This is a genomic window from Streptomyces sp. NBC_00536 (assembly GCF_036346295.1).
Taxonomy (GTDB): domain Bacteria; phylum Actinomycetota; class Actinomycetes; order Streptomycetales; family Streptomycetaceae; genus Streptomyces.
The window spans coordinates 6,974,852-7,089,365 of sequence record NZ_CP107819.1 but is presented as its reverse complement, the minus strand read 5'-3'; the positions used below and the strand labels follow the sequence as shown (position 1 = coordinate 7,089,365).

The 114,514-nt window shown below is 72.3% G+C and carries 97 protein-coding genes, 1 tRNA gene, 3 pseudogenes and 1 riboswitch (2 of these 102 cut by a window edge); of the genes and pseudogenes, 52 read left to right on the top strand and 49 right to left on the bottom strand.

The window, feature by feature from the left end:
* Positions 1-584, bottom strand: partial view of an SCO6745 family protein gene (locus OHS33_RS30310; protein WP_330333591.1) — the 5' portion only. Its footprint begins 286 nt before the window's first position; the window shows 584 of its 870 coding nt (coding positions 1-584); the start codon lies at positions 582-584; its stop codon lies beyond the left edge, outside the window.
* 274 nt (positions 585-858) lie between these two features.
* On the opposite strand from OHS33_RS30310, the gene OHS33_RS30305 reads away from it, so the two are divergent.
* Positions 859-2,394 carry a M1 family metallopeptidase gene (locus OHS33_RS30305; protein WP_330333590.1) on the top strand — a complete coding sequence of 512 codons (1,536 nt, stop codon included), beginning with the start codon at positions 859-861 and terminating at the stop codon, positions 2,392-2,394.
* A 45-nt stretch (positions 2,395-2,439) separates the two neighbouring features.
* Here OHS33_RS30305 and OHS33_RS30300 read toward each other — a convergent pair whose 3' ends face one another.
* Complete coding sequence (locus OHS33_RS30300; protein ID WP_330333589.1) at positions 2,440-3,333, bottom strand: oxygenase MpaB family protein; 894 nt, start codon at positions 3,331-3,333, stop codon at positions 2,440-2,442.
* A 130-nt stretch (positions 3,334-3,463) separates the two neighbouring features.
* On the opposite strand from OHS33_RS30300, the gene sph reads away from it, so the two are divergent.
* A complete protein-coding gene (sph, locus tag OHS33_RS30295; RefSeq protein WP_330333588.1) occupies positions 3,464-4,477 on the top strand; it encodes a sphingomyelin phosphodiesterase in 1,014 nt (337 codons plus the stop codon).
* Positions 4,478-4,550: 73 nt separating this feature from the next.
* On the opposite strand, the gene OHS33_RS30290 is transcribed toward sph, so the two are convergent.
* Positions 4,551-6,398: an AMP-dependent synthetase/ligase gene (locus OHS33_RS30290; RefSeq protein ID WP_330333587.1), complete on the bottom strand. Its 1,848-nt coding sequence runs from the start codon at positions 6,396-6,398 to the stop codon at positions 4,551-4,553.
* A gap of 103 nt (positions 6,399-6,501) precedes the next feature.
* On the opposite strand from OHS33_RS30290, the gene OHS33_RS30285 reads away from it, so the two are divergent.
* Complete coding sequence (locus OHS33_RS30285) at positions 6,502-7,242, top strand: MerR family transcriptional regulator (protein ID WP_330333586.1); 741 nt, start codon at positions 6,502-6,504, stop codon at positions 7,240-7,242.
* Positions 7,243-7,334: 92 nt separating this feature from the next.
* Positions 7,335-8,003 (top strand): maltokinase N-terminal cap-like domain-containing protein, encoded by a 669-nt coding sequence (locus OHS33_RS30280; protein ID WP_330333585.1) that lies wholly within the window; start codon positions 7,335-7,337, stop codon positions 8,001-8,003.
* A 31-nt stretch (positions 8,004-8,034) separates the two neighbouring features.
* Here the strand turns inward: OHS33_RS30280 and OHS33_RS30275 are convergent, their stop codons facing one another.
* The 5 genes from OHS33_RS30275 to OHS33_RS30255 all read right to left on the bottom strand — a co-directional run bounded on the left by OHS33_RS30275 (position 8,035) and on the right by OHS33_RS30255 (position 14,427).
* On the bottom strand, positions 8,035-10,206 hold the full coding sequence (locus tag OHS33_RS30275; protein ID WP_330333584.1) for a 3-hydroxyacyl-CoA dehydrogenase NAD-binding domain-containing protein: 2,172 nt from the start codon (positions 10,204-10,206) through the stop codon (positions 8,035-8,037).
* Positions 10,207-10,259: 53 nt separating this feature from the next.
* A complete protein-coding gene (locus OHS33_RS30270; RefSeq protein WP_330333583.1) occupies positions 10,260-11,474 on the bottom strand; it encodes an acetyl-CoA C-acetyltransferase in 1,215 nt (404 codons plus the stop codon).
* Between the two features lie 72 nt (positions 11,475-11,546).
* Positions 11,547-12,689: an acyl-CoA dehydrogenase family protein gene (locus tag OHS33_RS30265; RefSeq protein WP_330333582.1), complete on the bottom strand. Its 1,143-nt coding sequence runs from the start codon at positions 12,687-12,689 to the stop codon at positions 11,547-11,549.
* Positions 12,690-12,695: 6 nt separating this feature from the next.
* Positions 12,696-13,868: a CaiB/BaiF CoA transferase family protein gene (locus tag OHS33_RS30260; RefSeq protein WP_330333581.1), complete on the bottom strand. Its 1,173-nt coding sequence runs from the start codon at positions 13,866-13,868 to the stop codon at positions 12,696-12,698.
* 166 nt (positions 13,869-14,034) lie between these two features.
* Positions 14,035-14,427, bottom strand: a complete 393-nt coding sequence (locus OHS33_RS30255) for an MmcQ/YjbR family DNA-binding protein (RefSeq protein ID WP_330333580.1) — start codon at positions 14,425-14,427, stop codon at positions 14,035-14,037.
* 95 nt (positions 14,428-14,522) lie between these two features.
* Between OHS33_RS30255 and OHS33_RS30250 the strand changes: the two genes are divergently transcribed.
* Positions 14,523-15,731, top strand: coding sequence for a saccharopine dehydrogenase family protein (locus tag OHS33_RS30250; RefSeq protein WP_330333579.1), 1,209 nt, complete (start codon positions 14,523-14,525; stop codon positions 15,729-15,731).
* A 48-nt stretch (positions 15,732-15,779) separates the two neighbouring features.
* Here OHS33_RS30250 and OHS33_RS30245 read toward each other — a convergent pair whose 3' ends face one another.
* Entirely contained in the window at positions 15,780-16,457 is a 678-nt protein-coding gene (locus OHS33_RS30245; protein ID WP_330333578.1) for an endonuclease V, read from the bottom strand.
* Between the two features lie 26 nt (positions 16,458-16,483).
* Between OHS33_RS30245 and OHS33_RS30240 the strand changes: the two genes are divergently transcribed.
* On the top strand, positions 16,484-16,783 hold the full coding sequence (locus tag OHS33_RS30240) for a YciI family protein (RefSeq protein WP_330333577.1): 300 nt from the start codon (positions 16,484-16,486) through the stop codon (positions 16,781-16,783).
* Positions 16,784-16,849: 66 nt separating this feature from the next.
* On the opposite strand, the gene OHS33_RS30235 is transcribed toward OHS33_RS30240, so the two are convergent.
* The gene (locus OHS33_RS30235) at positions 16,850-17,962 is read right to left on the bottom strand and encodes a WD40/YVTN/BNR-like repeat-containing protein (protein ID WP_330333576.1); all 1,113 of its coding nucleotides are present in this window, start codon (positions 17,960-17,962) and stop codon (positions 16,850-16,852) included.
* A 361-nt stretch (positions 17,963-18,323) separates the two neighbouring features.
* On the opposite strand from OHS33_RS30235, the gene OHS33_RS30230 reads away from it, so the two are divergent.
* The 5 genes from OHS33_RS30230 (at position 18,324) to OHS33_RS30210 (ending at position 22,943) form a co-directional block, all read left to right on the top strand.
* Positions 18,324-18,740, top strand: a complete 417-nt coding sequence (locus tag OHS33_RS30230; protein ID WP_330333575.1) for an SsgA family sporulation/cell division regulator — start codon at positions 18,324-18,326, stop codon at positions 18,738-18,740.
* A gap of 195 nt (positions 18,741-18,935) precedes the next feature.
* A complete protein-coding gene (locus OHS33_RS30225; protein ID WP_330333574.1) occupies positions 18,936-20,582 on the top strand; it encodes an ABC-F family ATP-binding cassette domain-containing protein in 1,647 nt (548 codons plus the stop codon).
* A gap of 103 nt (positions 20,583-20,685) precedes the next feature.
* Complete coding sequence (locus OHS33_RS30220) at positions 20,686-21,537, top strand: helix-turn-helix domain-containing protein (RefSeq protein WP_330333573.1); 852 nt, start codon at positions 20,686-20,688, stop codon at positions 21,535-21,537.
* A gap of 54 nt (positions 21,538-21,591) precedes the next feature.
* Positions 21,592-21,816 carry a hypothetical protein gene (locus OHS33_RS30215; protein ID WP_330333572.1) on the top strand — a complete coding sequence of 75 codons (225 nt, stop codon included), beginning with the start codon at positions 21,592-21,594 and terminating at the stop codon, positions 21,814-21,816.
* Between the two features lie 155 nt (positions 21,817-21,971).
* Positions 21,972-22,943 carry an acyl-ACP desaturase gene (locus OHS33_RS30210; RefSeq protein WP_330333571.1) on the top strand — a complete coding sequence of 324 codons (972 nt, stop codon included), beginning with the start codon at positions 21,972-21,974 and terminating at the stop codon, positions 22,941-22,943.
* 129 nt (positions 22,944-23,072) lie between these two features.
* Here the strand turns inward: OHS33_RS30210 and OHS33_RS30205 are convergent, their stop codons facing one another.
* Together OHS33_RS30205 and ligD are read right to left on the bottom strand one after the other, a co-directional pair.
* On the bottom strand, positions 23,073-23,324 hold the full coding sequence (locus OHS33_RS30205; protein ID WP_330335268.1) for a WhiB family transcriptional regulator: 252 nt from the start codon (positions 23,322-23,324) through the stop codon (positions 23,073-23,075).
* Positions 23,325-23,401: 77 nt separating this feature from the next.
* A complete protein-coding gene (gene ligD, locus OHS33_RS30200) occupies positions 23,402-24,421 on the bottom strand; it encodes a non-homologous end-joining DNA ligase (RefSeq protein ID WP_330333570.1) in 1,020 nt (339 codons plus the stop codon).
* Positions 24,422-24,495: 74 nt separating this feature from the next.
* Here ligD and OHS33_RS30195 point away from each other — a divergent pair, with 74 nt between their 5' ends.
* A complete protein-coding gene (locus OHS33_RS30195) occupies positions 24,496-25,566 on the top strand; it encodes an ATP-dependent DNA ligase (protein WP_330333569.1) in 1,071 nt (356 codons plus the stop codon).
* Here OHS33_RS30195 and OHS33_RS30190 read toward each other — a convergent pair.
* On the bottom strand, positions 25,556-27,130 hold the full coding sequence (locus OHS33_RS30190; RefSeq protein ID WP_330333568.1) for an NAD(P)-binding protein: 1,575 nt from the start codon (positions 27,128-27,130) through the stop codon (positions 25,556-25,558). The two genes, OHS33_RS30195 and OHS33_RS30190, sit on opposite strands and share 11 nt — an antisense overlap.
* A gap of 181 nt (positions 27,131-27,311) precedes the next feature.
* On the opposite strand from OHS33_RS30190, the gene OHS33_RS30185 reads away from it, so the two are divergent.
* The gene (locus OHS33_RS30185; RefSeq protein WP_330333567.1) at positions 27,312-27,962 is read left to right on the top strand and encodes a helix-turn-helix domain-containing protein; all 651 of its coding nucleotides are present in this window, start codon (positions 27,312-27,314) and stop codon (positions 27,960-27,962) included.
* Entirely contained in the window at positions 27,959-28,483 is a 525-nt protein-coding gene (locus OHS33_RS30180) for a nucleotide triphosphate diphosphatase NUDT15 (RefSeq protein ID WP_330333566.1), read from the top strand. Before OHS33_RS30185 ends, OHS33_RS30180 begins: the two co-directional genes overlap by 4 nt.
* 24 nt (positions 28,484-28,507) lie before the next feature.
* Here OHS33_RS30180 and OHS33_RS30175 read toward each other — a convergent pair whose 3' ends face one another.
* The 3 genes from OHS33_RS30175 to OHS33_RS30165 form a co-directional block, all read right to left on the bottom strand.
* The gene (locus OHS33_RS30175; protein WP_330335267.1) at positions 28,508-30,604 is read right to left on the bottom strand and encodes an MDR family MFS transporter; all 2,097 of its coding nucleotides are present in this window, start codon (positions 30,602-30,604) and stop codon (positions 28,508-28,510) included.
* 48 nt (positions 30,605-30,652) lie between these two features.
* Positions 30,653-32,008 (bottom strand): 6-phospho-beta-glucosidase, encoded by a 1,356-nt coding sequence (locus tag OHS33_RS30170; RefSeq protein WP_330333565.1) that lies wholly within the window; start codon positions 32,006-32,008, stop codon positions 30,653-30,655.
* 187 nt (positions 32,009-32,195) lie between these two features.
* A complete protein-coding gene (locus OHS33_RS30165) occupies positions 32,196-33,197 on the bottom strand; it encodes an MmyB family transcriptional regulator (protein ID WP_330333564.1) in 1,002 nt (333 codons plus the stop codon).
* Positions 33,198-33,416: 219 nt separating this feature from the next.
* Here OHS33_RS30165 and OHS33_RS30160 point away from each other — a divergent pair, with 219 nt between their 5' ends.
* From OHS33_RS30160 to OHS33_RS30145, 4 genes are all read left to right on the top strand, one after another.
* Complete coding sequence (locus OHS33_RS30160; protein WP_330333563.1) at positions 33,417-34,082, top strand: helix-turn-helix domain-containing protein; 666 nt, start codon at positions 33,417-33,419, stop codon at positions 34,080-34,082.
* 64 nt (positions 34,083-34,146) lie between these two features.
* A complete protein-coding gene (locus OHS33_RS30155; protein ID WP_330333562.1) occupies positions 34,147-34,695 on the top strand; it encodes a toxin-antitoxin system, toxin component in 549 nt (182 codons plus the stop codon).
* Positions 34,696-34,777: 82 nt separating this feature from the next.
* Positions 34,778-35,962, top strand: a complete 1,185-nt coding sequence (locus OHS33_RS30150; protein ID WP_330333561.1) for an MAB_1171c family putative transporter — start codon at positions 34,778-34,780, stop codon at positions 35,960-35,962.
* Complete coding sequence (locus OHS33_RS30145; RefSeq protein WP_330333560.1) at positions 35,959-37,515, top strand: NAD(P)/FAD-dependent oxidoreductase; 1,557 nt, start codon at positions 35,959-35,961, stop codon at positions 37,513-37,515. The genes OHS33_RS30150 and OHS33_RS30145 overlap by 4 nt, the downstream gene beginning before the upstream one ends.
* Before the next feature lie 21 nt (positions 37,516-37,536).
* On the opposite strand, the gene OHS33_RS30140 is transcribed toward OHS33_RS30145, so the two are convergent.
* Together OHS33_RS30140 and OHS33_RS30135 are read right to left on the bottom strand one after the other, a co-directional pair.
* Positions 37,537-38,313: a bestrophin-like domain gene (locus tag OHS33_RS30140; RefSeq protein ID WP_330333559.1), complete on the bottom strand. Its 777-nt coding sequence runs from the start codon at positions 38,311-38,313 to the stop codon at positions 37,537-37,539.
* A 121-nt stretch (positions 38,314-38,434) separates the two neighbouring features.
* The gene (locus tag OHS33_RS30135; protein ID WP_330333558.1) at positions 38,435-38,959 is read right to left on the bottom strand and encodes a hypothetical protein; all 525 of its coding nucleotides are present in this window, start codon (positions 38,957-38,959) and stop codon (positions 38,435-38,437) included.
* Between the two features lie 297 nt (positions 38,960-39,256).
* Between OHS33_RS30135 and OHS33_RS30130 the strand changes: the two genes are divergently transcribed.
* Together OHS33_RS30130 and OHS33_RS30125 are read left to right on the top strand one after the other, a co-directional pair.
* Positions 39,257-40,579 (top strand): M20/M25/M40 family metallo-hydrolase, encoded by a 1,323-nt coding sequence (locus OHS33_RS30130; RefSeq protein WP_443065477.1) that lies wholly within the window; start codon positions 39,257-39,259, stop codon positions 40,577-40,579.
* A gap of 101 nt (positions 40,580-40,680) precedes the next feature.
* Entirely contained in the window at positions 40,681-42,135 is a 1,455-nt protein-coding gene (locus OHS33_RS30125) for a YfcC family protein (protein ID WP_330335266.1), read from the top strand.
* A 66-nt stretch (positions 42,136-42,201) separates the two neighbouring features.
* On the opposite strand, the gene metG is transcribed toward OHS33_RS30125, so the two are convergent.
* Positions 42,202-43,920 (bottom strand): methionine--tRNA ligase, encoded by a 1,719-nt coding sequence (metG, locus tag OHS33_RS30120; RefSeq protein ID WP_330333556.1) that lies wholly within the window; start codon positions 43,918-43,920, stop codon positions 42,202-42,204.
* Between the two features lie 562 nt (positions 43,921-44,482).
* Between metG and OHS33_RS30115 the strand changes: the two genes are divergently transcribed.
* From OHS33_RS30115 to OHS33_RS30105, 3 genes and pseudogenes are all read left to right on the top strand, one after another.
* Positions 44,483-45,079 (top strand): RNA polymerase sigma factor, encoded by a 597-nt coding sequence (locus OHS33_RS30115; protein ID WP_330333555.1) that lies wholly within the window; start codon positions 44,483-44,485, stop codon positions 45,077-45,079.
* Positions 45,080-46,008: 929 nt separating this feature from the next.
* A pseudogene (locus tag OHS33_RS30110) lies at positions 46,009-46,728 on the top strand (IclR family transcriptional regulator domain-containing protein); the annotation flags it as partial.
* A gap of 368 nt (positions 46,729-47,096) precedes the next feature.
* Positions 47,097-47,654 carry a TetR/AcrR family transcriptional regulator gene (locus OHS33_RS30105; protein ID WP_443065476.1) on the top strand — a complete coding sequence of 186 codons (558 nt, stop codon included), beginning with the start codon at positions 47,097-47,099 and terminating at the stop codon, positions 47,652-47,654.
* A 15-nt stretch (positions 47,655-47,669) separates the two neighbouring features.
* Here the strand turns inward: OHS33_RS30105 and OHS33_RS30100 are convergent, their stop codons facing one another.
* Positions 47,670-48,236 carry a TetR/AcrR family transcriptional regulator gene (locus OHS33_RS30100; RefSeq protein ID WP_330333553.1) on the bottom strand — a complete coding sequence of 189 codons (567 nt, stop codon included), beginning with the start codon at positions 48,234-48,236 and terminating at the stop codon, positions 47,670-47,672.
* 159 nt (positions 48,237-48,395) lie between these two features.
* Between OHS33_RS30100 and OHS33_RS30095 the strand changes: the two genes are divergently transcribed.
* The 5 genes from OHS33_RS30095 to OHS33_RS30075 are packed head-to-tail and all read left to right on the top strand — an operon-like array spanning position 48,396 to position 53,673.
* Positions 48,396-50,060: an ABC transporter substrate-binding protein gene (locus OHS33_RS30095; protein ID WP_330333552.1), complete on the top strand. Its 1,665-nt coding sequence runs from the start codon at positions 48,396-48,398 to the stop codon at positions 50,058-50,060.
* Complete coding sequence (locus OHS33_RS30090; protein ID WP_330333551.1) at positions 50,057-51,016, top strand: ABC transporter permease; 960 nt, start codon at positions 50,057-50,059, stop codon at positions 51,014-51,016. The genes OHS33_RS30095 and OHS33_RS30090 overlap by 4 nt, the downstream gene beginning before the upstream one ends.
* A complete protein-coding gene (locus OHS33_RS30085) occupies positions 51,013-51,867 on the top strand; it encodes an ABC transporter permease (protein ID WP_330333550.1) in 855 nt (284 codons plus the stop codon). The genes OHS33_RS30090 and OHS33_RS30085 overlap by 4 nt, the downstream gene beginning before the upstream one ends.
* Positions 51,864-52,874 carry an ABC transporter ATP-binding protein gene (locus tag OHS33_RS30080; RefSeq protein ID WP_330333549.1) on the top strand — a complete coding sequence of 337 codons (1,011 nt, stop codon included), beginning with the start codon at positions 51,864-51,866 and terminating at the stop codon, positions 52,872-52,874. The genes OHS33_RS30085 and OHS33_RS30080 overlap by 4 nt, the downstream gene beginning before the upstream one ends.
* The gene (locus OHS33_RS30075; protein WP_330333548.1) at positions 52,867-53,673 is read left to right on the top strand and encodes an ABC transporter ATP-binding protein; all 807 of its coding nucleotides are present in this window, start codon (positions 52,867-52,869) and stop codon (positions 53,671-53,673) included. Before OHS33_RS30080 ends, OHS33_RS30075 begins: the two co-directional genes overlap by 8 nt.
* A gap of 18 nt (positions 53,674-53,691) precedes the next feature.
* Here OHS33_RS30075 and OHS33_RS30070 read toward each other — a convergent pair whose 3' ends face one another.
* Positions 53,692-54,357: a TetR/AcrR family transcriptional regulator gene (locus OHS33_RS30070; protein WP_330333547.1), complete on the bottom strand. Its 666-nt coding sequence runs from the start codon at positions 54,355-54,357 to the stop codon at positions 53,692-53,694.
* A 159-nt stretch (positions 54,358-54,516) separates the two neighbouring features.
* Here OHS33_RS30070 and OHS33_RS30065 point away from each other — a divergent pair, with 159 nt between their 5' ends.
* Complete coding sequence (locus OHS33_RS30065; protein WP_330333546.1) at positions 54,517-55,698, top strand: agmatine deiminase family protein; 1,182 nt, start codon at positions 54,517-54,519, stop codon at positions 55,696-55,698.
* 19 nt (positions 55,699-55,717) lie between these two features.
* Here the strand turns inward: OHS33_RS30065 and OHS33_RS30060 are convergent, their stop codons facing one another.
* Positions 55,718-56,728, bottom strand: coding sequence for a TRADD-N-associated membrane domain-containing protein (locus OHS33_RS30060; protein WP_330333545.1), 1,011 nt, complete (start codon positions 56,726-56,728; stop codon positions 55,718-55,720).
* Positions 56,729-56,889: 161 nt separating this feature from the next.
* Between OHS33_RS30060 and OHS33_RS30055 the strand changes: the two genes are divergently transcribed.
* Positions 56,890-57,987 carry a BTAD domain-containing putative transcriptional regulator gene (locus OHS33_RS30055; protein WP_330333544.1) on the top strand — a complete coding sequence of 366 codons (1,098 nt, stop codon included), beginning with the start codon at positions 56,890-56,892 and terminating at the stop codon, positions 57,985-57,987.
* 22 nt (positions 57,988-58,009) lie between these two features.
* Here the strand turns inward: OHS33_RS30055 and OHS33_RS30050 are convergent, their stop codons facing one another.
* From OHS33_RS30050 to OHS33_RS30010, 9 genes and pseudogenes are all read right to left on the bottom strand, one after another.
* On the bottom strand, positions 58,010-59,029 hold the full coding sequence (locus tag OHS33_RS30050) for an alpha/beta hydrolase (RefSeq protein ID WP_330333543.1): 1,020 nt from the start codon (positions 59,027-59,029) through the stop codon (positions 58,010-58,012).
* 68 nt (positions 59,030-59,097) lie between these two features.
* On the bottom strand, positions 59,098-61,554 hold the full coding sequence (locus OHS33_RS30045; protein ID WP_330333542.1) for a penicillin acylase family protein: 2,457 nt from the start codon (positions 61,552-61,554) through the stop codon (positions 59,098-59,100).
* Positions 61,555-61,893: 339 nt separating this feature from the next.
* A pseudogene (locus OHS33_RS30040) lies at positions 61,894-62,639 on the bottom strand (AMP-binding protein); the annotation flags it as partial.
* A gap of 180 nt (positions 62,640-62,819) precedes the next feature.
* A complete protein-coding gene (locus OHS33_RS30035) occupies positions 62,820-63,182 on the bottom strand; it encodes a hypothetical protein (protein WP_330333541.1) in 363 nt (120 codons plus the stop codon).
* Positions 63,183-63,519: 337 nt separating this feature from the next.
* Positions 63,520-66,342: a TIR domain-containing protein gene (locus OHS33_RS30030; RefSeq protein WP_330333540.1), complete on the bottom strand. Its 2,823-nt coding sequence runs from the start codon at positions 66,340-66,342 to the stop codon at positions 63,520-63,522.
* A gap of 26 nt (positions 66,343-66,368) precedes the next feature.
* Positions 66,369-67,151, bottom strand: coding sequence for a hypothetical protein (locus OHS33_RS30025; RefSeq protein ID WP_330333539.1), 783 nt, complete (start codon positions 67,149-67,151; stop codon positions 66,369-66,371).
* Between the two features lie 57 nt (positions 67,152-67,208).
* Positions 67,209-69,968, bottom strand: coding sequence for a TIR domain-containing protein (locus OHS33_RS30020; RefSeq protein ID WP_330333538.1), 2,760 nt, complete (start codon positions 69,966-69,968; stop codon positions 67,209-67,211).
* On the bottom strand, positions 69,965-70,564 hold the full coding sequence (locus tag OHS33_RS30015) for a hypothetical protein (RefSeq protein ID WP_330333537.1): 600 nt from the start codon (positions 70,562-70,564) through the stop codon (positions 69,965-69,967). Before OHS33_RS30015 ends, OHS33_RS30020 begins: the two co-directional genes overlap by 4 nt.
* Before the next feature lie 509 nt (positions 70,565-71,073).
* On the bottom strand, positions 71,074-71,481 hold the full coding sequence (locus OHS33_RS30010; protein WP_330333536.1) for an EthD family reductase: 408 nt from the start codon (positions 71,479-71,481) through the stop codon (positions 71,074-71,076).
* A 257-nt stretch (positions 71,482-71,738) separates the two neighbouring features.
* On the opposite strand from OHS33_RS30010, the gene OHS33_RS30005 reads away from it, so the two are divergent.
* Positions 71,739-72,803 carry an aldo/keto reductase gene (locus OHS33_RS30005; protein WP_330333535.1) on the top strand — a complete coding sequence of 355 codons (1,065 nt, stop codon included), beginning with the start codon at positions 71,739-71,741 and terminating at the stop codon, positions 72,801-72,803.
* Here OHS33_RS30005 and OHS33_RS30000 read toward each other — a convergent pair.
* Positions 72,780-73,622 (bottom strand): helix-turn-helix domain-containing protein, encoded by an 843-nt coding sequence (locus OHS33_RS30000; protein ID WP_330333534.1) that lies wholly within the window; start codon positions 73,620-73,622, stop codon positions 72,780-72,782. The genes OHS33_RS30005 and OHS33_RS30000 overlap by 24 nt on opposite strands.
* 143 nt (positions 73,623-73,765) lie before the next feature.
* Between OHS33_RS30000 and OHS33_RS29995 the strand changes: the two genes are divergently transcribed.
* From OHS33_RS29995 to OHS33_RS29975, 5 genes are all read left to right on the top strand, one after another.
* The gene (locus tag OHS33_RS29995) at positions 73,766-74,506 is read left to right on the top strand and encodes an SDR family oxidoreductase (RefSeq protein ID WP_330333533.1); all 741 of its coding nucleotides are present in this window, start codon (positions 73,766-73,768) and stop codon (positions 74,504-74,506) included.
* 57 nt (positions 74,507-74,563) lie between these two features.
* A complete protein-coding gene (locus tag OHS33_RS29990; protein ID WP_330333532.1) occupies positions 74,564-74,920 on the top strand; it encodes a nuclear transport factor 2 family protein in 357 nt (118 codons plus the stop codon).
* 176 nt (positions 74,921-75,096) lie between these two features.
* Positions 75,097-76,617, top strand: a complete 1,521-nt coding sequence (locus OHS33_RS29985; RefSeq protein WP_330333531.1) for an FAD-dependent monooxygenase — start codon at positions 75,097-75,099, stop codon at positions 76,615-76,617.
* A gap of 26 nt (positions 76,618-76,643) precedes the next feature.
* On the top strand, positions 76,644-77,915 hold the full coding sequence (locus tag OHS33_RS29980) for an amidohydrolase family protein (RefSeq protein WP_330333530.1): 1,272 nt from the start codon (positions 76,644-76,646) through the stop codon (positions 77,913-77,915).
* A gap of 2 nt (positions 77,916-77,917) precedes the next feature.
* Positions 77,918-78,433: a VOC family protein gene (locus tag OHS33_RS29975; protein ID WP_330333529.1), complete on the top strand. Its 516-nt coding sequence runs from the start codon at positions 77,918-77,920 to the stop codon at positions 78,431-78,433.
* 53 nt (positions 78,434-78,486) lie between these two features.
* On the opposite strand, the gene OHS33_RS29970 is transcribed toward OHS33_RS29975, so the two are convergent.
* The 3 genes and pseudogenes from OHS33_RS29970 to OHS33_RS29960 all read right to left on the bottom strand — a co-directional run.
* Positions 78,487-79,095, bottom strand: a complete 609-nt coding sequence (locus OHS33_RS29970; RefSeq protein WP_330333528.1) for a TetR/AcrR family transcriptional regulator — start codon at positions 79,093-79,095, stop codon at positions 78,487-78,489.
* A gap of 98 nt (positions 79,096-79,193) precedes the next feature.
* Positions 79,194-79,487 (bottom strand): hypothetical protein, encoded by a 294-nt coding sequence (locus tag OHS33_RS29965; protein ID WP_330333527.1) that lies wholly within the window; start codon positions 79,485-79,487, stop codon positions 79,194-79,196.
* A 262-nt stretch (positions 79,488-79,749) separates the two neighbouring features.
* Positions 79,750-80,412, bottom strand: a pseudogene (locus OHS33_RS29960) (acyl-CoA dehydrogenase); the annotation flags it as partial.
* A gap of 162 nt (positions 80,413-80,574) precedes the next feature.
* Between OHS33_RS29960 and OHS33_RS29955 the strand changes: the two are divergent.
* From OHS33_RS29955 to OHS33_RS29945, 3 genes are all read left to right on the top strand, one after another.
* Positions 80,575-80,766, top strand: a complete 192-nt coding sequence (locus tag OHS33_RS29955) for a hypothetical protein (protein WP_330333526.1) — start codon at positions 80,575-80,577, stop codon at positions 80,764-80,766.
* A gap of 307 nt (positions 80,767-81,073) precedes the next feature.
* Positions 81,074-82,042 (top strand): AraC family transcriptional regulator, encoded by a 969-nt coding sequence (locus tag OHS33_RS29950; protein ID WP_330333525.1) that lies wholly within the window; start codon positions 81,074-81,076, stop codon positions 82,040-82,042.
* A 688-nt stretch (positions 82,043-82,730) separates the two neighbouring features.
* Positions 82,731-85,064, top strand: coding sequence for a cytochrome P450 (locus tag OHS33_RS29945; protein WP_330333524.1), 2,334 nt, complete (start codon positions 82,731-82,733; stop codon positions 85,062-85,064).
* Positions 85,065-85,438: 374 nt separating this feature from the next.
* Here the strand turns inward: OHS33_RS29945 and OHS33_RS29940 are convergent.
* Both OHS33_RS29940 and OHS33_RS29935 read right to left on the bottom strand, forming a co-directional pair.
* A tRNA-Leu gene (locus OHS33_RS29940) sits at positions 85,439-85,523 on the bottom strand.
* A gap of 283 nt (positions 85,524-85,806) precedes the next feature.
* Positions 85,807-86,748, bottom strand: coding sequence for a beta-ketoacyl-ACP synthase III (locus OHS33_RS29935; RefSeq protein WP_330333523.1), 942 nt, complete (start codon positions 86,746-86,748; stop codon positions 85,807-85,809).
* 231 nt (positions 86,749-86,979) lie between these two features.
* Here OHS33_RS29935 and fdhD point away from each other — a divergent pair, with 231 nt between their 5' ends.
* Positions 86,980-87,846 (top strand): formate dehydrogenase accessory sulfurtransferase FdhD, encoded by an 867-nt coding sequence (fdhD, locus tag OHS33_RS29930; RefSeq protein WP_330333522.1) that lies wholly within the window; start codon positions 86,980-86,982, stop codon positions 87,844-87,846.
* Between the two features lie 160 nt (positions 87,847-88,006).
* Here the strand turns inward: fdhD and OHS33_RS29925 are convergent, their stop codons facing one another.
* A complete protein-coding gene (locus OHS33_RS29925) occupies positions 88,007-88,423 on the bottom strand; it encodes a (2Fe-2S) ferredoxin domain-containing protein (protein ID WP_330333521.1) in 417 nt (138 codons plus the stop codon).
* Between the two features lie 9 nt (positions 88,424-88,432).
* Positions 88,433-89,521, bottom strand: coding sequence for a bile acid:sodium symporter family protein (locus OHS33_RS29920; protein WP_330333520.1), 1,089 nt, complete (start codon positions 89,519-89,521; stop codon positions 88,433-88,435).
* A 199-nt stretch (positions 89,522-89,720) separates the two neighbouring features.
* Between OHS33_RS29920 and OHS33_RS29915 the strand changes: the two genes are divergently transcribed.
* From OHS33_RS29915 to OHS33_RS29885, 7 genes are all read left to right on the top strand, one after another.
* A complete protein-coding gene (locus tag OHS33_RS29915) occupies positions 89,721-90,581 on the top strand; it encodes a LysR substrate-binding domain-containing protein (RefSeq protein WP_330335265.1) in 861 nt (286 codons plus the stop codon).
* Between the two features lie 272 nt (positions 90,582-90,853).
* On the top strand, positions 90,854-92,677 hold the full coding sequence (locus tag OHS33_RS29910) for an AMP-dependent synthetase/ligase (RefSeq protein ID WP_330333519.1): 1,824 nt from the start codon (positions 90,854-90,856) through the stop codon (positions 92,675-92,677).
* A 123-nt stretch (positions 92,678-92,800) separates the two neighbouring features.
* On the top strand, positions 92,801-94,075 hold the full coding sequence (locus OHS33_RS29905) for an ABC transporter substrate-binding protein (RefSeq protein ID WP_330333518.1): 1,275 nt from the start codon (positions 92,801-92,803) through the stop codon (positions 94,073-94,075).
* A gap of 10 nt (positions 94,076-94,085) precedes the next feature.
* The gene (locus OHS33_RS29900) at positions 94,086-96,773 is read left to right on the top strand and encodes an ABC transporter permease subunit (RefSeq protein ID WP_330333517.1); all 2,688 of its coding nucleotides are present in this window, start codon (positions 94,086-94,088) and stop codon (positions 96,771-96,773) included.
* Positions 96,770-97,588 carry an ABC transporter ATP-binding protein gene (locus OHS33_RS29895; RefSeq protein WP_330333516.1) on the top strand — a complete coding sequence of 273 codons (819 nt, stop codon included), beginning with the start codon at positions 96,770-96,772 and terminating at the stop codon, positions 97,586-97,588. The genes OHS33_RS29900 and OHS33_RS29895 overlap by 4 nt, the downstream gene beginning before the upstream one ends.
* Positions 97,589-97,755: 167 nt before the next feature.
* A complete protein-coding gene (locus OHS33_RS29890; protein ID WP_330335264.1) occupies positions 97,756-98,598 on the top strand; it encodes an aldo/keto reductase in 843 nt (280 codons plus the stop codon).
* A gap of 10 nt (positions 98,599-98,608) precedes the next feature.
* A complete protein-coding gene (locus OHS33_RS29885; protein ID WP_330333515.1) occupies positions 98,609-99,040 on the top strand; it encodes an RICIN domain-containing protein in 432 nt (143 codons plus the stop codon).
* Between the two features lie 290 nt (positions 99,041-99,330).
* On the opposite strand, the gene OHS33_RS29880 is transcribed toward OHS33_RS29885, so the two are convergent.
* Both OHS33_RS29880 and OHS33_RS29875 read right to left on the bottom strand, forming a co-directional pair.
* Positions 99,331-100,080: a class I SAM-dependent methyltransferase gene (locus tag OHS33_RS29880; RefSeq protein ID WP_330333514.1), complete on the bottom strand. Its 750-nt coding sequence runs from the start codon at positions 100,078-100,080 to the stop codon at positions 99,331-99,333.
* 11 nt (positions 100,081-100,091) lie between these two features.
* Complete coding sequence (locus OHS33_RS29875) at positions 100,092-100,397, bottom strand: 4a-hydroxytetrahydrobiopterin dehydratase (protein ID WP_330333513.1); 306 nt, start codon at positions 100,395-100,397, stop codon at positions 100,092-100,094.
* A gap of 140 nt (positions 100,398-100,537) precedes the next feature.
* On the opposite strand from OHS33_RS29875, the gene OHS33_RS29870 reads away from it, so the two are divergent.
* Positions 100,538-101,326: a helix-turn-helix domain-containing protein gene (locus tag OHS33_RS29870; protein ID WP_330333512.1), complete on the top strand. Its 789-nt coding sequence runs from the start codon at positions 100,538-100,540 to the stop codon at positions 101,324-101,326.
* Here OHS33_RS29870 and OHS33_RS29865 read toward each other — a convergent pair.
* Complete coding sequence (locus tag OHS33_RS29865; protein WP_330333511.1) at positions 101,312-101,716, bottom strand: hypothetical protein; 405 nt, start codon at positions 101,714-101,716, stop codon at positions 101,312-101,314. The genes OHS33_RS29870 and OHS33_RS29865 overlap by 15 nt on opposite strands.
* 264 nt (positions 101,717-101,980) lie before the next feature.
* Complete coding sequence (locus OHS33_RS29860; RefSeq protein WP_330335263.1) at positions 101,981-102,826, bottom strand: bifunctional 5,10-methylenetetrahydrofolate dehydrogenase/5,10-methenyltetrahydrofolate cyclohydrolase; 846 nt, start codon at positions 102,824-102,826, stop codon at positions 101,981-101,983.
* 97 nt (positions 102,827-102,923) lie between these two features.
* Positions 102,924-103,033, bottom strand: a riboswitch (ZMP/ZTP riboswitch).
* Between the two features lie 79 nt (positions 103,034-103,112).
* Here OHS33_RS29860 and OHS33_RS29855 point away from each other — a divergent pair.
* Positions 103,113-103,877 (top strand): class I SAM-dependent methyltransferase, encoded by a 765-nt coding sequence (locus OHS33_RS29855; protein WP_330333510.1) that lies wholly within the window; start codon positions 103,113-103,115, stop codon positions 103,875-103,877.
* A 212-nt stretch (positions 103,878-104,089) separates the two neighbouring features.
* On the top strand, positions 104,090-105,664 hold the full coding sequence (locus OHS33_RS29850) for an RNA polymerase sigma factor (RefSeq protein ID WP_330333509.1): 1,575 nt from the start codon (positions 104,090-104,092) through the stop codon (positions 105,662-105,664).
* Between the two features lie 126 nt (positions 105,665-105,790).
* Here the strand turns inward: OHS33_RS29850 and OHS33_RS29845 are convergent, their stop codons facing one another.
* The 3 genes from OHS33_RS29845 to OHS33_RS29835 form a co-directional block, all read right to left on the bottom strand.
* Positions 105,791-107,212 carry an amino acid permease gene (locus tag OHS33_RS29845; protein WP_443065370.1) on the bottom strand — a complete coding sequence of 474 codons (1,422 nt, stop codon included), beginning with the start codon at positions 107,210-107,212 and terminating at the stop codon, positions 105,791-105,793.
* Between the two features lie 81 nt (positions 107,213-107,293).
* Entirely contained in the window at positions 107,294-109,429 is a 2,136-nt protein-coding gene (locus tag OHS33_RS29840) for a phage holin family protein (protein WP_330333508.1), read from the bottom strand.
* 167 nt (positions 109,430-109,596) lie between these two features.
* Positions 109,597-110,001 carry a hypothetical protein gene (locus tag OHS33_RS29835; protein ID WP_330333507.1) on the bottom strand — a complete coding sequence of 135 codons (405 nt, stop codon included), beginning with the start codon at positions 109,999-110,001 and terminating at the stop codon, positions 109,597-109,599.
* A 157-nt stretch (positions 110,002-110,158) separates the two neighbouring features.
* Here OHS33_RS29835 and OHS33_RS29830 point away from each other — a divergent pair, with 157 nt between their 5' ends.
* Both OHS33_RS29830 and OHS33_RS29825 read left to right on the top strand, forming a co-directional pair.
* On the top strand, positions 110,159-110,932 hold the full coding sequence (locus OHS33_RS29830) for an MBL fold metallo-hydrolase (RefSeq protein WP_330333506.1): 774 nt from the start codon (positions 110,159-110,161) through the stop codon (positions 110,930-110,932).
* Between the two features lie 2 nt (positions 110,933-110,934).
* Positions 110,935-111,576 carry a DedA family protein gene (locus OHS33_RS29825; protein WP_330335261.1) on the top strand — a complete coding sequence of 214 codons (642 nt, stop codon included), beginning with the start codon at positions 110,935-110,937 and terminating at the stop codon, positions 111,574-111,576.
* Between the two features lie 230 nt (positions 111,577-111,806).
* On the opposite strand, the gene OHS33_RS29820 is transcribed toward OHS33_RS29825, so the two are convergent.
* The 3 genes from OHS33_RS29820 to OHS33_RS29810 all read right to left on the bottom strand — a co-directional run.
* Complete coding sequence (locus tag OHS33_RS29820) at positions 111,807-112,883, bottom strand: MBL fold metallo-hydrolase (RefSeq protein WP_330333505.1); 1,077 nt, start codon at positions 112,881-112,883, stop codon at positions 111,807-111,809.
* A 61-nt stretch (positions 112,884-112,944) separates the two neighbouring features.
* Positions 112,945-114,162: an aminotransferase class I/II-fold pyridoxal phosphate-dependent enzyme gene (locus OHS33_RS29815; protein ID WP_330335260.1), complete on the bottom strand. Its 1,218-nt coding sequence runs from the start codon at positions 114,160-114,162 to the stop codon at positions 112,945-112,947.
* A 165-nt stretch (positions 114,163-114,327) separates the two neighbouring features.
* Positions 114,328-114,514, bottom strand: the 3' portion of a protein-coding gene (locus OHS33_RS29810) for a TIGR03086 family metal-binding protein (protein ID WP_330333504.1). The gene runs 398 nt beyond the window's last position; 187 of the gene's 585 nt are visible here — the last part of the coding sequence; its start codon lies beyond the right edge, outside the window — the gene reads right to left on this strand; it ends in the stop codon at positions 114,328-114,330.

The following is a 114,514-nucleotide window of genomic DNA, read 5'->3' as shown; positions in this document are numbered from 1 at the left end:
ATGCCGCGCCCGGTGGCGGTGTGGCTGACCAGGGCCTCGACGGGGTCGAGGCCGGCGATGAGGAGGGCGGCGAGGTGGCCGTCGCCGCGGTGTTCGCGCAGCAGGGTGGTGGCGTGCCACAGGCGCAGGTGCGGGGCCTCGGGGACGGGCAGGTCGGCGTGCGCGGAGTAGAGCGCGCGGCCGTGCCGGGTGCAGGCCTCGGTGGCGCGCATCGCGAGGTCGGCGGCCTCGGCCAGCTCCGGGGAGGCCAAGGTCTCGGCGCCGAGCAGCCGGGTGAGGGTCGCGTCGACGGCCCGGAGCCGGGCGGCGAGGATCTGCTCGGGGTCTGCCTTCTGCCAGACGGCGGGCAGGTACTGGGCGAGGTGGGCGTGGCTGTAGTTGTAGAAGGTGGCGGCGACCGCGCCGGGGCCGACGGCGCCCAGGGCGGCGCTGCGCGTGCTCAGGGCGGCGGCCGGGCCCTCGATGCCGAGAAGGGCGAGTTCCTTCGCCAGATCCGGCGAGAAGTAGATGGTGGCGTGCAGCGGATTGATGGCAGCGTGCCAACAGCGGCGGGCGGCGAGGGGCGGCAGCGTGGAGAGCGTCATGCCCAGCACCCTACCGACTGATTGGTATGTACAACAGGGTCGCCCTGGTACGTACAACAGGGTCGACGAGGGGCCGCCTCCCGGCCACAGCACCAGATCCAGCCGTTCTTCCGCGCACCTCCCGCCCCGCCCCACCTGGCCAGGGGCCGTCCGCATGCCGTGGTGTGACGTCCGAATGGCGATCGTGTGACAGCAGGGGCCATGGACATGACGTGGGGCGCAGGGGTGAATACGGTCGAACGCATCTGCCTCCCCAACCCCCTTGGAGTCCTTCGTGCGACGCAAAGTCATCGCCCCGAGCGTGCTCGCCGCTTCCCTGCTGCTGGTGATCCCGGCGTCGGCGGCGAGCGCCGGTCCGGGCGCCCCGGGTATCGGCGACCCCTACTACCCGGCCAGCGGCAACGGTGGATACGACGTCTTGCACTACGACTTGAGACTCCAGTACCAGCCCAAGACCGACCTGCTGGAGGGCACGGCCACCCTGCTGACCACCGCCAAGCAGGACCTCTCCCGCTTCAACCTGGACTTCGGCCTCCAGGTGAGCGAGATCCGGGTCAACGGGGTCAAGGCGAAGTTCGCCAAGTCCGGCACCCAGGAGCTGGAGGTGACCCCCGCGACCGCGCTGCAGAAGAACAAGCAGGCCACGGTGGTCGTCAAGTACGCGGGCAAGCCCTCGGAGTTCAAGGTGGACGGCTGGTCCGCCTGGCAGCGCACCCCGGACGGCGGGATCGCGGCCCAGGAGCCCGACTCGGCCGTCTGGTGGTTCCCGAGCAACGACCACCCGCTGGACAAGGCGACCTTCGACATCTCCGTCAACGTTCCGGACGGCACCCAGGCCATCAGCAACGGCGTGCTCCAGTCGCAGAGTTCGAAGCTGGGCTGGACCCGCTACAACTGGCGCTCCAACAAGCCGCAGGCCACCTACCTGGCCACCCTCGCCATCGGCAAGTTCGACATCACCACCGACAAGACCGCGAGCGGGCTGCCGGTCCTGAACGCCTACAGCGTGGACCTGGGCGACAACGCGGGCTCGGCGCGGGCGAGCGTCGAGCGCACCACCGAGGTCGCCGAGTGGCTGGAGGGGGTCTTCGGTCCGTACCCCTTCAACGCGCTGGGCGGCTACGTACCGAACGTGCCGACCGGCTTCGCGCTGGAGACCCAGACCCGCCCCTTCTACAGCCCGCGCCAGTTCGCGAACGGGGCCAACGTCCAGGTCGTCGTGCACGAGCTGGCCCACCAGTGGTACGGCGACAGCGTCTCGGTCGACGGCTGGAAGGACATCTGGCTCAACGAGGGCTTCGCCCGCTACAGCCAGTGGCTGTGGTCGGAGAAGGAGGGCGAGGGCACCGCCCAGGAGCTGGCCGACTGGACGTATGCGAACCGGCCCGCCGAGGACCCGTTCTGGCAGGTCAAGCCGGGTGACCCGGGCGCGGACAAGCAGTTCGACGCGGCCGTCTACGACCGCGGTGCGATCGCCGTCCAGGCACTGCGCAACGAGGTCGGCGACGAGACCTTCTTCAAGATCCTCAAGGGCTGGCCGACCGAGCGCGCCTACGGCAACGCCAAGGTGAACGACTTCGTCCGCTACGCCGAGCGGGTCTCCGGCAAGCCGCTGGCCGACCTCTTCGAGACCTGGCTGTACACCCCGGGCAAGCCCGCCTTCTCGGCCCCGCAGGCGAAGGCGACGGGTCGCTCGCTCGCGGCCCCGGCGCCCGCCGCGGCCCCGAAGGCGGAGCCGAAGTCGTGGAAGAAGATCGCCGCGACGAACAGCATCCACGAGGCCGAGCAGGGCCACGGCCACGGCCACTGAGCCCATCCGGACGGCCGGGTACGACCGTCCGCGCGCCGTCGCCCCTCAGCGGGCGGCGGCGCGCCACCGCGCCCGGGCCTCCCGCGCCACCGGCAGGTACCGCAGCCGCTCGGGCAGCAGCGGTACGACGACGCGCACGACGGCGCTGAAGCGGCGCAGCCTGCGCTCCTGGGCCGGGCTCCACTCCAGCCCGATGGCGGCCCGCGCCTCCGGCGGCATGTAGCCGACCGTGGCGAAGGCCCGGAAGCGCAGGAACAGGGTGCGCAGCAGCGGCCAGGCGAGCCGGGTGAGGATCCGCACCGGCAGCGGCCCGCCGGTGGGCCGGGGCAGCGGCACATCGGTGGCGATCAGTTCGCGGGCCACCGGGGTGGATTCGATCTCCTCGGCCAGCATCCGGTGGTAGTGCGGCCAGTACTCCTCGACCGTCTGCGGCATGTCCCGGTCGTGGATGCCGAGGATCCGGCCGACCTGGAGCCACTCGGTGTACAGGGCCCGCTCCTGGGCGGGGGTGAAGGCGCGGAAGAGGTAGCGGGCCGCGTGGAGGTAGACCGGGAATCCGGAGGCGTGCACCCAGGAGTAGCAGGCGGGGTCGAGGGCGTGGTAGCGCCGCCCGCGGGTGTCGGTGCCCTGGATGTTCTTGTGCAGCCGGCGCACCCGGCGCCCCTCCTCGGCGGCCTGCGCGCCGCCGTACACCCACAGTTGCACGGAGCGGATCGAGCGTTCGCCGCGTCCCCAGGGGTCGCTGCGGAAGACGGAGTACTGGTCGACGCCCGCGCCGATCGCCGGGTGGGCCACCTGCATGGTGAAGGCGGGCGGCAGCATGAGCAGCGCGCGGACGTCTCCGGCGATGGTCCACAGCACCCCGCCGGGCGGCGGCGGAGCGACGTGACCACTGGTGTCCAGGTGGCTTCCGGTGCTCTTGGTTCGCGTGGGGCTCATGGCACAAGTATGCGAGCGCGAGAAGTCCCTTCCCCCGTCGGAAAGTCTTGTCCTGGGTGTTACCCAGAGGTAACTGCAGATGATGTGATGGCGCAGCCGATCTTCCCCCCGCAGGAACGATGGAGTCCTCATGCTGCCCAGCACGAACCGCCGCACCCGTCGCACCCGTCGTCCCAAGGCCGCCTTCGCGGCCGTCGGCGCGCTCGCGGCCGCCGCGCTCACCGTCACCGCGGTCCCGGCCGCCTCGGCCGCGGAGTCCGGCGCCGCCTCGGCCCCCCGGCTCAACGTCCTGACCTACAACACGTTCCTGATGAGCACCAACCTCTACCCCAACTGGGGCCAGGACATCCGGTCCCGGGAGATCCCGAAGGCCTCCTTCTTCCAGGGGCACGACGTGGTCGTCCTCCAGGAGACCTTCGACAACACCGCCTCGGACGCGCTGAAGGCCAACGCGGCCGCGCAGTACCCCTACCAGACCCCGGTGGTCGGCCGTAGCAAGGACGGCTGGGACGCCACCAGCGGCGCCTACTCCTCCACCACCCCGGAGGACGGCGGCGTCACGGTCCTCAGCAAGTGGCCGGTGCTGCGCAAGGAGCAGTACATCTACAAGGACGCGTGCGGCGCGGACTGGTGGTCCAACAAGGGCTTCGCGTACGTCGTCCTGAACGTGAACGGCACCAAGGTGCACGTGGTGGGCACCCACGCGCAGTCCACCGACTCCGGGTGCAAGGCGGGCGAGGCGGCCCAGATGCGCAGCCGCCAGTTCAAGAACATCGACGCCTTCCTGGACGCCAAGAACATCCCGGCGGACGAACAGGTCATCGTCACGGGCGACATGAACGTCGACTCCCGCAGCCCGGAGTACGCCTCCATGCTCGCGGACGCGGACCTGGCCGGCGCCGACTCGCGCACGGGCCACCCGTACTCCTTCGACACGGCCACCAACTCTATAGCGAACTACCGCTACCCGACCGACCCGCGCGAGGACCTCGACTACGTCCTGTACCGCAAGGGCAACGCCCGCCCGGCGAACTGGAACAACAACGTGGTCAAGGAGCAGTCCGCGCCCTGGACCGTCTCCAGCTGGGGCACCTCCTACACCTACACCAACCTCTCCGACCACTACCCGCTGATCGGTTCGTAGGGCGCTCGCCCCGCCCGGCGGGCCCGTGTCCCAACGGACCCGGGCCCGCCGCCCGTTCAGGCCCGGCGCCCGCTCAGGCCTGCGGCTCGTACGGCTCGTACGGCTCTTCGTACAGCCCGTCGATCAGGGCGCCGTACTTCTCCCGGACGACCCGGCGGCGCAGTTTCAGCGTGGGGGTCAGCTCCCCGGATCCGGGGCCCCACTCCTCGGTGAGCAGCCGGTAACGCTTGATCTGCTCCGTGCGGTTGAGCCGGGCGTTGGCGGCCCCGACGGCGCGGGCGATCTCGGCGAGGACGGCCGGGTGCGCGGCGAGGCCCTCGGGGCCGGCCTCCTCGATGCCGTGCGCGGCCGCCCAGGCGGGGGCCAGTTCCGCGTCCAGGACCAGCAGGGCGACCAGGTAGGAGCGGCCGTCGCCGTGCACCAGGGCCTGGCCGATCAGCGGGTGCTCCTTGACGGTGTTCTCCACCAGGGCGGGCGAGACGTTCTTGCCGTTCGAGGTGATGATGAGTTCCTTCTTGCGGTCGGTGAGCCAGAGGAACCCGTCCTCGTCCATCCGGCCGATGTCGCCTGTCGGGAACCAGCCCTCGGCGTCGCCCGCGCTCTCCACCGTCCCGTCGGGCCGCAGGTAGCCGCCGAAGACGGTGGCGCCCCGGGTGAGGATCTCGCCGTCCTCGGCGAGCTTCAGTTCCAGGCCCTCGATGGGGCGGCCGACCGAGCCGAGCCGGAAGCCTTCGGCGCTGTTGAGGGTGCACACGCCGGAGGTCTCGGTGAGCCCCCAGGCGTCCATGATCGTGATGCCCCAGCCCGCCCAGAACCGGACCACGTCCAGCGGCATGGGCGCGGTGGCACTGGTGGCCCAGACGAGCCGGTCGAGTCCGGCGAGGACCAGCAGCGGGTCCAGCACCCGCTCCTTGGCCAGGGCGTACGCCGCCTCGACGGCGGGCGGGACCTCCTCGCCGCGCTCCCGGTGCCCGGCGCGGGTCCGCGCGGTGTCGTTGGCCGCCTCGATGGCGGCCCGCCGCTCTTCGGGCAGCCGGGCGAGCACGGCCCGTACGGACGCGGCGAGCTTCTCCCAGACCCGGGGCACCCCGAAGAACTGCACCGGGTGCAGCTCGCGGACGGTGGCCGCGACGGCGACGGGATCGGCGCACAGCCGCACGTGGGCGGCGCGCAGCAGCGGCAGGTAGATCCCGAGGACCCGCTCGGCGATGTGCGCGAAGGGCAGGTAGCAGATGTGCTCGGCGTGCTCGGGCAGCTCGGCGTGCCGGTGGTCCAGGCGGACGGACTGGAGCATGAGGTTGCGGTGGGTGAGCCGGACGCCCTTGGGGTCGCCGGTGGTCCCGGAGGTGTAGACGACGGTCAGCGGGTCCTCGGGCCGCAGCTCGCGCCAGCCCTTCTCGAAGGCCTCGGCGCGGAAGGTCCGGGCGCCGCTCGCGTACAGGGAGCCGTACGTGGCGTGCGCGCCCGCTTCGGCGGCCTCGGCCACCACGAGGCGCTCCAGAGGGACGTCCGGATCGGCCAGCAGGGGTTCCCAGCGGGCGAGTTCACGGGCCCCCTCGACGACGGCGACGCGGGCCCGGCTGTGCCGGGCGATGTGGGCTATCTGCTCGGGCGCGGAGGTCCCGTAGACGGTGACGGGGACGGCGCCGAGGTGGACGAGGGCGAGATCGCTGAGCCAGTGCTCGGGACGGTTGCCCATCATCATCAGGACGTGGTCGCCGCGCTCGACGCCGAGGGCCGCGTATCCGGCGGCGAGGACGCCCACCCGGCGGCGCGCCTCGGACCAGCTGAGGGTGGTCCAGCCGGGCCCCTCACGCCAGGAGAGGGCGGGGAGGCCGGCGTGGTCGGTGGCGTTGCGGGCGAGCAGGGCGGGCAGGGTGAGCTCGTCGGGTCGTGCGGGCAGTCGCAGTTTCGTGGTCATGGGCAGCTCCTGGCCGTTTCACATCGTTGGTGCGACAGCAATACTGTTGAACACGAACGGTGCCGAATTCGACACGTGCTGATCAGAGAGCGAGGCGGAGACCATGACCACCCAGGCGCCCGAGCCCACGCTCACCGTCGACGAACTGGCGTCCAGGGCGGGCGTGACCGTCCGCACCGTACGTTTCTACAGCACACGCGGCCTTTTGCCCCCTCCCGTGATCGGACCCCGGCGGGTCGGCCACTACGGGCCGGAACACCTCTCCCGGCTGGCCCTGATCGAGGAGTTGCAGCACCAGGGGATGACCCTGTCGGCGATCGAGCGCTACCTCGACGCACTGCCCGACGACCTGAGCGCGCACGATCTGGCGATCCACCGGGCGCTGGTGGCCACCTGGGCTCCGGACGCGGCGCTGGAGTCCTCGCGGGAGGAGCTGGAGAAGCGGGCGGGACGGGCCCTGTCGGATTCCGACGTCCGGCGGCTGACCGCCATGAACGTCCTGGCGCCGACCCCGGACGGGGGCGCCTTCCGGGTGGACGTGGGGCTGTTGCGGCTCGGGGTCGCGCTGCTCGACGTACCGATCGCGCACGAGACGATCCTGGCGGCGCGCGGCGTGCTGCTGGAGCACGCGCGGACGGCGGCGCACGAGCTGACCGCCCTGTTCCGGGACGAGGTGTGGGGGCCGTTCACGGAGGGCGAGAGCGACCCGGAGCGGGTGGAGGCGATGAAATCGCTGTCCGCGCACATGCAACCCATGGTGGTCCAGGCCCTGGTGACGGCGTTTCAGCGGTCTCTCAAGGAGGAACTGCGGGCGGCCTTCGTCGCCGAGGACCCGCGGGACTAGCTCGGGACCAGCGCGGGACCGGCACGGGGCGCGCGGCTCGCGATGCGGACGCGGGAGGCGAACCGGGCGCGGGGCGGGGTAGGTTCGCGGCCATGGCGATCATTTACGACACCACCATGAACCCCGGGAAACTGGATCTTCTCGCCGCCTGGCTGCCCGGGCGGCCCTGGTACGTCGCGACGGGGCAGGCTCCCGTGCCGGTCAAGGCGGGCGGTTTCCGGCTCGACGACCCGGAGGGCGAGGTGGGCATCGAGTTCATGGTGGTCACCGACACCTCGGGCGGGCGGCAGGTGGCCTACCACGTGCCGGTCACCTATCGCGGGGCGCCGCTCGAAGGCGCCGCGGCGGGCCTGATCGGCACGTCGGAGCACGGGGTGCTGGGGCGCCGCTGGGTCTACGACGCCGCGCACGACCCGGTCTTCGTCGACCGGCTGCTCGCGCTGTTCCGGGGCGACGCGAAGCCGCAGCACCAGAGCGCGAGCGACACGCCCGAGCCCGGCGTCGCCGTGCGGTACGAGGGCCCGCAGGTCGCGGGGGTCCCCGCGACGGAGCTGCCGGAGGTCACCGAGGACGCGCGGGGTACGGAGATCCTGCTTCCGGGCGGGGCCCGGCTCGGGCTGACGCGCACGCCGGCCGAGGCCGCCGACGCCCCGTCCGGGGTGCTCGCGCAGTGGATGACGCCGGACGGCGCCACGCACCGGGGGGTGTTCGCCTCGTTGTCCTTCGGGCCCCCGGCACGCGACGCCGACGCCGGCGCGTGAGCGTCGGTCGGTGAACGTCGGTCCGTGACCGTCAGTCGGTGAAGGTTTCGCCGCGCCCGGCCTTCTCCACAAGGAGGGCCGGCGGGGCGAACCGCTCGCCGTAGGCCGCGGCCAGCTCGTGCGCGCGGGCCACGAAGCCGGGCAGCCCGCCCTCGTAGCCGTTGATGTACTGGATCACGCCACCGGTCCAGGCCGGGAAGCCGATGCCCATGATGGAGCCGATGTTGGCGTCGGCGACCGAGGTCAGCACGCCCTCCTCGAAGAGCCGGACGGTGTCGATGGCCTCGGAGAAGAGCATCCGCTCCTTCATGTCGACGAAGGGGATCTCCGTGCCCGGCTTCGTGAAGTGCTCGCGCAGGCCCGGCCAGATCCCGGCGCGCTTGCCCGCCTCGTCGTAGTCGTAGAAGCCCGCGCCGCCGCTGCGGCCGGGGCGGCCGAACTCGTCCACCATCCGGTCGATGACGGTGTCCGCGGGGTGCGCCGCCCAGCCGCGCCCGGCCTCCTCGAAGGCCTTGCGGGTCTCGTTGCGGATCTTGCGGGGCAGGGTCAGGGTCAGCTCGTCCATCAGGGAGAGCACCTTGGCCGGGTAACCGGCCTGGGCGGCCGCCTGCTCGACGGAGGCGGGCTCGATGCCCTCGCCGACCATCGCGACGCCTTCGTTGATGAACTGGCCGATCACCCGCGAGGTGAAGAAGCCGCGCGAGTCGTTGACCACGATCGGGGTCTTGTTGATCTGGCGGACCAGGTCGAAGGCGCGGGCCAGCGCCTCGTCACCGGTGCGCTCGCCCTTGATGATCTCGACCAGCGGCATCTTGTCGACGGGCGAGAAGAAGTGCAGGCCGATGAAGTCGACGGGGCGCGAAACCCCTTCGGCCAGGCCGGTGATGGGCAGGGTGGAGGTGTTGGAGCAGAGCAGCGCGTCGGGCTCGATGACGTCCTGGATCTCCTGGAACACCTTGTGCTTGAGGGCGGTGTCCTCGAAGACGGCCTCGATGACGGCGTCACAGCCCGCCAGGTCGGCGGGGTCCGCGGTGGGGGTGATCCGGGCGAGCAGCCCGGCCCGCTTGGCCTCGGTGGTCCGGCCGCGGGACAGCGCCTTGTCGAGGATCTTCTCGGAGTAGGCCTTGCCCTTGGCTGCGGCCTCGGCGGTGACGTCCTTGAGGACGACCTCGATGCCCGCGCGGGCGCAGGAGTACGCGATGCCCGCGCCCATCATGCCCGCGCCGAGGACGGCGACCTTGCGTACCGGGCGGGGCGCGATGCCCTGGGGGCGGCTGGCGCCGGAGTTGACGGCCTGGAGGTCGAAGAAGAACGCCTGGATCATGTTCTTGGCGGTCTGCCCGGTGACCAGCTCGGTGAAGTAGCGGGCCTCGATGGTCAGCGCGGTCTCGAAGTCGACCTGGGACCCCTCGACGGCGCAGGCCAGGATGTTGCGGGGAGCCGGGTACGGGGCCCCGTTCAGCTGCTTCTTCAGGTTGGCCGGGAACGCCGGGAGGTTGGCGGCGAACCGGGGGTTGGACGGCGTACCGCCCGGGATGCGGTAGCCGGGGACGTCCCAGGGCTGCTGCGAGGCCGGGTTGGCGTCGATGAAGGCGTGCGCCTTGGCGAGCATCTCCTCGCGGGTGGCGGCCAGTTCGTGGACCAGGCCGTTGTCCAGGGCGCGCTGCGGGGTGTACTGGGTGCCCTGGAGCAGCACCTTGAGGAGGGCGTCGGCGATGCCCATGAGACGGACGGTGCGGGTGACGCCGCCGCCGGCCGGGAGCAGGCCGAGGGTGACCTCGGGCAGACCGATCTTGGAGCCGGGGGCGTCGAGGGCGACGCGGTGGTGGCAGGCGAGCGCGATCTCGTAACCGCCGCCGAGGGCTGCGCCGTTGATGGCGGCGACCACGGGCTTGCCGAGGGTCTCGATCCGGCGCAGGGAGGCCTTGATGGCGGTGCCGGTGTCGAAGGCGAGCCGGGCGTCCTCGGGGCGGAGCCGGATCATTTCCTTGAGGTCGCCGCCCGCGAAGAAGGTCTTCTTGGCGGAGGTGAAGACGATGCCCCGGATGGAGTCCTTCTCGGCCTCGGCGCGGTCGGCGATCGCCGCGATGGAGTCCTTGAAGGCCTGGTTCATCGTGTTGGCGGACTGGTTGGGGTCGTCGAGGACCAGGGTGACGACGCCGGTCTCGTCCTGTTCCCAGCGGATCGTGGTGGACTCGCTCATTATCGCTACTTCCGTCTTCCGTGTGAGAGAGGTTTTCCGGGGGACAGGGACGGTCAGAGGCGCTCGACGACGGTGGCGACGCCCATGCCGCCGCCGACGCAGAGGGTGACGAGCCCGTAGCGCTTGTCCTGGCGCTCCAGTTCGTCGATGACGGTGCCCAGGATCATCGCGCCGGTGGCACCGAGCGGGTGGCCCAGCGCGATGGCGCCGCCGTTGACGTTGACCTTGTCGAGGGAGACGCCCATGTCCTTGACGAAGCGCAGGACGACGCCCGCGAAGGCCTCGTTGATCTCGATGAGGTCGATGTCGTCGATGGTCAGGCCCGCCTTGGCGAGGGCCTTGCGGGTGGCCGGGGCGGGGCCGGTGAGCATGATGGTGGGCTCGGAGCCGGAGACGGCGGCCGAGACGATCCGGGCGCGCGGCGCGAGGCCGTTGCGCTCCCCCGCCTCGCGGGAGCCGATCGCGACGAGCGAGGCGCCGTCGACGATGCCGGAGGAGTTGCCCGCGTGGTGGACGTGGTCGATCTTCTCGACCCAGTGGTACTTCTGCAGCGCGACGGCGTCGAACCCGCCGAGGTCGCCGATGTCCGCGAAGGACGGCTTCAGCCGGGCCAGGGTGTCGGCGGTGGTGCCGGGGCGGACGAACTCGTCGTGGTCCAGGACGACCAGGCCGTTGCGGTCGGTGACCGGGACCACGGACTTCGCGAAGCGGCCGTCCTTGATGGCCGCGGCGGCGCGCTCCTGGGACAGGGCCGCGTATTCGTCGACGTCCCGCCGGGAGAAGCCCTCGATGGTGGCGATCAGGTCGGCGCCGATGCCCTGCGGGACGAAGTTGACGTCCCAGTTCGTCATCGGGTCGTTGAACCAGGCGCCGCCGTCCGAGGCCATCGGGACGCGGGACATGGACTCCACGCCGCCCGCGAGGACCAGGTCCTCCCAGCCGGAACGGACCTTGGCGGCGGCCATGTTGACGGCTTCCAGGCCGGAGGCACAGAAGCGGTTCTCCTGTACGCCGGCCACGGTGTCCGGCAGTCCGGCGGCGATCGCCGCGATCCGCGCGATGTCGGAGCCCTGGTCGCCGACGGGGCCCACGACGCCGAGCACGATGTCGTCGATGGTGGCCGGGTCCAGACCGGGGTTGCGCTCGCGCAGGGCGTGGATGAGGCCGACGACGAGGTCGATCGGCTTGGTGCCGTGCAGGGCCCCGTTGGCCTTGCCGCGGCCGCGCGGGGTGCGGATCGCGTCGTACACGTACGCTTCGGTGCTCACTGGTCAAGCCTTTCGAGGATGTGGGCCAGGGGGGGGAGGCAGGGGGCAGGGGGCTGGTCGGCCGGTGGATGGTCAGCCGAGCAGGGAACGGCCGATGATCTCCTTCATGATCTCGGTCGTGCCGCCGTAGATGGTCTGGATGCGGCCGTCGACGAACGCCCGCGCGACCCGGTATTCGCTCATGTAGCCGTATCCGCCGTGCAGTTGCAGGCAGCGGTCGGCGACCCGCTTCTGCAGTTCGGTCGCCCACCACTTGGCCATCGAGGCGTGGACGGCGTCCAGCTCCCCGTTCGCGTGGTCGACGATGCACCGGTCGAGGAAGGTGCGGGTGACGGCGCACTCGGTGGCCATCTCCGCGATCTCGAAGCGGATGTGCTGGAGCTTGGCGAGCGGCCGCCCGAAGGCCTCGCGCTCCTTGACGTACGTGGTGGTGATCTCCAGCAGGTGTTCGGCGGCGGCGATGCCCGCCATCGCGATGCCCATCCGCTCCTGGGCGAGATTGGTCATCAGGTGGACGAAGGCGCCGTTCAGCTCGCCGAGCAGGTTCTCCTTGGGGACGCGTACGTCGTGGAAGAACAGCTCGGCGGTGTCCTGGGCCTTCTGGCCGATCTTGTCGAGGTTGCGGCCGCGCTCGAAGCCCTCGGTGCCGCGCTCCACCACCAGCAGCGACAGGCCGTGCGCCCCGCCCTCCGGGGTGGTCTTGGCGACGACGATCACCAGGTCGGCCAGGATGCCGTTGGAGATGAAGGTCTTGGAGCCGTTCAGCACCCAGTGGTCACCGCGGTCCTCGGCGCTGGTCCGGATGCCCTGGAGGTCCGAGCCCGCGCCCGGTTCGGTCATCGCGATGGCCGTGATGGTCTCGCCCGAGCAGAATCCGGGCAGCCAGCGCCGCTTCTGCTCGTCGGTGGCGAGCGAGGTCAGGTAGGGGCCGATGATGTCGTTGTGCAGGCCGATGGCCAGCCCGGCGGCGCCCGCCCGGGTGAACTCCTCGGCGATGACCGCCGCGTAGCGGAAGTCGGGGTTCCCGCCGCCGCCGTACTCCTCCGGGACGGCGAGGCCCAGCAGCCCCTGGCGTCCCGCGGCCCGCCACGCCTCGCGGCTGACGATGCCCTCCTTCTCCCACTGCTCGTAGTGCGGCAGCACCTCTTTGCTGAGGAAGGTGCGCACGCTCTCGCGGAACGTCTCGTGCTCGGGCTCGAAGATCCGGCGCTTCACGGGGTGTCAGTCCTCCTGCTCGTACTGCTCGGACCGCTCGGGCCGCTCGGACTGCTCGGGCCGCTCGGACAGGGCCGGGACGTCCCAGTCGCGGGCCACGGATGCGGTGTGCGCCCCCGGCAGGGCGGGGCCGCCGCGCACGGTGGCCGGGGTGGCGGAGAAACGGGGTGCGGGGGCGGGCTGGATGATCCCGCCGAAGTCGGTGAAGGTGCCGCGGGCGGCGAGGTGCGGGTGCGCCGGGGCCTCGCGCAGCGACAGCACGGGGGCCACGCAGGCGTCCGTACCGTCGAAGACCTCCGTCCACTCCTGGCGGGTACGGGTCTTGAAGCGGGCGGCGACGGCCTCCCTCAGCTCGCCCCAGCGGGCCAGGTCCTTGCGGGCGGGTGCCTGGTCCGCGATGCCGAGCAGGTCGGTGAAGGTGTCGTAGAACTGCTGCTCCAGCGCCCCGACCGCCATGTACCCGCCGTCGGAGGTCTCGTAGGTCCCGTAGAAGGGGCAGCCTCCGTCGAGCAGGTTGGCCCCGCGCCGGTCCTGCCAGCCGCCGGCCGCCATCATGCCGTGGATCATCGACGTGAGGTGCGCGGTGCCGTCGACGATGGCCGCGTCGACGACCTGGCCGGTCCCGGTGGCGCGCGCGTGCTGGAGGGCGGCGAGGACTCCGATGACGAGGTAGAGGGAGCCGCCCGCGTAGTCGCCGACGAGGTTGGCGGGGACCGCGGGCGGCCCGTCCGGGTCGCCGATCATGCCGAGGGCGCCGGTGACCGCGATGTAGGCGATGTCGTGTCCGGCGCTGTGGGCGAGCGGGCCTTCCTGGCCCCAGCCGGTCATCCGGCCGTAGACCAGCCGCGGGTTGCGGGCGTGGCAGTCGGCCGGGCCGACGCCGAGACGCTCGGCGACCCCGGGGCGGAACCCCTCGATGAGTACGTCGGCCCGCTCGGCCAGGTCGAGGACCCGGGCGGGGCCGTCGGCGGACTTGAGGTCCAGCAGGACGGAGCGCTTGTTGCGGTTGGTGATGTCGTAGGCCGGGTTGACGGCCAGTCCGCCCCCGCCGGGCCGGTCCACGCGGACGACGTCCGCGCCCAGGTCGGCGAGGAGCATGGCGGCGAACGGCCCGGGGCCGATGCCCGCCAGTTCGACGACGCGCACTCCGGCCAGCGGGCCGTCCGCGGCCCCTGTCATCGAGGTCCCTGTCATCGAAGTCACTGCCATCGAGCCCCCAGCATCCGTGGTACCCCTGTGTGACACAACTGATGTAACACCAGTGATGCTAGGAACGGGTCCGGCTCAGCACAACCCCTTGGGGCGGTCGACCGAGCAAGCGCTTAGTGACTTTCCCCCACTCGTCCTACCCCTCACCGGCGGAGCGGTCGTCGAGCGCCTTCACATGCCGCTTGAGGGCCACGGTCCGGTAGCTCTCCTCCACCCACTCGCACACCACCTCGGCGTCCGGCGACCCCTTCTCCCCCAGCGGTACGGTGACCCAGCCCGAGCGGCCCAGGCCGTACCCGGTGGGGGCGGCGCCCGGCGCGGTCATCGCGTGGCCGTGCAGCGCCTCGTCCTTGAGCTTGACCGACAGACCGGGCGGCTCGGGGCCGTCGGCACTGCCCAGGAAGAGGAAGATCTTCTTGTTGATCTTGACCACGCAGCTGTCCGGGCCCCACGGGTGCTCCTCCACCGCCTCGGGCAGCCCGAGGGCGAACTCCCGTACGGCCTCCCACTTGCGCACCGCAGCCTTCATCGACGCCTCCCACTCACCGCAGGTCGCACCTGCTCGCACGGACAGTCGGTCCTCACGCTAGCCTCAGCGACCGACAGCAGTCGGGAGGAGCGGTAATGAACAGCCTGAACACGAGGCACAACACACCTGAACGCGCCTATGACGTCGTCCTCTTCGGGGCGACCGGGTTCGTCGGGGCACTGACCGCCGAGTACCTCGCCGCGCACGCGCCCGCCGGATTCCGGTGGGCGCTCGCGGGCCGGGACCGCGCCAAGCTCGAACGGCTCCGCGAGCGGCTCGCCGCCGTCCACCCCGGCTGCGCGGAGCTGCCGCTGCTGACCGCGGACGCCGCCGATCCGCGGCAGGTGCGCGAACTCGCCGCGGCCACCCGGGTGCTGGCCACGACCGTGGGCCCGTACGTCCGGTACGGCGGAGAGCTGGTCGCCGCCTGCGCCGGGAGCGGCACCGACTACCTGGACCTCACCGGGGAACCGGAGTTCGTGGACCGGATGTACGTCGAGCACGACGCGCGGGCCCGGGAGAGCGGGGCGCGGATCGTGCACGCCTGCGGCTTCGATTCCATCCCCGCCGACCTCGGCGCGTACTTCACCGTCCGGCAGCTGCCCGAGGGCGTCCCGCTGACCGTGGACGGTTTCCTGCGCACGCACGCCACCTTCTCCGGCGGCACCCTGGCCTCGGCGCTCGGCGCCTTCGGGCGCGGGCCGCAGACCCTGGCCGCGGCGCGGGCGCGCCGGCTGCACGAACCCCGGCTGCTGGGCCGCCGGGCCCGGGGTCCCGTCGGGGTCCCCCGCTACAGCCGGGAGACCGGGACCTGGGCACTGCCGCTGCCCACCCTGGACCCCGCGGTGGTGGCCCGTTCGGCGGCCGCGCTGGAGCGCTACGGTCCGGACTTCCGCTACCGGCACTACGCCTCCGTGCGGCACCTGCCGGTCGCGGTGGCCGGTGCGGGGGCGGTCGGCGCGACGGTCGCCCTGGCCCAGGTCCCGGCCGTACGGCGGCTGCTGTCCGGCCTGTGGGAGCCGGGGCAGGGACCGGACGCGGAGCGCAGGGCGCGCAGCTGGTTCACGGTCCGCTTCGTGGGCGAGGGCGGCGGGCGCCGGGTGTTCACGGAGGTCGCGGGCGGCGATCCCGGGTACGGGGAGACGGCGAAGATGCTCGGCGAGGCGGCGCTCTGCCTGGCGTACGACCGGCTCCCGGCGGTCTCGGGGCAGGTGACCACGGCGGTCGCGATGGGGGACGCGCTGCTGGAGCGGCTCCAGAAGGCGGGGATCCGCTTCCGGGTGGTGGACGAGCGCGCGGTGTGAGCCCGCGGGTGTCCGTACGGTCTGTACTGTCCGTACTGCCCGCGCCCCTCAGCGGGCCTCGCGCAGGGCCCGTCGGCAGAGGGCGTCGGCGTGCCGGGTGGTCTCGGGGATCCGGAAGCGCGGGCTCAGGGCGAGGGTGTGCGCGGCCGCGTTGTCGAGGGAGACCCGGTGGCCCACGGACACGTACACCGGCTTGATCCCGTCCTGGGTGCGCAGCGCCCGGCCGACCTCGGTGCCGTCGGGAGCGCGGAGGGGGGAGGCGTCTCCCCGCCGGGCGCCCGGTTCCTCGTAGGTGAAGGTGAACGGATTCTTCGCGACGCCGATGGTCGCCAGCCCGGTGACCACCCCGAGGTGGCAGGCGAGCCCGAAGCCGCGGGGGTGCGCGAGGCCGTAGCCGTCGCAGACGACGAGCCCGGGCGGCGAGGTCAGCGCGTCCAGGGCGGCCAGCACGGTGGGCAGTTCACGGAAGGCGAGCAGGCCCGGTACGTACGGGAAGCTCACGTGCCCCACGGCGGTCGCCTCCTCGACGACCTCCAGGGTGCGCGCGTCGAGGACGACGGCCGCGGCGGCGACCAGGTCGCGCTCGTCGTCGTACGCCACGTCGACACCGGTCACCCGGCCCTGCCCGACCGGCGGTCCGGCCTCGTCGAGCACGACCTGGTGGCGCAGTTCGTCCTGTATCGCCCGGGCCTCGGCCTCATCTGCGGGGGTCTTCACACTCGTCATGATGGTGCGAGAGTAGCCTGGCGATCATGTTCGTAATGGAGTTGAGCTACACCGCGCCCATCGAAGCCGTCGAAGACCACATGGACGCCCACATCGCCTGGCTGGACGGCTACTACGCCTCCGGCGTCTTCCTCGCCTCGGGCCGCAAGGTGCCGCGCGAGGGGGGCGTGATCCTGGCCGGCGGCGTCTCCCGCGCCGAGATCGAGAAGATCGCCGCCGAGGATCCCTTCGCGGTGGCGGGCGTCTGCGCCTACCGGATCATCGAGTTCATCGCGACGAAGACCTCGACCGACCTGGCCACGGTCCGCGAGGCACCGCTCGCGTAGCGGGCCCCCTTCGGTGTCTGGTGGTGTGCCCCGCGGACCTTCGGGGCACACCACCGGGCAGCCCCGCTACTCCCCCGCGCCCACTTCCAGCCGGGCCACCCGGCCCTTCTCACCCGCGGCCCAGCACGTCAGGTCCGCGGTGCAGGCGACCGTGTCGAAGGAACCCGTGGCCAGCGGCCGCCAGTTGCGGCCCGCGTCGAGGGTGAGGTCCGTACCGGTCGGTCCGACCGCGAGGGCCACCACCCCGGTGTACGGGACCCAGGCCACCCCCGAGCGGTAGGCGGGCGGCGGCGCGCCCGCCGGACGCCAGGTACGGCCCGCGTCGGCGGAGACCGCCCCGGCCCGCGGGGACGCCTCGCCGGTCCGGTAGTCGCCGCCCACCGCCAGGCCGTGCCCGCGGTCGCGGAAGGCCAGGCCGAAGACCCCCTTCGCGGGATCGCCCGCCGGAACGGTGGAATCGGCCGCGCTCCAGGTCAGCCCCCGGTCCGCGGAGTGCAGCACGCGGGCGTTCGCACCGCCCCCGGTGGCCAGCCAGACGTCGTTCCGGCCCGCGCTGACCAGGCACTGCCCGCTCGCGGCGAACCCGGCCTCGCCGGGCAGCGCGTCCGGCATCCCGGCATTGGGCAGCACCCGCCAGCTGCGGCCGCCGTCCGCCGTGGACAGGATCCGGAACTTCCCGTCCACCGGGTCGCTGACGGCCAGCCCGTGGGCGGGGTCGAAGAAGGTCATGCAGTCGTAGAAGGCCCGCGGGTCCGGGTTGCGGAAGGTCTCGGTCCAGCTCGCCCCGCCGTCCTCGGTCCGCCAGACCCGGGAGTCCGGGCCCTCGCCGATCGACAGGGCGAGCGCGCGCCGCGCGTCGAAGGCCTCGATGTCGCGCAGCTCCAGTCCGGCGGCGCCGGGCGGTGAGACGTCGCCCCAGCTGCGCCCGCCGTCCACGGTGCGCAGCACCGTGCCGTGGGATCCGGAGACCCAGGCCGTCGAGCGGTCCACCGCCGCCAGCCCGCGGAAGCGCGCGTCCGTACCGGTGGGCTTGAGGGCCCAGCCGAGCCCGGCGACGGAACCGGACGCGAGGTCCGCGGCGGGACCGGGGCCGGGTAAGGCGGAGGGCCGCGCCTGGGCGGGGGCTGCCAGCACCCCGACCAGGGCTGCCGCGCACATGCCAACTGCCAGAAGTCTCATGGCGCCGGAAGCTAACGCACCCCGCGGCGGCCGTCCAGGGTGCCCGGTTCCCTGGCCGGGCCCCGCGACCACGGAGGGTGCCCGTTCGGCGACACGGGTGATCCTTTGGGCCTGTGGAGCGAGCGGAATCCAGCCTTAGTTGAACCGGTGTTGAACCGGTGTGCGGCCCCCCGCGCCGCCCGGGTCTCCTTGTGCCCCATGCACACCACGGCCCGGCTGTGTGATCACACAGATCGGTTCCGGCCATTCGGTGACACAGCTCACGTCCTTCCCCCATGCACGGATTCGCGTTTTCCCGCGTCTATCCGGTTGCCGGGCCCCAGCCACCGCCCGGCAACCGATCGCCGCAAGGGAGCGAGCCTTGATCACCATCATCGAGCAGGCCGTGCAGGCCCGTCTGGTCGCCGCAGCGCCGAAGGTCGAGACCGTCCCCGTCACCTTCCACTACGACCGCTCGGACCCCTTCGCCGTCCGCATGGCCTTCCCCGCGCCGGCGACGCTGGAGGGCGTCGAGGTGTCGTGGACCTTCGCCCGCGAGCTGCTGGAGGCCGGGCTGGAGCGCCCCTGCGGCCACGGCGACGTCCGGGTGCGGCCGTACGGATCGGGCCGGACCGTGGTGGAGTTCCACGCTCCGGAGGGCGTCGCCATCGTCCTGATGGCCACCTCGGAACTGCTCCGCTTCCTGGAGCGGGCGGCGACCGTGGTCCCGCCGGGGCTGGAGCACCTGTACCTGGACATGGACCACAGCCTGGCCGAGCTGATGCGCGACTCCTGCTGACGGCGCGCCAAAATCGTTTGCGGGCGGCCGGCGGCCCCCCGTAGCTTCGTGGATGCCCCATCGCCGCCGAAACGGAGTAGGACATTGCTCGTCTGAGGTCCGAGACACCGACCCCCCAAGCCCTTCGTCAGGAGCGCTCGCCGTCGGCTGTCTCCCCGCGTTGCACCGCACCATTCACGCAACCTGGAGGCCTCCATGAGCCATGCCCCTACGTTCGTCACGTGTTCCGCCCTGTCCTTCGACTGGCCCGACGGCACCCCCGTCTTCGATGGGCTCCAGCTCGCCGTCGGCCCCGGCCGCACCGGCCTGATCGGCCTCAACGGCTCGGGCAAATCAACCCTGTTGAAACTGATCTCGGGTGAACTGACCGCCACGGACGGCCAGATCGCCGTGGCGAGTACGGTCGGCCACCTCCCCCAGGGGATCACCCTCGACACCTCGCTCCGCGTGGACGAGGCCCTCGGGATCGCCACCGTCCGCGCCGCCCTGCACGCCATCGAGGCGGGCGAGGCCACCGAGGCCAACTTCACGGCGGTCGGCGACGACTGGGACGTGGAGGAGCGGGCGATCGCCACCCTCGACCAGCTGGGACTGGGCCGGATCGGCCTCGACCGCACGGTCGGCGAGCTGTCCGGCGGGGAGTCCGTACTGCTGCGGCTGGCCGCGCTGCTGATCGCCCGGCCCGACGTCCTGCTGCTCGACGAACCCACCAACAACCTCGACCTGCGGGCCCGCCGGCGGCTCTACGCCGCCGTCGAATCCTGGACCGGCGTCCTGGTCCTGGTCAGCCACGACCGGGAACTGCTGGACCGGGTCGACCAGATCGCCGAGCTGCGCGAGGGCGAAGTCCGCTGGTACGGCGGGAACTTCGGTGCCTACGAGGAGATCCTGGCCGCCGAGCAGGAGGCCGCCGAGCGACTGGTCCGGGTCGCGGAGGCCGACGTACAGCGCCAGAAGCGCGAACTGTCCGACGCGCACGTCAAGCTGGCCCGCCGCAAGCGGTACGGACAGAAGATGAACGACACCAAGCGCGAGCCCAAGATCGTGATGGGCGAGCGGAAGCGGCAGGCCCAGGTGTCGGCGGGCAAGCACCGCATCATGCACACCGAGAAGCTCGCGCAGGCGCGCGAGCGGCTCGACCAGGCAGTGGAGGCGGTGCGCGACGACGACGAGATCCGGATCGAGCTCCCCGCCACCCTGGTCCCGGCCGGGCGCGGGGTGCTGACCCTGCGCGGACTGCGCCCGGCGCACGCGGGCACCGCCGTGGTCCCGGGCGAATGGGAGCTGCGCGGACCGGAGCGGATCGCCCTGGTCGGACGCAACGGCTCGGGCAAGACCACCCTGCTGCGCACGGTGGCCGGGCTGCTCCCGCCGGTGTCCGGGGAGGCGGTGACGCACGTACCGGCGCGGTTCCTGCCGCAGCGGCTCGACGTCCTCGACGACGAGCGGTCGGTGGTGGAGAACGTGGCGCGGTTCGCCCCGGAGGCCACGAACAACCGGATCCGGGCGCGGCTCGCGCACTTCCTCTTCCGGGGCGGGCGCGCGGACCGGGCGGCCGGCACCCTCTCGGGGGGCGAGCGGTTCCGGGCGGCGCTCGCGGCGCTGCTGCTGGCGGATCCGGCGCCGCAGCTGCTGATGCTGGACGAGCCGACGAACAACCTGGACCTGGCGAGCGTACGGCAGTTGACGGACGCGCTGGATTCCTACCAAGGGGCGCTCATCGTGGCCAGCCACGACGTGCCGTTCCTCGAGTCGATCGGGATCACCCGGTGGCTGCTGCTCGACGGCGAGCTGCGCCCGACCACCGCGCAGGAGGTCCGGGAGTCGATGTGGCAGCAGTGAGGGAGTGGTGCGCGGCGTCCTACGGGACCGGAAGGTCGCCCCGTGTGAGACTTGCACTACTGACCGTAGCGTAAGTGGGTGCACAGGAAAGGGGAACCGCGCCATGCCTCCGAGGAGCACGCCGACCGCGCGGCAGCAGCGCCTGGGCGCCGAGCTGCGCAGACTGCGCGAGCAGTCGGGCACGACGGTGCAGCAGGCCGCGGCCCTCCTGGGGGTCGACCGGACCCGGATCCCCAACATCGAGTCCGGCCGGATCGGGATCAGTGCGGAGCGGGTCCGCACGCTGGCCTTCAACTACGACTGCCCCGACACCGCGCTCGTCGACGTCCTCGCGGCGATGGCCGGGGAGCGCGACAAGGGGTGGTGGGAGCGGCACCGCGGGGTGCTGCCGCCGGGACTGCTCGACATCTGCGAACTGGAGCACCACTGCGTCGCGTTGCACACGGCCGTGACCACGCACATACCCGGCCTGCTGCAGACCGAGGAGCACGCGCGGGCGGTCTTCGGCACCGCCCACCCGCCGCTCCCGGAAGCCGACCTCCAGGCCCGGCTGGCGCTGCGCATGAACCGTCGGCGGATCTTCACGCGCGAGCGGCCCCCGTCGTACGAGGCGGTGGTGCACGAAGCGGCGCTGCGCATGCAGTTCGGCGGGCCGAAGGTCGCCCGGGCTCAGCTGGAGCACATCCTGGCCGAGTCCGAGCGCGACCGTACGACGATCCGGGTGATCCCCTTCACCGCGGGCGGCTTCCCCGGCGCGGGCCAGTCGTTCACGTACGCGGCGGCGGAGATGAGCAGGCTGGACACCGTGCAGCTCGACAGCTCGCACGGCTCGATGCTCCTGGACTCGCACATGCAGCTGTCGCGCTACCGGGGGCTGCTGGAGCGGCTGCGGACCCTGTCACTGTCCGTGACCGCTTCGCGGGATGCCGTCCGTGCGATCGCGCGGGACCTGTGACCACGTGAGACGGGGGCGAGACGACGTGAGACGACGAGAGGCGAGAACGACGACATGAGCACGACGACGACCGGGGCCGCCGCCCCCGCCCCCGCCATCGACTGGGCCGAGGCGTTCTGCAGCGAGGGCGCGAACTGCTTCCGCTTCGGCCGGGACACCGACGGCAGGGTCTACATCGGCACGACCGGCTCCGCCGCGTACGTCTCAGACTCGGTCGAGGCGCTCCGCGCGCTGGTCTCGGCGGTCAAGGGGGGCGCCGCGGATCACCTTCTGGTGTGACTTCGGCTCTCCCGGCACCGCCTCGAACTGCATACATAACCGGACGTAATCAGGCACCCCCAGGGGTGGGGCTTGGTTCCTCTTGACGCCGCGCTTAACCTACGGGTTCGTAGGCTACGGAACCGTAGGTATTCGCTTTGTCCCCAGGAGCACCCGTGACGATCACCTCTCCCCACCTCGGCAGCTCGGAGGCGTGGACGGACGCCAAGCTGCTGTTCGCGCTGGAAGAGGTGGTGGAGAAAGAGCTGAACCGTCACCTGAAGGTGACGAAGGACTGGATGCCCCACGAGTACGTTCCGTGGAGCGACGCGCGCAACTTCCCCGGCTTCTTCGAGGACGGCGAGGAGTGGTCGGTCGGCCAGTCCAAGGTCACGGACATCGGCCGGACGGCCCTGGTGGTCAACCTCCTCACCGAGGACAACCTCCCCAGCTACCACCACGAGATCGCCTCCCTCTTCGGCCGCAACGGCGCCTGGGGCACCTGGGTGCACCGCTGGACCGCCGAGGAGGGGCGCCACGGCATCGTGATGCGCGACTACCTGCTCGCGTCCCGCGCGGTGGACCCGGACCAGCTCGAAGAGTTCCGGATGATGCACATGTCGGAGGGCTTCGAGTCCGACAACCGGCACTCCATGCTGCACTCGGTGGCGTACGTCGCCTTCCAGGAGCTGGCCACCCGCATCTCGCACCGCAACACCGGCCACCAGTCCGGCGACCCGGTCTGCGACCGGATGCTCGCCCGCATCGCGGCCGACGAGAACCTGCACATGATCTTCTACCGCAACCTGCTCGGCGCCGCCTTCGAGCTGGCCCCGGACCTGACGATGCAGGCCGTGCGCGACGTGGTCGTCGACTTCCGGATGCCCGGGCACGGCATGCCGGGCTTCGAGCGGGCCGCCGCGCAGATGGCCATCGGCGGCATCTACAACATGCGCATCCACCACGACGACGTGCTGAGCCCGGTGCTCCGCTACCTCAAGGTCATGGACATCGACGGCCTCGGCCCGGACGGGCAGAAGGCCCAGGACGAGCTGGGCCTGTACATGGGCGGCCTGGACGCCGAGGCCAAGAAGTTCGACGAGCGCCTCGCCGCGCGCGCGGCGCGCATCGCGGCCCGCAAGGCCTGATCCCCGCCCCTGGCGCGCCCGCGGAGCGGGAACGACGACGATGCCCCGGCAGAGCCCCGCGCCGCCGGGGCATCGTCGCGACCGGCCCAGGGGGCCGGGTCCGGGAGGCGGGCCCCGGCGGCCGGTGACTCAGCCGCGAGGGCGCAGCGCGTGGCGTTCACCCTCCGACAGGCCGCCCCAGACGCCGAAGCGCTCGTCGTTGGCCAGGGCGTACTCCAGGCACGCGACCCGCCCTTCGCACGCTCCGCACAACCGCTTCGCGTCGCGCAGGGAGGACCCGGGCTCCGGGAAGAAGAAGCCGGGGCCCGTCTGCGCACAGAGGGCCAGTTCGTACCAAGAGACGTCCGTCATCGTCGTCGCCGTGCGTTCGCTCGTGTTCATCGACATGCGCAGATCCTCACCGCGCGCGATGTACGTCCGATCAACGACCGATCAACAACGCCGCGGAGCGCCTCCTGTCAGTCCTCGTGCCGGGCGCGGCTCGGCTGGACGCGCTTCGGTTCGCCCGGCATCTTCGGGTAGTCCGGGGGATAGGGCATGTCGCCCATGCCGCGCTCGTGTTCGTCGTGGTCCGCCAGGGCCAGGACGGGGTCCAGGCTGAAGGCGTGGTCGTCCATGTCGGCGTGGACGTCGCCGAGTTCGGCGTAACGCTTCGGCATCGTGACGATGTCGAAGTCCCGCGGTTCGGCCGCGTCCACCTCGTCCCAGCGCAGGGGCGCGGAGACCGGGGCGTGGGGTCGGGGGCGGACGGAATAGGCCGAGGCGATGGTGCGGTCGCGCGCGGTCTGGTTGTAGTCGACGAAGATCCGCTCGCCCCGCTCCTCCTTCCACCAGGCCGTGGTGACCTTGCCCGGCATCCGGCGCTCCAGCTCGCGGCCCAGGGCGATCGCGCACCGCCGGACCTCCGTGAACGTCCACCGGGGCTCGATCGGGACGAAGACGTGCAGGCCCCGGCCGCCCGAGGTCTTGGGCCAGCCGCGCAGCCCCAGTTCCTCCAGGAGCGCGCGCAGCTCGTGGGCCGCCGCCACCGCGTGGTGGTAGTCCGTCCCCGGCTGCGGGTCGAGGTCGATGCGCAGCTCGTCGGGACGGTCCGTGTCCGTACGGCGCACCGGCCACGGGTGGAAGGTCAGGCAGCCGAGGTTCGCGGCCCACAGCACGGCGGCCGGTTCGGTCGGGCAGATCTCATCGGCCGTCCGACCGCTGGGGAAGGCGATGTGGGCGGTCGGGATCCAGTCGGGCAGGTTCTTCGGCGCGCGCTTCTGGAAGAAGGACTCGCCCTCCACCCCGTCCGGGAAGCGCTCCAGGGTCGTCGGCCGGTCGCGCAGGGCGCGCGTGATGCCCTCCGCCACGGCCAGGTAGTACCGGGCCACGTCCAGCTTGGTCAGGCCGCGCTCGGGAAAGTAGATCTTGTCCGGGCTCGACAGCCGTACGGCCCGCCCGCCCGCTTCCAGCTCGATCGCACTGCCCGCAGCACCCATGTGCGCCACGGTAGGCGGGCCGGGCACACCTCGCACACCGGGCGAGCACGGACGTACCGCCGCAGAATCGGACCATGGATCTGCCCGTGATGCCTCCCGTGAAGCCGATGCTCGCGAAGTCCGTGGCCAGGATTCCCGCGGGCATGCAGTACGAGGCGAAGTGGGACGGCTTCCGGGCCATCGTCCACCGCGACGGGGACGAGGTCGAGATCGGCAGCCGCACCGGCAAGTCCCTGACCCGCTACTTCCCCGAACTGGTGACGGCCCTCAAGCAGAACCTGCCCCCGCGCTGCGTGGTGGACGGGGAGATCGTGATCGTTCAGGGCGGGCGGCTGGACTTCGACCGGCTGACCGAACGCATCCACCCCGCGCAGTCCCGCGTCACCCTTCTGGCCGGTGCGACCCCGGCCAGCTTCATCGCCTTCGACCTGCTCGCGCTCGGCGACGAGGCCTTCCTCGACACCCCGCTCGCCGACCGGCGCACCGCACTCACCGAAGCCCTGTCCACGGCCCGTCCCCCCATCCATCTCGCGCCCGCGACCACCGACCCCGCACTGGCGCGGGAATGGTTCGAGCGGTTCGAGGGCGCCGGGCTCGACGGGGTGATCGCCAAACCGCTCGATCTGCCCTACCGGCCCGATGCCCGCCTCATGTTCAAGATCAAGCACGAGCGTACGGCCGACGCCGTCGTCGCGGGATTCCGTTTCCACAAGAGCGGTCCGATTGTCGGATCGCTGCTCCTCGGCCTCCACGACGAGCACGGCACGCTCCAGCACGTGGGCGTCTGCGCCGCCTTCCCGATGAAGCGCCGCGCCGAACTGGTGGAGGAACTCGCACCCCTGCGCATGCCGGACCCCGCGGGCCATCCCTGGGCCGCCTGGGCCGAGGAGTCCGCCCACGAGAGCGCCCGGCTGCCCGGCGCGCAGAGCCGCTGGACGGGCAAGAAGGACCTCTCCTGGGTACCGCTGCGTCCCGAACGCGTGGTGGAAGTGGCCTACGACCACATGGAGGGCGACCGCTTCCGGCACACCGCCCAGTTCCGCCGCTGGCGGCCCGACCGGGTGCCGGAGAGCTGTACGTACGCCCAGCTGGAGGAGGTCGTCGGCTACGACCTGGCCGAGGTGCTCGGGCTCACTACGACGTGAGCGGCAGCGTGAACGGCGCCGCGGGTGACGACGTACGGGACGACGCGGGGAACGACGTACGGGACGACCCGGCGGACGGTCCGGTGGACGACCCGGCGGACGGCGCGCCCGATGACGCGGGCCCCGAGGTGAGTTCCTCCCACTCCGCGCGGTCCGGGCCGGCCACGTTCGGCACGTAGTCCGGGTGCCGCGCCAGCCAGCGCGCGACCCTGGCCCGGATCTCCGGGTCGGCGTAGGCCCGCTCCGGCGGGACGGCCAGGTGCCGGACCCGCGCCCGGGCCCGCATCACCTCCGGGTCGTCCAGGGCGCAGTCGAAGAGCGCGGCCATCTCCCGCGCCGTACCGGTGCGCCCGGCCCGGGTCGCGAAGCGCTCCCCGATGGCCGTGTCCGCCACCACCTGGAAGTCGAACCACGGCTTGAGCGTGCGCACCGCCCACGCGTGGTGCCCGGCGGCGTACCGCGCCGACCCCGGGTCGCGGTGCGCCGTACGGGCCACCCGCAACGCGGCCCACAGGGCGAGCGAGGTGCCCTGGCCCAGGGTCGGGTTCGTGTGGGTGATCGCGTCCCCGATCGGCACGATCCCGCTGACCACCGGCCCCCGTTCGTCGACCAGCGCGCTCCACCGGTTGTCCAGGCCCGCCGTGGCCATGACCCCGGAGAGCGGTTCGGCGCCCAGCGCCAGCCAGGCCTCGCCGGGCGGGAAGGCCCGGGCGGCGGCCTCGAAGACGGCCGGATCGCGCAGCGCGGAGCGGGTGGTGTCCTGCGTGTGGACGAACAGCGTGACCGCGAACACCCGGTTGTCGGCGGGGAAGACCGCGCATCCGGCGAAGGCGCCTCCGGTCACCGTCCACGGGCGGCGCGGCCCGTCCGCGCGCCCCTGGGGCAGCCGGTACCAGCGGCAGAAGTAGGCGAGCCCCGTGCGGTGGCGCTCCACGACGGCCGGACGGCAGCCCGCCCGCGCCAGCCAGCGCGCGGCGCCCCCGCGCCGGCCGCCCGCGTCGACGACGAGATCGCCCTCGTACTCCCCCAGCGCCGTTTCCACCCCCGTCACCCGTACGGCGTCCGCGGCAGCGGCGGGCCCGGGCACGGACCCCGCTCCCGGTCCGGCCGCCGCCCCGCTCCCGCGCTCCGTCAGCAGCCCGGTGACCGGCTCGCCGTACCGCGCGACCACCCGGGGCTCCCCGCGCAGGGCCGTGGCCAGGGCGCTCTCCAGCACGATGCGCCGGGCCTGGAGCATGACGAGGTCGTCGTCCCCGGGCCGGGCGGGCGGGCGTTCCTCGAACCAGTCCAGTTCGTGCCGCTCCCGCGCGCCGAGGCGGAGCATCTCCCGGTGGACGTCCGGCAGGTCGGCGCGCAGCAGGTTGCGCGCCGCCCCGAGCAGGACGTGGGGCTGGGTCGCCTGCGGTACGGAGGGCCGCTGCCAGCCGAAGAAGTCCCGGTCCAGGGCGGTGCCCGGGGCCCGGCTGTCCCGTTCGAACACCTCGGCCGTGTGTCCGTGCCGCGCCGCCAGCAAGGCGGTGGCCAGCCCTCCGACGCCGCCCCCGATGACCAGCACATGTGCCATTGCGTCCCCCTGAGCCGAAGGTGCTGTACGACGATCAGACCGCCCAGAGCCTGCACGGGCGGGGGCCGGGCGAAACCCGCACAGTTGAGCGAGCGCCCGGTCGAACCCCTCGGGCCCGACCGGCCCCCGCCGCCCCGATTCCCGCTTGACAAATGATGTTGCCGAACCGGCAAATGGGATCATGGCTGCCGCTCAGATCGACGAACCCCAAGTAACCGCTGAAGGTGAGGGCGAAGAGGACTTCGCCCGGGTGCTCACCACCGTGGGCCCCCGCCTGCGCACGCTGCGGCAGGAACGCGGGACCACTCTCGCCCAGCTCAGCGAAGCGACCGGAATCTCGATCTCCACGCTCTCCCGGCTGGAGTCCGGACGGCGCCGGCCCACCCTGGAGCTGCTGCTGCCGCTGGCGAAGGCCCACCGCGTCGCGCTGGACGAGCTGGTCGGCGCCCCCGACACCGGGGATCCGCGGGTCCGCCCGCGCCCCTTCGTCCGGCACGGGACGACGTACATCCCGCTGACCCGGAACTTCGGCGGGGTGCACGCCTTCAAACAGATCCTCCCGCCCGCCACCGAGCAGGTGGCCCAGCCGCGACTGGGCGTGCACGAGGGCTACGAATGGCTGTACGTCCTGTCCGGACGGCTGCGGCTGGTCCTCGGCGACCACGATCTCGTCCTCGGCGCCGGGGAGGCGGCGGAGTTCGACACCCGCACCCCGCACGCCTTCTTCAACGCGGTCGCGCAGCCGACCGAGTACCTGAGCCTCTTCGGGCCCCAGGGCGAGCGGATCCACGTACGGGCCCGGCCCGCCGCCCGCGAGAAGGACGCGTCATGACCACACCGCACCCGCACCCCCAGCCCGCACAGCCCGCACACCCCGCCCGGGCCGTCCCCCGGCCGAACGCCGTCGTCGGGGTCGGCCTGATCGTGCTGGCCCCCGACGGCCGGATCCTGCTCGGCCAGGCGCACGACGGGCGGTGGGAACTGCCCGGCGGCAAGGTCGACCCCGGTGAGGGCTTCGAGGGGGCCGCCGCGCGGGAACTGGCCGAGGAAACGGATCTGCGGGTGGCCCCCGACGCCGTACGCGTCCTGGGCGTCCGGATCGACACGACGGCGGGGCTGACCCGGCTGACGGCGGCCGCGGTGACCGAGGCCGCGGAAGGCACCCCGGTGGTGACCGAGCCGGACAAGATCGTCCGGTGGGAATGGTTCGCTCCGGCCGCGGTCCCGGCCGCGCTCTACGCGCCGACGGCCGCCGTCCTGCGCACGTGGCGCCCGGACCCGGCCGCGCTCCCGCCGGTCACACCGGCCCCACCCGTCCCCTCGTACGACTATCCGATCGCACCCCCGCACTGACCCCACGGGGACACGGCCCCGGCGCTAGGCCCGCACCACCGACCGCGGCGCGAAGTTGCCCTCGCCCAGGTCCTCCGCCAGCAGCCGCTTCGCGATCGCGTCGGCCGCCACCCGCAGCTCGGCGCTGCGCGGGCGGCCCCGGTCGCGCTCCAGCTGGTCGCCGAGCCAGTCGGCCCAGGCCCCGGAGATGACCGCGGCCTCGCGCGCCCCGGCCGGGGTGTGCGAGAAGAAGGCGCCCTCGCGCGTCAGGTAGCCCTCCTCGACCATCCGGTCGAAGACGGGAACCAGCACCTCCGGGGGCAGCGAGCGGCGCGAGGCGATCAGGCCGAGGCTGGCGTGGCCGACCGTGCGGGTCAGCAGGTCCACCTGCATCACCGCCCAGGCGCCCGCCATGTCGAGCCGGGTGTCGGAGCCGTTCACGATGGACCGCGCCTGCTCCGGGCCCATGGTGCGGACGAGTTTGCCCACGGCGAGTTCGAGCAGTTTGGCAGAGTCCCCCGAGGCGGTGGCCGGCGAGGCGAATCCGTCGCCCATGTCGGTCGAGCCGGCCCGGGCGGTGTCGCGCAGCGCGACCTGCTTGAGGAAGAGGGCGACGACGAAGCCGACCACGGCGACCGGGACCGTCCACAGGAACACCGTGTGCAGCGCGTCCGCGTACGCGTCGATCACCGGGGCGGCCGCCGCCGGGTCCAGGCCGTGCACGCCGTGCGGGCTCTGCGCCGCGGCGCCGATCGTCGCCGGATCGCCGCCCGTGGCCCGGGCAGCCTCGGTCACGCCTGAAGTCAGGGCGGGCTTCAGGCTGTTGGCGTAGAGGGTGCCGAACACCGCGGTCCCGAAGGCGCTGCCCAGGGTGCGGAAGAAGGTGACGCCGGAGGTGGCGGTGCCGAGGTCGGCGTAGTCCACGGTGTTCTGCACGGCGATCGTCAGCACCTGCATGCACAGACCGATGCCGACGCCGAGCACGAACATGTAGAGCGATTCGAGGGCGACGCCGCTCCCGGGGCCCATCCGGGACAGCAGGAAGAGCCCGACGCCCATGACCAGGGAGCCCACGATGGGGAAGATCCGGTACCGGCCGGTCTTGCTGGTGACGTTGCCGCTGAAGACGGAGGCGATCAGCAGGCCGATGACCAGCGGCAGGGTCCGTACGCCGGAGATCGTGGCCGAATCCCCGTCCACGTACTGGAGGTAGGTCGGCAGGAAGGTCATCGCGCCGAGCATCGCGAAGCCGACGACGAAGCTCAGGACGGAGCACACCGTGAAGACCGGGTTCCCGAACAGCCGCATGGGCAGCATCGGTTCGGCCGCCCGGGTCTCGGCGAGGCAGAACAGGGCGAGCGCGGCCACCCCGCCCACGAAGAGCCCGATGATGACGGGCGAGCTCCAGCCGTATTCGTTGCCGCCCCAACTGGTGCCCAGGATCAGCGCGCTGGCGCCGATCGCGACCAGCGCGATGCCGAGGTAGTCGATGGCCGGACGCGCGCCCGAGCGTACCGAGGGGATCGTACGGGCGGCCGCCACCACGACCAGGATCGCGATCGGCACATTGACGTAGAACGCCCAGCGCCAGCTGAGGTGGTCGGTGAACAGCCCGCCCAGCAGCGGTCCGATGACCGTCGCGACGCCGAACACCGCGCCGATCGCGCCCTGGTACTTGCCGCGTTCGCGCAGCGGCACCACATCGGCGATCAGTGCCATGGAGGTGACCATCAGGCCGCCCGCGCCGATGCCCTGCACGCCCCGCCACAGGATGAGCAGGGTCATGTTGCCCGCGAGGCCGCACAGGAACGAGCCGGTGATGAAGATGACCGCGGAGATCTGGAAGATCACCTTCCGGCCGAAGAGGTCGCCGAACTTGCCCACCAGCACGGTGGCGACGGTCTCCGCGAGCAGGTACGAGGTGACCACCCACGACATGTGGGCCGCGCCGCCGAGATCCGCCACGATCGTGGGCAGGGCGGTGCCCACGATGGTCTGGTCGAGCGCGGCCAGCAGCACGCCCAGCATGATCGTGCCGAAGATGACGTTGCGCCGCCTCCGGTCGAGCAGGGGCGGCGCGGCGGCTATCGCGGGGGCTGTGGTCACATCTCGCACTCTCACAGCGCCGCCGCCCGGCCGCATGCGGCGCGGGGCCGAACGGGTCACCCCCGGCGGGACCGGCTCGCGGGATCAGCGCAGGTAGGCCAGCCCCGGGTGCTCCTGCACGTACCCGTCGAGCAGCCGCCGGGCCACCGCCACCGAGTCCACGAGCGGGTGCAGCGCGAAGGCCTTGACCGCGTCCCGGCGGGAGCCGGCGGCGGCCGCCGCCAGGACCGCCCGCTCGACCGCCTTGACCGAGGTGACCAGCCCCACCGCGTGGTAGGGCAGCGGGTCGACGGCCACCGGGTGCGCGCCGTTGGCGTCGACCAGGCAGGGCACCTCGATGACGGCGCGCGCGTCGAGCACCGCCAGGGTGGTGCGGTTGGGGACGTTGAGGATGAGGGTGGTGCGCTCGTCGCGGGCGATGGCCCGCATCAGCGCGAGGGCCACCTTCTCGTAGCCGCCGGACTCCAGGTCGCTCTCCTCGCGGTCCCCGGCGCCCGCCGCCTCCCGGTTCTCGGCCATGTAGGTGGCCTCGCGCTCGGCCCGGGTACGGTCCCACGCGTCCAGCGCGGCCCCGGCTGGCTGCCCGGGGCGCCCGGCCTCGGCGTAGAAGGCGCGCTGCTGGTCGCGCAGGAAGGCGCCGCGGGTCTGCTCGGCTTCCTGGTAGGCCCGTACCGTCTCGCGGTTGAAGTAGTAGTAGTGCAGGTACTCGTTCGGGATGGCGCCGAGCGAGCGCAGCCACTCGGCGCCGAAGAGCCGGCCCTCCTCGAAGGACTCCAGGGCGGCGGTGTCGGCCAGCAGCCGGGGCAGTTCGTCGCGGCCGCCGATGTGCAGACCGCGGACCCAGCCGAGGTGGTTGAGGCCGACGTAGTCGATCCAGGCCTCCTCGGGGCGGGCGCCCAGCAGCCGGGCGATGCGGCGCCCGAGGCCCACCGGGGAGTCGCAGATCCCGATGACCCGGTCGCCCAGCTCCTCGGCCATGGCTTCGGTGACCAGTCCGGCCGGATTGGTGAAGTTGATGACCCAGGCGTCCGGGGCGCTGCGCGCGACACGGCGGGCGATCTCCCGCGCCACCGGCACCGTGCGCAGGCCGTACGCGATCCCGCCCGCGCCGACCGTCTCCTGCCCCAGCACTCCCTCGGCCAGGGCGACCCGCTCGTCCGTGGCGCGTCCGTCGAGGCCGCCGACGCGGATCGCGGAGAAGATGAAGTCGGCCCCGCGCAAGGCCTCGTCGAGGTCCTTGGTCGCGGTCACCTCCGGCGCGTCGGGCACCCCGGCGGCCGCGGCCTGGTCCGCGAGCACCCGGGCCATGGCGGCGAGCCGGCCGGGGTCGGCGTCGTAGAGGGTCACGTGGGTCACCCGGCCCTCGGCGTGGTCGCCGAGCAGGGCCCCGTACACCAGGGGGACCCGGAAACCGCCCCCGCCGAGGATCGTCAGCCGCACGCCCTACCGCCCTTCGCCCGCGCGACGCCGTGCGCCGCGCTCCGTGGCCCATGTCCGTGCCCGGGGCCGTACCGGTGCCGGTAACCGCTCCCGTGCCCGCCCCGGTGCCACGATCGGTGACACGATGCGCGACGCGGGTGGTGCCGGTCCGGCGCGAGCATCCGTGCCACGTTCCGTGACACCAGTGTCACCCGGCCGGTGTGTCCACCGGCGACGGCACGGCGCGCAGCCGTGCGGCGGCCTGCGGGGTGCGCCCGGTTCCGACGGGCGCGGGCCCGACCGGTACGCCCTGCGGCGAGGACAGGACCAGGGTGATCCGGGTCAGCCCCATCGCGTCCAGCATCCGGCCGGATTCGGCCACCATCCGGCAGCGGGCCACGCCCCAGCGCGGGTCGGGGTGGCGCACGGAACGCACGGCTCCGTCGCGCTCGGCCGCCTCGGCCCCGTAGGTGCTGAGCCAGTGCGGAACGCCGTAGCGGTAGGCGGCCTCCATGAACGGGTCACGGGCCACCTCCTGGCGGATGCTGCGCAGTCCCTCGTCGTCGGGGTCGGCGGCCAGGCCGGTCGCGAACTGCGCGAGCAGCGGTACGCACCAGGCCGGTTCGTGGTCCTCCAGCACGGCCGCGGCGTCCGGGTGGAACAGCACGAAGCGCAGGAAGTTGTCGTCCGGCAGGGCGGTGGGGTGCGGGCGAACGGCCTGGAACAGCTGGTCGAAGGCCGAATTCGTGAGCGCGACGTCCCACCGGTGGTCGACCAGGAAGCTTGGGTAGGGCACCGCCTCCATGAGCGCGGCGTAGTCGCGCAGGTAGTCCCGCTGGGCCGGGTCGGCGGGCAGCCGGTTCTCCTCGGCCGCGCGCCAGGTGGGCGGCGGATCGCGGTCCACCATGACGCGGAAGAGCCAGAAGCACTGGCGCTCGCTCATCTCCAGGGCTTCGGCGAGGGCGAGCAGCTTGCGGTCCGTCCACTCTTTGACCAGGCCGCGTTCCCAGTTCCCGTACGCACGCACGCTGATGCGCAGACGTGCGGCCATGTCCTCCTGGCTGAGGTTCAGCTCTTCGCGCCGCTGGCGCAAAATCTCCTTGCGTCGCTCCGACCGCACCGCGCCACGGACGGGCTCTTCACCCGTCAGGCGCCCCTCACCGGCTCGGGCGAGGCCATCGGACGGGCCCACCGCTGCGAGATGTGGCACCGAGAGCTCCCCCTTCTCACGGTCTGGATCTTCATTTCGATGTGGCGATCCTGCTACCGACTTCATTCGAGTGTCAACTATTGTGGCAATTCCAGCCTCTTGACAGCTCATTCACGCCACAGCTGTGGCAAGTTCTAGCCCTTCAAGGGGAGAAGGGTTAGCCTCCAGGAGCCGACCATGTGCCCGAACCGACCCTCGCGCGATCTAGGAGAACCACTGGTGACAGACGGCTTCCCGGCTCCCGTCGCGGTGGCCAACGTGCCCTTGGCAGCCACCGTAACGCGCGTCGCCGAACTCGCGGGCAAGCTGGGACACGACCAGGGCGAGGTCTTCGATCTGCGCCGCCTCTCGGAGGCCTCCGGGGTTCCGGCCGATGTGGTCAAGAACCTGCTGGAGGGCCGCCCCACGGGCGAGCCCGATCTGCAGACCCGTTTCCTGCAGCGCCTGGACCTGCTCCGGCGCACCCGCGTCAAGCCCAACGGCCGCCGCTACACGCAGCAGGAGATCGCGGACGGCGCAGGCATGTCCCGCCAGCAGGCCGGAGCCCTGATCAACGGCGACCGGCGGCCCACCATGGAGCACTGTGACGCCATCCAGCGCTTCTTCGGGGTGCACGCGGGCTTCCTCGCCGCCCACGACGCCGACGCCCTCACCGACGCCCTGCTGCGCACCGAGCAGCAGCTGCTCCAGGATTTCGCGGGGCGCGAGCGGCAGACCGCGGCCGCGCAGGCTTCAACGGGCGATCCGCTGGCAAGACTTCTCCAGAACCACGGCGTACGGGGCATCGCCTGGCGCGCCGCCCAACTGCCCAGCGACAAACACCGGGACAAAGTGACCGAATGGCTGGACATGCTCCTCGAAAGCGTCAAACCGACAGAATCATGACCCAGTCGAAAACCTGGGTCTGACCCTTGAGTCCTGATCCGGATCCGCGCCGACGGGGAGAACGGTGAGCATAGGCAGAGAGCAGCGGCGGCTGTGCGGAGAGCTGGTGGCGGCCATCCGCCAGGCCGCCCCCGTGGAACCCGTGGACCTCTACACCACCCTGTGCGAGGGCATGAGCAAACACCGCGGCCGCCCGGTGGAGTTCCGCATGGCCTCGTTCCCCCCGGGGACGGCCAGCGGACTGTGGCTCGACATGGCCGACCGTGACCTGGTCGTCGTGGAGGAACGCACCGCCCCGGACCACCAGTTGGTGATCCTCGGCCACGAGCTGTGGCACATGAAGGCGGGCCACTGCAGCCATCACGTGGACGGCGCCGCGGTGGCCGCCCGGCTGCTGTCCGACGAGGCCGACCTCAGCGAGACGGTGCGCCGGGTCGCCGCGCGCACCCGCGCCGACGTGCAGGAGGAAACGGAGGCGGAGACCTTCGGCCTGCTGCTCGGCAGCAAGTGCCGTCCGTGGCTGTCGGCTTCCCTGGCACCGGGGCCGAGCCAGCGCGACAAACTGGCGGGACGCATCGAGGCCTCCCTCGGCTACCGAGGGCCACGGGGCTGACCACGGGGCCTGTCACAAGGCCGAAAGGTACCGACCACCACAAGCCGGGGGACGAACCAAGGACTGAGAGCGTGCTGAAGAAGTGAAGGGCCTGGACTTCTACATTCCGGCCGGCGTGCTGGTGATCGCCTTCACCTGCAAGCTCCCGGGCCTGACCCGGCATTGGCGCGATCCCCTCGTGCGGGCCGTCAGTGTGCTGCTGCTCGTCGCCAGCTCGGTGTTCTTCTTCGCCGCGCCGCCCACCATCGCCGCCGTCAACCGGATCACCGGGATCCGCAACTTCTCGGCGCCGCTGGTCTACTGCATCCTCACCGCGTTCAGCGCGTCCTGCCTGCTGCTGCTGATCAACTGGCGCGGCGGCCCCGACGCCCGCGCGCGCACCCTCTCCCGCTGGTGCGTGGGCTCGTACAGCGCCGTGATCCTCTCGCAGTTCTCGCTGTTCGCGATCGGCGGCGCCCCCGTCGAGCGGCTGCGGGACTTCGACACGTACTACGCGAACACGCCCTACATCCGCGAGATGATCCTGATCTACCTCGTGGCGCACACCGTGGCCGCCGTCGTGATGACCGTGCTGTGCCGGCGCTGGTCCCTGCACGTGCGCGGTTCGCTGCGCTCGGGACTGATCCTCATGGTGTGCGGGTTCATGCTCAACCTGGTCTTCGACGCGGCGAAGTTCGCCGCCGTCGGGGCCCGCTGGGCCGGGCAGGACCTGGACGTGCTGAGCACCACCGTGGCCCCGCCCGTCGCCTCGTTCTCCGCCCTCCTGATCGGGACGGGCTTCGTGCTGCCGCTGGTGGTGCAGCGGCTGTCGGCGCTCTACCAGACCTGGGCGACGTACCACCGGCTCGGGCCGCTCTGGCGCGAGCTGCACGCGGTCGTCCCGCACGGTTCGCGCGCGGTCCGGATCTCGTGGTGGTCCCCGGCCGATCTGCGGGTCACCCAGCGCGTGGCGGACATCCACGACGGGATCCTCCACCTCGACCCGTACTTCGACCACGGCCTGCGCGACCGCACCAGGGCCGCCGCGCTCGCGGCGGGCGCCGGGACGGCCCAGGCCGATGCCACGGCCGAGGCCGTGATGGTCGCGGCCGCCGTCCGGGCCCGCGCGGCCGACCCGGAGGAGAAGGTCATAGGCTCGGCGGACGCCTACACGTCGGCCGGCGTGGAGGGGCCCCGCGATCTCGTACGCATCTCGCGCGCCCTCCGTTCCCCCGCAGTAGCACGCACCCGCCGGCACGCGGCCAGCACGGAAAGCAGCCACCCATGAGCGAGACCACGAGCCGCGAACAGTCCTCCGGGCCGAGACGGATACCGGCGCCGCACCCCGCGTCCGGAGCCACGGGCCCCGCCCCGGACGCGGCGGCCGCCGGTAACGGTACGCCGCCCACGCGCCGCGAGGCCGTCGTGATCGGCGGCGGACTGGCCGGAATGCTCGCCGCCGCCGCGCTCGCCCCGTACGCCGACCGGGTCACCGTCATCGAACGCGACACCCTCCCCCGGACCCCCGGATCCCGCGCCTTCCTCCCCCAGGCCCAGCACGCCCACATGCTCTGGTCGGGCGGCGCCGACGCGATCGAGGCCCTGCTGCCCGGCTTCTCCGACCGGCTGCTCGCGGCGGGCGCGCACCGGATCCCGCTCACCTCCGGCATGGTGGCCCTCTCCCCCGGCGGCTGGTACCGCCGCTGGCGGCCCACCCACCACCTGCTCGCCGCCACCCGGGACCTCATCGACTGGGCCGTGCGCCAGGAGGTGGCCGAGCTGGCCACCGTCCGGATCGTCGAGGACACCCGGGTGCTGGGCCTGACCGGCGACCGCGACCGGGTCACCGGTCTGCGCGTCACCACCCGGGACGGGGCCGAGGAGCACCTGGCGGCCGCCCTGGTCGTGGACGCGGGCGGGCGGGGCACCCGTACCCCCCAGTGGCTGCGCGAACTCGGCGTGCCGCCGGTCCGCGAGGAGCTGGTCGACTCCGGCCTGGTGTACGCGAGCCGGCTCTACCAGGCGCCGCCCGGCGCCGAGCGCGGCTTCCCCGTGGTCAACGTCCAGGCGGTGCCGCACGATCCGCGCCCCGGCAAGGGCGCGGTCATCATGCCGGTCGAGGGCGGCCGCTGGCTGGTCACGCTCTCCGGCACCCGGGGCGGCCAGCCGACCGGGGACAGCGCCGCCTTCGAGCCGTTCGCCCGCTCGGTGCGCCATCCGGTCGTCGCGGAGCTGCTCCGGTACGCCACACCGCTGTCCGGGGTCACCACCTTCGGCCACACCGCCAACCGGCGGCGCTACTACGAGAAGTGCCGGATCTGGCCCGAGGGCTACGTCGTCCTCGGTGACGCCGTGGCCTCCTACAACCCGGTGTACGGGCACGGCATGTCGGTGGCCGCCCAGGGGGCGCGGGCGCTGCGCCGGTCCCTGCTGGAGGGCGGCGGGCTGCGCGCGGCCGGGCTGGCCCGGCGGACCCAGCGGGCGGTGGCCGCGCCGGTGTCGGTGGCCTGGGACCTGGCGACGGGACAGGACATCTTCTATCCGGACGCCATCGGCAAGCGCCCGGGCGCGGCCGACAAGCTGCTCTCGCGCTACGTCGGCCGCCTCGTGCGGACCGCCACCGCCGACTTCGTGGTGGCGACGGCGCTCACCGAGGTGATGACGCTCTCGGCGCCGATCACCACGCTGGTGCGCCCCCGGGTCCTGCTGCACGCGCTGCTCGGGCCACGGATGCCCCAGCTCACCGGCCCGCCGCTGACGGAACGGGAGCTGGGGTTCACCCGGCGGACGGACCGGTCCGACAAAGAACGGACAGAGAAGGAACAGCCCGCCGGAACCTGACGGTCGCGCCGGTCCGCGCCGCTACTTGCCGAGGGCCAGCGCCAGCGAGGGGAACAGGTCCTGGAACGGGGCCGCCGAATCGATTCCCTCCCGGCCGTACGGGGCGTCGAAGCTCCACACCATGAACAGCAGGAACACGATCAGCCCGCTGAAGAGCCCGGCGAGCAGCAGCTCCCGGCCGGACCGGCGGATCTGCAGGGTGAAGATCAGCCCGATGGTGACCAGACCGCCGACGAGCAGCCCGAACCAGATCACCCCCGGCAGCGTGGCGCCCGAATCCTGGGTGCGCGAGTGCCGGGCGTCGTCGGCGGTCGCGATCTGGTCCAGCAGCGGCTGGTAGGCCTGCGCCTGGAGTTCGTTGGCCGGGCTCTGGTGGGTGACGTCGCTGCGCAGCGTGCCCAGCAGGGCGGCGCCCTGCGGCGAGGCGGTCGCGCCGGAGGTCAGCAGCGGCCAGTCGACGTTGACGGTGTGAGTGACGTACGCGTCCACCTCGCCGCGGATCCGGTCGCGCACCGGCGCCGGGTAGACGTCGGCGCGCTGGGTGACCTCGTACAGCGACTGCGCCTCGCGGCGCACGTTGTCCTCGGCGGAGCCGCGCGCCTCCCAGACGCCCGCGATCGCCAGGCCGAGCACGATCGCGTACACCACCCCGACCATCATCGTCATGTACTCGATGACATCGGGGGTTTCGCTGGTGTCCTCGTCGTCCGCGACGCGGCGGTGCCGCAGCGCGGTGCAGGCGAGGACGAGCGCGCAGACGAGCGCCATGGCGATGGCCAGGACCAGCCATTCGGACATGCGGGATCTCCCGTGGTGTGGATCGGTCGGTGGATCGGTCGGTGAGGGCGGGCCGGGCCCGGAACCGGACGGCCCGGCGGGCGGCCCCGGCTCAGGCGGTGCCGGGTCAGGCGGTGCCGGGTCAGGCGGTGCCGCTTCGGCCACTGCGGCCGTTGCGCCCGCGCGGGCGCAGCACGGCGGCCGCGAGGACGGCCGGGGTCGTGACGACCACCAGCAGCATCATGGTGGACATCCCGCCCGGGCCCCGCCGTTGGAGGGCCACCGAGCGGTACGGGCGTACGTGGAACCCCGCCGTCGGGAGCACCGCGGCCCGGGCGGGCACGGGGCGGGGCGGCGGCGCGGGGGCCGGCGCCACCGGGGGCTCCGGCGCGGGCTCGGCGGCCGGGATCGGGGGAACGGCCGGCGCGGGGACGGGTGCGGGCTGCGCCGGGTGCCGGACGGTCGGACCCGCGGGCACCGGCAGGATCCCGGGGACGACGGCCCGTACGGACGGCCGGGGGCTGGGCGGCGGCCGGTCCGCGGGCGCGTGCCCGGCCGGTACGCACAGGTCCGCGCGGACGCCCCCGGGCGGCACGTCCACGTGCCCGTGCAGCGGACAGCACGCCGCCACCAGCCCGGCCCCGGCGAAGTACTGCCAAGCGGTCACCGCACTGCCTCCCTCGATCCGTGTAGCACTGTGCCCCTGTGCGTGCTCCCGGGTGAAGAAACGATTGCGAGGGGGCTTCGATACGCCGTGGATCGGTCAAGATCGCTGGCGCAGGGTCCATTTCCAGCCACCACGGCCGGGCCGGTGTTCACCCACTCGGGCCAGTCCGCCACGGCACCCGCCCCGGCCCCGCCCCATCATCGAGGGAACGAAGCCGCAGCTCAGCGGGGACGAGAGGGACGGTGCCGGGTGGAAGCCAGCAGTCGGGAACATCTCGGAGCACGGGTCGACGCGCTGATGGACGGCCTGACGGCCGATCTGGAACGGCTGGCGGCGATCCCCTCGATCGCCTTCCCCGGCTACCCGCCGGAGCCCGTCGAGGAGGCGCACGACCTGATCGTCTCGCTGCTGCGGGACGCGGGGGTCACGACGGTGGAGCGGATCGACCTCCCGGACACGGCCCCGGTGATCTACGCCGAGATCCCGCCCCCGGATCCGGACGCCCCCACGGTGCTGCTCTACGGGCACTACGACGTCCAGCCCGCCGGCGCCCCCGGCCTGTGGCTGTCCCCGCCCTTCGAACCGACCCCGGTCCCCGGCGGACTGCGGGCGCGCGGCATCGCCGACGACAAGTCGAACGTGATCGCGCATCTGGGCATGCTGCGGGTGTACGGCGGCCGTCCGCCCGTCGGGATCAAGATGGTGATCGAGGGCCAGGAGGAGTACGGCAGCGCCTTCGACGACTACCCGCCCACCGATCCCGGCCGGTTCGCCTGCGACGCGATGGTCATCGCCGACCTCGGCAACCTGCGGCCCGGTACGCCGACCCTGACCACCGGGCTGCGCGGCGCGTGCGAGGTCACCGTGGAGGTGCGCACCCTGGCCGAGCCCCGGCACAGCGGGGAGTTCGGCGGGGCCGCCCCCGACGCGCTGCTGGTCCTGCTCCGGGCCCTGGCCACGCTGCACGACGACAAGGGCGACGTGGCCGTGCCGGGCCTGCGGCGGGACCCGTGGGACGGCACGACCTACACCGAGGAGGAGTTCCGCGAGCTGGCCTCGGTCAAGGGCAAACTGCCGCTGATCGGCACCGGCTCGCTGGGCGAGCGGCTGTGGAGCGGGCCCGCGGTCACCGTCATCGGGCTGGACGCCCCGAGCGTGGACCACGCGGCCTCGGCCGTGGTCCCGTACGCCCGGGCCAAGCTGAACCTGCGCTTCCACCCGCACCAGGACCCGCTCGAAGCCCGGGCCGCGCTGGTCGCGCACCTGCGCGCCCAGCGCCCCTTCGGCATCCCGCTGACCGTCACCCCCGGCGACACCGGCCCCGGCTTCGAGGCCCGTACCGGCGGCCCCGCCTACCGGGCGGCGCTGACCGCGCTGAAGGAGGCCTGGGGCACGGACGCCTCGTACGTCGCCACCGGCGGCTCGATCCCCCTGGTGAACGGCCTGGCCAAGGCGGCCCCCGGGGCCGAGGTGCTGCTCTTCGGCGCGCAGGACAGCATGTGCAATCTGCACGCGCCCAACGAGCGGGTGCTCTTCTCCGAACTGCGCAACACGGTCGTCGCGATGGCCGCCTTCCTCCGCGAGTACGCGGCGGACCACCGCGCGGGAGGCACCCGGTGAGCGCCGCGAGCCCGGCCCCCACCCCCGCCGAACCGGAACTCGAACCGGGCGCGGGCGGCGAACCGCCGCCCCCACCGCGGAAGTTCGCGTTCCCCAGCGCGCTGACCATCCTGGCGCTGGTCACGGTCGCGATCTGGCTGCTGGCCTTCCTCATCCCCTCCGGCGAGTACGACCGGAGCGACAGCGGCGCGCCCATCGCGGGCACCTACCACCGGGTCGCGGGCACGCAGAGCTTCACCGACCGCCTCAACGACCTGTTCCTCGCGCCCGTCAACGGCCTCTACGGTCTCCAGGACACCAAGACCGGTGAGGTCGGCCCGAGTCTGACCGGGGCGCTCTACGGCAGCGCGGGCGTGTTCCTCTTCGTCCTGGCCATCGGCGCCTTCATCACGGTGGTCTTCGCGACCGGCGCCCTCGACCGGGGCATCTCCCGCCTCGCCCACCGGCTGCGCGACCGCGGCGCACTGCTGATCGCCGCCGTGATGGTGGTCTTCGCCGTCCTCGGCACGGTCGAGGGCTTCGCGGAGGAGACCCTCGGCTTCTACGGTCTGCTCGTGCCGATGATGCTGGCCCTCGGCTACGACCGCCTCGTGGCCGTCGGCGCCTCCATCCTGGGCGCGGGCATCGGCGTCCTGTGCTCCACGGTCAACCCGTTCGCGACCGGGGTGGCCTCCTCGGCCGCCGACATCTCGCTGGGCGACGGGATCGTGCTGCGGTTCCTGATGTGGATCGTGCTGACGACGGTGACGGTCCTCTACGTCATCCGCTACGCGAAGCGGGTCCAGAAGGACCCGGCGAAGTCCCTGTGCGGATTCCTGCCCGGGGACCGGGAGCAGAAGGCGACCGGCGACGACGTGGTGGAACCGGAGCTGACCCGGCTGCACAAGACCGTGCTGGTGCTGCTGGTGCTGGTCTTCGCCTTCATGATCTTCTCGGTGGTGCCCTGGTCCAGCGCTCTGACCGGCAAGGCGGACGCGACGCCGTACGGCTGGGAGCTGGACTGGTCCTTCCCGCAGCTCTCGGCGCTGTTCCTGTGCGCGGCCGTCCTGGTCGGCCTGGTGGGGCGGATGGGCGAGGCCAAGCTCAGCTCCACGATCATCCAGGGCGCCGCCGACTTCATCTCGCCCGCCCTGGTCATCATGCTGGCGCGCGGGGTCACCGTCATCATGAACAACTCGAAGATCACCGACACCGTCCTCCACTCCATCGAGGGCGTGGTCAAGGGCACGTCCTCCGGGGTCTTCGCGGTGATCGTCTTCCTGGTGAACCTCCCGCTGGCCTTCCTGATCCCGTCCACCTCCGGCCACGCGACCCTGGCCATGCCGATCCTGGCGCCGCTCGCGGACTTCGCGGGGGTCTCCCGCGCGGTGGTGGTGACGGCCTGGCAGTCGGCCAGCGGCTGGATGAACCTGTGGGTGCCGACCACCGCGGTGACCATCGGTGGTGTGGCCCTGGCCAAGGTCGGCTACGACAAGTACCTGCGGTTCGTGTGGCCGCTGCTGGCCATCCTGTTCGTCCTGATCTGCGCCTTCGTGGCCCTCGGCGCGGCGATGTAGGTGCCCGCGTACGCGTAAGGGCTCGGCCACCAGCTGGTGGCCGAGCCCTTACGCGGTTTACAAGCGTCAGGCCGCCGTCTCGGCGGAGCCGAAGCGCTCACGGTAGGACTCCAGGTCCTCCTCCGTGATCTTCGCGAAGAGCACCGGCGGCACCGTGAACGGGGTGCCCGCGGGAACCGCGTCCAGCGCCTTGGCCTGCTCCGGGCTCACCCAGGTCGCGGTGTCGTCGGCCAGGTCGAAGGAGGAGCGCATGGCGCGCGCCGAGGCGGGGATGAACGGCTCGGAGACCACCGAGTAGAGGTGGATGAGGTTCATCGCGGTGCGCAGGGTGAGCGCCGCGCCGTCCAGGTCGGTCTTGACCTCCAGCCAGGGGGCCTTCTCGTCGAGGTAGGCGTTGCCCGCCGACCACAGGGCGCGCAGCGCGGCCGCGGCCTTGCGGTACTGGAGGGACTCCATGTGGCCCTCGTACTCGGCCAGCAGCTCGGCGATCTGCTCGCCCAGCCGGGCCTCCGGCTCGCCGGCCGCGCTGCCCGCGGGGACCTCGTCGCCGAACTTCTTGCGGGAGAAGGTCAGTACGCGGTTGACGAAGTTGCCGAGGGTGCCGCCGAGGTCCTTGTTGACGGTGGAGGTGAAGTGCTCCCACGTGAAGGACGAGTCGTCGGACTCGGGGGCGTTGGCGATGAGGAAGTAGCGCCAGTAGTCGGCGGGCAGGATCTCCAGCGCCTGGTCCGTGAAGACGCCGCGCTTCTGCGAGGTGGAGAACTTGCCGCCGTAGTACGTCAGCCAGTTGAAGGCCTTGACGTAGTCGACCATCTTCCACGGCTCGCGGACCCCCAGCTCGGTGGCGGGGAACATCACGGTGTGGAACGGGACGTTGTCCTTGGCCATGAACTGCGTGTAGCGCACGTCCTCGGCCTCGTACCACCACGCCTTGTAGTCGCGGTTCGCCGGGTCGGCGTCCGCCCACTCCTTCGTCGCCGCGATGTACTCGATCGGGGCGTCGAACCAGACGTAGAAGACCTTGCCGTCGGCGGCCAGCTCCGGCCAGGTGTCGGCCGGGACCGGCACGCCCCAGTCCAGGTCACGGGTGATCGCGCGGTCGTGCAGGCCCTCGGTCAGCCACTTGCGGGCGATGGAGGACGCCAGCTGCGGCCACTCCTCCTCGTGCTCGGCGACCCAGGCTTCGACCTCGCCCTGGAGCGCGGACTGGAGCAGGAAGAGGTGCTTGGTCTCGCGGACCTCCAGCTCGGTGGAGCCGGAGATGGCCGAGCGGGGCTCGATCAGGTCCGTGGGGTCCAGGACGCGGGTGCAGTTCTCGCACTGGTCGCCGCGCGCCTTGTCGTAACCGCAGTGCGGGCAGGTGCCCTCGACGTAGCGGTCCGGCAGGAAGCGGCCGTCGACCGGCGAGTAGACCTGCCGGATCGCGCGCTCCTCGATGAACCCGTTTTCCTGGAGGCGGCGCGCGAAGTGCTGGGTGATCTCCGCGTTCTGCTGCGAGGAGCTGCGGCCGAAGTAGTCGAAGGACAGCTCGAAGCCGTCGTAGACCGCCTTCTGCGCGTCGTGCGCCTGCGCGCAGAACTCGGCGACCGAGAGACCGGCGGCCTTGGCGGCCAGCTCGGCGGGGGTGCCGTGTTCGTCGGTGGCGCAGATGTAGAGGACCTCGTGGCCGCGCTGGCGGAGGTACCGGGAGTACACGTCCGCCGGAAGCATCGACCCGACCATGTTGCCCAGGTGCTTGATCCCGTTGATGTAGGGAAGCGCGCTGGTGATCAGGTGTCGAGACATCCTCGGATGCTCCATTTCATACGTGCGGCGTGTGAAGGATCGTGAAGGGGCTCATCGTATCGAACCGCCGAAACGCCACGTGCCGCATTTTCAAGGGGTGGGCCTTACACGAAAGCGAGGGCTGTGACCTCTTGCGTCACTGCCCTCGCGATCCCGGTCATGCTACAGGAGAGCCGATCATGCCCGGCCCGGCCGAAGGTGCCGCTGCGATGTGCTCACGGTCCGACGAACGAGTGAATCCTGGGATGGTCACACGCCCTGCCCGGGCGCCGGCCGGGCCCGGCCCGGGGCTCCCCCGGCGGTTCGCCGGACCGCGCCCCCGGGTGCGCCCCGGCGCCGCCGGTGCGCCGCTGACCGGCCAGGACCACCTGAAATCCCGTATGTCATATGCGCAACCGGTCAGTTCGCGACCACCGCGGTCGAAGACGATCACCGGACGTCAACCTCCTGACCTGTCGTCACCTGTCGTCCACCGGTTTTGCCGCGGCACCCTCGCGCCCGGCCGAACGCTGGCAGGGTGGGGGCGAGCACCTCCAGTGCCACGAGGGGGAGAGGTGGAGCGGTGAACGATGGCGGACCGGAGGAATCCGGTGGGGCGGTGGGGCTGCCCAGCCGACGGCAGCGGCCGGCGACGCCGATGAGCCAGTGGGACACGCGGGCGCGCCTGTCGTACTGGGCCTTCCACACCGACCGGCGGCCTTCGTACATGAGATTCGCGTACCTGCACCTGGGCTCCGACCGGGACGCGGAGGACGCCGTCGACGCGACCTTCGACGCGATCATGAACGAGTGGCTCCGGATGCTCCACATGGACCGGCTGGAGGCGTACGCCTGGACCGTCCTCAAGCACCGGATCGTCGACCAGCAGCGCAGCCGCGACCGGCGGCCGCGCCCCATGGACATCAGCGCCTTCGAGGCCGCGCTCAAGGACGCCGCGGCCGATCCGTACGAGGTGCTGACCGACAGCATCCAGTTCTATTCGGCGGTCTCCCGGCTGGCCGAGCGCCAGCGCGACGCCGTCCTGCTGCGGTACGGACTGCACTGCACCACCGGCGAGGCGGCCCATGTGATGGGCGTCGAGGAAGCCACCGTCCGCTCCCACCTCAGCCAGGCGCGCCGCAGGCTCGCCCGGCTCCTCGGCGGGGAGTCCGCGCCATGAACCACCAGGGCAACCACCACGGTGAGAGCGCGGACCACGCCGAACTCCCGGGCCGGGCCGAGCACGCGGACCCGAGGGACGGCGACCGCGGCGCGGCCGCCCGCCCGCTGACCCACTTCCTGGCCCGGGCCCGGGTCCCGGACCGCTACCCGCACTACGACCTGGGCGCCGCCGAGACCCGGCTGCTGCTGCGCACCCGGGCCGCGGCCGCCCGGGCCGCCGCGGCCCGGGCCCGCCCGGGGCCGCCGGGCTGGAGCGATCCGGCCGAGGACCGGCCGGTGGAGGCCGAACAGGCCCGCCGCGACCTCAAGGCGGTCAGCCTGGCCGTGGTCTGCGGGCCCCACGCCGCGGCCCGGCTGCAGGAGTTCATCGCCACCCGGCACGGCGACCCGCCCGGCGCCCTCGTCTTCGCCTGTCTGCTGCACCTCGCCGGGCTGCGGGACGGCGCCCGCTTCTGGTGGCAGTTCGCGGCCGGTTCCGGCGCCGCGCACACCGAATCCGCCGCCTACTGCCTCTTCCTCGACCACTCCCGGCGCGGCGAACACCAGGACGCCCGGGTGTGGGCCGCCGACCTCGCCCGCCTCGGCTACCTCCCCGGGGGGCCGCGCGACCTGCGCGAGATCCGGCTCTGCGCGCAGGCCCGGGTCCTGCGGTACGTCGACCAGCTCGACGACATCGACCTCGGCCCGGTGCCGCTGCCGCGCCCGGGGCTGCCCGAGGTGCTGCCCGCGTTCCAGCCCACGGCCCCGGCCCGGGAGCCGGACCCGCAGCCGGCGGCCGACCCCCGCCCGGAGGCGGGCCCCGGGCCGGAGCCGGATCCCGGACCGGACCCGGAGTCCGCGCGGCGCGGCGGCCCCTCCTCCGCGGCCACCGCCCCCGCCCGCACCGGCACCCGCGGCCGCGCCCGCTCCGCCGACGCCACCGGCGCACTGGCCGAAGCACGCCGCGCGCTGGCCGTCGTAGGCGTCCTCGAACGGCACCCGCTCGGGGTCGGCGCCGCCCGGATCGGGCGGGAGACGGGGCTGGCCGCCGCGGAACTCGCTCCGCTGCTGGCCATGCTGTGCGAGGAGGAGTACGCCCGCCGTCCCGCGGCGGGCGTCTACGCGTGGGGGCCCGCGCTGGACCGGCTCGGCGCCCCCGGCGGCCACGGGCTCGCCGCCCAGCTCCAGCACACCCTGGCGCTGGCCCGGGACACCGCGGGCGCCGCCTTCTACCTCGGCCGGTACGCCGAGGGGGAGATCCGGATCACGCAGATGGCCGACGGCCCCGGCACCCCGCCCGTCGACGAATGGGTCGACTTCCGCGCGGCCGCCCACGCCAGCGCGGTCGGCAAGTGCCTGCTCACCCAGCTCGGCCCCGATGGCCGCGCCGACCACGTGGCGCGGTACCGCCCCGCCCGGCTCACCGCGCGGACCATCACCGACAGCCGGGTCCTCTTCCACGCGCTCGACGCGGTGGCTCCAGGAGAGCCGGTGTTCGACTTCCGCGAGTACTCCCCCGGCGTGGTCTGCTCAGCGGTGGCGCTCGGGGTCGGCGGCGCGGCGAGCAGCCTGGCGCTGTCCCTGCCGGCGGCGCACGCCCACCGGCTGCGCGCCGCCACCGCCACCCTGCGCCGCAAGGCCGTACCGGTCCTGCTCGCCCTGCTGCTGACCGGCGCGATCCCCCCGGACGGGGCGCCCGCGGCGACCGGCGCGGCGAGCGCCGCGCAGACCCTGCGGCACCTGCTCGGCGTCTTCCGCACCCGGCACACCCGCGCCACCGCCACGGCGGCCGCGCCGTACCGGGGGCCGCACCTGGTCAGCGACCCCGCCACCGAGGCGGCCTACCTCTTCGACGCCGCCCCCGGGCCGGCGGAACCCGGGCGTCCGGCCCTCGCCCTCCCCCGCACCTTCGGGCCGCTGCCCCCGCTGGGGCCGGGCGGCTCGCTCGTAGTCCTGCACACCTGACGCACGGTCGGCCGGGCCCGCCGGTCACCCCCGGTAGGGTGTCGATCGTGGCTGACCGTCGAACATCGATCATGGAAGGTGCCGCGCGGGTGATCGCCCGGCGCGGCGTCCGCGGCCTGCGCGTGGAGGAACTCGCCGCCGAGGCGGGCGTGTCCACCGCCTTGATCTACTACCACTTCAAGGACCGCGCCGGAATCCTGCGCGCGACGCTGGAGTTCATCAACGACCGCGCGGGCCGCTACACGACGGAGCGGGACCCCGGTCTCCCGCCGCTCGATGCCCTGGGCGAGCTGGAACAGACGCTCCTGCTCGAACTCCAGGACACCCCGGAGGTCCGGGAGAACAGCACGGCCTGGGGCGAACTGCGGGCGTGCGCGGTGTTCGACCCCGACCTGCGGGACGACCTCGCGCGGGCCACCCGCGTGTGGGTGCGCGAGGTGGGCGATCTGCTGGCCGAGATCCACCCGACGGCCCCGGCCGCGGGCCTGGCCGCCGCCGCCGAGCGGCTGACGGCCCTGGTGGAGGGGCTGAGTTCGCGCTGGCTCAGCGGGAGCCTGCCCCTGCCGCACGCCCGTGAGCTGATGAGCACGGCCATCGGCGCCGAGCTGGAGCGCCTGCGTACCGCCTGAGCGGATCCGGGGCTTCTACGACAGTTCGTGTTCGATCGCGTCCGCGAGCAGTTCCCGCGCGTGCTCCAGCGGCAGCGAGCCGCTGAGCCAGCGGACGCTGAGGCCTTCCAGGAGCGCGGTGAGCCGCTCCGCCGCGGCCGCGTGCGCGGGGGCCGTGCCGGTGGGGCGGGCGTGGGCCAGCAGGTCCGCGATCTCGTGGACCCAGGTGTGGGTGGCCTTGGCCACGTCCTCGCGCAGTTCGGGGTCGAAGACGGCGCTGGCGCGCAGCTCGCCCCAGGCCGTGCTGTTCTCCCGCACCTCGGGGGTGTCCTGGAGTTCGAGGAGCAGGACCTGCGTCAGTTCCGCTCGGGGGTCGGCCGGGTCCAGGCCGGGATCGCGCTCGGCGGTGTAGCGGTCGGCGCGGTCGCTGATGAACTCCAGCGTCCGGCGGAGGATCCCCGCCCGGTCGGTGAAGTGGTAGTAGATCAGCGAGGTGGACACGCCCGCCTCGGCTGCCAGCTCTCCCACGCGCAGCCCGCGCACGCCGCGGCGCGCGATCACGCGCGTGGCGGCCCTGAGTATCTCTGTTCGACGGTCTGACACGAGGCGTCACTCTACCCGTGGCCGGTTCCGTAACTCCTTGGCCAGAAGCATTGACTGAATTTTCAGTTCGATGGAGGATGCGGGACACATCACCGTTGCACCGCTCCCCATCCTCCCTTCCGTTTCCTGCTGACTGAATATTCAAACAGGAGAGCACCGATGTCCCGACCCCTGCCCTGGTCCAGCGCCCGCAGGTCCCCTCATCGCCGGTACGCGCTCCCCGTCGCGGCCCTCGCCGCCCTCGGCCTGATCGCCGCCTGTTCCGGTCCGCCCAAGAACGGCGGCGCCGCCTCGGACGCCCCGTTCAAGCTTTCCGCCGGTACGCCCGCCGCCGCCGGGCCGCTGGACTCCTTCACCTGGGCCGTGTACGCGGAGCCGCCCACGCTCGACTACATATCGGCCTTCGACTACCCGCAGAACACGATCCTGTCGAACGTCTGCGAAAGCCTGATGCGGTGGACCCCGCAGCTCACCACCGCCCCGGGGCTGGCCGAGAAGGCCACCAACCCCGATCCGAAGACCTGGGTGTACGACCTGCGCCCCGGGGTGCACTTCCACGACGGCGGGGTGATGGGCGCCGACGACGTCGTGTTCAGCCTCGGCCGGCAGATGAACCCCGACAACGGCGCCGCCTGGAACAGCGAGTTCGCCAACGTCGAGACCGTGACCAAGACCGGCCCGCTCCAGGTGACGGTCAAGCTGAAGCAGCCCGACGCCATGTTCCCCCAGTACATGGCCACCGCCGCCGGTGTCGTGGCCTCCCGCGCGGGAGTGGAGAAGGCGGGCAAGGACTACGGCACCTCCGGCAGCCTGGACTGCACCGGCCCCTTCGCGCTGGGCACCTGGAACAAGGGCCAGTCGATCGAACTCCGGCGCTTCGACGGCTACTGGGGCACCAAGGCCAAGTCCGCCAAGGCCGTCTTCACCTTCCTCACCGACGCCTCCGCCCGGACGAACGCGCTGCTGAGCGGCGAGGCGGACGGCGGCTACCTGATCCCCACGGAGAGCTACGACCGGCTGCGCAAGAGCGGCGTCGGCACCCTCTCCTTCGGCGAGGGGCTCAGCACCGTCAACGTCAACATGACCAACATGAAGGGGGCGCTCGGCGACGTCCGCGTCCGGCGCGCGCTCTCCCTCGCCCTGGACCGGCGCGGGTTCGTCGCGGCGGGCCTCGGCGGAGCGGGCACCGCCACCTCCTCGCTGACCACCAGGGCCGTCTGGGCCGGAGCACCGCAGAAGATCCGCGACTCCGCCTTCGCGGGCCTGCCCTCGCCCGAGCAGAACGTCGGGGCCGCCAAGCGGCTGATCGAGGAGGCGGGCGCCACCGGCAAGACGGTGACCATGGCCACCAGCTCGATCGGCCAGGACGTGTCGCTGCTGGCGACCGCGGTGCAGGACGCGGGCACCAGGATCGGGCTGAAGGTCGAGCTGAAGACCATCGCCCCCAACGCCTTCACCTCGCTGTTCACCGATCCCGCGGCGCGCCAGGGCATCGACATGTTCCCGGAGACGTACTACGACTCCGTCACCGACCCGATGGACCTGCTGAGCAACTTCCAGACCGGGGCCTACCAGAACTACGCGGGCTACAGCGACCCCGCCTACGACGCCCTCGCCGACAAGGCCAAGTCCAGCTACGACGTGTCCGAGCGCATGACGGCCGCCGTCGAGCTGCAGAAGAAGGCGGCCGACCAGCTGCTGTGGATCCCCGTAGCCGAGTGGCCCACGGCCGTCTTCCTGAACAAGCGGATCACCGGGGCGCCCACCACCATCTCCTACCTCTACTACCCGTGGGCCGCCGATGTCGGGGCGGCCGCGCGATGAGCTTCCTGAGATTCGCCGCCCGGCGCCTCGCCGAGATGGCCGCCACTCTCCTCGGCGCCTCCTTCGTCATCTTCGGCGCCATGTACCTGGCGCCGGGCAATCCGGCGAGCTTCCTGCTGGGCGGCCGCTCCGCCTCCCCGGAGGCGCTCAAGGCCATCGACGCCCAGTACCACCTGAACGACCCGTTCGCCGAGCAGTACGTCCGCTGGCTCGGCCAGGTGGTGCACGGTGACTTCGGCCGCTCGATCACCTACCGCACCGACGTGTCCCGGCTGCTGGCCGACCGGCTGCCCAGCACCCTGCTGCTGATCTCGATGGCGCTGGTGCTGGTGCTCGTCCTCGGTCTGCTGCTGGGCTGGACCGGCGCGGTCCGCGGCGGCGCGACCGATTCGACGATCCTGGTCACCACCACCTTCGCCATCGGCACCCCGTCGTTCGTCGCGGCGGTCCTGCTCCAGGGCCTGTTCGCGGTGAAACTGCACTGGTTCCCCACCGGGGGCACCGGCGACGGACTCCCCGGAATGCTGTGGCACTTGACCCTGCCCGCGATCGCGCTGGCCCTCTATCTGATCGGCATGCTCGCCCGCGTGACCCGCGCCGCGATGCTCGACGTGCTCGGGCAGGAACATGTCACGGTCGCCCGCAGCCGCGGGGTGTCCGAAGGCCGGGTCGTCCGGCGCCACGTGTTCCGCAACGCCCTGGGCACCGTGCTCACCACCGGCGGGCTCATCGTCTCCACCCTGCTGGTCTGCACCGTGCTGGTGGAGTCGGCGTTCAGCGTGGGCGGCATCGGCCAGCTCCTCGAACTCTCCACCACCACCAAGGACTTCCCCACCGTGCAGGCCATCTCCCTCATCATGGTCGCGCTGTTCATGACGGTGAACCTGCTCGTCGACCTGCTCCACCCGCTGGTCGACCCCCGGGTCTCCCTCGCTAGCGCGAGGCGGGCCGCATGAGCGTCACCCTGCTGCGCCGCCCCGGCCTGGCCCGCATCCGGACCGGCCGCGCCCCGCTCGCCCTGCTCTGTCTGGGCTTCGTCGCCGTCGTCGTCCTCGTCGCGGTGCTCTCCCCCTGGATCGCCCCGTACGACCCGAACGCCGTCGACCTGGGCAACGCGCTCGCCGGTCCGTCCGCCGACCACCTCCTCGGGGTGGACGCCTCCGGCCGGGACACCTTCTCGCGGCTGGTGCTGGGGGCCCGTACCTCGCTCCTCGGCCCGCTCGGCGTCGTCTCCTTCTCCACCGTCGCGGGCGTGGCCATCGGTACGGCCGCCGCCTGGCGCGGCGGCTGGCTGGACTCCGTACTGTCCCGCAGCACCGAACTCGTCTTCGCCTTCCCCGGCATGCTGCTGGCCATCCTGATCGTCTCGGTCTACGGCGAGGGGCTGCTCGCCCCCGTCATCGCCCTGGCCATCGCCTACCTCCCCTACGTCAGCCGCCTCACCCGCTCCCTCGTCCTCGCCGAACGCGCCCGCCCGTACGTGGAGGCGTACCGGGTACAGGGTCACTCCGGCGCGCAGATCTGTCTGCGCCACGTCATCCCCGCCATCGCACCCGTGGTCCTCGCCCAGTCGACGGTCAACTTCGGCTACGCCCTCATCGACCTCGCCGGCCTCTCCTTCCTCGGGCTGGGCGTGCCCGCCCTCACGCCCGACTGGGGCCGGATGGTCTTCGACGGCAACGCCTCCATCCAGTCCGGCTACCCGCTCTCCGCGATCGTGCCGTGCGCGGCCATCGTGCTGACCGTGGTCGCCTTCAACGTCGTCGGCGAGCGCTGGGCCGACAAGGTCGCCAGGAGGGACGGATGAGTCCGCTGCCATCGCCGAGTCCGCTGCCGCCGCACACGCTCGACATCCAGGGGCTGCGGCTCCAACTGCCGCACACCGCCCGGCCGGTGCTGGACGGCGTCGACCTCACCGTGGGGGTGCGGGAGACCGTGGCCCTGGTCGGCGAATCCGGCTCCGGCAAGACCCTCACCTCGCGCAGCGTGCTCCGGCTGCTGCCCGCGGGCGCGCGGACGGAGGGGTCCGTACGGGTCGTCGGCGACGACGTCCTCACCATGTCCCCCGGCGCCCTGCGCGTCCTGCGCACCAGCACGGCGGCCATGATCTTCCAGGACCCCCGGGCCGCGGTCAACCCGATGCGCCGGGTCGGTGACTTCCTCACCGAGAGCCTGCGCGACAGCGCCCGGATGCCCCGGCGGGCCGCCGAGGAGCGGGCGGTCACGATGCTGGAGGCCGTCGGCCTCACCGGCGACGCGCTGCGCAAGTACCCCGGCCAGCTCTCCGGCGGCATGCTGCAGCGGGTCATGATCGCGGCCGCCCTGATGGGCGACCCGGCCCTGATCCTCGCCGACGAACCCACCACTGCTCTCGACGTCACGACCCAGGCCGAAGTGGTCGCGCTCCTCGGCGAGTTGCGCGAGCGTTTCGGGACGGGGCTGCTCTTCGTCACCCACGACCTCGGGCTCGCCGCCGCGATCAGCGACCGGGTGTACGTGATGTACGCGGGCCGGATCGTCGAAACGGGCCCCGCCGAAGCCCTGTTCAGCGCACCGCGCCACCCGTACACGGCGGCGCTGCTGCACTCCACGCCCCGCCTGGACGCGCCGCCGGGGCGGCTCGCCGCCATCGAGGGCCGGCCGCCCGGGCTGCGCGAGGAGCTGACCGGCTGCCCGTTCGCCGCGCGCTGTCCGCACGCGACCGAGCGGTGCACCCGGGAGGCGCCGGTCCTGCTCCCGGTCGCCGGTGAACCGGCCCGGGGTACGTCATGCCACCACAGCGAGCAGCTCGCGGAGAGGGCCGCACATGGCTGAGACGATCGGAAACGTCCTGGAGGTCGTGGACCTGCGCCGGACCTACGGGAGCGTACGGGCCGTGGACGACGTGTCGTTCACGCTCGCCGGGGGCCGGTCCCTGGGCATCGTCGGCGAATCGGGATCCGGCAAGACGACCACCGCCCGGATCATCGTGGGCCTGGAGCGGGCGGACAGCGGGCGCGTGCTGATCCACGGACGGGACCGCGGCGAGCACCGGCGCGGGGCGGCCGCCCGCCTGGCCAGGGCCCGCGAGGTCCAGATGGTCTTCCAGGACCCCTTCCTGTCCCTCGATCCGCGCACCACCGTGGGCGGGGCGCTGCGCGAGACGCTCCGGCTGCACTTCCCCGGTACGGACCACGCCCGGCGGATCGGCGAGCTGCTGGACCGGGTCGGCCTCGGCGCGCGCGAGGCGGACGCGCTGCCCCGGCAGCTGTCCGGCGGGCAGCGCCAGCGAGTGGCGATCGCCCGCGCGCTGGCCGTCGAACCGTCCGTCCTCGTCCTCGACGAGGCGGTGGCGGCCCTGGACGTCTCGGTGCAGGCCCAGATCCTGAACCTGCTCTTCGACATCCGCGAGGAGACCGGGATCGGCTACCTGTTCATCACGCACGACCTGGGGGTGGTGCGCTGCGTGACCGACGACGTCCTCGTGATGCGGCGCGGCCGGATCGTCGAGTCGGGGCCGACGGCGCGGGTGCTCGCCGACCCCCAGCACCCTTACACCCGGCTGCTGTTGGAGTCCGTACCCCGGCCCGGCTGGGATCCGCGGCGGATCGCGGCTGCCCGCCGGGCGCTGTAGCGGGGGCTCCGACCGGCGCTAGAAAGGGCGCACGGCCACGGCGGTCAGGCCGCTGACGAGGGCCCGTACGGCGGCCTCGGTCTCGACCCGGGAGTCCAGTGACTGGATCGCGGCCAGGCCGTCGGCCGCGGCGGCGAGCGCGGTGCCGAGCGGTACCGGATCGACGGCGCCGCCGTGCTCGTCGGACAGGACCTGGAAGAGCCGGACGAAACAGGCGAGCCAGCGCTGGTACTCGGCGTCCACGGCGGCCCGGACCCGCTCGTCGTTCAGCGCGAACCAGTGGAGCGCGGAGTGGAGGCGGGAGAGGTCCGGGCCCTCGGGCCGGTTCAGCCGTACGACGACGCGCTCGGCGCGTTCGGCGAAGGAGCCGGGGGTGTCGACCGCGGTCTCCATCGGGGTGATCCACTCGCCCCGGATGTCTTCGACGACCGCGACGATCAGGTCGGTGCGGTCCTGGAAGTGGTAGTGGCACATCCCGTGCGAGATCCCGCAGAGCGCGGCGACGTTGCGGGTGCTGAAGCGTGCGAAGCCCTCGCCCGCGAGCAGGGTCCGGGCCGCGGCGATCAGTTTCGCGCGGGTCTGGGCGCCCTTGGCCGAGGTGCGGGACCTGCTCGTCGGCGCCGCGGCCGGGAGGGGTGCCGATGCGGGCGTACCGGGGTGATCGTCCTGCGCTGCTGCTGCCACGCCGCCACTGTAACGACTGCGGGTGCGCCCTAGGTCCCGGGCGATCAACTCATGGTTCGTCATGCACCTATCCAGAGTTATTGACCGAGCGCTCGGTCAGTAATACGTTCCGGCCAGTCGGCGGAGCGCGATCCGCCCAGGGCTGACCGGAGGTCAGACATGAACGACCACGCTGGAACGCAGGAACCGGCCGGGACCACCTCCCGCCGGATGCTGGACCGCAGGGGATTCCTGACCGCGGCGGGCCTCACGGCCGCCGGGGCCGCACTGACCGCCGTCGGCGGCGAGGCCTTCGCGGCCGGGCCGCGGGGCGGACGCGCCGCCGGGGCCGCGTCCGGTTTCGCCGTCCCGATCGACACCGTCCGGCACACCCGGACCTGGATGGCGTGGCCCGACAGCTCGGCCATCTGGGGCCGCTCGCTCGCCGGTGTCCAGGCGAACATCGCACTGATCGCCAAGACCGTCGCGAAGTACGAGCCCGTCATCATGTGCGCCAACTCCGCCTCCGCCGCGAAGGCCAGGAGCGCCTGCGGACCGGCCGTCACCGTGATCACCACGATCCCGGTCGACGACTGCTGGATGCGCGACAGCGGCCCGGTGTTCCGCACCAACGGGGCGGGCGGCCTGGACGCGGTCGGCCTGAACTTCAACGGCTGGGGCAACCAGCAGACCCACGCCAAGGACGCCCTGGTCGCCGGGCGGATCGCGGCCTACGCCGGAGTCCCGTTCACCGCGGCCGCCTTCACGGGCGAGGGCGGCGCGGTGGAGACCGACGGCGCCGGCACCCTGATGGCGACCCGCAGCAGCATCATCAACCCGGACCGCAATCCGAACCTGTCCCAGGCGCAGATCGAGGCCGCCATGTGCGCCGCCTTCGGCGGCACGAAGGTGATCTGGTTCAAGGGGGTCCTCGGCCGGGACATCACCGACGACCACGTCGACGCCACCTCGCGGTTCCTCGCCGAGGGGGCGGGACTGGTCCAGATGCCGCTCGCGAGCGACACCGACGCCTGGTCGAACGACGCACGCCAGCAGTTCCAGATCCTCTCCACCACCGCCGACGCCCAGGGCCACGCGATCGCCGTCACCAAGCTCCAGGGCCCGGACTACAACAAGATCCGCTCCACCAACCCCGACTTCGTGGGCGCCTACGCCAACTACTACGTGTGCAACGGCGCGGTCATCTCCCCCCAGTTCGGCGACAGCACCGCGGACGCCGCGGCCAGGTCCACCCTCCAGCGCGCCTTCCCGGGCCGGGTCGTCGAGCAACTGAACATCGACAGCCTGGGCGGAGGCGGCGGCGGCATCCACTGCGTCACCCAGCAGCAGCCGGTCCCGTAACCCCGGAGCCCGCAGCCCGTCAGGCCCGCTTCGGCCGCCGGACCCGAGCGCCTTCCTCCCCGCGGAGGTGCTCGTACGGCCCTCCCTCGTAGGCATTCCCCGCGGCGGCCGGCACACGATCGACCACGCTCGCCATCTTCTCGCGCTGCGTCTCGCTCATTCCGTCAAGCCGGTTCGTCAGCCGCTCGGCCTGAAGTACGTAACTGGTCACGAGCGGCTGACGGTAATAGAGGTTCAACTGACCCATGGCCAGCTTCTGGGCCTCGAAGAAGGTCTTGCTGATGAAGGTCGTCACGGCGGATCCGAGGACCGCCAGAGAACCCACGACGATCTTCGCGGCGGGATCGGTCGCCACTTCGAGAGCGATGACCGCGCCGACGACCAGGATGAGGAACCCGGAGGCGATCGCGATCTGACAGCTCCGCGAAGCGAGCTTCGCATGCTTCGTGGCGATCTCCTGATACACCTTCATCTGCTGCCGGTTGATCTGGATGAGGTTCTGCAGGTCGAGGTCCCGCAGCCATTGGGCGCTCGTATCTCCCGCGCGGGCACGGACGGGATCGGGCGGGGTGTAACCGTCCCTCGCCGATTCGTAATTGAACCTGCCGATGATCAGGAAGGCACAGCAGGTGAGCATGCCCACCGCGAGAATCACGGTGGGCACCCGCCAGTCGGCCGGGGAGATCAGCGCGATGGCGGCGGCCCCGGAGAAGAAGACGATGAACGCCGCTGCCGCCCACCAGAGGAACCGCACGTAGGACCGGAAAGAATTCTTCCCTTCCTCTGAACTCATCCACTGCCCGTACTTGCGTTCATGCCGGCGACGCATCGACAGGCCATCGGTCGCAAATTCAACCTCCGACGTCCAGCCGATGACGATCTCCCGGGCTGCATCCGCGTCAAGGACCTCAACCGGTGCCCGCGGCCCCGACTCGTGCGGCTCGTGCGGCTCGTGCGGCTCATGCGGCTCATGCGACTCGGCCTTCGGCTCGCCGGGGCTGCGCCGGTCGAAGATCCGCTGAGTCGGCATGGGCACCTCCGGTCCCACCCACCAGCTTAGGAAGCGCGGCCCGCCGCCGCATCCGGGGTGCGTGTCACTCCGGATCGTTCCGGAGGGCTGTCCGGCGCCGGTGCCGCTAGCTTGTCGACGGCGTCCGCCAGACCGACCAGCCCGGAGCCCGGGGAGCAGCGATGCCGACGACCGTCACCACCGGCCGACCCACCGACACCGCGCTCGGGGACCAGGAGCGCAAGGTGCTCCGCGCGGTCGGCTGCGGGCTGCGGGACGACGAGATCGCCGCCGCCCTCGCACTTCCCGAGGACACCGTGGCCGGACACCTCGCGCGGATCCTCTCGGCGTGCGGGCTGCGCGACCGGGCCGCCGCCATCGTGCACGCCTTCGACTGCGGGCTGGTCGTGCCCGGCAGCGGCCCGCGTACGGGGGCACCCGGCCCGGCGCCGCGCGCCGCCGCCACCCCCATCCCCCGGGCTTCCGGACCACGGGTGCGGATCTCCCTGCTCGGGCCGCTGCAGGCGTGGGAGGGCGGGCGGCCCCTGGAGCTGGGGCACTTGCGCCGGCAGGCCGTACTGGCGGCGCTGGCGCTGTCCCCCGGGCGGACGCTCAGCCAGCGCGAACTGCGCGACGGCGTGTGGGGGGTGGATCCCCCGGCCACGAACCCGGTGCCGGTGTACGTCTACCGGTTGCGCAAGGCCCTGCGCCTCGAGGAGGGCCCGGACGGCCCGGACGCCGCGGACGCGGTCATCGCGCACGACCGGCGCGGGTACCGGCTGGTGTCCGGCGCGGCCGACGTGGACGTGGCCCGCATGGAGGAACTGGCCGCCGACGCCGAGGCGGCCGACCGCGCGGGCGAACCGGCTGAGGCGGTACGTCTGTGCTCCCGGGCCCTGGCCCTGTTCCGCGGCGAGCCCCTGGCCGGGCTGCCCGGCCCGTTCGCCGAGCTGGAGCGGCTGCGGCTCACCGAGCGCGGGATCGCCCTCGCGCAGCGGAAGTCGCAGTGGCAGCAGCGACTCGGCCGGCACTCCGAAGCGATCGCCGGGCTGTTCGCCCTGTCCGCGGCCCACCCGCTGAACGAGCCGGTGGCCGCGATGCTGATGCGCGCCCTGTACCGCACCGGCCGGCAGGCCGACGCGCTGACCGTGTTCGACCGCGCCCGCCGCCGGCTGGCCGACGACCTGGGCGTTCCGCCCAGCCGGATGCTGCGGCGGACGCACCAGATGATCCTGCGCGGGGACGAGGCGGACCTCGCCCCCGCCGGGATCATGCGGTGACCGGCCGGAAGCGGCAGGAGGGTCAGGCGGCGAAGGATCGTTCCAGCCTGGGGATCAGGTCCCGGAGGTCCTGTTCCCAGCAGCCCGCGTTGTGGCCGCCGTTGCACTGGGTGCCCCAGGCGGCACCGTCGCCGTAGTCGACGTAGTGGTAGGGCATGCGCAGCGCGTCCATGCTGTCCTTGACGTGCTTGGAGGCGCTCTCCACCCAGAACTCCAAGTCGGTCGCGTCTCCGCGCCCGTTGCCCACGTAGATGGACACCCCGACGCCCGCGAGCTTGTTCATGTGCGCGGCCGGGTCCACCTCGTTGAACCTCCAGTCGGCGTTGAAGACCGGGTAGGGCGAGCCGAACGCGGCGTCACTGTCCACGCTGGGCGCGTAGCCGACGAGGGAGGCGACGACGGCCATCCGCAGGTCCATGGACCTGACCGACAGGTCGATGTCTCCCGACAGGGACGCGGTCTGGCTGAACAGGTCAGGACGGACCTGGGCGTAGTGCAGGGCTCCGAACCCGCCCATGGAGACACCGGCGACCGCCCTGGCCTGCTTGGTGGCGACGGTGCGCAGGTTCGCGTCGATGAACGGGATCACCTGCTTGAGGTGGAAGTTCTCCCAGTTCTGGGTTCCGGCCGCGGTCTTCTGGTTGAGCCAGTTCGCGTACCAGCCCCGGGCGCCGCCGTCCGGGATGACGGTGATCATCTGGTTCGAGGTGGTCAGCGCGGGATAGTTCTGCTGGATCGGATCGTCGGGCGAGCCGTGCAGGAAGTACAGCACCGGGTAGCGCTTGCCCGGGTCGTCGTAGTAGCCGCTCGGCAGGATGATCTTTATGTGGTGCTTGCCCGTGACCTCGGGCGTGGTCACGGTGATGTAGAAGTTGGTCGCGCCGCCCACCGCCGAGTCGACCTGGGTCAGGCCGAACCCGTCCGTCATGCTCGGCGGCGCGGTGCCGTCGGCGGCCTGCGCCGAACCCGTCGGCACGGCCAGGGCCACGATCGCGGCCAACAGGGCCACCACCGCGCGCCATCGGCTCGATGTCCTCGTCACAGCATGCTCCCTTGGTATCTCGATGGATCGATGGATCACGGATGAATGTGTGGACCGGTCCCAGTCCGTCAGTCCAGGACCTTGATCTCCAGCGCCGGTGAGGCCGCGATGTCCGCCTCGGTGAACCGTTCGGTCACCCACCGGCCCGCCGAGAAGAGCTTGGTCTGGTCGGCGTAGTGGGGGGAGTTCGGGTTGGCCGACTGGGAGTAGGCGAGGACCGAGGAGGTCTGCGGCGGCCCGTCAGCGGTGAAGCGCACCTGCTGGATGAAGCTCGACCCGAAGGTGATGTCCAGCTTCCCGTCGACCAGGCCCGGAGTGATCACGTTCAGCACGCCCAGTTCACCGATCGAGCCGTGGACCGGGATCTGCTCGCCGTTGCGGGTTATCTTCTGGACGTCCGACAGCGGTGCGTTCAGTGGAACGCCCGCCTTGCGCAGCGCGAACACCGCGCGGGCCAGGGCGTCGCGGACGGCGGAGTTTCCCGAGTCCAGCGAATTGGGCGTGTGCACCGGGTCCTTGGGGTCGAAGGGGACCCGCCACGGCAGTTTCTCGACCGCCTGGCCGCCGAGCAGGAAGGCCCAGTAGTTCTCGAAGAGCCAGGAACCCCGGCTGTCCGCCGTGTAGTTGTGATCCTTCCAGGCGGCCAGGACCGGGCACGCCTCGCTCACGTTGACCAGGTTGCCGTCCACCAGGACGAGTCCGAAGGGGGCGCCCTGGCACGCCGACACCGTGGCGTTGAGGGCCAGGTCGGCGGCCCTGCTGTTGTCGGCGAACAGCAACTGCCGCATGTTTTCCGGGGTGAAGCCCCGGCCCGGCAGGCCGTCGTTGCCGTCGATCCGGTTCTGCGCGGTCAGGATCAGCTCCTGGGTGCGCAGCGACCGGGGCGCCGCGGTATCGCCCATCACCCGGGGGAAGGACAGCGGCTGTGCGGGGTTGGCCAGCCAGGCGCTGTCGTTGGCGTTGCCGACGAAGTCGGACCGGATCAGACGGGGTTGCTTGTGCGGGTCGAGCAGCCCGGGCGCGACGGCGTTCGGGTCGTCGGGCCAGTCGCACGCGCTGCGCTTGCCGTCGAAGATGGAGACGGGCGGTACGTTCGGCAGTCGCAGCGTCTGGTCGAACAGCAGCCGGCCGGTCAGCGTGAGGCACGACTCGGCGTGCGCGTCGGTGATGTTCGGGGTGGCCTGGATGTCCGCGTACAGGGCCTTGCCCTTGCGGTCGGTGGCGATGGTGTTGAAGAAGGGGACGCCTTCCGTGGTCTCCAGGGTGTTCACCACGTCGTTGACGTCCTTGGCCTGGTCGAGGTGGAACCAGGTGTTCAAGGCCCGCAGGTTGTCCATGTTGACGTCGCGCACCGCGTGCGCACTGACCACCCAGGGCAGCGAGGTGCCCAGGACCGACGTGGTGATCGGGCCGTAACGGGTGGCCCACAGCGTCCTGGTGACCTTGCCGAGGGAGCCGTCCGGCTTCCGTACGTCGACGCCCACCTGCTGCGAGGTCATCTGCTGCCAGGCGCCGTCGACCAGGTACTTGGTCGGGTTCAGCGGGTCCACCTGTACGTCGAACAGCCCGAACGGAGCCACCGTGGCGACGGTGTGGGTCCAGGCGACGTCGTCGTTGTGCCCGATGTTCACCGCGGGGAAGCCGAGCAGGCTCGCCCCGGAGACGTTGGTCTTCCCCGGGATCGTCAGCTGGCTCTGCCACATCCGGTTCTTGCCCTGCCACGGGAAGTGCGGGTTGGCGAGCAGCATGCCGGTGCCCCCGGACACGCCCTGCGAACCGACCGCGAGAGCGTTGCTGCCCATGCCCTGGGCACGGCCGGCGGCCATCGCGTCGCGGATCTTCGCCGCGGTCACCTCGGGCGGGGGCGCCGACTGCGGCGGGGCGGCCGACGCCCCCGGGGGCGCGGCGTTCACCTCGCCGTCCAGCAGCACGTCGGCGGTGCCCATGATGATCTCGGCGTGCGCGTGCCGGTAGACGTCCAGCTCCGTGATCGGCCGCACCCAGGCCGCACCGCGGCAGGCCGGGTCGGAGATGTTGTTCACGCCCGTCTCGGCCAGGTACCTGTTGTATCCCTGGACGTAGCCGCGGATGGCTTCCTTGACCTCCGGCTCCGGCCCGTTGGGGGCGGGCTGGTCGATCAGCCGCTCCACGACCCGGTTGTCGTTCATCCGCTGGAAGTACAGGTCGCTGTTGAGGTTGGTGGTGGTGTTCTGGTGCTCGCCGGGGCTGGCCTTGCCGTCGGGCCCCAGGTAGCGGGACCGCTGGGCGTTGACCATGAGGTAGGTGTCGGCCAGGGTGCAGATGTTGTCCTTGGCCACCGCGTATCCGTACCCCGTGCCCAGCCCCGCCCAGTCCGAGGCGATGATGTGCGGGATCCCGTATTCGGTGTACCGGATCGTCGGCTTGTCCGGCCCCTGCCCGGCGGCTCCGGGGGCGGGTGACCCGGTGGCCGCCATCGTGCTCAGCACCGCCACCGCGACCGCGACCGCCACGGGCAGCCTCGCCCTGAATCTCCTGCGCGCCATCGAGCCGCCCTTCCCCTGGTCCGAGCCCTTGTCCGAACTCGGCCACGCTAAGGAAGAGCGATGAAATCCCCATGACACCCACACCCGCACCGGCCGCCCGCCCGCCGCCCGGAAACGCAAAAGAACCCCACCGAAGTGGGGTTCCTGCTGGTCACGTTCCCACCCTGGCCAGGACGGGCGATCTCGCCCGCTCGATCAGGCCTTTTCGATGGCCTCGAAGATGTCGGCGTCGGTCTCCTGCTGCCACTTCGGCAGGTCGGGCCAGTCGGCCACGTAGCCCGGCTTGGGGTCCTCGAAGTGCTTGAACATCTGGGCGGGCCAGCACGTCGCGACGAACCGACTCTTCCGCTCGCGCGCCTCCGCGTACCGTACGGCCGTCTCGACCGCCCGGTCGAAGGGACCAGTTCGCCCCTCAGCCTCCGCCTTGCGGCATGCCGCCGCGAAGACCTTCTCGAAGACGTACGGGACCCCGGCACGAACGTCGGCCGGAACGCGGCGAGGTCCGGCAGCAACTCGGCCGCCGCCAGCACCGGCTGGTGCCCCAGCTTCACCCGAGCCCGGACGGCCGCCACCTCCACCATCCGCCCGAAGACGTGGGCGAGCGGCAGGACCAGCAGGGTGGAGGGCTGCTCCCCGGGCCCCGCCTGGAGAACGGACTCCCACCGGGCCACCATCGTGCCGGCCTCGTACATGAAATTGCCGTGCGTGAACACGCAGCCCTTGGGGCGCCCGGTGGTCCCCGAGGTGTAGATGACGGTGGCGACGGCGTCGGGTGTGACCGCGGCGCGATGCCGGTGCACCAGGTCCTCCGTGACCCCGCGGCCGTCCGCGACGAGCGCGTCGACGGCCCCGGAGTCGAGCTGCCACAGCCGCCGAAGGTGCGGCAGCCGCTCGATGACGGACCCGACGGTCATGGCCTGGTCCTCGTCCTCGACGACGCAGGCGGTGCAGTCGGAGTCCTGGAGGATCCAGTGCACCTGCTCGACGGAGGAGGTCGGGTAGACGGGCACGGGCTGCGCGCCGATCGCCCACAGGGCGACGTCGAACAGGGTCGTCGGCGAGCCCGCCGACGGGCGCCGCGACAACGACTGGTGGGACGATGATCTCGCGCATGCCCCGCTCCTCTCCGCGCAGCGCGGCGACGCTACCCCGCACCTCACCAGGGTTGATCACCGAGCGAAGACCTCCACAAGGCCTTCCCAGGCAGGCCCGCGGAACGCGGCGGAAGAAGAGGTCCCTGGCCAGGTCGGCCGGCGGCGGCCCGATCAGAGGACACGGGGTGCGCCCGGCGTCAGGCTGTCGCCCTCCCGTGTCCAGACGGTGTCGGCGTTTCCGGAGGGACAGCAGTGGGCGTCGGTCTGGCGGTACCACTTCTCGTGCGCGGTGATCCGGCCGGGCGCGAGTTCCAGTCCGACGAGAGCGGTGGTGTACACGTCGGACTTCTGCCGCGGCGTGATCGCACCGAGCGCGGCGAGGCTGTCGCCCTTGCGGGTGAACACGACGTATGCGGCGACGAGTTGTGCGTTCATCTTCGCTCCGTCGGAACACCCCATGTAGACGGCTGCCTCGTCGCGCCGGTCACCGTCCGTGTCGCCGTATGCGACCTTGATCCCCTGCTGGATGCGCACGGTGCCCCACGTTCGGGACGTGGCGGCGGCCTCGCCCCCGGCGTCGAGCCTGACGAGTCCCGGGACATCGCAGAAATCGCCTGGAATGGGGGTTTTCGCCCAATCCACGTCATGCAGGTCGGCCGGCGCCGGGCCGACGAGCACCGGTCCCTGAGCGGGCGAGGGGGAAGGGGAGGCGGGCCCCGGGGTGACGGGTGAGGGGGTGAGGGGCGAGATCTGCGGAGCCGGGTGGGGCGAGCCGCATGCGCCGGTGAGCAGCAAGAGTGCCAGCAGTGCGATGGACGAGGAGGTTCTGCGCCGTGAGCCGCTTGCCATCGTGTCCTCCGTTCTCGTGCGCTCAGACGCACGGCGGGTCGTAGTGTCGGTCAGGGAGGTACTGGTTCCACTGTTCGCGGGTGATGCGGGAGGACTCGGCGCACAGCCGTCGCATGATCGCGGCCGGGTCCACGCTCCACAGCCGCGTGCCCCGGTCGCCGCTGGCCGCGAGGAGACTGCCGTCCGGGCTGAACGCGAGGGACGCCTGCGGGTACAGGCCGCCGGTGGCGAGCGAGGCGATCTCGACGAGGTGGTCCGGGTCGCTCGTGTCCCACAGCCGGATGCGCCCGTCCTCCGCGGCGCTGGCCGCGAGCGCGCCGGCGGGGTGATGGGCGAGTCCACTGATGCTGCCGGCGTGCGGGGCGGCACTGCCCCGGCGCAAGGGATGCGCAGGACGTGAGACGTCCCAGGTCGTGATCACCCCGCTGTCGTCACCGACGAGCAGGGTGCGGTCGACCGGGGCGAAGGCCAGTGCGGTGGCCTTTCCCCTCGCCATGTCGATGTTTCCCGCGACCGTGGGCGCGGTGTCACGGGTGACGTTCCACAGCCGTACGGTTCCCTCGCGGGTCGGCGCCGCCAGGAGCCCGCCGTCCGGGCTGAAGGAGATGGCCTGGCTGCCGGCCACGGTGCCGCCGAGCGTGTCGACGAGGACGGGCCGTGTCCGGTCGCTGACGTCCCACAGCTGTACGGTTCCCAGTTCCACCGGTGGAGGTGCCATGATCCCCGCTCCTGTCGCCAGCAGCGGGAAGGCGGAGTTCAGGCTGATGCCCGTCGCACCGTCCGAACGCGTGACCTGCGGGGTCACCATCCGCGGAGCCGCCGGGTCGGCCGTGTCCCATGCGACCACGGGCCGACCGGAGAACAGGGTGTGGCCGTCCCGGCCGAAGGCCGCGGCCTGACCGCTGGCGTTGAACGAGCCCACGGTGGCGGCCAGGCGCGGTCCCGGCTTGTCGTCCATCCTCCACACGGTGGTCGGACTGCCACCGGCGGCCAGCAGCCGACTGTCGGGGCTGAACGAGGGGGGAAAGGTTCCCTCCGTCGGCAAGATCGTGACGGTGGAGGTCCTGTCGATTCCCGACACGGCCCACACCCTTGCCGACGTCCGCTGCTCCCGGTCGCTCGCGATGGACGCGAGCGTCTGCCCGTCGGGGCCGAAAGCGATGCCGGAAACGGATGCGAATCCCGGGTAGCCGGTCAGGCGCGCACCGGAGTGGGGGCGGAAAGGGTCGGAGACGTCCCAAAGGGTGATCACTCCGTCGCGGCCGCCCAGGGCCAGGACGGTCCCGTCCGAGGAAAACTCCACGCAGCTGATGCCGTCGCGGCCCTGCGCGTTCAGATCCGAGCGGACCGCCGGCCGGGTGGGGTCGGCGACGTCCCACAGCCGCACCCGGTTGTCCGAGCCGCCGACCGCCAGAATGTGGCCGTTCGGGCTGAACGCGGCGCGGGCGTTGGTGCCGAGCGCACGGGACGGCGGGACGAGGGTGGCGACCCGGCTCACCCCGGCCGAGGAGGACAGGGTCCACAGGCCGAGTTCGAGGTCGTCCTGCGACTCCGTGAGGATCAGTGCGCCCGTACCGCTGGCGGCGATCGTGCCAGGGGGCAGGGATCCGAGGGAACGAGGCCGGGCCGGGTCCTCGATGTCGAGGAGGGAGCCGCGCGCGTTGGTCAGGACGAGGAGCCTGCCGGCGGGGGTGAACACGAGTTCGTTCGTCGCGCCCGCCGCCGCCGCGGGCACTGCCGCCAGAGTTCTGGGACCGTCCGCTGACGTCACGTCGAGCAGCCGCACCCCGCCTTCGGCGTCGCCGATCGCCAGAAGCCGTCCGTCCGGGCTGAACGCGACGGCGGCGACGCTGCCGTCCAGGTCCTTCAGTGTGGCACGCAGCACGCCGGTGGCCAGGTCGTAGAGCCGTACCCGGTCGTCGGCCACGGCGAGGAGCCCCCCGCTGCTGGACGCTACACCGCGGGCATCGCCCTTCCCGTCGATGACGCGGGGAAGGCCGCGGCTGCCGACGAGTGCCCCGGCCGCCTCGGCGGTGGGAGCGAGTCGGTAAGCCTGGACCAGCAGTTGGCGGGCCAGGTCGGGCTGGGTGTCGCTGATCGACGAAGCCTCCGCGACGAGCTGACGGGATTGGGCGACCAGGGTCTGGGACCGGGCGGCGTTGCGCTGGTGGTACGCCGTGACGCCCCCGGCGAGTGCGACCAGGAGCAGAACGGTGAGCACGGCGACGGTCGACCACACCAGGCGCATCGTCCGACGCTGCTGGCGTACATGGTCGCCGATCACCTCGTCCTTGGACCTGCCCGAGATCGGGGCTGCGAACTCCGCCACGCACTCGACCAACCGGGGGTCGGCCGGGCCGGCCTGCTCCGGGCTGTGCAGCCAGCGCAGGTCGACCCAACGGGGCTGTTGGCCGAAGCTGCCGTCCATCTCCTCGCGCGGGAGGGCATCGGTCCTCGACCAGTCGAACGACCTCCGCGAGTCGTCCCAGACAAGCGTTCCGTCGGTCCAGGCGATGAGGAGCGTGTCCGCCGACCGGTGGGTGAGCCACCAGCGGATCTCCTTCCGGACCCAGGGGGACGCGGCAGCGGCCGGGCTGGCCATGAGCACGAGCCACCGGGACGCGGTGAGTCCCCGCTCGATCTCCCGCCACAGATGGGGGCTTGCCGCCAGGTTGGTCTCGTCGCGGAACAGTCTGAGGCTTCTCGGCCTGTACCAGGGCCGGTCGAAGTTCTGTAATCGGCTCTGGAACGTCTTGGTGAGCTTCCTGTCCCAGCTGTGGCTGTACGAGATGAAAGCGTCGTATCCGGTCGGCTCCCCGGCCTGGCGCTCCAGGCCCGTGGCCATACCGCCGCCTCCGGCCTTCGGGGCGTTCAGAGCGGGCGCCGGGTGCTGTCGGCCGAGCGGCCGTCGCTCCTCTCGGACCGGTCGTCGGGGGTGCGCGGTACGGGAACCCGGCCGATCATCGACTCGGCTTCCCGTACACCGGCCAGGCGGGCGAAGCCGACAGCGTAGGCGTGGATGTCACGCTGCACCCGCTGCAGCTCCGCCCGGCAGGCGGCATTGTCAGCCCAGTCGGACTCCGGGCTGCCGGGATGAGCCTGCTCGAACTCCCGCAGCCGGGGGTGCCATTGGGACAGGAACGGCCTCAACTCGCGGTTCAGCATGGTGATCGCGAGGTACTCGACCGTCTGCCCGCCGGGCACGGGGGCGGAGGGGCGGGCGGTTTTGAGGGTCTCACGCGTCGTGGCGAAGAGCCCGTACATGGAGGTGAGCGCTTCCCGGACGACTCCCTCGTCGCTGGCCAGGGGCTGCGTGGACACGCGGGTCGCCGTTTCGATGAACATCTGCCAGGCGACCTGGCGGGAGTCGTTGTTGACGGCGAAGGTGAGTTCGCTCAGCTGCGGGACGGAGACCTTGACCTCGGTGAGGCGTGCCGTGCGCTGGTACCACTGCACGACCAGGACGGCCAGCGCGCCCGCGACCGCGCCGGTGATGACGAAGAGGCTGCGGCTGGTCACCTGGGTGAGGCTGAAGAGGACGAGTCCCGTCAGCGCGCCGACGGCCGTGGCCGCGACGAGCCGGAGCAGGACGCTGTCGAGGACACGTCGGCCACCCGCCAACCGGGTTCTGGTGCGCGATAATTGGTCGCTCATCGTTCCGTCCGTTCCCCCGCAGTGCTCCGACGTAGGAAGAACATAGCCCCCGAGGCGTCAACGCGGACAGAGCGGCCGGAAAGCGGGGCCCGCGGGTACGTATTCGCGCCACCGGCCGGCATCGAACGCGCCCCTCGCCCACTGGCACAGCGCGTGTTCCGGGTCCACGGTCGCCGCGACGTCCCACCACCGTACGGTCTCGTCCTTGCCCCAGGCAGCGACCGTCCTGCCCTCGGGGCCGAAGCCCACCCCGGTGACGTCGGCGCCGTGTCCTTCGAGCGGGACGCCGATCTGCTGCCGGGTGGTGACGTCCCAGAGCCTGACCGTCCGATCCATGCTGCCGGTTGCCAGCGTCTGCCCGTTCGGACTGAAGGCGACGGACGTCACGCCGCCGCGATGGCCGGTCAGCGGCTCCCCGATCTGTTCACGCGTGGCCACGTTCCACAGCCGGACGGTGCTGTCGCGGCTCGCGGTCGCCAGCATCGTCCCGTCGGGGCTGAAGGTGACCGCGTCGACCTGCGCGGTGTGGCTCGGGGGCGTCTCGCCGATCCGTCGCTGCGTGGCAACATCCCAGAGCGCCACGGTGTCGTCCGCGGTGTTGGTGGCGACAGTGCGGCCGTCGGGGCTGAACGTGAGTCTGTACGCACTGACATCGAGTGCCTTGCCGATCTGCCGACGCGTGGCCAGATCCCACAGGCGCACCGAATCCCTGACGGAAGTGGCGAGGACCTTGCCGTCGGGGCTGAAAGCCATGGCGCGGATATCGTCGTTCTGGGCGGGCAGCGGCTCGCCGATCCGGCGCTGTGTCGTGACGTCCCAGAGCGTCACAGCATAATTCGTGTTGAATGAGGTGGTCGCCAGCACGGTGCCGTCGGGGTTGAGGTACATCGACGAACCCATGTTCAGGACACCGGAGTCCAGCGGGTCACCGATTTGGCGCCGTGTGACGATGTCCCAGAAGCGCACCTTGGCGCCGGATCCCGCAACGGCCAGTACATGCCCACGAGGGCTGAAATCCGTAGCCATCTGTTCCCCGGTACCGACCGATGTGCCGATCTGCCTTTGTGTGCGGACGTCCCACAGCCGGACCGTGGTGTCGTCGCTCGCAGTGGCCAGGGTCGACCCGTCCGGGCTGAAGGCCACGGCCCGGGCGTTGCTGATGTGGCCGATGAACGGCGCTCCGAGCCGGATGTGCCCCACGATGTCCCAGAGTTGCACGCTGCCGTCGGCGTACGCGGCGGCGAGCAGCGCACCGTCCGGGCTGAAGGCCACCGAGCCGAAGCCTCCGGAATCGTCGGCGAACGGCTTTCCGATCGGGGCCCGGGTGGTGGTGTCCCAGAGCTGGACGGTGCCGTGGGTGTCGGCGGCGGCGAGGGTGCGGCCGTCACCACTGAAGGAGACCGACGAGATGTAGTTGTCGCCGCTGGTCAGCACCTCGCCCGTGGGCGTATGGGAACTGGTGTCCCAGAGCTGTAACCCCTTGCTGGTGCCCGTCGCAAAGGTTCTGCCGTCAGGGCTGAACGCCACCGCGGTAGTGCCGTGGGCGCGATCTCCCAGCGGCTCGCCGATCCGGCGGTGCGTCGCCACGTCCCATACCTGTACGGCCCCGGATCCGCTGTCGCCCACGAAGACGAGAGTCCTGCCGTCCGGGCTGAGGGCGACCGAAGAGATCGTCCCGGCCCGGGGCTCGAATGCGTCACCGAGCTGGCTGTGGCCGGCGACGTTCCAGAGCCGGACGGTGCCGTCGAAACTGGAGCTGACCAGAGTTTCGCCATCCGGTCCGAAGGCCAGCGACGTGACGCCTCCGTGGTGCCCGATGAGCGCGTCCCCGACCCTCCGTTGCGTCGCCGCGTCCCACAGCCGCACGACGCCGTCGTCGCTTCCGGAGGCGACGGTCTTGCCGTCCGGGCTGAAGGCCACCGATCTGACGGGCCAGGTATGAGCGAGCAATCCGGATTCCGGGTTCACTGCTGCGTTGAGCATGGCAAGGCGCGATTCCGGTGTGGGGTCGATCCGCCAGGCTGCCAGCGCTTTCAACCGGGCACCGAAGGGGTCACGGGTCGCGAGGAAGGAGCTCTGACCGATCAACTGCTGCGCAATGGCGTGGTCACGCTGGCGGGCGGCCTCGGCCCGTGCGATCAGCGCGAGCGCGGACACGGTGCTCGCCACCAGGAGGAGCAGGCCCAGTACGGCCGCGGTGATCCGTGCCGTCCGCAGATTGCGCCGGGTGTCGCGGATGCCCTCCGACTTGAGGTCGTCCTCCGGAAGACCGCGTACGACGGACGCGATGCCGAGCGCGACGCTGTCCACGTCCGGCACGAGACCGGTGCCGTTGTCGGGTCTGCGCAGGGCTATGGTTTTCCAGACCGGCTGCTGCGTGAACCGTCCCAACAGGCGGGCGGGCAGGGCCGTCGAGCGTTCCGGGTCCCAGTCGCCCCGCTGCTCGTCCCATTCCAGCTGCCCTGCGGTCACGACGAGCAGGATGGTGTCGACCGTCTTGTTCCTCAGCCACCATTCGATTTCCCGGTCGACCCACACGGATGCCTTCGACTCCGGCGAGGCCATGACCACGAGCCAGTCCGAGCGGGCCAGGCCGGCTTCGATCTTTCCCCAGAGTTCGGGCCCGATCGATATGCCGCTGTCATCGAGGAACACCCGGATCCGTGGCGGCTTGTACCAGGGCCGGGACTGCTTTTCGATCGCCCGCTGCAGGTGCGGCAGCCATTGCCGGTCACGGTCCCCGCTGTAGGAGAGAAAGGCGCCGTACCCGAGTTCGGTCCTGATCCGTCTGCGGAGGGGGAAGCGTCCCCTCTTCATGCGGCCGGCAGGTATTCGTGGCCGTTCCAGTGCAGAGTGACGTGCGAGATGGCACCCGCGGCGCAGCTCGGATTGCACGAGTTCTGGGACTGGACGATCGTGTACCGGCCGTCTCCGCCGGGGCCGGCGAGCCGGGCGTTGTAGAAGGCGTGCTTCCCGCCCCTGTAGTGGAGCTCTGGTTCCGTCCAGCCGATGTCCTCGAAACCGTCTTTGCCGGGTACGAGCACCAGTACCCCGTCATAGCGTCCGGGGTTGTAGATCACGAAGGTGTTCTTGGTGGCGTCGGATGCGGGCGAAGCGAAATGCAGGTCGTTCTCATAGATGTCCACGTCGATGGATGCCAGTGCGCTGCCACTGCTGGTGACGGACGCGACGCACCCGCTGGAAGCGCCGGAATCGGTCCGCCGGATCAGGAATACGCGGACCGCCCCGAGGGTCGGATGGCTGATGTCCCGATGATCGAGAACCGTACCCGGGCAGTGAGCGGTGTCCGGTGGAGCGGACGGGAACGAGACGGGCGAGGGCTCCGCCGACCGGGTCGGTCCGCTCGTGCTGTGTGTGCCCTTGCCGTCAGTGCATCCGCTGACGAACACCATCGCCAGAGCCGAGGCCAGCACGGCGACCCGCTTCGCTGCCGAGCCGCGCGTGCACCGTGGTAACCGCCGGCGTAAATGCCGGGAAGTGCTGGGAGGCATGGAATTCCCCCTGTGCCGGAACAAGAACGATCAACCGGGAAGTAGCGCCAAATGCTACCCAGGCGCATGTGGCCCACGGGAGAGCTTCCACGAAACCCGACCATCCGGATCCGGAACCACCGCGTCATGATCCCGCATGCCTTGAGGTGCGGGGCGTGCTCGGCCCCTCCATGCTCTCCAGGAGTGGCCTGGGGCACACTGCCGGCTGCGACCGCTGCACGGGCCAGCTGGCGCGCAGCCCTCCCGGCCCACGGCCCCGGGAACGCAAAAGAACCCCACCGGAGTGGGGTTCCTCGCGGTTACTGGTGGCCAACCGACAGAATCCGCTGAGCTGCGGCTTTACGAGAGCGTCGGGGCGTCGGTTCCCAGGTGGATCAAGATCGCTTCCCGCCCCGCTGGTCAGGGTCCCGTCACTCCGCGCCCGGGGTGACAGGGATACGGAAGAGCAGATGGCGAGCCTTGCGACGAACGGCCTCAAGGCGGCCTGCCTCGAAGGTGACGATGTCGTCGACGCGGGCGGAGTGGATGCCCGCGGACGTCTCGCGCATGTAGCGTTCGCGCAGCGCGTGGGCCTTCTTGTACGCGTCGGTCGCCAGCGCCGCAGCCATGGCTTCCTCGGAGTCGAAGCTGATCTGGACGATCGCGTCGATCGGGTCCTCCGCCCCGTCCGCGGCGAGGTCCGTGAGGTGGTACTGCACGTAGGCGCGGGTCTGCGGGAGCGTCTGGTACGTCGGACCGTACTCGTGCTTCATGAAGTGCCGGAATTCCTCGGTGGAGACCTCGGGGTTCTTTCGGATGACGGTCAGCAGGGTGATCACGGAAGATCCCTTCGGGTGCCGGTGCGGTTGCGGTCATGCCATCGGGTCAGGTGGCGGGCGTCCGAAATGCGCCCCGGCTTCCCGGCTGTGCCTCCGGAGTGAGCGAGGGCGCGGTGGTACGTCGGGAAGCCCTGTTCCTAGGAGTGCGGTACCCCCTCCGGCGTGGCCTTCCACGGATGCGGTGCGGGGGCGAGTCTCCTGGTGGCGGGATACCAGCCGGTTCCGGCCGTGGAAGAGGACGAGGAGGTGGCACGGTCATGGCGTTGTTGGGTTCGTACGTCACGCTCGGCCGTTCGGGGCTGAGGGTGAGTCCGCTGGCGCTGGGCGCGATGACGTTCGACGACGGGAGCTGGGGCTCGGCGCAGGAGGAATCCTTCGCGATCATCGACCGTTATCTGGAGGTGGGCGGGAACTTCATCGACACCGCCAACCAGTACAACGGCGGGGCGTCGGAGGAGACGCTCGGGGCGTACTTCGCGGGGCGGCCCGGGGTACGCGACCGCGTGGTGCTGGGCACCAAGTTCGGCGGCACCATGGACCCTCCCAATCCGAACGCGGGCGGGGCCGGGCGCAAGGCCGTACTCGCGCAACTGGACGCGTCGCTGCGGCGGCTGCGCACCGACTACGTGGACGTGTACTGGATGCACATGTGGGACCGGCACACTCCCCTGGAGGAGACGCTGTCGACCCTGAACGACCTGGTCCGCGCGGGCAAGGTCCGTGCCATCGGGCTGTCGAACACGCCCGCCTGGTGGGTGGCCCAGGCCGCGACGACCGCCCGGCTCCGGGGCTGGGAATCCGTGGCCGCACTCCAGGTGGAGTACTCGCTGCTGGCCCGTACCGTGGAGGGCGAACAGTTCGGCGCCGCCCGCGCGTTCGGGCTGGGCATCACCCCCTGGAGCCCGCTCGCCTCCGGAGTCCTGTCGGGGAAGTACTCCCGCACCCGCACCACCGCCACGGGCTCCGGGCGTGCGGGCTACGCGGCCCCGCTGCTGACCGAGGGGACGTTCGTACTCCTGGACGTGCTGGAAGGCATCGCCCAGGACCTGGGTACGACGGTCGCGGCCGTCGCCCTGGCGTGGGTGCGCCAGCAGGACCCCGTCACCTCAGTGCTGGTCGGAGCCCGGACCCTCGACCAGTTGGAGAGCAACCTGGCATCGGCGGCCGTGACCCTGGACCCTTCCCAAATCGCCGAGTTGAGCGCACTGACCAGGCCGGAACTCAACTATCCGCACCCATTCACCGAGGGGGTCGGGATCGGCTTCCTGCAAGGTGACGCCACGGTCAACGGTGTCACGTCAGTGGCGTTCCGCCGGTCCTGACGCGAGCACCGCCATCGAGGAGCCGAGGAGGGCGAGGGCGTCGGCGTCCGTGCTGCCCGGCTCGGCAGTGCCGATCAAGAGGTGCTGACCGGGCGTGCTCTGGACGTCGAAGGACTGGTACGTGAGGGTGAACCGGCCCACCGCCGGGTGGTTGAAGGTCTTGGGCCTGAGGCCCAGTGAACTGACGCCGTGACTGCGCCACATCTGCTCGAACTCGACGCTGCTGCTACGCAGTTCCTTGATCGTGGCGGTCATCCGGGAATCGTCCGGATGGTGTCCGGCAGCCAGGCGCAGGGCTTCGACCGAGCATTTCGCGACACTGTGCCAGTCCGCGTAGAGCTCTCGGGCCGCGGGGTCCAGGAAGAGGGAACGCAGTACTTGGCGGCGGTCGGCGAGTGGCGAGAGGAGGGCATCGGCCAGGGCATTGGCCGCGAGCACTTCGAGGCGGCGGTTGATGACGTACGCGACCGCGGTGGGGAAGCCCTCCATGAGCTGGAGCAGAGCCGGGTCCACTTCGTCCGACTCGTCGGCGGCCTCGGCCGCCGGCAGGAGGCCCGCGAGGCGGTAGGCGTGCCAGTGGGCGTCGGCGTTCAGGCGCAGTGCCCGCGAGAGGGCGTCGATGACCTGGCCGGAGGGGTTGCGTTCGCGCCCCTGTTCGAGCCGCGTGTAGTAGTCGGCGCTGACGCCGGCCAGCACGGCGACCTCCTCGCGCCGGAGCCCCACGACCCTGCGGTGCCCGTAGGTCGGAAGACCCACTTCCGCGGGCTTCAGACGGGAGCGCCGCGCTTGCAGGAATTCGCCGAGTTCGTACCCGCTCATGACTCGATCGTACGCGGCGCCTTCCTGGGAGTGGCGCACCCAGGAAGTCTCGCCCTGCCTGCCCTGGGCGATCGCCTTCAGGATCGGAGGGTGGGTGGACGACCACCCGGTCGGCCATCGCCGGCTTGATCGAAGGGGTTCTCATGACCGTCCCGTCCATTCCGGTAGGCAAGGTCGTACTGGTCACCGGTGCGAGCAGTGGGATCGGTGAGGCGACGGCCCGGCGGCTGGCAGCGTCGGGGCACCGGGTGATGCTCGGCGCCCGTCGCACGGACCGTATCGCCGCCCTCGCCGAGGACATCCGCGGCAGCGGTGGGGAGGCCGACCACCAGGAACTGGACGTGACCAGCCTGGACAGCATGCGGGCCTTCGTCGGCGCCGCGCAGGACCGGTACGGCCGCATCGACGTCCTGGTCAACAACGCGGGCGTGATGCCGCTCTCCCCGCTGGATGCGCTCAAGGTCGACGAGTGGAACCGCATGATCGACGTGAACGTGCGCGGCGTGCTGCACGGCATCGCCGCCGTGCTCCCCGTCATGCGCGCACAGGGCTCCGGCCACATCGTGAACATCGCCTCCGTCTCGGGGCACCGCGTCGACCCGACCGCCGCCGTCTACAGCGCGACCAAGTTCACGGTCCGGGCCCTGTCCGAGGGGCTGCGGCAGGAGAGCCGCGACCTGCGGGTGACCGTGATCAGCCCCGGGCTGACCAGGAGCGAGCTGGCCGAGGGCATCACCGACACGGCGGTGCGCGAGGCCACCAGGGACATGCTGAAGATCGCGATGCCCGCTGACGCCATCGGCGCGGCGATCGACTACGCGATCAGCCAGCCCGTCGAGGTCGACGTCAGCGAGATCATCGTACGACCCACCGCCCAGGGCTGAGCCGACTGAGCCGACTGAGCCGACGGACCACAGAGACACGTCGTACGGAGACACGCCATGGTGACGAAACAGCAAGTCGAAGCGTGGGTCGAGGGGTACGTGCGGGCCTGGACCTCCAACAGCCGCAAGGACATCGCAGCCCTCTTCACCCCGGAAGCCGAGTATCACGAGTGGCCGTACGAGACGGACTGGATCGGCCGCGAGGCGATCGTCGAGGGGTGGCGCGGCCGGGCCGGGTGGCAGGAAGGGGGCTGGGAATTCGAGTGGTCCCTCCTCACGATCAACGGGGACACCGCGGCCATCGAGGGCACCGGGCGCTACACGGAGCTGGGGACCTTCGCCAACCTGTGGACCGTCACCTTCGACAGCCACGGGAAGTGCACGGTCTTCCGCATGTGGAACAACGAGGTCTGACGCCCATCGCGCCCCAGGTGCCGACTGCCACGCCACGCCACACCAAACGGAAACGTTCGTTTGCGTTACACCTCCCCCAGTGCTAGCTTCACAGTGAAACGAAAACGCTCGTTTCTCTTTGATGCGGCGGGTCTCCTGCGGATTTCGCGGGGAATCCCGCACGACGAGGAGGCGTCATGCCTGCGTCGCCCATCACCACTCCCACCCCCCTCCCACCGCACACGGACGTTCTGATCGTCGGCGCCGGTCCCGTAGGGCTGACCCTGGCCGCGAGCCTGCGGCAGCTGGGCGTGGACCACGTTCTCATCGACCGCGACACCGGCGTGCAGACCGGCAGCAGAGCGGCAGCGCTCCAGCCCCGCGCCCTCGAATACCTGGACCGGATCGGCGTCGCCGAACACCTCGTCGCGGCCGGCGAGCGCGGGCGCGGGTTCCGCGTCCACGACCGGGTGCACACTCTGCTGCACGCCTCCTACGGCGGTCTGGACACGCCCTACCCTTACGTCCTGCTCGCCTCCCAGCAGACGACGGAGGAGCACCTGCTCCGACGCCTGGGGAAGCTGGGCGGCCGCGTACACCGCGGTCACAGGTTCCTCGGTTTCACGCCCGACTTTCCCGGGATCACCGCCGTGATCGCCGATCCGGAAGGCTCGTTGCGATCGGTCTCCGCCCGCTACCTGGTCGGCTGCGACGGTCTGCACAGCGCCGTGCGGACAGCTGCCGCGATCGGGTTTCCCGGAGAGGCGCCGGAGCAGTTGTTCGCCCTGGCCGACGTCCGCCTGGACACCGGTGCGAGCGGCCTCGGGGAGGACGACACCACCTTCTTCCTCTCCTCCGCCGGGATGCTGCTCCTCTCTCCGCTCGCCGACGGGCAGCACCGCATCGTGACTCCCGCCGCGCCGGGGTCGGCCGCACCCCGCGCCGTGGACATCGAGCGGCTGATCTCCGAACGCGGGCCGACGGAAGCCCAGATCCGGGTGACTGCGGTGATGAACGCCTCCACGTACCGCGTCCAGGAGCGGGTCGCCGAGCGGTTCCGGGCCGGTCCGGTCTTCCTCGCCGGGGACGCCGCGCACACCCACAGCCCGGCCGGCGGCCAGGGCATGAACACCGGCATCCAGGACGCCGGGAACCTGGCCTGGAAGCTGCACGCCGTCCTCACCGGCGCGGCCCCCGCCGAGCTGCTGGACAGCTATCACGGCGAGCGGCACCCGGTCGCAGCCGAACTGGTCGCCTTCACCAGCCAGTTCGCCAAGATCGCCACCCTTCGGGACCCGGCCGCCGGGCAGCGCCGCAACGACCTCCTCGCCGCAGCCGCGGCCACATCGGGGATCGTCGACTGGGTCGCCGCCAAACTCGCCCAGCTCGACATCAGTTACGCGCGGGAACCCGACCGCGAGGAACCCGACTCCCCGCGCGTGGGAGACCGGATCTCGCCCCTGACCGTCCCGCAGGCGGACCTTCGCTGGACGCTGGCCCTGCCCGGCCGGAGCGAACCGAAGGACGGGCGGCCGTGGGACACCGTCCTGTCCGCGTGGGACACCGTCCTGTCCGTGTGCCACGTACCGGGACTACGAACTCCCCTGCTGGTGCGCGCCGACGGCTACCTCGCCGCGCACGGAGTACCGGCCGAACCGGCCCAGGTTCTCAGCCGGCTGGCTCAGCACCTGCCCCTGCCCGTTCCGTCCACCCGATGATCCGGCTGTTCAAAGGAGACAAGGACATGTCGACTTCTGCTTCCGCCCCCACTCTCATCCGCAACGTCGCCGTCTTCGACGGCACCAAGCTCCACGCACCCCAGGACGTCCTCATCGACGGTCCCGTGATCGTCGCCGTCGGCCCCGCCCTCGGTACACCGGCCGGGGCCACCGTGGTCGACGGCACCGGCCGCACCCTGCTGCCCGGACTGATCGACGCCCACACCCACACGACCGACACCGAACAGCTGCGGCGGGCACTGCTCTTCGGGATCACCACCGAGCTCGACATGGGCGGTACGCCCTCGGTCGCCCGCGCGGTGCGGGAGGCCGCACGCGAGCGCGACGACCTGGCCGACCTGCGCATCGCGACCACCGGAGCCACCGCACCCGGCGGCCACCCGAGCCAGTTGGTCGAGCTCGGCCTGATGGCCCCCTTCCCCACGGTCACCGGTCCCGAGGACGCCGACGCCTTCGTCGCGGCACGGATCGCCGACGGGGCGGACCATCTCAAGATCTTCATCGAGGACGGCACCGCGATCGGGACACCGATGCCCCTCATGTCCCCCGAGACGATCCGCGCGCTGGTCCGGGCCGCACACGAGCGCGGACTGCGCACCGCCGCCCACACCCTCACCCGCCGCTCGGCCCGCCTCGCGATCGACTGCGGCGTCGACGGGCTCGCCCACGCCCCCGCCGACGGGCCCTCCGACGACGCCCTCGTGGAAGACGCCGCGGCCCGGGGTGTGTTCGTGATCCCCACCCTGGCCTCGCTGACCGGCATGACCGACAGCCCGGCCGAGTACGCCCTCATCGACGACCCGCGCCTGCGGCCCTACGCCGACCCGCAGTGGCTCAAGGAGATCGAGCGCATGCGGACCGAAGGCCTGGGCGATGGCGAGGTGCGGGTGGGGCCGGTCTCGGTCGACGCCCGGTACGCGGCCGACGTCGCGCTGCGGATGTTCCGGGCCGGAGTCCCGCTGCTGGCCGGGACCGACGGCACGGGCGGCGCGGGCCACCCCACCACGCACGGCATCAGCTATCACGGCGAGCTGGCCCTCCTCGTCGCGGCCGGGCTCACCCCGGCCCAGGCCCTGACGGCCGCAACCGCCGCCCCCGCCGACGCCTTCGGCCTCCACGACCGCGGGCGCGTCGCCGCCGGGCTCCGCGCCGACCTCCTGCTGGTCGAGGGCAACCCCCTGGCCGACATCACCGCGGTACGGGACATCGCCGCCCTGTGGCGGCGCGGCGTCCCCGTCAACCGCAAGGCCGCGCTCCTCACAGACGGGCTGGTCTGACCATGAGCACCCTGACGACCACATCGAAGGCCCCGGCACACCAGGGCCTCCACCACCTCAAGCTGTGCGTCAGCGACCTGGAGCGCAGCGCCCGCTGGTACGGCGCTGTGCTGGGCGCCGGCCGGGTAAGGGAACTGGACCACCGCCGCCCCGACGGCACCCTGTTCTCCGTCGTCCTCGACGTCCCCCACCTGCCCTGCCGACTGGAGCTGCGCCTGGACCCGGCGACAGCCCGGGCCCTGGACGGGAACGAACTCCTCACCCTGGCCGTCGAGGACCGCGCCGCCGTGGACGAATGGATCGCGCACCTGGACGGCCTGGGGGTCCGCCACTCACCACCGGTCGTCGCGATGGTGGGCTGGGTACTGGTCGTACCCGATCCGGACGGACTGCGCCTGCTGCTCTACACGACCGAGCCCCACGGGCTCGACCGGTCGCGCATCGAGTACGACTCCCCCTGGCTGAGCACCGGACCCACCGACGGTGCGGCCACGGAACGGCCGGGCCCCTGCCCCTGAGTCGGGCCCACGTGCCGGTGGGGCTCCCCGTTCGGGGGAGCCCCACCGGCACGTCAGCTGTTCCAGGAGGCCGTGCCGAGGGAGGACAGGCCCGCGATGAGGTGCTCGGCGGACACGGGTGCCACCAGGTGTCGGCCGACGAGGAGCCCCGGCATGAGGGTCATCAGCACCGTCGCGATCCCCCGGGAATCGGCATTCGCCGCGACCTGGCCCTCCTCGCACCACCGCCGGGCCAGCTCCTCCAGCTGACCGTGCACGCCGAGGTAGAAGGCCCGGGTGCGTTCTTCCAGGCCCGGCCTGCGCAGGGCCTCCCCCCACGACTGGATGGCGATCCGCGTGAGGTCGTACTCCGACCGGGCGTCCCGGTCCCGCACCTCACCCACCATCGCCGCGACCACCTGCGCCGGTGACGCGGTGGGACGCCGGGCCAGCAGACCGTCGAACAGGCCCCGCACGAGGGTCATGGCCTCGTCCGCGGCAGCGTCGATGAGGTCGTCCTTGCTGCGGAAGTACCGGTAGACGGCGCTGGAGGACATGCCGGTCGCGGCGATCACGTCGTCCATGGACGTGGCGTGGAAACCGTTGGCGGAGAAGCAGGTCCAGGCACTGGTGAGGATGTGACGGCGCCGCTCTTCCCGGCGCTCGTCCGTCAGGCGAGGCATCCCCCCACACTAAACGAGAACGATGGTTTCCGTTCTAGACGTGCGAGGGAGCAAGCCCGCGTTGGATCGGCCACCTGGGCGGCCCCGCTTCTGCGGATCTACGGGGCACACAGTTCGCCCAGTTCGTTGACGTCCCGCTGGATGGCCTGGGTGCCCGGGCTGCCCCAGGGGTGGTTGTTGAGGAAGCGCCGGGCGGCGGCGCGCACGGCCTGCCAGTCGTTGGCGTTCGTCGGGGCACCGGCGTTGTTCAGGTCCTCCTTGGTCCGGGCCACCACCTCGCGGCAGGTGGCCAGGGGTGCCGCACCGGCCGGAGCGGAAGCTCCGAACAGCACGGTGACACCGAGGGTGGCGGCCATCACGGCGGCCGAGGCGACCGGCTTGAAGGACTTCATCGGTTTACTGCCTCCTGTGGGTACGGATCGCGGGGGGCAGGGGATTGCTCCGCCCCGCGGGCGGTTGCGGATGTGGATCAGGGGCGCATCGCATACGTCCCGGCGATCGCCTGGACGTCCTGCCACAGGTTGTGGGTCAGTTCGGCGTCGTAGGCGGGGGTACGCAGGCAGGCGAGCGCTTGTTCGCGCTGTTGGTCCGTGGTGGCGGGCTTGCCGTGGAGCTCGGCGAGCGGACCGGCGAAGTCCCTGATGAGCAGCTGATCTCGGCGACGTAGAGGTGGTCGTTGGCGACGTTGCGGACGGCCGTGTGGTTCGGGTGCCGGCTGTCGGCCAGGAAGAACACGTAACTGTCCGGGCCTTCGACGTCGGTGCGGCGCCCGAAGGCGGTGACGATGCCGGCCACGTTCACGTTGCCGATGTAGTACTTCGAGCCGCTCGCGCGGAACCCGCCGTCGGCCGTGGGGGTGAGGACGAGGTCCGTCGGTTAGATGTCGGCTCCGTGGCTCTTCTCCGACAGTGCGAAGGCGGCCGAGTGGCCCTGCCTGAGGAGTTCGACCGTACGGCGGCGGCGGGCGGTCGCGTTGCCGCTCTGCCAGACGGGGGCCAGGCCCAGCATGGTGACGTGCCAGGTGTACCAGCCGTTGATGCCGTAGAAGGCGAGGACCTCGTTGAAGGCGGTGTTGCGGGCGGTGTCCCAGCGCCCGCTGCCTCCGTCGGCGGCCGAGGGGATCAGGCAGTGCGCGAAGATGCCCCGCTCTCCGGCGAAGGCGAGGAACTCGGCGAACCACGACGCGTAGCTCTCGACCAGCCGCTTCTTACCTCGCCCTTCGAACCAGTCGGTCACGGCCCTCAGCAGCCGTCGGGTCTCCGGGTCGAACTCGGCGGGATCGTAGGACAGCGGGTTGAAAATCACCGGCTGGAGCATGTGGGACCACCTGTTTCGTTGCGCGGCCGGGAGTCCCCCAGCCTGGACTCTCGCGCACCCTTTGCGGACGTTGGAGGATTCACGCCTGCTGTCCCTCCTGCCTACCGTGGTGAGGCAGGACATCGAGCAACACCTCGGGGATTCACAGGCAGGAGCAGGACGATGCGCAAGCAACTGATCGCGGCCACGATGACCGCACTGTTCGTGACCGGCGGGCTGGCGGCGGCACCCGGCAGCTTCGCCGCGCCGTCGGCGGCACCGGCCGCCACGCACACCGTGGCGACCGCCCGGACCTCCCACTCCGCGTCCCACGACACCCTCGTGCCGCTCATCTGCTCCCGGGCCTGTCACTGACCCCGCTCTCACGATGACGGCTTCGCCCGGCCCTGCCCGGACACCTCCCGAGGAGGGCCGCCGCCGTGCGGTGAGGGGCCGCCGCTCGGCGGCGACGGCCTTACCCCGTCCGGGTGGAACGCGGCGTGACCCCGGGATCCGCCCATGAGCACGACCTCCTGGCACTGAGGACCGGCCGTACGGCCGCCGACGGCGCCGATCCCGGAAACGGTCCGCCCGGGGAAGCGCCATGCGACTCATCGTGACGGGTGATCAGCACCATGTGAATGCTTGCCCGTCCGCGCGACTTGCGCGAGAGTCTTCGCCCATGCCCGCACCGCTCTCCGCATCCCTCCCCACGCCTGCCACCTGGGGAGATCCCATCACCGAGACCCTCGAACTCACCGGCGCGCGCTGCGCCTTGTCCCGCGGACTCATCGCCGCCGGGGACTGGGCGCTGGCCTTTCCGGCGCCGGGTCGACTCAAGATCCAGGCCGTGATGCACGGTGTCGTCTGGCTGGTGATAGAGGGCGTCGAGCACCCCGTCCGCCTGGAGGCCGGCGACATCGCCGTCTTCGCCGGAGACCGCCGGTACACCCTGGCGAGTGACCCGGCCGTGCCGCCGATCGACGCGCTGCCCGTGCTCCGGGCGACCACCGAGACCTTCTTCCACGCCGGAGACGAAGGGAGGGACGCGGTCACGATCGGCGGCCACATCGACCTCAACACCACCGGCAAGGACCTGCTGCTGAGCGCCCTTCCGCCGCTGATGCACGTCAGCGCCACCACGGCCGAGGCGCCCGCGGCCTGCTGGCTCATGGACCAGACGCTCCACGAAATGCGGTCGGATGCCCCCGGGGCCGCCTTCGCGGCGGAGCACCTCGCGCAGCTGCTCTTCGTACAGGTCCTGCGCGTCTTCCTGACCAACGCGAACGCCGATGCCTACCCGGTGGGCTGGCTGCGCGCCCTCGCCGACGAACGCGTCGCCCCCGCCCTGCGCCTCATGCACGGAGACCCGGCCCGCGCCTGGACCCTCACCGAACTCGCCCGCGCCGCGGCCATGTCCCGCACCAGCTTCGCCCAGCGCTTCAAGGAGGTCGCGGGCGTCCCGCCCCTCACCTACCTGTGCACCTGGCGGATGCGCCTGGCCCAGCACGCCCTGCGCCGGGAGGACACCCCCGTGGCAGCCATCGCCGCCACCCTGGGCTACGGCTCCGAGAGCGCCTTCAGCAACGCCTTCAAACGCACCACCGGAGTGGCCCCACGCCGATACCGGGAAGCCGCTCGGGCGAGCTGAGCCGACCGCTGCGCCTGCGCTGCCCGCAGCACTGGCCGCCCGCCCCTGTGACCCCTACCCGGTTTGGTGGCAGGGGTCGCGGGGCGGCCAGGAGACCCCGCGCAGCGCGGCGACCGCCTGGAGCGTCCCGTCCGTACGGCCGGCCGGCATACCCCGGGGCGTGCGAACGCTCCAGAGGGTGTCCGCGCACGGTTCCGCCTGACCCAAGGGAAGCGGATGAGTGATGTCCGTGACGTCCTGGATGACGACCTCGTCGTCGGATCGGGCCGCACTGTAGCTGCGGCCCATGCATGTGAAGACCGTGGGCCTCGAAGTGACATCGGCGAGCCCCAGGGGAGATACCCCCTGCTTGCCCCCGCTACCGGACATTGGACCGCGCATGACGCCTCCGTTACAGCGCGCGACCGATCAAAAGCTCATGGTAGCCACGAGGAGGCAGCGGTCCTGCGGCCCAACTAGTTCGCCCGTACGCGATACCTGCGCGAGAGTCCAGAACGGGCCGTGCCGGACTCTCGCGCAGGAAGCCCGGACGGTTGCGCATTCCGTCCCGATAGCGGGCAAACCTAGCCTGGCTCTCCGAGGGCGTCGGAAGCCTGCCAACGGGCCGCCGGAGTGCCCGCTCGCCCCGCAACCGCCTCGCCGGCGCCTCCGAACCGCTGCGGGAACGCGCAACCCCAAGGACGAGAACGTGACTACGGACGCCCCCGCATACCTGCCGCCCCGCACGGTCGCCACCGCTCCCGGGTGCCTGCCCCTGGTGGGGCACTCGCTTGCGCTGCTGCGCGACCCGATCGGCGTACTGCAGTCGATCCGCCCCCTGGGCGACCTGGTGGAGATCCGGCTCGGCACCCTGTCCGTGTACGCCGTGAACTCGCCCACGCTCCTGCGGGAGATGCTCGTGACCGACGCGGCCTCTTACGAGAAGGGCCGCTACTTCCAGAAGTCCCGCCCCTTCCTCGGCAACGGACTGCCCAACTCCGAGGGCGACTTCCACCGCCGCCAGCGCCGCCTGATGATCCCCGCCTTCCACCGCGAGAAGCTCAACTCCTACACCGGCGTCATGCGCCTGAGCGCCACCACGTACTCCGAAGCCTGGACACCCGACAGCACGATCGACGTCGCCTCCGAGATGTACGCGATCGGCAGCGAGGCCGTGGCCAAGGCCCTCTTCGGCAGCGCCCTGGGCAACGAGGAGGTCCGCCTCATCCGGCGCTGGCTGCCCACCTACGTCCACGCGCTGATGCGCCGCGTCGTCTCGCCCGTCGACTGGCTCGACCGCCTCCCCACCCCCGGAAACCGCCGCTTCCGGGAATCGGGCACCCAGTTGCGCAAGGTGGTCGACCGGCTGATTCGTGAGCGCCTCGACGACGGAGAACCCCGCGCGGACCTCCTCGGCATGCTGATGGCCGCCCGCGACGCCGACACGGGCGAGCCGATGAGCCCGGACCAGCTCCACGACGAGGTCATGACCGTCATGGCCGCCGGGATCGAGACTGCCTCCACCAGCCTCACCTGGCTCTTCCACGAAGTCGGCTCCCGCCCCGACATCGAGCGCAGGCTCCACGCCGAACTCGACGAGGTCCTCGGATCGAGGCCCGTCACCTTCGAGGACCTGCCGAAGCTCGTCTTCACCCAGAACCTGGTCCGGGAGACGCTCCGGCTGCGCAGTCCCGCCTGGATCCTGATGCGTCAGCCCGCCCGACCCGGCGTCGTCCTCGGCGGAGTGGAGATCCCCGCGGGGACCGAGCTGCTGTTCAGCCCGCTCACCATCCACCGCGACCCCGGCCTCTACCCGAACCCCATGGACTTCGACCCGGACCGGTGGCTGACCGCCGACCCGCGCGGCTGGGCCTTCCTGCCGTTCGGAGCCGGTCCGCGCAAGTGCATCGGCGACCACTTCGCCCTCACGGAGATGGCCACGGTCGTCGCCACCGTCGCCGCTCGCTGGCGGCTGGTCCCGCTGTCCGAGGAGCCGCCCCGCGAGGTGCCCGGCGCCGTACTGGTCCCGAGCCTGCTCCAGATGTCCCCGCAGCCCCGCGCCGCGCAGACCCGCAGCGGCGGCACGCGGAGCGACGCCGGCCTGCACCTCCCGCTCCCCGCACGGATCAGCCCCGACGCCGCACGCGCGGCCGCCGAACACCTGCAGTGGCCGCAGTCCTTCGGCCTGCTCCCCACCGACGAGTCCGCCGAGCGCCACGCCCGCGGCCACTACGCCGAACTCGCGGCCCGCTTCCACCCGGCCGCGACCGGCCCGGACCTGGTCCTGGGCGTCGACCAGATGAGCTGGTTCTTCTGCTTCGACGACGCCTTCGACGGCCCGGCCGGCGAAGACCCCGAACAGGCCCGCACGGTGGTCGACGCGGTCGCCGCCGCCCTGAAGCAGCACCCCGCCCCCGACGCGCCACCGCTCGCCCGCGCCTTCCACGACCTGTGGCTGCGCAGCCGCGAGGGCATGTCACCGTCCTGGCGCGAGCGGGCCGCCGCCCACTGGCGGTCGTACCTCTACGGGCACGTCCAGGAAGCCGCCAACCGGCAATCCGGAACCCCGCTGACCGTCGACGAGTACCTGCGGCTGCGCCGCGACACCATCGGCGTACAGCCGACGCTCGACCTCGCCGAACGGATCGGCCACTACGAACTCCCCGCCGACCTCTTCGCCTCGGACACCGTGACCGCTCTGCGCACCCTGGCCGCCGAGATCGACTCCCTCCACAACGACCTCTACTCGCTGGCCAAGGAAGACGCGGGTTCGGACCCGCACAACCTCCTGCTGATCCTCCGGCGCGCGAACGGGGCCGATCAGGACGACGCCTGCGCCAGCGTGCTCGGCATGCTCCACGCACGCATCACCCGCTTCCGCGATCTCGAAGGCGAACTGCGCACCCTCGATGGCACGGAGCAGCTCGGCTCCCACGACCGCACTGCCCTGGACCGCTACCTCCGCGACGCCCTGCACACGGTCATGCGCGGCCCCTACGACTGGGCCCCGCGATCAGGGCGCTACAGCACCGGCCCGCAGTGACCGGATCTCTTCGGCCGATGCGCCCCGATCGCCCGGTCGCATCCAGGAACCGGCGCGCACCGCGTCGGCCTTGAGCCGTACGCCGAGCGGCCCCGGCTCGACACCGGGGCCACGCAGGCGGCAGGACGGTTCGGGGCCGCCCCTCCAACCGCCACAAGCGCAAGAACCCCAGCGACTGGACCCCCAACGGCTACTTCCCCGACACCAACCCAGGCGCCTGATCCACCCCACCCCCAGACTCCGTCTGACCAGCACAAACACATCTGGCCCCCTGCGAACCGCAGGGGGCCAGATCACGTTCACGCACAACAACAGAGCCGGTCAAAGCGACTTTACGTCGCTTTGACCGGCTCCATTTGGTCGGTTGACCCTTGTGTCCGAGGGGGGACTTGAACCCCCACGCCCGATAAAGGGCACTAGCACCTCAAGCTAGCGCGTCTGCCATTCCGCCACCCGGACCAGGTGGTCGGCCCCGGTTTCCCGCGGCGACAAGGACAACAATAGCAAAGGTTCGGAGTGCTCCTCACCCGCATAAACCGTGGTCAGCAGCCCGCCAGGGCGCTCCGGCATCGAGCCGCTCCCGGTCGGTCCGCCGGGCGTACGGCGTGTTGCCGTCCACGTACGCGGAGTGGAGGCCGCGGCGTGCGGTGGCCCGTTCCGGCCCTCACGTCGTACGCCCCCGGCGGCTCCCCTGAGGCAGGGGTCCGTCGGGGGCGTGCGTACGCGGTGACACCGGGCGGGGTCAGGGGCAGCGGATGACCTGGCCCGCATAGGAGAGGTTGCCGCCGAAGCCGAAGAGCAGGACGGGCGCGCCCGAGGGGATCTCGCCGCGCTCGACCAGCTTGGACAGGGCCATCGGGATGCTGCCGGCCGAGGTGTTGCCGGAGTCGACGACATCGCGCGCGACGACCGCGTTGACGGCGCCGATCTTGGCGGCCAGCGGTTCGATGATGCGCAGGTTCGCCTGGTGCAGGACGACTCCGGCGAGGTCCTCCGGGGTGATTCCGGCGCGCTCGCACGCCTTGCGCGCGAGCGGCGGCAGCTGGGTGGTGGCCCAGCGGTAGACGGACTGGCCCTCCTGGGCGAAGACCGGCGGGCTGCCCTCGATGCGGACGGCGTGGCCCATCTCCGGGACGGAGCCCCACAGGACGGGCCCGATGCCGGGCTCCTCGCAAGCCTCGACGACCGCGGCGCCCGCGCCGTCGCCGGTCAGCACGCAGGTGGTGCGGTCGGTCCAGTCGGTGATCTCGGTCATCTTGTCGGCGCCGATGACCAGCGCGCGGGTCGCCGAGCCCGCGCGGATGGCGTGGTCGGCGGTGGCCAGGGCGTGCGTGAAGCCCGAGCAGACGACATTGATGTCCATGAGGGCGGGGTGGCCGCCCATGCCGAGCTTGGCGGCGACGCGGGCCGCCATGTTGGGCGAGCGGTCGATCGCGGTCGAGGTGGCGACGAGCACGAGGTCGATGTCGTCGGGGGTCAGTCCCGCGCTCGCCAGGGCCTTGCCCGCGGCCTGGTAGGCCAGCTCGTCCACGGGCTCGTCGGGACCCGCCATGTGGCGGGTCTTGATGCCCACCCGGGAGCGGATCCACTCGTCGTTCGTGTCGACCATGGCCGAGAGGTCCTCGTTGGTGATCACTTTCGCGGGCTGGTAGTGCCCCAGAGCCACCACGCGTGAACCGGTCATGGGCAGGATCCCCCTCGTACGGCAGTCAGGATCACCCAGCTTTGCCTGCTACTGACCGGTACGGGGGCACGTGACCCGACAGGATTCGTGCGGTGGAATTTGGAGATTCCGGAGGATCTTCCTGCGGAGCACCTGTATGGAGCGATACGGGAGAATGAACCTGACAGGCCCGGTGCGGGCCTGCGGGGGCCGTGGACCGGCAAGAACGAGAGAACGGGTGGGCTGATCGCCATGGGACGGGTCACCGAGCGCCGCCGCGTCGTCCGGATCCGGGACGGGGTGGCCGGGACGCGTCCGGACACGCTGGTCGCCGAGGAGCCTCTGGAGATCCGGCTGAACGGGAAACCGCTGGCCATCACCATGCGCACCCCGGGAGACGACTTCGCGCTGGCGGCCGGGTTCCTGGTGAGCGAGGGGGTACTGGCGCACGCCTCGGACGTCCGCGCGGTCACCTATTGCGAGGGCCAGGCCGAAGACGGCGCCAACACCTACAACATCGTGAACGTGCAGCTCACGGCCGGGGTTCCGGTCCCGGACATCACGCTGGAGCGGAACGTCTACACGACCTCCTCCTGCGGCCTCTGCGGGAAGGCCAGTCTGGACGCCGTACGGACGGCGAGCCGGTTCCCCGGGATCGGCGCCGACCCCGTGCGGATGACGGCCGATCTGCTCGGGGAGCTGCCGGACCGGCTGCGCGCCGCGCAGAAGGTGTTCGACCGCACCGGCGGGCTGCACGCGGCCGGGCTGTTCACAGCGGCGGGCGAGCTGGTCGACGTACGGGAGGACGTGGGCCGGCACAACGCGGTGGACAAGATCATCGGGCGGGCGCTGCGCGAGGGTCGGCTGCCGCTGGCGGGGGCGGTGCTGCTGGTGTCGGGGCGGGCCTCGTTCGAACTGGCCCAGAAGGCCGTGATGGCGGGGATCCCGGTACTGGCCGCCGTCTCCGCGCCGTCCTCACTGGCCGTGGACCTCGCGCTGGAGACGGGACTCACCCTCGTCGGCTTCCTGCGCGGCCGGAACATGAACATCTACGCGGGCGAGGAGCGGATCCTGCTCCCGGAGCCGAAGCCGCAAGAGGAGCAGGAACCGGGGGCTTAGGGGGTGTCTGGCGGATCTCCGCGGCGTCGCGACGCCCGGCACGCGCTCTCGCCGCACCAGCCGAAAGCCCGAGTACGTCCAGTACGCGGGCTTCCGGCCGGCACACCGAGAGCACGCACCGGACGCCGCTCCTTCCCCACGGAGATCCACCAGACACCCCCTAGCGCCGGCGGCCGCGGCTGGTCTTCTTCGGGGCCGGGGGTTCGATGCGGTGCAGGTCGAGGGCGTCCGGCGGGAGGGCGACGCCGGGGCCGCCGGCCAGGGCCCAGCCGACGATGTCATCGGTCGCGGTGTCGTCCATGACCCAGCCGAACCAGGCGGCGCGGGCGCCCTTGCGGCGGGCGCCGGTCGCGGGCTGGACGACGATCACATTGGCCTGGGCGCAGGGGCCGAGGCAGTCGACGGTACGGACGGCCAGCCGCCCACCGGACTCCTCGGCGGCCGCGCGGAGCCGGGCCAGCTGACCGGCGTGGTCGGTACCGGGGTTCTTGCGCGGGTCGCCGCAGCAGCAGCCTCGGCACACCACCAGGGTGCAGGGGCGTTCGGCTTGGGCGGAGTGGGGGCGTATCCAGGTCACCGACGCACGTTACCGGGCCCCGGGTGCGGGGTGTTGGGCCGCCCGCGAGACCTCCGCCACATGCCCGGAGGGGAGTTCGGGCTCGGGGTCGGCGGCCCGGCGGCGGGCGAGCACCGCACAGACCATCAGCTGCATCTGGTGGAACAGCATGAGCGGGAGCACGGCGAGGCTCGCCTGCGCCCCGAACAGCACGCTGGCCATGGGGAGTCCGGCCGCGAGGCTCTTTTTCGACCCGGCGAACTGGATGGCGATCCGGTCCGCCCGGCCGAAGCCGAGGCGCCCGGCGCCGTACCAGGTGACGAGCAGCATCACGGTGAGCAGCACCCCCTCGACCGCCACGAGCGCGCCCAGGCGCGCCGCGCTGACCTGGTGCCAGATCCCGGCGGCCATGCCCGCGCTGAAGGCGGCGTAGACGACGAGCAGGATCGAGCCGCGGTCGACGTAACCCAGGACCGCCCGGTTGCGGGTGAGGAAGCCACCGACCCAGCGGCGCAGCAACTGGCCGAGGAGGAACGGCAGCAGCAGCTGCAGGACGATCTTCAGCAGGGAGTCGAGGGAGAACCCGCCCGCGTCGCCGCCGAGCAGCCCGGCGGCGAGGAGCGGGGTCAGGAAGATTCCGGCGAGGCTGGAGAAGGATCCGGCGCAGATGGCGGCGGGCACGTTGCCGCGGGCGATGGAGGTGAAGGCGATCGAGGACTGGATGGTGGAGGGGACCAGGCAGAGGAAGAGCAGGCCGCTGTAGAGCGGGGGCGTGAGGAGGGTGGGGACCAGGGCCCGCGCGGCCAGGCCGAGGAGCGGGAAGAGGACGAAGGTGGCGGCCAGGACGGTGAGGTGGAGCCGCCAGTGGCGCAGGCCGTCGAGGGCCTCGCGGGTGGAGAGCCGGGCTCCGTAGAGGAAGAAGAGGAGGGCGACGGCGGTGGTGGAGGCGCCGTCGGCGACGGTCGCGGCCGAGCCCCTCGCGGGGAGCAGGGCGGCGAGGGCGACGGTGGCGAGCAGGGCCATGACGTACGGGTCGAGCGGCAGCCAGGCGGGGAGCGGGTGCCTCCGCGGGAGGGCGGGCTTCTGCGGGCCAGCGGGCTTCTGCGGGCTGCGGCGCATGGCGGTACTCGCTTACTGGCTCGGCCACACGGTCACTCGGTCACGTGCGGGCGGGGCGGGGGCGGGGCGGCGCCGGGTCGTGGCGCCGCTCCCCTCATCGTCAGGGGCACCGCAGTCATCGGGAAACACGCACACCGCTCTGACTGTCATCACGTACCGCGATGTCCGCGTCGGCGCTAGCGTGTCCGTCATGACGGCCATGTACGACCCCGTGCAGTTGCGTACGTTTCTCACGGTCGCCCAGACCCTGAGCTTCACGCAGGCCGCGGGGCGGCTCGGCGTACGGCAGTCCACCGTGAGCCAGCACGTGCGGCGGCTGGAGGAGGCGACCGGGCGGCCGCTGTTCCTGCGGGACACGCACCGGGTGGAGCTGACCGAGGACGGCGAGGCGATGCTCGGCTTCGCGCGGACGATCCTGGAGGCGCACGAGCGGGCGGCGGCCTTCTTCGGCGGGACCCGGCTGCGCGGGCGGCTGCGGTTCGGGGCCTCGGAGGACTTCGTGCTGACCCGGCTGCCGGAGATCCTGGAGGGTTTCCGGCACCAGCATCCCGAGGTGGATCTGGAGCTGTCGGTGGAGCTGTCCGGGATCCTGCACGAGCGGCTGGACGCGGGGCGCCTCGATCTGGTGCTGGCCAAGCGGCGCGGGCCGGGGGACGAGCGGGGGCGGCTCGTCTGGCGGGACCGGATGGTGTGGATCGGGGCGGCGGGGCTGCGGGTGGACCCGGACCGGCCCGTTCCGTTGATCGTGTACCCGCCGCCGGGGATCACCCGGGCCCGGGCGCTGGAGGTCCTGGAGCGGGACGGGCGGGCCTGGCGGATCGCGTGTACGAGCGGCAGCCTGAGCGGGCTGATCGCGGCGGCCCGGGCGGGGCTCGGGGTGATGGCCCACACCCGCGGCCTGATCCCGCCCGGGCTGGCCCCGGTCCCGGAGCGGGCCGGGCTGCCGGATCTGGGCCGGGTGGAGTTCGCGCTGCTCCAGGGGCGCCGCCCGACCCCGGCCGCGGACGCGCTGGCCACCGCGATCCTCACCGGCCCGGCCCGCCTCACCCGGCCCGGCTGACCCGCCCCTCCCCCGCCGGGCGGGCCTGGGTCGCCTCCGCCCCGGCGGGCCCGGGTCGCCTCCGCCCCGGCCGCGGGCGTGCGCGCTCCGCGCAGGTCTCGTGGAGATTCGCCGCAGGTCTCCCCCGAGGGGCCGTTCGGGCCTCGATGCTCCGCGCTGACCAGTGATGATGTCGGCGGAACTGATCTTCCGGCCCCTCTCCCGCCGGGACCCGTGGTGGAGTACCGTCACCGGCGCTGTACGGAGCGGAGTCGTGCCGAGAGGAGCCGGCTGTGCGCGAGATGACCGTCCCACCCGTCGTGACGGCCGCGCCCGTCGGGGGACTGGCCGATGCCGTCTTCCAGTACGCCCGCCAGGACCCGGACCGGGTGGTGCTGGGCCGCAAGACCGACGGGGTCTGGCAGGACGTCACCTCGGCGCAGCTGTGCGCCGAGGTGCTCGCACTGGCGCAGGGCCTGCTGGCGCAGGGGATCCGGTTCGGTGACCGGGTCGGCATCATGGCGCGCACCCGGTACGAGTGGACCCTGTTCGACTTCGCCCTGTGGGCGATCGGCGCGCAGCCGGTGCCCGTCTATCCCACGGCCGCCGCCGACCAGGTGTACTGGATCCTCTTCGACTCCGGCTGCACGGCCGTGGTGGTCGAGGACGAGAACCAGGCGATGACCGTCGGTTCGGTGATCGAGGGGCTGCCGCGCCTGGGCCGGCTGTGGCAGCTGGACGCGGGCGCCCTGGAGGAGCTGGTCGCGGACGGGCGGGGCGTGTCGCCGGACGTCGTGCACCGCCACCGGAGCGCGGTGACCCCCGACGCGGTGGCCACGGTCATCTACACCTCGGGCACCACCGGCCGCCCCAAGGGGTGCGTGCTGACGCACGGCAATTTCATGTACGAGGCGGACACGCTGGTGACCCGGTGGGAGTCGGTGTTCCAGGCAAAGCCGGGCGAGCAGCCCTCCACCCTGCTCTTCCTGCCGCTCGCCCATGTCTTCGGGCGGATGGTCGAGGTGGCGGCGGTCCGGGCGCGGGTCAAGCTCGGGCACCAGCCGGTCCTCGCGGCGGCCGAGCTGATGCCCGATCTGGCGGCCTTCCGCCCGACCTTCGTACTGGGCGTTCCGCACGTCTTCGAGAAGGTGTTCGCGGCGGCCCGGCGCAAGGCGGAGGCGGAGGGGCGTACGGGCCCCTTCGACCGGGCGGTGGAGACGGCCGTGCGCTACGCCGAGGCGCGCGAGCAGAAGGCGTTCGGTACGGGTCCGGGCCCGTCGGCGGCGCTGCGGATGGAGCACCAGCTCTTCGACAAGCTGGTGTACGGGAAGGTGCGGGAGGCGCTGGGGGGCAGGATCCGGTACGCGATGTCGGGCGGTTCGGCGATGTCCCGGCGGCTGGGGCTGTTCTTCGACGGCGCGGGGGTCACCGTGTTCGAGGGGTACGGGCTGACCGAGTCCTGCGCGGCGGCGACCGCGAATCCGCCGGGGGCGACGAAGTACGGGACGGTGGGCCGCCCGATCCCCGGCACCTCGGTGCACATCGCGGACGACGGCGAGGTGTGGCTGAGCGGGGCGCACGTCTTCTCGGGCTACCTGGGCGATCCGTCCGCGAGCGGGGCGGTGCTGCGCGGCGGCTGGCTGGCGACCGGGGACCTGGGCCGGCTCGACGCGGACGGCTACCTCACGATCACCGGGCGGAAGAAGGAGATCCTGGTGACCTCGAACGGGAAGTCGGTGTCGCCGACCGCGCTGGAGGAGCGGGTGCGGTCGCATCCGCTGGTGTCGCAGTGCGTGCTGGTGGGCAACGACCGTCCGTACATCGCCGCGTTGCTGACGCTGGACATGGAAGGGGTCGCGCACTGGCTGGCGATGCGCGGGCGTCCGCAGCTGGCCGCGGTGGAGCTGGTGCGGGACGAGGAGCTGACGGCGGAGGTGCGGCGGGCGGTGGTCACCGCCAACACCCGGGTCTCGCAGGCCGAGTCGATCCGTACCTTCCGGGTGCTGGCCGACCAGTTCACCGAGGACCGGGGGCTGCTGACGCCCTCGCTCAAGCTCAAGCGGCGGGCCATCGAGGCGGCGTACGAGCAGGAGGTGGCGGCCCTCTACCAGCGATGACGGCGGTCATGCGGGTGCCTCTCAAGCGGACCTGACGGTTCGTCACTTTACTTGTCATTGATATTGACGACTCGTCAGGTGACGCACAGAATGCGGGGATTCCGACCGGAGGGGACTCCATTCATGCTGCGTCCGATCCGCACCCTCGCCGCCGCCGCGGCGGCCCTCGCGCTCGTCTCCGCCTGCAACTCCGCCGCCAAGAGCACCTCTTCACCCTCCGGTACGAGCGCGGGCACGGGCGCCGGGGCCACCCGCGGGGTGAGCGGCACCTCGGTCAAGGTCGGCGGCATCGTGTCGATGACCAGCGCCAGCGGTTACAGCAAGAAGGACACCGACCTCGGGGCCAAGGCCCGTTACCTGCGCGCCAACGCGGAGGGCGGGGTCAACGGCCGGAAGATCGACTACACGGGCGCGGAGGACGACGGCCAGGACCCCGCCAAGAACCTGGCGGCCGCCCGCAAACTGGTCCAGCAGGACAAGGTCTTCGCGGTGTCCCCGATGAGTTCGGTGACCTTCTCCGGCGCCGACTTCCTGGAGCAGCAGCAGGTGCCCACCTTCGGCTGGGGCACCACCCCCGCCTTCTGCGGGCCGAAGTTCATCTACGGGTTCAATGGCTGCCTGGTCCCCACCCCCGGCGGCACGCTCAACCAGACCTGGCCCGAGGGCATCGCCCAGGTCCTGGGCGGGGCGAAGGGCAAATCCGTCGCCGTCATCGCCAATGACAGCGACGCGGGCAAGTTCGGCGTGCGGACCTTCTCCCAGGGTTTCGCGAGCGCCGGGTTCACCGTCTCCTACGCCAAGGCGAGCGTGCCGGGCACGGCCGTGCCGAGCGACTGGTCGGCGTACGTGAAGGACCTCCTGTCCTCCAACGGCGGCAAGGCACCCGACGCCGTCGTCTCCGTGATGCAGACCCCGAACAACATCGGCCTGTTCACCGCCCTCAAGCGCGCCGGGTACCAGGGGCTGCTGTCCGACCCGACCGACTACGACCCGGGGCTGCTCGCCAAGGACGCGACGAAGCAGGCCCTGGACGGGGTGTACGTGCTGCTCCAGTTCGAGCCCTTCGAGTCGGCCGACGCGAAGATGGCTCAGTTCAAGGCCGACATCAAGGCCGCGTCGGGCGGCAGGGAAGTCCCGCTGAACATGCACATGTTGACCGGCTACATGTCGGCGGACCTCTTCGTGGCGATCGCGAAGAAGGCGGGCCGGGACCTGACCGTGGACTCCTTCCAGGCCGCCGCGCAGAGCTTCTCCGACACCGGGACCCTGGTCGGCGACCGGGCGGAGCCGCTGGGGCAGAAGAACAGCTTCGGCTGCGGGGCGCTCGTACAGCTCAAGAACGGGGCGTACGAGGTCTCCGTACCGTTCGCGTGCCACGCGCCGATCCCCTTCAAGTAGGGGCAGCGGCATGGTCGATCTGCTCGTCTTCGTGCTGAGCGGTCTGGTCTCCGGCGCCCTGTACGCGCTGCTGGCCACTGGGCTGGTGCTGTCGTACTCGGCCTCCGGCCTCTTCAACTTCGCGCACGGGGCCACCGCCTACCTGTGCGCGCTCACCTTCTACGAACTGCACTCGGGCCTCGGCTGGCCCGCCGTCCCGGCGGCCCTGCTCGTCGTCCTCGTGCTCGCCCCCGGCCTCGGCCGGGGGCTGGACCGGCTGATGTTCCGGCGCCTCGCCCGGGTCGGCGAGAGCGCGCAGATCGTCGCCACCATCGGACTGCTCGTCGCGCTGCCCGCCGCCGGGCTGTGGGTGGTGGGCCTGCTCGCGGACGCGGGCGCCCCGGTGCTGCCCGCGGAGAACCAGTTCGGGCTGCCCGGGGTGGGACCGAGCCCGGCGAAGTCCTGGGAACCCCTCGACGGGGTCGGCATCGACTCCGACCAGCTGATCACCTGGGTGGCGACGGCCGTGGTGGCGGTGGCCCTGTGGGTGCTGATGCGCCACACCCGGCTCGGGCTGCGGCTGCGGGCGTCCGTCGACAACCGCTCGCTCACCGAACTGCGCGGGATCAGCGCCGACCGGCTCTCCTCGGTCGCCTGGATGATCGCCTCCGGTCTGGCCGGGCTCGCGGGTGTACTGGCCACACCGCTGCTCGGGCTGTCCGCGCACGACTTCACCCTGTTCCTCTTCGTGTCCGCGACGGCGGCGGTCATCGGGCGGTTCGTCTCGGTGCCGCTCGCCTTCGCGGGCGGGCTGGGCCTCGGCGTCCTGCAGAACCTGGTCGCCGGGTACGCCACCTTCACGGAGCGGATCACCGGGTTCCGTACCGCCGTACCGTTCCTGATCCTCTTCGCCGGGCTGCTGGTGCTGACCCGGCGGGCCCGGACCGCCGGAACCGCCGCCTCCGGCGCGCCGCCGCCCGACCATCTCGCGGGCGCCCCGTGGCGGCGGCGCTGGGGGCCGTGGGCGGCGGGCGCCCTGCTGCTGTGCGTGGCGCTGTACACCGTGACCACGCCGTTCTGGAGCGGGCTGATCGCCCAAGGCCTCGCGATCGCGCTGGTGTTCATGTCCTTCACCGTGCTCACCGGCCTCGGCTCGATGGTCTCCCTCGCCCAGGCCACCTTCGTCACCGGCGCGGCGCTGGTGGCCGGACTGCTGATGAGCCACGGCTGGCCCTTCGTCGCCGCCCTCGCGGTCGGCACCTGCGCGGCCGCCGTCCTCGGCGCGCTGGTCGCGCTGCCCGCCCTGCGGCTCGGCGGGCGCTCCCTGGCCCTGGCCACCCTCGCGCTGGCGTTCCTGGCGGACCAGGTCCTCTTCCAGCTGCCGTGGCTGCGCAACGGGGACTCCGGCTGGTCCGTGCCACGGCCCGTGTTCGGGCCGGTGGACCTCTCCGACGACCGGGCGATGGGCGTGGCCCTGATGGTGCTGGTGGCACTGGTGGCGGCCGGGCTGAGCGCGCTGCGCCACTCGCCGTCGGGGCGGGCGATGCTCGCCGTACGGTCCGCCCCCGCCGCGGCCATGGCCTCGGGGGTGTCCGTCCTGCGCACGAAACTGCTGCTGTGCACGCTGTCGGCGGGGCTGGCCGGATTCGGCGGCGTGCTCTACGCCTCGTACAACACCCGGATCACGGCGACCGACTTCACCGCGCTGACCGGGCTGGTGTGGCTGGCCGTCGTGGTGGCGGCGGGGGTGCGCAGACCGCAGTACGCGGTGGTCGCCGGACTCGTCTTCGCGGTGGCGCCGCGGGTGCTCGCGGACTACGTGACGGCCTCGGCGTACCTGCCGGTGATCCTCTTCGGGCTGGCGGGCGTGGCATTGGCCAACGATCCGGACGGCTACTGCGCGGCGCTCCCGGGACGCCTCGCGCGGCGGCGGGCCGCCGCCCGGGCCGTCCTTCCCGATCCCCCGGAACCGGAGCCCGGGAAACCGGAACCGCAGCCCGCACCGCGCACGCCCCCCGCGCGCGCCGCGCTCGAACTGCGCGGGGTGCGCGCCGGGTACGACGGGGGGAGCGTGCTGCACGGGCTGGACCTCACCGTCCGGCACGGGGAGATCCTGGCCGTCCTCGGGCCCAACGGCGCCGGGAAGAGCACCGCCTGCAAGGTGGCCGCCGGGCTGCTCGGCGCCGCGGGCGGGGCCGTGTACGTCGACGGGCGGGACGCGACCCGGGACGGGCCCGTACGCCGTGCCCGGGCCGGAGTGCTGCTCGCGCCGGAGGGACGCGGGATCTTCCCCTCGCTCACCATCGAGGAGAACCTCGCCCTGTACCTCCCCGACACCCGCGCCCGGGAGGCCGTGTACGCGCGCTTCCCCCGGCTCCGCGAGCGCCGCGGCCTGGCCGCCGGTTCCCTCTCCGGCGGGGAGCAGCAGCTGCTCGCCCTCGCTCCGCTGCTCCAGCGCCCGCCGCGGGTGCTGATCGCGGACGAGCCCTCGCTCGGGCTCGCGCCCCGGGTGGTGCAAGAGGTGTACGCGCTGCTCGCCGAACTGCGCGACGCGGGGACCGCGCTGCTGCTGGTGGAGGAGAAGGCCGCCGAGATCCTGGGCGTCGCCGACACCGTCGCCTACCTGTCCCAGGGCCGGGTCTCCTGGTGCGGACCGCGCGCCGAGGTGGAGGCGGACCGGCTCACCGAGGCTTACCTGGGAATGGGGATCGGCACATGACGCGCACCACGGCGGGGACCACGGCCGCGAGCACGGCGCCGGACGGGGGCCCGTACGTCCTGGAGGCCCGCGGGGTCTGCGTCCGGTTCGGCGGGGTCCGGGCGCTCACCGGGGTGTCGCTCGGCATCCGGGCGGGCGAGGTGTGCGGGCTGATCGGGCCGAACGGGGCGGGAAAGACCACCCTGTTCGACGTCCTGTCCGGCATCCGGCGGCCGGACGAGGGCCGGCTGCTGCTCGACGGGGCGGACATCACCCGCCGCTCCCCCGTGTGGCGGGCTCGGCACGGGATGCGCCGCACCTTCCAGCGCCAGCAGCTGTTCGGGCAGCTCAGCGTCACCGACAACCTGCTCGTCGCCCAGGAGTGGCGGGGCGGGGGCGGCGGACTCGCTGCCGACCTCACCGGCTGGCCGGCCCGGCGGCGCCACGAGCGCGAACGGCGGGCCCGGGCCCGGCGGGTGCTGGACGACTGCGGGCTCGGGGCGCTGGGAACGGCGTACGCGGGCGGCCTGCCCATGGGCCGGGCCCGGATGGTGGAACTGGCCCGGGCCGTCGCCGATCCGCCCCGCGTACTGCTGCTGGACGAGCCCGCCTCGGGGATGTCCGCGCCGGAACGGGAGCAGCTGGCCGCGGTGGTGCGGCGGCTCGCCGCCGAGGAGGGCTGCGCGGTACTCCTGGTCGAGCACAACGTGGCCTTCGTGATGGAGCTGTGCACCCGGGTGGTGGTGCTCGACCTCGGAACGGTACTGGCCGAGGGCACGGCGGCGCAGGTGCGGGCGGACCCGCTGGTCCGGGAGGCGTACCTGGGGAGCGCGTGAGGGTGACGGGGCGGGGCGGGGCGCGCGTGGCGGGAATAGAGCGTCGGGACGGCCGGTTGTCGCCGACCGTACGGGCCCGGGGCCGGACCCGGGGTCCGTACGACAGCACCCCGTACGACAGCACCGCACCGCACGCGAACCGCACCGAGTCGAGGGAACGACCAGACGTGAACCAGGTCCCCACCATCAAGCTCAACAACGGCGCCACCATGCCCCAGCTCGGCTACGGCGTCTGGCAGATCCCGGACGCCGAGGCCGAGCAGGCCGTCGGGAGCGCCCTGGAAGCCGGGTACCGCAGCATCGACACCGCCTCGATCTACGGCAACGAGACGGGCACCGGCAAGGCCCTCGCCGCCTCCGGCCTCCCCCGCGAGGAACTGTTCGTCACCACCAAGCTGTGGAACGGCCCGTCCGAGACCTGGGGCCGGGACAACGTCCTGCGCGAGTTCGACTCCTCGCTCGCCAAGCTGGGCCTGGACCACGTCGACCTGTACCTGATCCACTGGCCGCGCCCGATGCGCGAGGACTACCTCGCCATCTGGAAGACCTTCGAGGAGATCGCCGCGAGCGGCCGCGCCAAGGCCGTCGGCGTCTCCAACTTCGGGCAGCCGCAGCTGGAGCGCCTCGCCGCCGAGAGCGCCCTGGTACCGGCCGTCAACCAGGTCGAGCTGCACCCGCTCTTCAACCAGGCCGAACTGCGCGCCGTGCACGCCGACCTCGGGATCGCCACCGAGGCCTGGTCCCCGCTGGGCCAGGGCAAGGACCTGCTGACCCTCCCGGCCGTCGCCGCGGTCGCGGCCAAGCACGGGCGCACCGGCGCCCAGGTGGTGCTGCGCTGGCACCTCCAGCTCGGGAACATCGCGATCCCGAAGTCGGTCACCCCGGCCCGCATCCGCGAGAACCTGGACGTCTTCGGCTTCGAGCTGGACGCCGAGGACCTCGCCGCGCTGAACGCGCTGTCGACGGCGGGCGGGCGGATCGGTCCCGACCCGGTCGGCTTCGACGTCTGATCCGCGCCGCGTGTACCGCATCCGGAACGTCGCCGGCGGGCTGCTGCTGGAGGTCGAGGGCACGTCCCGGGTGCGGGTCGGGCCCGAGGGCCCGGCGCCGCTGCCGGACACCCAGCGGTGGGAGGTCGTGCCCGTGCATCCCGGCGGGGCGGTCTTCCACATCGTCAGCGCCCTGAACGGCAAGCGGCTCGACGTCGCGAACGCCTCCACGGAGAGCGGTGCCCGGGTCCAGCTGTGGCGGGCGAACGCCTTCGGCGCGCAGGAGTGGCTGGTCGAGGAACACCTCGACGCGCCGGGCGTCGTCTCCCTGATCGCCTGCATCAGCGGCCTCCCCCTGGAAGCGACCGAAGACGGCCGCACCCGCCAGGCCGAAGACACCGACTCGCCCGCGCAATGGTGGCACCTGGAGCCGGTGCGCCCTCCCAGCCTCGCCGGCGTTTGAGGCGCCCCCGGAGGGCATCACGGCGCGAGCCGCAAGACAGGCCCCACACCCACCCGACCCGTGCCAGGTCCGGGCGAAGCCCTGGAGGCGGCACGTGCCGGGCGCGGCCGCGGGCGCGTGGCAGGACACGTGTGCGGCTTACGCCTGGGGACCCTCCGGGGGCGCCTCAAACGCCGGCGAGGCTGGAATGCCAACCGGGCTGAGGTGGGAACCCTGGGCGGGCGAGGCTGGAATGTCGGCAAGGCTGGCATGGAGCACTGGCCGGGAGGGAGCCACTGGCCGGGCAGGGGTTAGTCGGTCCGGGTGAAGGACTGGAAGTGGTAGGTGGGGGCCGGGCGGGGGTGGTCGGGGGCGGGGAGGGACTCCAGGTCGGCCGCCAGCGCGGTCGGCGTGGTGCCGCGCGGGCTCACCCGGGAGGCGAAGCGCCCGGCGAGCAGGGCGGCCGCGGCCTGCCGCGGGGTACGGCCCTGACCGTGCCCGGTGAAGGCGGCCCGGCCGCCCGGGCGCAGCCCCACCGCGGCGGCGTACGCCGTCACGTCACCGGCCGCGTCGGCGGGACACGGGGTGAGGTGCGGCGCGAGCACGGCGTCGATGTCGCTGCCCACGTCGTGCGCGGCGTCCTTGTCCACCGTGGTGACGAACACCCCGCCGGGCCGCAGCACCCGGGCCGCCTCCGCGACCACCGCCTCCACCACCCCCGGCTCGCGCAGCAGGTGCAGCAGCCACACCGCGCCGACCGCGTCCAGCGCACCCGTGCGGACGGGCAGCCGGGTGCCGGAGGCGAGGACCACCGGGACACCGCGCCCGGCGGCCCGCGCCGCCATCCCGTACGAGGTGTCCGCCCCCAGCACCCGCAGGCCCGGCCGGGTGAGGAGGGCGGTGACGATGCCTGTTCCGCAGCCCAGGTCGAGCAGGGTCCGGGTGCCGGGCGGGAGCAGGCCGAGCAGGGCCGTGGCGGCGGCCTCGGCGCGCGGGGTGCCGCCGCGGGTGGCGTCGTACTCCCGGGCTTCCGCGTCGTAGTCCAGCAGGGTCTTCGTCATGTCGTGCGGCCTCAGTTCGCGCCGTGGGCGGGGGCCAGGTCCTGTACCCGCTGGGCGAGTTCGAAGTCCGTCTCGGTCACCGCGTCGCCCGCGCTGTGGGTGTTCACCGCCAGGCGGACCGTGTTGTAGCCGAGGGTGAGGTCGGAGTGGTGGTTCAACTCGTCCTGGACCACGGCGATGTGGGCGACGAGGGCGCTGGCCGCGAGGTGCGTGCCCAGCCGGTAGGTGCGGACGATCCGGTCGTCTTCGAAGGCCCAGCCCGGGAGTTCCCGCAACCGGTCCTCGATCTCCTTCTGCGACAGCGGCTGACTCGGCATGGGCAGGCTCCCTCGTTCCCGTGACCGTCCTCGTGACCGTCCTCGTGACGTGCGGTCAAGGTTCCCACAGCGCGCGCCGGAGCGAACCGTTCGCGCCGTGGCGCGCCGTGCCGTCACAGCGCTGGGTTAACGTCGGTCGCATGACGACGTCCGTGGGTCCACTGCTCCGGTCCTGGCGCGAGCGGCGCGGGATCAGCCAGCTGGAGCTGGCGGGCCGGGCCGACTCCTCCGCCCGGCACATCAGCTTCGTGGAGACCGGCCGGTCCCGGCCGAGCGAGGAGATGGTGATCCGGCTGGCCGACCGGCTCGACGTGCCGGTGCGCGAGCGCAACGCCCTGCTGCTCGCGGCCGGTTACGCCCCGCGGTACGCGCACACTCCGCTGGACGCGCCGGGGATGGCGGCCCTGCGGGAGGGGCTGGAGCGGCTGCTGGCGGCGTACGAGCCGTATCCGGCGCTGGTCGTGGACGGTACGTACACGGTCGTCGCGGCCAACCGGGGCATCGCGATGCTGCTGGACGGTCTGCCGGAGCACCTGCTCGCACCGCCGCTGAACGCGATGCGGATCACCCTGCACCCCGAGGGGCTCGCGCCCCGGATCCGCAACCTCGCCGAGTGGCGGGGGCACCTGCTGGCCCAGATGGACCGGCAGATCGCGCTGGCCCGTTCGGAGCGGCTGCGCGCGCTGTACGACGAGGTGGCGGCGTACCCCTTCGCGGACACGGACCCGCGGGACGCCTCCGACCCGGCGGCCGTCGCCACCATCGCGCTCCCGCTGCGGATCGAACACGAGGGGCACCTGCTGTCCTTCGTCTCCTCCATCGCCACCTTCAACACCCCGATGGACGTGACCGTCGCCGAGCTGGCCATCGAGACCCTGCTCCCGGCCGATCCGGCGACAGCCAAGTACCTGCACTCACTGGCCCCTTGAGCCCCGCGCGGCCCACTGGAGCACCGCGAAGGCGGCGACGACCGCGGCCTGCGCCGGGATCCACACCAGCCCGGCCGTGGTCGGCTCGAACCAGAGGAACAGCGAGAGCAGACTCAGCGCCACCCAGGCGCAGTTGATCTCGATGACCGCCATCACCAGGGCGGCGGCGGGCTGCCTGCGGGCGGCCAGCGCGCCGACGGCCGCGCCGTACCCGGCCAGCATCACGCCGAGCACCAGCAGCGGGGTGCGACCCACCCCGAGCAGCCGTCCGAGCGGGCCGGCCAGGAGGGCGTAGGCGAGCCCGTTGGCACCGGTGACGACGGCGTCCAGTGCCAGCAGCGGACGCAGCGGAAGGCGCGGCGCGCGGGCGGTGAGCAGGGTTGCGGACATGACGGATCAGCCTCCATGCGGGTTCGGCGGGCGGGAGCGTGGGGCCGGTTCCCGGACCGCAGTGCGGCGGCCCGGGATCCGGTGCCCCCACCCTCCCGCCCGCCGCCCGCCGGGTCGATTACCCCGCGGGTCATGCCCGGGCGGCCCCGGCCTCGCCGGTGGCGGCTGGCGGCGCACCCGGAACGTCGCGGGCACGCGGAACGCCCCGGGCCGTTCGGCCCGGGGCGTTCGTCGTGCGGGGCGCCCCCGTGGGGGCCGGTGGGCTCAGGCGAGGTCGGCCAGGGTCAGGCCGGCCTGGGCCGCGGCCGCCTGCACGGTCTGCTCCAGCAGCACGGCGATGGTCATCGGGCCGACGCCGCCGGGGACCGGGGTGATCAGCGAGGCGCGGGCGGCGGCCGACTCGAAGTGCACGTCGCCGCGGTTGCCGTCGTACCCGGCGTCCAGGACCACCGCGCCCGGCTTGATGTCCTCGCCCCGGATGAACTCGGCCTTGCCGACGGCGGCGACCAGCACGTCCGCCTGGCGGATGATCGAGGGGAGGTCCTCGGTGCGGGAGTGGCAGTAGGTGACGGTGGCGTTCTGGCCGAGCAGCAGCATCCCGGCGGGCTTGCCGAGGATGGCGCTGCGGCCGACGACCACGGCGTGCTTCCCGGCGAGGTCGACCTCGTACTCGGCGAGCAGCCGCATGATCCCGCCCGGGGTGCAGGACACGAAGCCGGGCAGTCCGAAGCCCATGGCGGCGAAGGAGTGCATGGTGACGCCGTCGACGTCCTTGCCCGGGGCGATGGCCTCGAAGGCGGCGCGCTCGTCGATGTGGTGCGGGACCGGGTGCTGCAGCAGGATGCCGCTGACCTCGGGGTCCACGGAGAGCGCGGTGAGGGTGGTGATCAGTTCCTCGGTGGTGGTCGAGGCCGGCAGCTCGACGTGGCGGGAGGTGATGCCCGCCTTGGCGCAACGGTTCTGCTTCATGCGTACGTACGTCACGGACGCGGGGTCCTCGCCGACCAGCACGGTCGCGAGGCAGGGAGCGGTGCCGGTGCGCCGGGTCAGCTCGGCGGCCAGGGCGGCGGTGCGCTCCGAGATGCGGCGGGCGACGGCGGTGCCGTCCATCAGCGTGGCGGTACCGGCCTCGGCCTGGTCCTGAACGGTCTGGTCCTGAACGGTCTGGGCAGTCGTCACGGGGTCTCCTGAACGTCGCTGCGGGATCGCGGATCGCCCAGGCGCGCGGCAGTCGACGTATCGGGACACCTCGGTGCCGCGGTACGCCGGGCCGCTCCCCGGTGGTGATCCACCCAAGCGCCAGTCACGGCCCGCCGCCCAGTGTAGTCGAAGCCCGTGACCGGCCACGATGCGGAATCGAGTGGATCACAGCGGGCGCAGCTGGGACGATCACCACATGACACCCCATTTCGATCAGCTCGTCGCCGAGGCCGAGTCCGTGTCCGTGGACGGCTGGGAATTCTCCTGGCTCGACGGCCGGGCGACCGAGCAGCGCCCTTCCTGGGGCTACCAGAGGCTGCTGGGCGAGCGTCTGGCGGGCGTACAGGCGGCGCTGGACATCCAGACCGGCGGGGGCGAGGTGCTCGCCGGAGCGGGCGTCCTGCCGCCGCTGATGGTGGCCACCGAGTCCTGGCCGCCGAACGTCGCCAAGGCGACCCGGCTGCTGCACCCGAAGGGGGCGGTCGTGGTCGCGGATCCGGACGAGCCGCCGCTGCCCTTCGGTGACGAGGCCTTCGACCTCGTCACCAGTCGGCACCCGGTGACCGTGTGGTGGGCGGAGATCGCGCGCGTGCTGCGGCCCGGCGGTGCCTACTTCTCCCAGCAGGTCGGACCGGCGAGCGTCTTCGAACTCGTCGAGTACTTCCTCGGCCCGCAGCCGGAGGAGGTCCGGCGCGGCCGGCACCCCGACGACGCGGTGGCCGCCGCGGCCGCCGCGGGGCTGGAAGTCGTCGATCTGCGGTCGGAAAGACTGCGTACCGAGTTCCATGACATCGGAGCCGTGATCTACTTTCTCCGGAAGGTCATCTGGATGGTGCCCGGCTTCACGGTCCACCAGTACCGCGACCGGCTCCGCGAGCTCCACGAACGGATCGGGCGCGAAGGCCCGTTCGTCGCGAACACCGCCCGGTTCCTCATCGAGGCCCGCAAACCGGGCCGATGATCGGGGCGGACGGATGTGCGGCCGAAAGGTTGCGCGGACACAGCGTGGCGCAGGTCACTCAATTCATGGCGTAACGAATCTACTCGGGCGTGCGATGAACCGACAGGTGTCCTCGCGCGGCGCCGGAATAACGACCCCCCTCGGGCTCGTTCCACGAGTTCGCGCGATGATGTCCCGTCCCGCCCCATATCTGCCGCAACGAGAGGCTCCTTGTGTCGCTCAGCCCGTCCCGTACGTTCCCTCCGGAGATCGCCGAATCCGAGGCCCTGGTCGCGCTCGTCGAGCGTGGCCGCGAGCAGGGTCACATCAACGGTGACGACGTGCGCCAGGCCTTCGAGGCCGGCCGCATCCCGGTGGACCAGTGGAAGCGGGTCCTGCGCAGCCTGAACCAGGTTCTGGACGAGGAAGGCGTCGCGCTGCACGTCAGCGCCGCCCCGGCCGCGAAGGCCCCCGCCAAGAAGGCCCGCAAGGCCGCCGCCGCCCCGGCCCGCACCGTGACCAAGAAGGCCGCCGCGCCGCGCCCCATCGGTGCGCGCAAGACCGCGGCCCCCGCCACCGCGGCGGCGATATCCGCTCCGTCGGCCTCCGGGACCGAGGAGGAGGCGCTGGCCGAGGCCGCCGCCGAGCCGAAGAAGCGGACGGTCAAGAAGACCGCCGCGAAGAAGGCGACGGCCACCAAGAAGACCGCCGCCGCGAAGAAGGGCGCCAAGGACGGCGACGAGGGCGAGACCCCCGCTGCCGAGGGCGAGGACTGGACCGAGGAGGACCTCGCCGACGAGGCGGAGGAGACCACCCCCGCCAAGGCCGGCACCCAGGGCTTCGTGCTGTCCGATGACGACGAGGACGACGCCCCGGCCCAGACGGTCATGGTGGCCGGTGCCACCGCCGACCCGGTCAAGGACTACCTCAAGCTCATCGGCAAGGTGCCGCTGCTCAACGCCGAGCAGGAGGTGGAGCTCGCCAAGCGCATCGAGGCCGGTCTCTTCTCCGAGTACAAGCTCGAAGAGGAGGAGGACCACAAGCCCGCGTTCAAGCGCGAGCTGGAGATCCTCGTCGAGGACGGCCGCCGGGCCAAGAACCACCTGCTGGAGGCCAACCTCCGCCTCGTGGTCTCGCTGGCCAAGCGTTACACCGGCCGCGGCATGCTCTTCCTGGACCTGATCCAGGAGGGCAACGTCGGTCTGATCCGCGCGGTGGAGAAGTTCGACTACACCAAGGGCTTCAAGTTCTCCACGTACGCCACGTGGTGGATCCGCCAGGCGATCACCCGCGCCATGGCCGACCAGTCGCGCACCATCCGCATCCCGGTGCACATGGTCGAGATCATCAACAAGCTGGCCCGTGTCCAGCGCCAGATGCTCCAGGACCTGGGCCGCGAGCCCACCCCGGAGGAGCTGGGCAAGGAACTCGACATGACCCCCGAGAAGGTCATCGAGGTCCAGAAGTACGGCCGCGAGCCGATCTCGCTCCACACCCCGCTGGGTGAGGAGGGCGACAGCGAGTTCGGTGACCTCATCGAGGACTCCGAGGCGGTCGTCCCGGCCGACGCGGTCTCCTTCACCTTCCTCCAGGAGCAGCTCCAGTCCATCCTGGGCACGCTCTCGGAGCGCGAGGCGGGCGTGGTCTCCATGCGCTACGGCCTCAACGACGGCCAGCCGAAGACGCTGGACGAGATCGGCCGCGTGTACGGGGTCACCCGTGAGCGCATCCGCCAGATCGAGTCCAAGACGATGTCGAAGCTGCGCCACCCGTCGCGCTCGCAGGTGCTGCGCGACTACCTGGACTAAAAATCCGGCCGGACCAAGAGTCCCGGCGAAAGCCCGCGCCGTACCGGCCGCCCGCGTCGCGCACCACGACACGGACAGCCCGTACGGCGCGGGCTTTCGCGTACCCGGCGGCGCCCGGGTCCGTTCCTACGCTCCGGCGCGCTCGGCGCGCTGCTTGCGGGCCGACATCACGGCGTAGACGAGCACGCCCGCGAAGAGGAAGAGCACGCCCTGGTAGACGGCCTCGTACCCGGAGCCCGCGACCAGCCACATCGAGAAGCCGAAGGCCAGACCGGCCAGGATCCCGTCCCGGACGAGCCGGCCCGGGGCCACGCGCTCGCCCTGGCCGGAGACCAGGAAGTGGATCTGGGCGGCGGTGGACAGCAGGTAGGGCACGGTCGCCGTGAAGGTGGTGACCAGGACCAGGACCTCGAAGACCCCCTGCGTGCCCGAGGTGTAGTTGTAGACGGTCAGCGCCGAGGCGAGGACGACGGTGACGATCACTCCGACCACCGGGACCCCGCGCCGCTTGGTCTCGAAGGCCTTCGGGAAGAGGCCGTCCTTCGCCGCCGCGTACGGGGTCTGCGCGCTGAGCAGGGTCCAGCCGTTGAGCGCGCCGACCATCGAGACGACGGCGGCGCAGGCGACCAGGGTGCCGCCCCAGCTGCCGCCGAACATGGCGTTCACGGCGTCGGTGAAGGGCGCGGCGGAGGAGACCAGCGTGTCGTGGGCGACCAGGCCGAAGACGGCGACGGTCCCGAGGAGGTAGACGGTGGCGGCGCCGAGGGTGCCCAGGATGGTCGCGCGCCCGACGTTGCGGGCCGGGTCGCGGACCTCGCCCGCGCTGACCGCGGCCGATTCCACGCCGAGGTAGGAGAACAGCAGGATCGCGGCGGAGGCCGAGACGGCGCCGACGGCGCTCTGGTCGGTGGCCCGGAACGGTCCGAGGTGCGCCGGGTCGAAGAAGAACAGGCCGCCGACCGCGACCAGCAGGAGCGGGGCGAATTTCAGCACGGTGGCCACGAGCTGGACCGCGCCGACGTAGCGGGTGCCCGCCAGATTGGCGAGCGCGGGCAGCCACTGCACGGTGAGGGCGGCCAGACACATCGACCACTTGTGCGCGCCGACGGCCGGGAACAGCACGGCGAGGTAGCCGACGGAGGCCACGGCCAGCGCCGCGTTGGAGACCCAGGTGGTGATCCAGTAGCTCCAGGCCGCCAGGAACCCGGCGAAGTCGCCGAAGGCGGCGCGGGCGTAAACGTACGGGCCCCCGGTCTGCGGGAGCCGGCCGGCGAGCCGGCCGAAGACCAGGGCGAGGGCGATCGCGCCGAGGCTGAGGACCCCGAAGGCGACCAGGCTGATCGTGCCGAAGGGGGCGACCGAGGCGGGCAGGAGGAAGATCCCGCCGCCGACGATGTTCCCCATCACCAGGCAGGTGGCGACGGGCAGGCCGAAGCGGCGGGCGTGCGGGGTGGAGCCCGGTCCGGGCTGGTCAGGGCCGGGTGCGGGAGGGGTGTTCACGGCAGGGGTGTTCACGGCAGGGGTGTTCACGGCAGCGGTGGTGCTCACGGGTGGTACGCCTCGGTCGTTTCACATGGTGGACAGGGGGCAGGCCGACACATGCTCCGGTACCGCGGAGGCCGCACCAAATCAGCGGTTTTCGTCCTGTCCGGCCACCTGTGCGGAAGGAAGTGTTCCGCTCTGGACGCCTTCCGGCCGGTGATCTTCCACCGGGACCTCCACCGGGACTTCCACCGGGACCTGCGGGCCGTCCTCCGTCTCGCGCAGCCAGTGCCGCAGCAGCGCGTGCACCGACTCCGCCCCGACCAGCTCCCCCTCCGGCTCGGACAGCACCGTCGGCCACATCAGGAACGGGTGCCCCTGTTCCCCGCCGAGGCCGCCGTGCGAGCCGATCTGTTCCTCGAAGGCGTGCACGGCGCCGCTCCCCGGGTCGTACGCCGAATTCACCATGATGTCGGCGACGTGCGGGAAGGCGTCCGTACGCCGTACGGCCGCCGCCGCGCCCGGGCCGAAGGCGGCCAGCAGTTCCTCCGCCTCCCCCGGCACCGAGAGCCGCGCCACCGCCCCGCCCGGCCCCAGCACCTGCCCGTCCACCAGCAGGAAACCCACCCCGGGATGCCCCGCCAGGGTGCTCAGCAGCGCCGGGTGGTCGCGCTCGATCCGCTCCCGGGTCGCCCGGCCCGGCACGGCCGGGAAGGAAACCAGGCCGAGGTTCCCGGAGGCCAGCACCACCGGCTCCGGGCCGCGCACCGGACGCGCCTGTTCCGCCGCCGCCTCCACCGGGCGGTGCAGGGCGGTCCGTACCGCGGCCCGGGCCTCGGCGCCGCTGTGAGTGCGCCCCGCCCGGCGGGAGACCGGCAGCCCGCAGCCGGCCCGGACCAGGTCCTTCAAGGTCAGCCCGTACCTCCCGAGGAAGGTCTCCCCCGGGCTCTGGCCGTGGTCGGAGAGGAGCACCACCCGGTAGGTGCGGGGCGCGTGCTCGGCGACCCGGGCGATCAGGGCGAGGCTGCGGTCGAGCCGGGCGAGCACCTGGTCGGTGTCCCGGCCGCGCGGCCCCGAATGGTGGGCGACCTCGTCGTAGGCCACCAGGTCGGCGTAGACCGCGGCGCGCCCGGCGAGCATGTCGCCGATCACCGCGGCGACCACCACGTCCCGTTCGACCACCGTGGCGAAGGCCCGGATGGCCGGGTACAGCCCGCCGCGCGACACCCTGGGGGATGTCTTGCGCACCCGCGCCCGGACCGACTGGCCGATCTCCCGCGCCACCTCGGCGACGAACGACAGGAAGGTGCGCACCGCGTTGGCCGGGTCGGAGAAGTACGCGAAGTACCCGGCCCGGGACCGGTTGCCGCGCCCGCGCCGCGCCGACACCGAGAGCACCAGCGCCAGCTGGTCGGCGCCGCCGCTGAAGAGGTTCCCGCGGCTCGCGCCGTCGAGGGTGAGCAGCCCGCGGTCCCCGGTCCGGGCCCTCGCGCGGCGCTCCAGGGCCGCGGCGCTGCTGGGCCGGTTGCAGACCACGATCTCGCCGGTGTCCTTCTCGTACCAGCGGAAGGCGGGCACGTCGAAGTTCGAGCCGTGCAGGATGCCGAGCTGGCTGGCGCCGGTCTGGCTGGACCAGTCGGTACGCCAGGACGTGACCCGGTGGGTACGGTCCAGCCACCCGGCCACGGTCGGCATCAGCCCGGCCCCGGCCGCCCGCCGCAGCACCTCGTAGCCGACGCCGTCGAACTGCAGGAAGACCAGTCCGGGCGCGGACTCGGAAGCACCGCTTGCGCCCGCCCGGCGCTGGCGGCGGCGTTTGCGGTCGGCGAGGCGGTAGAGCCGTCTGCGGTAGGCCTCGTCGTCGCGGACGGCGAGAGCGGTGGAGGTGGCGGAGGCGACCGCGGACATCACGGCGGCCACGACGACGGCGGTCTCGGGGGCGGCCTCGCCGCGGCCGTCCGGGATCAGGTCGAGGGCGAGCAGCAGCAGTGAGCCGTTGAGGAAGAACACCAGCAGGCCGAGCACGAGGGCGGGCACCAGCAGCAGGGCCCGGACCAGCACCGGCCATACGAGCGCGCTGAGCAGGCCGAAGGCTCCGGCTCCCCAGGCGGCGGTGAGTCCGACCCGGGTGATGCTGTCGCCGCCCGCGCCGCCGGGGTCCGGCTGGAGGCGGAAATCGGGCAGGACCGCCGCCAGGAGCAGCATGGTCAGGGTGGACACCGCCCAGACGAGGAGCACCCGCGCCAGGGCGCTGCCCGCGGTCCGCCATCGGCCTCGCAGCACGCCGTACCCGCCTCGTGTCCCGGCCCGCGCCCCGCTCGCGGGCCCCCGGACCAGCGTCGCACAGGGAGGGTGGCCGGGCCGGGTGACGCGGGAGGCGTACGGACGTACGGGGCGTGCGGCTCAGGGGTGGCGGGGCGAGGTTCCCCCGGGAGGCCGGGCCGGAGGTCTCAGGTGCCGTCGTACCCGGCGGTCGGCATCGACATCCGGCGGTGCACCTCGGCCTTCATGCCGGAGGTGTACGCGGGCTCGTCGTGTCCGGCGGTCTCCAGCCGGACGCCGCGCCGCTCGCACTCGGCGGTGAACTCCTCGACCGAGCGCAGCGCCCGGCGCAGGACCCGGTGGTTGGGGGCGACGAACAGGTCGACCTGTCCGGCGTCGATGTCGGACCAGAGCCCGCAGTGGTCGGCGCGCAGCCCGTAGACCAGCAGTTGCCGGGTCACGACGTAGCCGTGGTCGGCGGCCCAGCGGGCGCACATGGCGTGCTGGGTGCGGGTGTCCACGATGAAGGGGTCGGCGTCCAGTTCCTCTAGCGGGGTCAGGCTGGCGATTGCGGCGACGCGCAGCTCATCCATGCCGCCCGACCCTACTCCGATCCGCTGCCCGCGAGGAGGGGGCCTTCGGCCACCACTGACGCCGTGGTACCGGCGGTTCGGCCGGGTACGGCCTAGGCTCGGGGGGCACGTACGGGGTAGTGAAGGACCGCGAGGGGCGAGGCGGGGAGGGTCCGGGGTGACGGTGGAGATCACGTGGTGGGGGCACGCCACCTGCACGGTCGAGGATTCCGGGGTGCGGCTGCTGACCGACCCGCTGTTCGCCCGCCGCCTCGCCCATCTGCGGCGGCGGCGCGGCGCGGTGCCGCCCGCGGAGGCGGCCGTGGCGGACGCGGTGCTGGTGTCGCACCTGCACGCCGACCACCTGCACCTGCCCTCGCTGGCCCGGCTGGCGCCGGGGACGGAGCTGGTGGTGCCGCGCGGGGCCCGGCGGGCCGTGCCGGGCCTGGCGCGGCTCGCCGGCGCGCGCGGGCTGCGGGTCACCGAGCTGGCGCCGGGCGAGCGGACCACCGTGGGGCGGCTGGGGATCCGGGCGGTGGCCGCGCGGCACGACGGGCGGCGGCTGCCGTTCGGTCCGCAGCTCACGCCCGCGCTCGGGTACGTGGTGCGGGGCTCGGCGACGACGTACTTCGCCGGGGACACCGGGCTGTTCGACACGATGGCCGAGGAGGTCGGGCCGGTGGACGTGGCGCTGCTCCCGGTGGGCGGCTGGGGCCCGTACCTGGGGCCGGGGCACCTGGATCCGGGGCGGGCGGCGCGGGCGCTGGCCCTGCTGGCGCCCGCGGCGGCGGTTCCGGTGCACTACGGGACGTACTGGCCGATCGGGATGGACGCGGTCCGGCCGCACGAGTTCCACGCTCCGGGCGAGGAGTTCGCGCGGGCGGCGGCGCGGCGGGCGCCGAAGGTCACCGTGCGGGTGCCGGGGCACGGGGAGCGGGTGCGGCTGCCGTGATCCTGTATGACGCGGTGCACCAGGTGCAGCAGGCACCGGCGGAGAGCACCCAGCAGGTGGTGGGGTATCCGGCGCTGTTCGTGCTGGTGGCGCTCGGGGCGCTGGTGCCGGTGATCCCCACAGGGGCGCTGGTGAGTTCGGCGGCCGTGGTGGCCTTCCACCAGCGGTCGCTGCCCTTCGGGCTGGTGCTGGTGTTCGCCGTGGCGGCGCTCGGGGCGTTCCTCGGGGACGTCGCCCTCTACCGGCTCGGGGAGCGCGGGGTCCGCTCGCGCAGCGGTTCGCGATGGCTGGAGGCCCTGCGGCGGCGGGCCGGGCCGGAGCGGCTGGACGAGGCGACGGCGAAGCTGGACGAGCACGGGGTGCTGGTGCTGGTGGTCTCGCGGCTGGTTCCGGCGGGGCGGATCCCGGTGATGCTGGCCTGTCTGCTGGCCCGGCTGCCGCTGCGCCGCTTCGCCCGTGGGGACGCGCCCGCGTGTCTGGCGTGGGCGGCGACGTACGGCCTGATCGGGATCGTCGGCGGCTCGCTGTTCTCCGAACCGTGGAAGGGCGTGGCCCTCGCGGTCGGCCTCACCCTGCTGATCAGCACGGCCCCGGCCCTGTGGCGCCGGGCAAGGGGCGCCACCACCAGCCCGCCCGGCCACTGAGGGCGAGGAGCGCCACCTTCAGCCCGCCCGGCCACCTTCAGCCCGCCCCGCCACCCTCAGCCCGCCCGGCGATTGAGGGCGAGGAGCGCCACCCTCAAGCCCGCCCCGCCACCTTCAGCCCGCCCGGCGACTGAGGGCCCGCCGGAGGCAGGTGCGCCGCACCGGACACCGCGCCCCCGCAAGCCCCCGGGCCACGGCACTGGGCCGCTCGGCGGCCGCTCCGCACCGGCCTAGAACGTGCGCGAGGCACCGATCGCCAGGTCCCAGAGGTCCTCCCGGGGCAGGGCGGCGCGGCTCCAGGCGGCGCGGGCGCGCAGCAGCGGCTCCAGGACCGGTTCGGCGGAGAGGACGAAGGTGGCCCAGTGCATCGGGGCCATCCGCCGGGCCCCGAGGTCGCGGCACGCCCGTACCGCCTCCTCCGGATCGGCGTGCACGTCGCGCAGCCACCAGCGCGGGGCGTAGGCGCCGATCGGCAGCAGGGCCAGGTCGATGCCGGGGTGGCGGCGGCCGATCTCGCCGAACCAGTGCCCGTAGCCCGTGTCGCCCGCGAAGTAGACCTTCTTGCCGGCGGCGAGGTCGGTGAGGACCCAGCCGCCCCACAGCGTCCGGCAGGTGTCCAGCAGGGAGCGTTTGGACCAGTGGTGGGCGGGGACGAAGTCGAAGCGTACGCCGCCCAGTTCGGCGGATTCCCACCAGTCCAGCTCGGTGACCCGGGTGAAACCGCGGCGGCGGCACCAGCGGGCGAGCCCCGCCGGGACGAACAGGGCGGTGTGCCGGGGCAGCCGTTTGAGCGTGGCCGCGTCCAGGTGGTCGTAGTGGTTGTGGCTGATCACGACGGCGTCGACGGGCGGGAGGTCCGCCCAGCGCACCCCGACGGCGGTCAGCCGGGCGGGGGTGCCGAGGATCCGGCGGGACCAGACCGGGTCGGTGAGCACGGTCAGCCCGCCCAGGCGCAGCACCCAGCTGGCGTGCCCGGCCCAGGTGACGGCGACGGTGCCGGGGGCGGCGGCGGGCAGCGGGCCGGGCTCGTAGGGCAGGTCGGGGATCCCCAGCAGCCCCTCGGGACCTGGCCGCAGCGCCCCCTCCCGCGCGAGCCGCGCGAAGGCGCGCAGCCCGGGCAGCGGGGTGGTCAGCCGGTCGGCGAAGGAGCGCGGCCAGCGCCGCACCTCCCCGAGCGGCCGCGCCCCGCCCCGGCGGGCGGCACCGCGCCCGCCGGACGCCGTGCGGGCGCCCGGCCGGTCCACGGCCGCGGGCGGAGCCGCAGCCGCAGCGGGGACGGGTGCGCGGCGCTCCGTCTGATCCCTCATCAAGAACTCTCCGTTCACCGGCACTTCGGGGGTCAGGGCGGGCAGGGCGGGCCGGGTCGGGTCAGGCCAGGTCGGCGAGCACCGACCCCAGCCGGTCCAGGGAGCGCCGTACGTGCGGCAGTTCGAGGGGGTCCGGGGCCAGCAGCGCGGCCAGCCGCTCCTCCGGGGTGGCGCCCAGCAGCGGGCCGGTCGACAACCGGAAGCGCAGCGCGCCCAGTTCGTCGTCGAACCGCTGGCCGCCGGGGGCGGGGGCGCCGAGCCGGGTGCCCAGGTAGTCCTCCAGCTCCATGGCGTCGCCGACGCCGTGCCGGGCGAGTCCGGCGCGCAGCGGGCCCAGGTCGGCGTAGAGGTGGCGGCCGGCGCGCGGGGGCCGGGCCAAGGCTCCGACGGCGAGCAGCTCCCGGTGCGCGGCCGCGGCCACCGCCGCGTGCAGGGCGGCGGCGGAGCGGCCGCGGGCGACGACGGCCGCGGGTTCGTCCAGGGCGTGCGCGGCGGCCACGGCGACGGGGCCCGCGACGAGCGCACCGGTGGCGGTGAGGACGTCGAGCGTACGGGCGCGCAGCCAGGTGCCGCGGGCGGTGCCGGGGAAGCGGACGACGGCCGCGGGCCACCCGCCCGGCAGCAGCGCGCCGGAGAGATCGAGCAGCACGGCGGCCTGTTCGGGCAGCATTTCGGCGGGGCTGAGGACGGCGTCCTGGTGCGGCCGGTGCAGGGTGTCGCGCCAGGTCTCGTCGCTGACCACGAACAGTCCGGCGGACTCCGCGGCCTCGCACGCCTCGCGCAGGACCTCCGGCGGCGGCACGGTCGCGGTGGGGTCGTCGGCCACCGACAGGAGCAGCACGCGGGGGTCGCCGCCCTCGGCGCGCACCCGGCGCACGGTCTCCAGCAGGGCGTAGGGATCGGGCACGCCGCCGCATTCCGCGGGGGTGGGCACGTGGTAGGCGCGCCGTCCCAGCAGCCGGACCTGCGGGGTCCACCAGGCGGGACAGGGGCGGGGCAGCAGCACGTCGCCGCCGTACGCGCCGAGCAGCGCGAGCAGCAGTGCGGGCGCGCCCGGTCCGGCGGCCACGGCGTCCGGTTCGGCGGGCAGGCCGCGCCGGGCCCAGTGGCGGCAGGCGGCCTCGCGGACGGCCGCGCCGCCGCCCGGGGGTTCGGGGGCGGAGCGGCCCGCGGCGGCCGCGAGGACGGCGGTGAGTTCGGGCAGCACGGGCAGGCCCGGTTCCGGGGCCGGGGGCCCGTACCGGACCGGGCCGCGTCCTTCTGCCGCCGTGCGCCGCATCCCCGCCACCGCCTGCACCACCGCTTCCATCCGTCCGTCCGGCTGTCCGTCCGGCCTCTGGCCGACACCGCTGACCCGACCTTTATACGGTTCTCTGATCCGATCTGCCGCTTATATGGCGGTCGCATGTATCGCGCGCGCCTCGCCCCCGCGCCGGCCCGCAGGTCAGCCCGCGCGCCCGACGAGCGCCAGCAGCCGGGTCTGCGCGTCCGCGCCCGCCGACACGTCCAGCGCCGCGGCGTACGCCCCGCTCGCCGCGAGCGTGTCGGCGTAGGGCATCACCTCTTTGATCGAGAACTCCACCAGGCCGTCCGGGAGCCGGTCGTCGGCCCCGATGCCCCGCGCCAGGTCC

Coding starts and splice junctions, on each gene's coding strand:
- OHS33_RS30300 (WP_330333589.1), bottom strand. CDS start 3,333: ATGAGCCCCACGCGAACCAAGAGCACCGGAAGCCACCTGGACACCAGT.
- sph (WP_330333588.1), top strand. CDS start 3,464: ATGCTGCCCAGCACGAACCGCCGCACCCGTCGCACCCGTCGTCCCAAG.
- OHS33_RS30290 (WP_330333587.1), bottom strand. CDS start 6,398: ATGACCACGAAACTGCGACTGCCCGCACGACCCGACGAGCTCACCCTG.
- OHS33_RS30285 (WP_330333586.1), top strand. CDS start 6,502: ATGACCACCCAGGCGCCCGAGCCCACGCTCACCGTCGACGAACTGGCG.
- OHS33_RS30280 (WP_330333585.1), top strand. CDS start 7,335: ATGGCGATCATTTACGACACCACCATGAACCCCGGGAAACTGGATCTT.
- OHS33_RS30275 (WP_330333584.1), bottom strand. CDS start 10,206: ATGAGCGAGTCCACCACGATCCGCTGGGAACAGGACGAGACCGGCGTC.
- OHS33_RS30260 (WP_330333581.1), bottom strand. CDS start 13,868: ATGACAGGGGCCGCGGACGGCCCGCTGGCCGGAGTGCGCGTCGTCGAA.
- OHS33_RS30255 (WP_330333580.1), bottom strand. CDS start 14,427: ATGAAGGCTGCGGTGCGCAAGTGGGAGGCCGTACGGGAGTTCGCCCTC.
- OHS33_RS30250 (WP_330333579.1), top strand. CDS start 14,523: ATGAACAGCCTGAACACGAGGCACAACACACCTGAACGCGCCTATGAC.
- OHS33_RS30245 (WP_330333578.1), bottom strand. CDS start 16,457: ATGACGAGTGTGAAGACCCCCGCAGATGAGGCCGAGGCCCGGGCGATA.
- OHS33_RS30240 (WP_330333577.1), top strand. CDS start 16,484: ATGTTCGTAATGGAGTTGAGCTACACCGCGCCCATCGAAGCCGTCGAA.
- OHS33_RS30235 (WP_330333576.1), bottom strand. CDS start 17,962: ATGAGACTTCTGGCAGTTGGCATGTGCGCGGCAGCCCTGGTCGGGGTG.
- OHS33_RS30225 (WP_330333574.1), top strand. CDS start 18,936: ATGAGCCATGCCCCTACGTTCGTCACGTGTTCCGCCCTGTCCTTCGAC.
- OHS33_RS30220 (WP_330333573.1), top strand. CDS start 20,686: ATGCCTCCGAGGAGCACGCCGACCGCGCGGCAGCAGCGCCTGGGCGCC.
- OHS33_RS30215 (WP_330333572.1), top strand. CDS start 21,592: ATGAGCACGACGACGACCGGGGCCGCCGCCCCCGCCCCCGCCATCGAC.
- OHS33_RS30205 (WP_330335268.1), bottom strand. CDS start 23,324: ATGAACACGAGCGAACGCACGGCGACGACGATGACGGACGTCTCTTGG.
- ligD (WP_330333570.1), bottom strand. CDS start 24,421: ATGGGTGCTGCGGGCAGTGCGATCGAGCTGGAAGCGGGCGGGCGGGCC.
- OHS33_RS30195 (WP_330333569.1), top strand. CDS start 24,496: ATGGATCTGCCCGTGATGCCTCCCGTGAAGCCGATGCTCGCGAAGTCC.
- OHS33_RS30190 (WP_330333568.1), bottom strand. CDS start 27,130: ATGGCACATGTGCTGGTCATCGGGGGCGGCGTCGGAGGGCTGGCCACC.
- OHS33_RS30185 (WP_330333567.1), top strand. CDS start 27,312: ATGGCTGCCGCTCAGATCGACGAACCCCAAGTAACCGCTGAAGGTGAG.
- OHS33_RS30180 (WP_330333566.1), top strand. CDS start 27,959: ATGACCACACCGCACCCGCACCCCCAGCCCGCACAGCCCGCACACCCC.
- OHS33_RS30175 (WP_330335267.1), bottom strand. CDS start 30,604: ATGCGGCCGGGCGGCGGCGCTGTGAGAGTGCGAGATGTGACCACAGCC.
- OHS33_RS30145 (WP_330333560.1), top strand. CDS start 35,959: ATGAGCGAGACCACGAGCCGCGAACAGTCCTCCGGGCCGAGACGGATA.
- OHS33_RS30140 (WP_330333559.1), bottom strand. CDS start 38,313: ATGTCCGAATGGCTGGTCCTGGCCATCGCCATGGCGCTCGTCTGCGCG.
- OHS33_RS30130 (WP_443065477.1), top strand. CDS start 39,257: ATGGACGGCCTGACGGCCGATCTGGAACGGCTGGCGGCGATCCCCTCG.
- metG (WP_330333556.1), bottom strand. CDS start 43,920: ATGTCTCGACACCTGATCACCAGCGCGCTTCCCTACATCAACGGGATC.
- OHS33_RS30105 (WP_443065476.1), top strand. CDS start 47,097: ATGGAAGGTGCCGCGCGGGTGATCGCCCGGCGCGGCGTCCGCGGCCTG.
- OHS33_RS30095 (WP_330333552.1), top strand. CDS start 48,396: ATGTCCCGACCCCTGCCCTGGTCCAGCGCCCGCAGGTCCCCTCATCGC.
- OHS33_RS30090 (WP_330333551.1), top strand. CDS start 50,057: ATGAGCTTCCTGAGATTCGCCGCCCGGCGCCTCGCCGAGATGGCCGCC.
- OHS33_RS30085 (WP_330333550.1), top strand. CDS start 51,013: ATGAGCGTCACCCTGCTGCGCCGCCCCGGCCTGGCCCGCATCCGGACC.
- OHS33_RS30080 (WP_330333549.1), top strand. CDS start 51,864: ATGAGTCCGCTGCCATCGCCGAGTCCGCTGCCGCCGCACACGCTCGAC.
- OHS33_RS30075 (WP_330333548.1), top strand. CDS start 52,867: ATGGCTGAGACGATCGGAAACGTCCTGGAGGTCGTGGACCTGCGCCGG.
- OHS33_RS30065 (WP_330333546.1), top strand. CDS start 54,517: ATGAACGACCACGCTGGAACGCAGGAACCGGCCGGGACCACCTCCCGC.
- OHS33_RS30060 (WP_330333545.1), bottom strand. CDS start 56,728: ATGCCGACTCAGCGGATCTTCGACCGGCGCAGCCCCGGCGAGCCGAAG.
- OHS33_RS30055 (WP_330333544.1), top strand. CDS start 56,890: ATGCCGACGACCGTCACCACCGGCCGACCCACCGACACCGCGCTCGGG.
- OHS33_RS30045 (WP_330333542.1), bottom strand. CDS start 61,554: ATGGCGCGCAGGAGATTCAGGGCGAGGCTGCCCGTGGCGGTCGCGGTC.
- OHS33_RS30030 (WP_330333540.1), bottom strand. CDS start 66,342: ATGGCCACGGGCCTGGAGCGCCAGGCCGGGGAGCCGACCGGATACGAC.
- OHS33_RS30025 (WP_330333539.1), bottom strand. CDS start 67,151: ATGAGCGACCAATTATCGCGCACCAGAACCCGGTTGGCGGGTGGCCGA.
- OHS33_RS30020 (WP_330333538.1), bottom strand. CDS start 69,968: ATGAAGAGGGGACGCTTCCCCCTCCGCAGACGGATCAGGACCGAACTC.
- OHS33_RS30015 (WP_330333537.1), bottom strand. CDS start 70,564: ATGGTGTTCGTCAGCGGATGCACTGACGGCAAGGGCACACACAGCACG.
- OHS33_RS30005 (WP_330333535.1), top strand. CDS start 71,739: ATGGCGTTGTTGGGTTCGTACGTCACGCTCGGCCGTTCGGGGCTGAGG.
- OHS33_RS30000 (WP_330333534.1), bottom strand. CDS start 73,622: ATGAGCGGGTACGAACTCGGCGAATTCCTGCAAGCGCGGCGCTCCCGT.
- OHS33_RS29995 (WP_330333533.1), top strand. CDS start 73,766: ATGACCGTCCCGTCCATTCCGGTAGGCAAGGTCGTACTGGTCACCGGT.
- OHS33_RS29990 (WP_330333532.1), top strand. CDS start 74,564: ATGGTGACGAAACAGCAAGTCGAAGCGTGGGTCGAGGGGTACGTGCGG.
- OHS33_RS29985 (WP_330333531.1), top strand. CDS start 75,097: ATGCCTGCGTCGCCCATCACCACTCCCACCCCCCTCCCACCGCACACG.
- OHS33_RS29980 (WP_330333530.1), top strand. CDS start 76,644: ATGTCGACTTCTGCTTCCGCCCCCACTCTCATCCGCAACGTCGCCGTC.
- OHS33_RS29975 (WP_330333529.1), top strand. CDS start 77,918: ATGAGCACCCTGACGACCACATCGAAGGCCCCGGCACACCAGGGCCTC.
- OHS33_RS29970 (WP_330333528.1), bottom strand. CDS start 79,095: ATGCCTCGCCTGACGGACGAGCGCCGGGAAGAGCGGCGCCGTCACATC.
- OHS33_RS29965 (WP_330333527.1), bottom strand. CDS start 79,487: ATGAAGTCCTTCAAGCCGGTCGCCTCGGCCGCCGTGATGGCCGCCACC.
- OHS33_RS29955 (WP_330333526.1), top strand. CDS start 80,575: ATGCGCAAGCAACTGATCGCGGCCACGATGACCGCACTGTTCGTGACC.
- OHS33_RS29950 (WP_330333525.1), top strand. CDS start 81,074: ATGCCCGCACCGCTCTCCGCATCCCTCCCCACGCCTGCCACCTGGGGA.
- OHS33_RS29935 (WP_330333523.1), bottom strand. CDS start 86,748: ATGACCGGTTCACGCGTGGTGGCTCTGGGGCACTACCAGCCCGCGAAA.
- fdhD (WP_330333522.1), top strand. CDS start 86,980: ATGGGACGGGTCACCGAGCGCCGCCGCGTCGTCCGGATCCGGGACGGG.
- OHS33_RS29920 (WP_330333520.1), bottom strand. CDS start 89,521: ATGCGCCGCAGCCCGCAGAAGCCCGCTGGCCCGCAGAAGCCCGCCCTC.
- OHS33_RS29915 (WP_330335265.1), top strand. CDS start 89,721: ATGTACGACCCCGTGCAGTTGCGTACGTTTCTCACGGTCGCCCAGACC.
- OHS33_RS29905 (WP_330333518.1), top strand. CDS start 92,801: ATGCTGCGTCCGATCCGCACCCTCGCCGCCGCCGCGGCGGCCCTCGCG.
- OHS33_RS29900 (WP_330333517.1), top strand. CDS start 94,086: ATGGTCGATCTGCTCGTCTTCGTGCTGAGCGGTCTGGTCTCCGGCGCC.
- OHS33_RS29895 (WP_330333516.1), top strand. CDS start 96,770: ATGACGCGCACCACGGCGGGGACCACGGCCGCGAGCACGGCGCCGGAC.
- OHS33_RS29880 (WP_330333514.1), bottom strand. CDS start 100,080: ATGACGAAGACCCTGCTGGACTACGACGCGGAAGCCCGGGAGTACGAC.
- OHS33_RS29875 (WP_330333513.1), bottom strand. CDS start 100,397: ATGCCGAGTCAGCCGCTGTCGCAGAAGGAGATCGAGGACCGGTTGCGG.
- OHS33_RS29870 (WP_330333512.1), top strand. CDS start 100,538: ATGACGACGTCCGTGGGTCCACTGCTCCGGTCCTGGCGCGAGCGGCGC.
- OHS33_RS29865 (WP_330333511.1), bottom strand. CDS start 101,716: ATGTCCGCAACCCTGCTCACCGCCCGCGCGCCGCGCCTTCCGCTGCGT.
- OHS33_RS29860 (WP_330335263.1), bottom strand. CDS start 102,826: ATGGACGGCACCGCCGTCGCCCGCCGCATCTCGGAGCGCACCGCCGCC.
- OHS33_RS29855 (WP_330333510.1), top strand. CDS start 103,113: ATGACACCCCATTTCGATCAGCTCGTCGCCGAGGCCGAGTCCGTGTCC.
- OHS33_RS29835 (WP_330333507.1), bottom strand. CDS start 110,001: ATGGATGAGCTGCGCGTCGCCGCAATCGCCAGCCTGACCCCGCTAGAG.
- OHS33_RS29820 (WP_330333505.1), bottom strand. CDS start 112,883: ATGAGGGATCAGACGGAGCGCCGCGCACCCGTCCCCGCTGCGGCTGCG.
- OHS33_RS29815 (WP_330335260.1), bottom strand. CDS start 114,162: ATGCGGCGCACGGCGGCAGAAGGACGCGGCCCGGTCCGGTACGGGCCC.